This window comes from Cobetia sp. Dlab-2-AX, assembly GCF_024124625.1.
Taxonomy (GTDB): domain Bacteria; phylum Pseudomonadota; class Gammaproteobacteria; order Pseudomonadales; family Halomonadaceae; genus Cobetia.
The window spans coordinates 1-113,668 of sequence record NZ_JAMXRV010000005.1 but is presented as its reverse complement, the minus strand read 5'-3'; the positions used below and the strand labels follow the sequence as shown (position 1 = coordinate 113,668).

At 63.7% G+C, this 113,668-nt stretch carries 103 protein-coding genes, 2 tRNA genes and 1 other RNA gene (1 of these 106 cut by a window edge); 56 read left to right on the top strand and 50 right to left on the bottom strand.

Features of this window, described 5'->3' with window-relative positions:
• From NH396_RS10130 to NH396_RS10115, 4 genes are all read right to left on the bottom strand, one after another.
• Nucleotides 1-1,023, bottom strand: partial view of a DUF4105 domain-containing protein gene (locus tag NH396_RS10130; RefSeq protein ID WP_253063385.1) — the 5' portion only. Its footprint begins 36 nt before the window's first position; only the first 1,023 of its 1,059 coding nucleotides appear in the window; the start codon lies at nt 1,021-1,023; its stop codon lies off the left edge, out of view.
• A 24-nt stretch (nt 1,024-1,047) separates the two neighbouring features.
• Entirely contained in the window at nt 1,048-2,199 is a 1,152-nt protein-coding gene (locus NH396_RS10125) for an aminotransferase class I/II-fold pyridoxal phosphate-dependent enzyme (protein WP_253063383.1), read from the bottom strand.
• A 77-nt stretch (nt 2,200-2,276) separates the two neighbouring features.
• On the bottom strand, nt 2,277-2,831 hold the full coding sequence (locus tag NH396_RS10120; protein ID WP_253063381.1) for a hypothetical protein: 555 nt from the start codon (nt 2,829-2,831) through the stop codon (nt 2,277-2,279).
• Nucleotides 2,828-3,766, bottom strand: coding sequence for an alpha/beta hydrolase (locus NH396_RS10115; RefSeq protein WP_253063605.1), 939 nt, complete (start codon nt 3,764-3,766; stop codon nt 2,828-2,830). The genes NH396_RS10120 and NH396_RS10115 overlap by 4 nt, the downstream gene beginning before the upstream one ends.
• A 438-nt stretch (nt 3,767-4,204) precedes the next feature.
• Here NH396_RS10115 and NH396_RS10110 point away from each other — a divergent pair, with 438 nt between their 5' ends.
• Both NH396_RS10110 and NH396_RS10105 read left to right on the top strand, forming a co-directional pair.
• Complete coding sequence (locus tag NH396_RS10110) at nt 4,205-6,385, top strand: malate synthase G (RefSeq protein ID WP_253063379.1); 2,181 nt, start codon at nt 4,205-4,207, stop codon at nt 6,383-6,385.
• A gap of 197 nt (nt 6,386-6,582) precedes the next feature.
• Nucleotides 6,583-6,999: a PaaI family thioesterase gene (locus tag NH396_RS10105; RefSeq protein ID WP_043336979.1), complete on the top strand. Its 417-nt coding sequence runs from the start codon at nt 6,583-6,585 to the stop codon at nt 6,997-6,999.
• A 26-nt stretch (nt 7,000-7,025) separates the two neighbouring features.
• On the opposite strand, the gene NH396_RS10100 is transcribed toward NH396_RS10105, so the two are convergent.
• Nucleotides 7,026-7,445 (bottom strand): DUF423 domain-containing protein, encoded by a 420-nt coding sequence (locus NH396_RS10100; protein WP_043336980.1) that lies wholly within the window; start codon nt 7,443-7,445, stop codon nt 7,026-7,028.
• Between the two features lie 99 nt (nt 7,446-7,544).
• On the opposite strand from NH396_RS10100, the gene thiS reads away from it, so the two are divergent.
• The 4 genes from thiS (at nt 7,545) to NH396_RS10080 (ending at nt 10,595) form a co-directional block, all read left to right on the top strand.
• Nucleotides 7,545-7,745, top strand: coding sequence for a sulfur carrier protein ThiS (thiS, locus tag NH396_RS10095; RefSeq protein WP_176675884.1), 201 nt, complete (start codon nt 7,545-7,547; stop codon nt 7,743-7,745).
• 79 nt (nt 7,746-7,824) lie between these two features.
• Nucleotides 7,825-8,658: a thiazole synthase gene (locus tag NH396_RS10090; RefSeq protein WP_175088997.1), complete on the top strand. Its 834-nt coding sequence runs from the start codon at nt 7,825-7,827 to the stop codon at nt 8,656-8,658.
• 60 nt (nt 8,659-8,718) lie between these two features.
• Nucleotides 8,719-9,558: a tRNA (guanosine(46)-N7)-methyltransferase TrmB gene (gene trmB / locus NH396_RS10085; RefSeq protein WP_253063377.1), complete on the top strand. Its 840-nt coding sequence runs from the start codon at nt 8,719-8,721 to the stop codon at nt 9,556-9,558.
• Nucleotides 9,559-9,686: 128 nt separating this feature from the next.
• A complete protein-coding gene (locus tag NH396_RS10080) occupies nt 9,687-10,595 on the top strand; it encodes a putative RNA methyltransferase (RefSeq protein WP_253063375.1) in 909 nt (302 codons plus the stop codon).
• 263 nt (nt 10,596-10,858) lie between these two features.
• On the opposite strand, the gene NH396_RS10075 is transcribed toward NH396_RS10080, so the two are convergent.
• Nucleotides 10,859-11,788 (bottom strand): AEC family transporter, encoded by a 930-nt coding sequence (locus NH396_RS10075; protein ID WP_253063373.1) that lies wholly within the window; start codon nt 11,786-11,788, stop codon nt 10,859-10,861.
• 282 nt (nt 11,789-12,070) lie between these two features.
• On the opposite strand from NH396_RS10075, the gene NH396_RS10070 reads away from it, so the two are divergent.
• Together NH396_RS10070 and NH396_RS10065 are read left to right on the top strand one after the other, a co-directional pair.
• Entirely contained in the window at nt 12,071-12,664 is a 594-nt protein-coding gene (locus NH396_RS10070) for a hypothetical protein (RefSeq protein WP_253063371.1), read from the top strand.
• A 64-nt stretch (nt 12,665-12,728) separates the two neighbouring features.
• Nucleotides 12,729-13,445 (top strand): SCO family protein, encoded by a 717-nt coding sequence (locus NH396_RS10065; protein ID WP_054556420.1) that lies wholly within the window; start codon nt 12,729-12,731, stop codon nt 13,443-13,445.
• A 461-nt stretch (nt 13,446-13,906) separates the two neighbouring features.
• Here the strand turns inward: NH396_RS10065 and NH396_RS10060 are convergent, their stop codons facing one another.
• Entirely contained in the window at nt 13,907-14,614 is a 708-nt protein-coding gene (locus tag NH396_RS10060) for an FKBP-type peptidyl-prolyl cis-trans isomerase (protein ID WP_043333314.1), read from the bottom strand.
• Between the two features lie 139 nt (nt 14,615-14,753).
• Nucleotides 14,754-15,359: a TIGR02444 family protein gene (locus NH396_RS10055; RefSeq protein ID WP_253063369.1), complete on the bottom strand. Its 606-nt coding sequence runs from the start codon at nt 15,357-15,359 to the stop codon at nt 14,754-14,756.
• A 255-nt stretch (nt 15,360-15,614) separates the two neighbouring features.
• Between NH396_RS10055 and NH396_RS10050 the strand changes: the two genes are divergently transcribed.
• Nucleotides 15,615-17,549: an ATP-binding cassette domain-containing protein gene (locus tag NH396_RS10050; protein ID WP_253063367.1), complete on the top strand. Its 1,935-nt coding sequence runs from the start codon at nt 15,615-15,617 to the stop codon at nt 17,547-17,549.
• Nucleotides 17,550-17,552: 3 nt separating this feature from the next.
• Nucleotides 17,553-18,317 (top strand): pseudouridine synthase, encoded by a 765-nt coding sequence (locus tag NH396_RS10045; protein ID WP_253063365.1) that lies wholly within the window; start codon nt 17,553-17,555, stop codon nt 18,315-18,317.
• A gap of 121 nt (nt 18,318-18,438) precedes the next feature.
• Here NH396_RS10045 and NH396_RS10040 read toward each other — a convergent pair whose 3' ends face one another.
• Together NH396_RS10040 and NH396_RS10035 are read right to left on the bottom strand one after the other, a co-directional pair.
• The gene (locus tag NH396_RS10040) at nt 18,439-19,671 is read right to left on the bottom strand and encodes a patatin-like phospholipase family protein (RefSeq protein ID WP_253063363.1); all 1,233 of its coding nucleotides are present in this window, start codon (nt 19,669-19,671) and stop codon (nt 18,439-18,441) included.
• A gap of 344 nt (nt 19,672-20,015) precedes the next feature.
• Nucleotides 20,016-20,444 carry a YqaA family protein gene (locus tag NH396_RS10035; RefSeq protein ID WP_253063603.1) on the bottom strand — a complete coding sequence of 143 codons (429 nt, stop codon included), beginning with the start codon at nt 20,442-20,444 and terminating at the stop codon, nt 20,016-20,018.
• Nucleotides 20,445-20,587: 143 nt separating this feature from the next.
• On the opposite strand from NH396_RS10035, the gene thiD reads away from it, so the two are divergent.
• Nucleotides 20,588-21,388 carry a bifunctional hydroxymethylpyrimidine kinase/phosphomethylpyrimidine kinase gene (gene thiD, locus NH396_RS10030; RefSeq protein ID WP_175089007.1) on the top strand — a complete coding sequence of 267 codons (801 nt, stop codon included), beginning with the start codon at nt 20,588-20,590 and terminating at the stop codon, nt 21,386-21,388.
• Nucleotides 21,389-21,526: 138 nt separating this feature from the next.
• Nucleotides 21,527-22,201 (top strand): chalcone isomerase family protein, encoded by a 675-nt coding sequence (locus NH396_RS10025; RefSeq protein ID WP_253063361.1) that lies wholly within the window; start codon nt 21,527-21,529, stop codon nt 22,199-22,201.
• Nucleotides 22,202-22,319: 118 nt separating this feature from the next.
• On the opposite strand, the gene dctP is transcribed toward NH396_RS10025, so the two are convergent.
• Nucleotides 22,320-23,411, bottom strand: coding sequence for a TRAP transporter substrate-binding protein DctP (gene dctP, locus NH396_RS10020; protein ID WP_253063359.1), 1,092 nt, complete (start codon nt 23,409-23,411; stop codon nt 22,320-22,322).
• 442 nt (nt 23,412-23,853) lie between these two features.
• Between dctP and NH396_RS10015 the strand changes: the two genes are divergently transcribed.
• The 3 genes from NH396_RS10015 (at nt 23,854) to dtd (ending at nt 26,449) form a co-directional block, all read left to right on the top strand.
• The gene (locus NH396_RS10015) at nt 23,854-24,516 is read left to right on the top strand and encodes a TRAP transporter small permease (protein WP_253063357.1); all 663 of its coding nucleotides are present in this window, start codon (nt 23,854-23,856) and stop codon (nt 24,514-24,516) included.
• A 78-nt stretch (nt 24,517-24,594) separates the two neighbouring features.
• Nucleotides 24,595-25,869 carry a TRAP transporter large permease gene (locus tag NH396_RS10010; protein WP_253063355.1) on the top strand — a complete coding sequence of 425 codons (1,275 nt, stop codon included), beginning with the start codon at nt 24,595-24,597 and terminating at the stop codon, nt 25,867-25,869.
• 130 nt (nt 25,870-25,999) lie between these two features.
• On the top strand, nt 26,000-26,449 hold the full coding sequence (gene dtd / locus NH396_RS10005; protein ID WP_107335714.1) for a D-aminoacyl-tRNA deacylase: 450 nt from the start codon (nt 26,000-26,002) through the stop codon (nt 26,447-26,449).
• Between the two features lie 99 nt (nt 26,450-26,548).
• On the opposite strand, the gene NH396_RS10000 is transcribed toward dtd, so the two are convergent.
• The 6 genes from NH396_RS10000 to NH396_RS09975 form a co-directional block, all read right to left on the bottom strand.
• Nucleotides 26,549-27,595 carry a TRAP transporter substrate-binding protein gene (locus NH396_RS10000; protein WP_253063601.1) on the bottom strand — a complete coding sequence of 349 codons (1,047 nt, stop codon included), beginning with the start codon at nt 27,593-27,595 and terminating at the stop codon, nt 26,549-26,551.
• Nucleotides 27,596-27,824: 229 nt separating this feature from the next.
• Nucleotides 27,825-29,231 (bottom strand): TRAP transporter large permease subunit, encoded by a 1,407-nt coding sequence (locus NH396_RS09995; RefSeq protein WP_176675897.1) that lies wholly within the window; start codon nt 29,229-29,231, stop codon nt 27,825-27,827.
• Nucleotides 29,231-29,800 carry a TRAP transporter small permease subunit gene (locus NH396_RS09990; protein WP_253063353.1) on the bottom strand — a complete coding sequence of 190 codons (570 nt, stop codon included), beginning with the start codon at nt 29,798-29,800 and terminating at the stop codon, nt 29,231-29,233. Before NH396_RS09990 ends, NH396_RS09995 begins: the two co-directional genes overlap by 1 nt.
• Nucleotides 29,801-30,377: 577 nt before the next feature.
• Nucleotides 30,378-31,115, bottom strand: a complete 738-nt coding sequence (locus tag NH396_RS09985) for an endonuclease/exonuclease/phosphatase family protein (RefSeq protein WP_225996620.1) — start codon at nt 31,113-31,115, stop codon at nt 30,378-30,380.
• 92 nt (nt 31,116-31,207) lie between these two features.
• On the bottom strand, nt 31,208-31,852 hold the full coding sequence (locus NH396_RS09980; protein ID WP_176675900.1) for a thiol:disulfide interchange protein DsbA/DsbL: 645 nt from the start codon (nt 31,850-31,852) through the stop codon (nt 31,208-31,210).
• A gap of 277 nt (nt 31,853-32,129) precedes the next feature.
• Nucleotides 32,130-32,777 (bottom strand): c-type cytochrome, encoded by a 648-nt coding sequence (locus NH396_RS09975; protein ID WP_306424402.1) that lies wholly within the window; start codon nt 32,775-32,777, stop codon nt 32,130-32,132.
• 409 nt (nt 32,778-33,186) lie between these two features.
• On the opposite strand from NH396_RS09975, the gene yihA reads away from it, so the two are divergent.
• Nucleotides 33,187-33,876, top strand: coding sequence for a ribosome biogenesis GTP-binding protein YihA/YsxC (yihA, locus tag NH396_RS09970; RefSeq protein ID WP_253063351.1), 690 nt, complete (start codon nt 33,187-33,189; stop codon nt 33,874-33,876).
• Nucleotides 33,877-34,015: 139 nt separating this feature from the next.
• Here the strand turns inward: yihA and NH396_RS09965 are convergent, their stop codons facing one another.
• The 8 genes from NH396_RS09965 to argH all read right to left on the bottom strand — a co-directional run bounded on the left by NH396_RS09965 (nt 34,016) and on the right by argH (nt 41,105).
• The gene (locus NH396_RS09965) at nt 34,016-34,363 is read right to left on the bottom strand and encodes a hypothetical protein (protein ID WP_253063348.1); all 348 of its coding nucleotides are present in this window, start codon (nt 34,361-34,363) and stop codon (nt 34,016-34,018) included.
• 205 nt (nt 34,364-34,568) lie between these two features.
• Nucleotides 34,569-35,288, bottom strand: coding sequence for an HAD-IA family hydrolase (locus NH396_RS09960; protein WP_176675903.1), 720 nt, complete (start codon nt 35,286-35,288; stop codon nt 34,569-34,571).
• Nucleotides 35,285-36,379: a tyrosine recombinase XerC gene (locus tag NH396_RS09955; protein WP_253063346.1), complete on the bottom strand. Its 1,095-nt coding sequence runs from the start codon at nt 36,377-36,379 to the stop codon at nt 35,285-35,287. The genes NH396_RS09960 and NH396_RS09955 overlap by 4 nt, the downstream gene beginning before the upstream one ends.
• On the bottom strand, nt 36,376-37,167 hold the full coding sequence (locus NH396_RS09950; RefSeq protein WP_253063344.1) for a DUF484 family protein: 792 nt from the start codon (nt 37,165-37,167) through the stop codon (nt 36,376-36,378). Before NH396_RS09950 ends, NH396_RS09955 begins: the two co-directional genes overlap by 4 nt.
• 80 nt (nt 37,168-37,247) lie before the next feature.
• Nucleotides 37,248-38,078, bottom strand: a complete 831-nt coding sequence (gene dapF / locus NH396_RS09945; protein ID WP_253063342.1) for a diaminopimelate epimerase — start codon at nt 38,076-38,078, stop codon at nt 37,248-37,250.
• Nucleotides 38,078-39,349: a diaminopimelate decarboxylase gene (gene lysA, locus NH396_RS09940; protein WP_253063330.1), complete on the bottom strand. Its 1,272-nt coding sequence runs from the start codon at nt 39,347-39,349 to the stop codon at nt 38,078-38,080. Before lysA ends, dapF begins: the two co-directional genes overlap by 1 nt.
• Before the next feature lie 59 nt (nt 39,350-39,408).
• Nucleotides 39,409-39,630 carry a lipoprotein gene (locus tag NH396_RS09935; RefSeq protein WP_253063328.1) on the bottom strand — a complete coding sequence of 74 codons (222 nt, stop codon included), beginning with the start codon at nt 39,628-39,630 and terminating at the stop codon, nt 39,409-39,411.
• Nucleotides 39,631-39,710: 80 nt separating this feature from the next.
• Nucleotides 39,711-41,105, bottom strand: a complete 1,395-nt coding sequence (argH, locus tag NH396_RS09930) for an argininosuccinate lyase (RefSeq protein ID WP_253063327.1) — start codon at nt 41,103-41,105, stop codon at nt 39,711-39,713.
• Between the two features lie 275 nt (nt 41,106-41,380).
• On the opposite strand from argH, the gene hemC reads away from it, so the two are divergent.
• The 5 genes from hemC to NH396_RS09905 all read left to right on the top strand — a co-directional run bounded on the left by hemC (nt 41,381) and on the right by NH396_RS09905 (nt 47,084).
• Nucleotides 41,381-42,328 (top strand): hydroxymethylbilane synthase, encoded by a 948-nt coding sequence (gene hemC, locus NH396_RS09925; RefSeq protein WP_253063325.1) that lies wholly within the window; start codon nt 41,381-41,383, stop codon nt 42,326-42,328.
• Nucleotides 42,329-42,338: 10 nt separating this feature from the next.
• On the top strand, nt 42,339-43,223 hold the full coding sequence (locus NH396_RS09920; protein WP_253063323.1) for a uroporphyrinogen-III synthase: 885 nt from the start codon (nt 42,339-42,341) through the stop codon (nt 43,221-43,223).
• On the top strand, nt 43,224-44,792 hold the full coding sequence (locus tag NH396_RS09915; RefSeq protein WP_253063312.1) for a uroporphyrinogen-III C-methyltransferase: 1,569 nt from the start codon (nt 43,224-43,226) through the stop codon (nt 44,790-44,792).
• Nucleotides 44,789-46,012 (top strand): heme biosynthesis HemY N-terminal domain-containing protein, encoded by a 1,224-nt coding sequence (locus tag NH396_RS09910; RefSeq protein ID WP_175089024.1) that lies wholly within the window; start codon nt 44,789-44,791, stop codon nt 46,010-46,012. The genes NH396_RS09915 and NH396_RS09910 overlap by 4 nt, the downstream gene beginning before the upstream one ends.
• A gap of 487 nt (nt 46,013-46,499) precedes the next feature.
• Nucleotides 46,500-47,084, top strand: coding sequence for a DUF2780 domain-containing protein (locus NH396_RS09905; protein ID WP_253063310.1), 585 nt, complete (start codon nt 46,500-46,502; stop codon nt 47,082-47,084).
• A 152-nt stretch (nt 47,085-47,236) separates the two neighbouring features.
• Here the strand turns inward: NH396_RS09905 and NH396_RS17165 are convergent, their stop codons facing one another.
• Nucleotides 47,237-49,702, bottom strand: a complete 2,466-nt coding sequence (locus NH396_RS17165) for a mechanosensitive ion channel domain-containing protein (protein ID WP_253063308.1) — start codon at nt 49,700-49,702, stop codon at nt 47,237-47,239.
• 511 nt (nt 49,703-50,213) lie between these two features.
• Here NH396_RS17165 and NH396_RS09895 point away from each other — a divergent pair.
• The 4 genes from NH396_RS09895 to NH396_RS09880 all read left to right on the top strand — a co-directional run bounded on the left by NH396_RS09895 (nt 50,214) and on the right by NH396_RS09880 (nt 54,532).
• Nucleotides 50,214-51,179 carry an ABC transporter substrate-binding protein gene (locus NH396_RS09895; protein WP_253063306.1) on the top strand — a complete coding sequence of 322 codons (966 nt, stop codon included), beginning with the start codon at nt 50,214-50,216 and terminating at the stop codon, nt 51,177-51,179.
• Nucleotides 51,180-51,355: 176 nt separating this feature from the next.
• The gene (locus tag NH396_RS09890; RefSeq protein ID WP_253063597.1) at nt 51,356-52,324 is read left to right on the top strand and encodes an iron ABC transporter permease; all 969 of its coding nucleotides are present in this window, start codon (nt 51,356-51,358) and stop codon (nt 52,322-52,324) included.
• Between the two features lie 138 nt (nt 52,325-52,462).
• Nucleotides 52,463-53,521, top strand: coding sequence for an iron ABC transporter permease (locus NH396_RS09885; RefSeq protein ID WP_253063304.1), 1,059 nt, complete (start codon nt 52,463-52,465; stop codon nt 53,519-53,521).
• 153 nt (nt 53,522-53,674) lie between these two features.
• Complete coding sequence (locus NH396_RS09880; RefSeq protein ID WP_253063595.1) at nt 53,675-54,532, top strand: ABC transporter ATP-binding protein; 858 nt, start codon at nt 53,675-53,677, stop codon at nt 54,530-54,532.
• Nucleotides 54,533-54,758: 226 nt separating this feature from the next.
• On the opposite strand, the gene ssrA is transcribed toward NH396_RS09880, so the two are convergent.
• Together ssrA and smpB are read right to left on the bottom strand one after the other, a co-directional pair.
• Nucleotides 54,759-55,113: a transfer-messenger RNA gene (gene ssrA, locus NH396_RS09875) on the bottom strand.
• A 135-nt stretch (nt 55,114-55,248) separates the two neighbouring features.
• Nucleotides 55,249-55,725 (bottom strand): SsrA-binding protein SmpB, encoded by a 477-nt coding sequence (smpB, locus tag NH396_RS09870; RefSeq protein WP_176675915.1) that lies wholly within the window; start codon nt 55,723-55,725, stop codon nt 55,249-55,251.
• Nucleotides 55,726-55,887: 162 nt separating this feature from the next.
• On the opposite strand from smpB, the gene NH396_RS09865 reads away from it, so the two are divergent.
• Nucleotides 55,888-56,325, top strand: coding sequence for a type II toxin-antitoxin system RatA family toxin (locus NH396_RS09865; RefSeq protein WP_043333347.1), 438 nt, complete (start codon nt 55,888-55,890; stop codon nt 56,323-56,325).
• An 88-nt stretch (nt 56,326-56,413) separates the two neighbouring features.
• Nucleotides 56,414-56,725 (top strand): RnfH family protein, encoded by a 312-nt coding sequence (locus tag NH396_RS09860; RefSeq protein ID WP_166019033.1) that lies wholly within the window; start codon nt 56,414-56,416, stop codon nt 56,723-56,725.
• Nucleotides 56,726-56,817: 92 nt separating this feature from the next.
• On the opposite strand, the gene bamE is transcribed toward NH396_RS09860, so the two are convergent.
• Entirely contained in the window at nt 56,818-57,246 is a 429-nt protein-coding gene (gene bamE / locus NH396_RS09855) for an outer membrane protein assembly factor BamE (RefSeq protein WP_166019032.1), read from the bottom strand.
• Nucleotides 57,247-57,324: 78 nt separating this feature from the next.
• On the opposite strand from bamE, the gene fur reads away from it, so the two are divergent.
• Complete coding sequence (gene fur, locus NH396_RS09850) at nt 57,325-57,747, top strand: ferric iron uptake transcriptional regulator (protein ID WP_043333352.1); 423 nt, start codon at nt 57,325-57,327, stop codon at nt 57,745-57,747.
• A gap of 200 nt (nt 57,748-57,947) precedes the next feature.
• Here the strand turns inward: fur and recN are convergent, their stop codons facing one another.
• Entirely contained in the window at nt 57,948-59,618 is a 1,671-nt protein-coding gene (gene recN, locus NH396_RS09845; RefSeq protein ID WP_253063302.1) for a DNA repair protein RecN, read from the bottom strand.
• 376 nt (nt 59,619-59,994) lie between these two features.
• Here recN and grpE point away from each other — a divergent pair, with 376 nt between their 5' ends.
• The 3 genes from grpE (at nt 59,995) to dnaJ (ending at nt 64,065) form a co-directional block, all read left to right on the top strand.
• Nucleotides 59,995-60,618, top strand: coding sequence for a nucleotide exchange factor GrpE (gene grpE, locus NH396_RS09840; protein WP_253063291.1), 624 nt, complete (start codon nt 59,995-59,997; stop codon nt 60,616-60,618).
• A 203-nt stretch (nt 60,619-60,821) separates the two neighbouring features.
• Nucleotides 60,822-62,744, top strand: a complete 1,923-nt coding sequence (dnaK, locus tag NH396_RS09835) for a molecular chaperone DnaK (protein WP_176675919.1) — start codon at nt 60,822-60,824, stop codon at nt 62,742-62,744.
• Between the two features lie 169 nt (nt 62,745-62,913).
• Entirely contained in the window at nt 62,914-64,065 is a 1,152-nt protein-coding gene (dnaJ, locus tag NH396_RS09830; protein ID WP_175089033.1) for a molecular chaperone DnaJ, read from the top strand.
• Nucleotides 64,066-64,214: 149 nt separating this feature from the next.
• On the opposite strand, the gene NH396_RS09825 is transcribed toward dnaJ, so the two are convergent.
• Nucleotides 64,215-65,243 (bottom strand): esterase-like activity of phytase family protein, encoded by a 1,029-nt coding sequence (locus tag NH396_RS09825; RefSeq protein WP_253063284.1) that lies wholly within the window; start codon nt 65,241-65,243, stop codon nt 64,215-64,217.
• A 210-nt stretch (nt 65,244-65,453) separates the two neighbouring features.
• Here NH396_RS09825 and dapB point away from each other — a divergent pair, with 210 nt between their 5' ends.
• The 4 genes from dapB (at nt 65,454) to greA (ending at nt 71,778) form a co-directional block, all read left to right on the top strand.
• Entirely contained in the window at nt 65,454-66,260 is an 807-nt protein-coding gene (gene dapB, locus NH396_RS09820) for a 4-hydroxy-tetrahydrodipicolinate reductase (protein ID WP_253063281.1), read from the top strand.
• Nucleotides 66,261-66,861: 601 nt separating this feature from the next.
• Nucleotides 66,862-68,007, top strand: coding sequence for a glutamine-hydrolyzing carbamoyl-phosphate synthase small subunit (carA, locus tag NH396_RS09815; RefSeq protein ID WP_253063279.1), 1,146 nt, complete (start codon nt 66,862-66,864; stop codon nt 68,005-68,007).
• A 67-nt stretch (nt 68,008-68,074) separates the two neighbouring features.
• Nucleotides 68,075-71,305 (top strand): carbamoyl-phosphate synthase large subunit, encoded by a 3,231-nt coding sequence (gene carB / locus NH396_RS09810; RefSeq protein ID WP_253063269.1) that lies wholly within the window; start codon nt 68,075-68,077, stop codon nt 71,303-71,305.
• Nucleotides 71,302-71,778 carry a transcription elongation factor GreA gene (gene greA / locus NH396_RS09805; RefSeq protein ID WP_043333374.1) on the top strand — a complete coding sequence of 159 codons (477 nt, stop codon included), beginning with the start codon at nt 71,302-71,304 and terminating at the stop codon, nt 71,776-71,778. The genes carB and greA overlap by 4 nt, the downstream gene beginning before the upstream one ends.
• A 203-nt stretch (nt 71,779-71,981) precedes the next feature.
• Here greA and yhbY read toward each other — a convergent pair whose 3' ends face one another.
• Nucleotides 71,982-72,296, bottom strand: a complete 315-nt coding sequence (gene yhbY / locus NH396_RS09800) for a ribosome assembly RNA-binding protein YhbY (protein WP_176675924.1) — start codon at nt 72,294-72,296, stop codon at nt 71,982-71,984.
• 279 nt (nt 72,297-72,575) lie between these two features.
• On the opposite strand from yhbY, the gene rlmE reads away from it, so the two are divergent.
• From rlmE to pnp, 15 genes are all read left to right on the top strand, one after another.
• Complete coding sequence (rlmE, locus tag NH396_RS09795) at nt 72,576-73,199, top strand: 23S rRNA (uridine(2552)-2'-O)-methyltransferase RlmE (protein WP_225347478.1); 624 nt, start codon at nt 72,576-72,578, stop codon at nt 73,197-73,199.
• Between the two features lie 483 nt (nt 73,200-73,682).
• Nucleotides 73,683-75,683, top strand: a complete 2,001-nt coding sequence (ftsH, locus tag NH396_RS09790) for an ATP-dependent zinc metalloprotease FtsH (RefSeq protein WP_176675926.1) — start codon at nt 73,683-73,685, stop codon at nt 75,681-75,683.
• Between the two features lie 443 nt (nt 75,684-76,126).
• Nucleotides 76,127-76,969, top strand: a complete 843-nt coding sequence (gene folP / locus NH396_RS09785; protein WP_253063593.1) for a dihydropteroate synthase — start codon at nt 76,127-76,129, stop codon at nt 76,967-76,969.
• Nucleotides 76,966-78,315: a phosphoglucosamine mutase gene (glmM, locus tag NH396_RS09780; RefSeq protein ID WP_176675927.1), complete on the top strand. Its 1,350-nt coding sequence runs from the start codon at nt 76,966-76,968 to the stop codon at nt 78,313-78,315. The genes folP and glmM overlap by 4 nt, the downstream gene beginning before the upstream one ends.
• A gap of 215 nt (nt 78,316-78,530) precedes the next feature.
• On the top strand, nt 78,531-79,277 hold the full coding sequence (gene tpiA, locus NH396_RS09775; protein WP_253063267.1) for a triose-phosphate isomerase: 747 nt from the start codon (nt 78,531-78,533) through the stop codon (nt 79,275-79,277).
• Between the two features lie 5 nt (nt 79,278-79,282).
• Nucleotides 79,283-79,669, top strand: coding sequence for a preprotein translocase subunit SecG (gene secG, locus NH396_RS09770; RefSeq protein ID WP_253063265.1), 387 nt, complete (start codon nt 79,283-79,285; stop codon nt 79,667-79,669).
• A gap of 61 nt (nt 79,670-79,730) precedes the next feature.
• Nucleotides 79,731-79,817: transfer RNA gene (locus NH396_RS09765), tRNA-Leu, on the top strand.
• A 103-nt stretch (nt 79,818-79,920) separates the two neighbouring features.
• Nucleotides 79,921-79,997 (top strand) — tRNA-Met (locus tag NH396_RS09760).
• A 123-nt stretch (nt 79,998-80,120) separates the two neighbouring features.
• The gene (gene rimP, locus NH396_RS09755) at nt 80,121-80,579 is read left to right on the top strand and encodes a ribosome maturation factor RimP (RefSeq protein ID WP_175089040.1); all 459 of its coding nucleotides are present in this window, start codon (nt 80,121-80,123) and stop codon (nt 80,577-80,579) included.
• A 76-nt stretch (nt 80,580-80,655) separates the two neighbouring features.
• Entirely contained in the window at nt 80,656-82,149 is a 1,494-nt protein-coding gene (gene nusA / locus NH396_RS09750; RefSeq protein WP_253063263.1) for a transcription termination factor NusA, read from the top strand.
• A 28-nt stretch (nt 82,150-82,177) separates the two neighbouring features.
• Nucleotides 82,178-84,616 carry a translation initiation factor IF-2 gene (gene infB / locus NH396_RS09745; RefSeq protein WP_253063261.1) on the top strand — a complete coding sequence of 813 codons (2,439 nt, stop codon included), beginning with the start codon at nt 82,178-82,180 and terminating at the stop codon, nt 84,614-84,616.
• A gap of 27 nt (nt 84,617-84,643) precedes the next feature.
• Nucleotides 84,644-85,069 carry a 30S ribosome-binding factor RbfA gene (gene rbfA, locus NH396_RS09740; protein WP_043333400.1) on the top strand — a complete coding sequence of 142 codons (426 nt, stop codon included), beginning with the start codon at nt 84,644-84,646 and terminating at the stop codon, nt 85,067-85,069.
• On the top strand, nt 85,069-85,998 hold the full coding sequence (truB, locus tag NH396_RS09735; RefSeq protein ID WP_253063259.1) for a tRNA pseudouridine(55) synthase TruB: 930 nt from the start codon (nt 85,069-85,071) through the stop codon (nt 85,996-85,998). The genes rbfA and truB overlap by 1 nt, the downstream gene beginning before the upstream one ends.
• Nucleotides 85,999-86,096: 98 nt before the next feature.
• A complete protein-coding gene (rpsO, locus tag NH396_RS09730) occupies nt 86,097-86,366 on the top strand; it encodes a 30S ribosomal protein S15 (RefSeq protein ID WP_065392421.1) in 270 nt (89 codons plus the stop codon).
• A gap of 248 nt (nt 86,367-86,614) precedes the next feature.
• The gene (gene pnp, locus NH396_RS09725; protein WP_253063257.1) at nt 86,615-88,756 is read left to right on the top strand and encodes a polyribonucleotide nucleotidyltransferase; all 2,142 of its coding nucleotides are present in this window, start codon (nt 86,615-86,617) and stop codon (nt 88,754-88,756) included.
• Nucleotides 88,757-88,929: 173 nt separating this feature from the next.
• Here the strand turns inward: pnp and NH396_RS09720 are convergent, their stop codons facing one another.
• The 10 genes from NH396_RS09720 to dksA all read right to left on the bottom strand — a co-directional run bounded on the left by NH396_RS09720 (nt 88,930) and on the right by dksA (nt 98,986).
• The gene (locus NH396_RS09720) at nt 88,930-90,111 is read right to left on the bottom strand and encodes an acetyl-CoA C-acetyltransferase (protein WP_253063255.1); all 1,182 of its coding nucleotides are present in this window, start codon (nt 90,109-90,111) and stop codon (nt 88,930-88,932) included.
• Between the two features lie 304 nt (nt 90,112-90,415).
• Nucleotides 90,416-90,796, bottom strand: a complete 381-nt coding sequence (gene panD, locus NH396_RS09715) for an aspartate 1-decarboxylase (protein WP_176675934.1) — start codon at nt 90,794-90,796, stop codon at nt 90,416-90,418.
• A gap of 122 nt (nt 90,797-90,918) precedes the next feature.
• Entirely contained in the window at nt 90,919-91,773 is an 855-nt protein-coding gene (panC, locus tag NH396_RS09710) for a pantoate--beta-alanine ligase (RefSeq protein ID WP_253063253.1), read from the bottom strand.
• Entirely contained in the window at nt 91,773-92,564 is a 792-nt protein-coding gene (gene panB, locus NH396_RS09705; protein WP_253063251.1) for a 3-methyl-2-oxobutanoate hydroxymethyltransferase, read from the bottom strand. The genes panC and panB overlap by 1 nt, the downstream gene beginning before the upstream one ends.
• 169 nt (nt 92,565-92,733) lie before the next feature.
• Entirely contained in the window at nt 92,734-93,231 is a 498-nt protein-coding gene (gene folK, locus NH396_RS09700; protein ID WP_253063249.1) for a 2-amino-4-hydroxy-6-hydroxymethyldihydropteridine diphosphokinase, read from the bottom strand.
• Nucleotides 93,232-93,277: 46 nt separating this feature from the next.
• Nucleotides 93,278-94,678 carry a polynucleotide adenylyltransferase PcnB gene (gene pcnB, locus NH396_RS09695; protein WP_175089049.1) on the bottom strand — a complete coding sequence of 467 codons (1,401 nt, stop codon included), beginning with the start codon at nt 94,676-94,678 and terminating at the stop codon, nt 93,278-93,280.
• Between the two features lie 454 nt (nt 94,679-95,132).
• Nucleotides 95,133-95,426 (bottom strand): hypothetical protein, encoded by a 294-nt coding sequence (locus tag NH396_RS09690; RefSeq protein ID WP_253063247.1) that lies wholly within the window; start codon nt 95,424-95,426, stop codon nt 95,133-95,135.
• A gap of 323 nt (nt 95,427-95,749) precedes the next feature.
• Complete coding sequence (locus tag NH396_RS09685) at nt 95,750-97,336, bottom strand: sigma-54 dependent transcriptional regulator (protein WP_253063245.1); 1,587 nt, start codon at nt 97,334-97,336, stop codon at nt 95,750-95,752.
• A 142-nt stretch (nt 97,337-97,478) separates the two neighbouring features.
• Entirely contained in the window at nt 97,479-98,414 is a 936-nt protein-coding gene (gene gluQRS / locus NH396_RS09680) for a tRNA glutamyl-Q(34) synthetase GluQRS (RefSeq protein WP_253063243.1), read from the bottom strand.
• Between the two features lie 134 nt (nt 98,415-98,548).
• Nucleotides 98,549-98,986 carry an RNA polymerase-binding protein DksA gene (gene dksA / locus NH396_RS09675; RefSeq protein WP_175089052.1) on the bottom strand — a complete coding sequence of 146 codons (438 nt, stop codon included), beginning with the start codon at nt 98,984-98,986 and terminating at the stop codon, nt 98,549-98,551.
• A gap of 274 nt (nt 98,987-99,260) precedes the next feature.
• Between dksA and NH396_RS09670 the strand changes: the two genes are divergently transcribed.
• Both NH396_RS09670 and sfsA read left to right on the top strand, forming a co-directional pair.
• Nucleotides 99,261-100,445, top strand: a complete 1,185-nt coding sequence (locus NH396_RS09670; protein WP_253063241.1) for an aminotransferase class I/II-fold pyridoxal phosphate-dependent enzyme — start codon at nt 99,261-99,263, stop codon at nt 100,443-100,445.
• On the top strand, nt 100,445-101,287 hold the full coding sequence (sfsA, locus tag NH396_RS09665) for a DNA/RNA nuclease SfsA (protein WP_253063591.1): 843 nt from the start codon (nt 100,445-100,447) through the stop codon (nt 101,285-101,287). Before NH396_RS09670 ends, sfsA begins: the two co-directional genes overlap by 1 nt.
• Nucleotides 101,288-101,336: 49 nt before the next feature.
• Here the strand turns inward: sfsA and NH396_RS09660 are convergent, their stop codons facing one another.
• On the bottom strand, nt 101,337-101,669 hold the full coding sequence (locus NH396_RS09660; RefSeq protein WP_253063239.1) for a Rieske 2Fe-2S domain-containing protein: 333 nt from the start codon (nt 101,667-101,669) through the stop codon (nt 101,337-101,339).
• A gap of 185 nt (nt 101,670-101,854) precedes the next feature.
• Between NH396_RS09660 and NH396_RS09655 the strand changes: the two genes are divergently transcribed.
• A complete protein-coding gene (locus NH396_RS09655; protein ID WP_253063222.1) occupies nt 101,855-102,937 on the top strand; it encodes a ChaN family lipoprotein in 1,083 nt (360 codons plus the stop codon).
• 128 nt (nt 102,938-103,065) lie between these two features.
• Here NH396_RS09655 and NH396_RS09650 read toward each other — a convergent pair whose 3' ends face one another.
• From NH396_RS09650 to NH396_RS09625, 6 genes are all read right to left on the bottom strand, one after another.
• The gene (locus tag NH396_RS09650) at nt 103,066-103,569 is read right to left on the bottom strand and encodes a hotdog domain-containing protein (RefSeq protein ID WP_176675943.1); all 504 of its coding nucleotides are present in this window, start codon (nt 103,567-103,569) and stop codon (nt 103,066-103,068) included.
• A gap of 249 nt (nt 103,570-103,818) precedes the next feature.
• Nucleotides 103,819-104,433, bottom strand: a complete 615-nt coding sequence (metW, locus tag NH396_RS09645; protein ID WP_153635072.1) for a methionine biosynthesis protein MetW — start codon at nt 104,431-104,433, stop codon at nt 103,819-103,821.
• Complete coding sequence (locus tag NH396_RS09640) at nt 104,426-105,619, bottom strand: homoserine O-acetyltransferase (RefSeq protein WP_253063220.1); 1,194 nt, start codon at nt 105,617-105,619, stop codon at nt 104,426-104,428. The genes metW and NH396_RS09640 overlap by 8 nt, the downstream gene beginning before the upstream one ends.
• Nucleotides 105,620-105,885: 266 nt before the next feature.
• Complete coding sequence (locus NH396_RS09635; RefSeq protein ID WP_253063218.1) at nt 105,886-106,467, bottom strand: YggT family protein; 582 nt, start codon at nt 106,465-106,467, stop codon at nt 105,886-105,888.
• Between the two features lie 149 nt (nt 106,468-106,616).
• Nucleotides 106,617-107,459, bottom strand: a complete 843-nt coding sequence (proC, locus tag NH396_RS09630) for a pyrroline-5-carboxylate reductase (protein WP_253063216.1) — start codon at nt 107,457-107,459, stop codon at nt 106,617-106,619.
• 88 nt (nt 107,460-107,547) lie between these two features.
• A complete protein-coding gene (locus tag NH396_RS09625; protein WP_253063214.1) occupies nt 107,548-108,300 on the bottom strand; it encodes a YggS family pyridoxal phosphate-dependent enzyme in 753 nt (250 codons plus the stop codon).
• Between the two features lie 195 nt (nt 108,301-108,495).
• Between NH396_RS09625 and NH396_RS09620 the strand changes: the two genes are divergently transcribed.
• Nucleotides 108,496-109,527, top strand: a complete 1,032-nt coding sequence (locus tag NH396_RS09620; RefSeq protein ID WP_176675948.1) for a PilT/PilU family type 4a pilus ATPase — start codon at nt 108,496-108,498, stop codon at nt 109,525-109,527.
• 139 nt (nt 109,528-109,666) lie between these two features.
• The gene (locus NH396_RS09615; RefSeq protein WP_253063212.1) at nt 109,667-110,821 is read left to right on the top strand and encodes a PilT/PilU family type 4a pilus ATPase; all 1,155 of its coding nucleotides are present in this window, start codon (nt 109,667-109,669) and stop codon (nt 110,819-110,821) included.
• 107 nt (nt 110,822-110,928) lie between these two features.
• Here the strand turns inward: NH396_RS09615 and NH396_RS09610 are convergent, their stop codons facing one another.
• Nucleotides 110,929-112,077 carry an anhydro-N-acetylmuramic acid kinase gene (locus NH396_RS09610; protein WP_253063210.1) on the bottom strand — a complete coding sequence of 383 codons (1,149 nt, stop codon included), beginning with the start codon at nt 112,075-112,077 and terminating at the stop codon, nt 110,929-110,931.
• 155 nt (nt 112,078-112,232) lie between these two features.
• Between NH396_RS09610 and tyrS the strand changes: the two genes are divergently transcribed.
• Nucleotides 112,233-113,441, top strand: a complete 1,209-nt coding sequence (gene tyrS / locus NH396_RS09605) for a tyrosine--tRNA ligase (RefSeq protein WP_253063208.1) — start codon at nt 112,233-112,235, stop codon at nt 113,439-113,441.
• The last annotated feature ends 227 nt before the right edge of the window (nt 113,442-113,668 follow it).

Here is a 113,668-nt window from a genome sequence, read left to right as displayed (position 1 = left end):
ACGAATCAGGCGTGAGAAGTCGCCGTCCGGATGCTCATCGGCGGCGATGGCGGCGGGATTGATCAGGCTGCTGGCCTTGAGTTCCGCGAAGGGCGCAGCGTCACTCAGGGCGCCTTGGTCTGCAACGTATTCCGGCAGATAGCCGGAGAGCAGCAGGCGGTAGTCCAGCGGCAGGCCGTCGGTCAGGCGAGTCATCATCGCGTAGACGAGGGTGGTGCAGTTGCTGGTGGCGGTGTTGTAGAAGCGTGGTTGAGTGCGCAATGTCTCGGCTTCGTCGACGTAGGCCAGCAATAGCTCGCGGATCATCTCGCGCGGCATCTGCACCCGATAGAGGTGTACCTGCTCGCCGCGCACATTGCTGCGCACGCGGATGATATCGCGTTCGTCGGCGGCGATCACCGCCAGTTCGTACTGCTTGAACATGCCGCCGAGGGTCGAGAACTGCTCGGCACGCTCCTTGCGGATCTCCACCGAGAAGGCCAGATAGCGGCCATCGGCAAAGCCGAAGCTGACCAGCGTGTGGGCGATCTGCGGGCCCATCCAGTGACTGGTCAGCAGGTCCACCGAGGTCAGCTCCTCCAGCGGATAGTCGCGGCTTTCCCAGCGCGGCGTGTAATCCTCGGCACTGTGCCACACGAAGTTGCGTACCTGCTCGAGATGCAGCACTTCACCTTGGGTGGCAGCCTCGTCCCGTGCTGGCGTGACTACCTTCCCCTCGACCAGATGCGCCACCTCCGGCGCCCAGTCGCGGTCCGCTCGAGGCGTGATGCTGGCCCACCAGGCAAGGCTCGCGACCAGCAACATCGTGTAGCAGCCCATCAGTCGCCAGCGCAGCGTGCTGGCCTGCGGCCACCACAGGGCAATCACGCATACGAGGCCCAGCACCGCTGCGAGAGCAGCCACGCTGGTGCGCAGCCCTTCCGGCCCCGGCAGGCGGAACCACAGTGCGGGCACCAGCCAGAGGCTCGCACCCATCACGGCGAGGCTACTCAAGGCGCGGGCCGCGAGGCTGACCAGCGTCATCGCGAAGCCCTCACGATAAATCGTTCATGAACGGCGCTCTTCGGCGATGGCCTGCTCGAGACGCGCCAGACGGCCCGGCACCAGACTGTCTTCGAGTGTCGAGATGCGCAGGATATGGCCAAGCGAAGGATGCGGGGAGCGAGTGATCAGCACGCCCTGAGCCATCAATTGCTGCTGCACCTGCGCTGCCAGTTCGGCGCTCTTGAGGCGCACGCAGAGGAAGTTGGTCGCGCTGGGCAGCACTTCCGCGCCCAGCGAGCGCAGATGCTCGGCGAGACGATCGCGACAGTCGATCACGCCGGCGACATGCGCTGCCGCCTCTTCAGGGTGCGCCAGCAGCAGCTCACCTGCGGCCATTGCCGGGGCGCTGACCGCGAAGTGAATTCGCACCTTGGTCAGCATGACGACATCGTCAGGCTCGGCGATCATGAAGCCGAGACGCAGGCCCGCCAGCCCATAGGCCTTGGAGAAGGTGCGCAGGCGGAAGGTGCGTGCCATGGGCGCATGGTCGGCGTGGGCGGCGTCCGGGCGGAAGTCGTGATAGGCCTCGTCCAGCAGCAGGCTGCAGCTCTCCGGCAGGGCGTCGCGCAGGGCGCGCACATCGGCGTCAGAATGCAGGTGGCCGCTGGGGTTATCGGGGTTGGCGAGATAGACGACGCGGGCATCATGCTGCCTTGCCGCGGCGAGCAGTGCCGCGAGGTCCGGTGCCAGTCGCGACGATGAGGCATCATCGGCCGTGGCGAAGCGCTCGCTGTAGGGCACCTCGATGACCTCGGCGCCCAGCCCGCGGGCGAAGTACGCCAGGGTCGGATAGGTGCCGGCGCTGGTGATCACGCGCTCGCCCGCACAGACGGTGGCGCGCATCACCAGTGCCAGCAGGCTGTCGGCACCGGCATCGACCAGCAGATTCTCGTAGGCGACTCCCAGACGCTCAGCCATTTGCTGGCGCAGTTGCCAGGCATCGGCGTCGGCATAGCTGCGGCTCAGGTCGGCCAGGGCAGTACCCAGCGCGCCGCCCAGCGTGTGGTGCGGCATGTCGAGGCCTTCGTTGGAGCCATATTGATACGGCAGCGCGTGTCCCAGTCTGCGTTCCAGCGCCTTGATGCCGGGGAACGGGTTATGCGGCCCATCCTGATAGAGGTGGGCAAGAAAGCGACGGGGACTGGCGGTGGTCATGTTGGCTCCGGAAAAGCAGAAAACGATCAAGGGTGTATCAGAGGTGGCGGGGACCTCGGCGCAGCCGGGCGCAAGACTCAGGGCTCAGGGCTCAAGACCTGGAGATCAGGGCGCGGGGGATTGCGCGCCAGCGACTCGAGGGCCGCCTGGTCGAAGGCACCGCTCAGGGTGAAGGTACGCGTCTCATTGCGCTCGGCACTGGCGCTGCGGACCAGCGTCATCTGCAGCTGGTACGGCTGCAGCGTGCGGTCCGACAGGGTCAGTGCGACGCCACTAGCCTCGAGGGTGGTCTCGAGACGCCACTGACGGCTATCGACGGCGGGGCGGTCAGTGCTCCAGTTGAGCACCTGAGGCCCGTTCTTGAGCGCCAGCAGTGCGCGGGTCAGCGCCTCGTTCAGCGCGCCCGGGTTGGCCTGCAGCGTGGCATCCACCTCGGGCGGCGCGAGCAGCAATACCTGTTGCTCAAGCGGGGGTGTCCAGGGCTGCTCGGCGATCAGGCGCGCCGCGCTCTGGCCGAGACCATAGATGGGGTCGCGTTCGGCACGCGGCACCTGGTCCAGGCTCATGCAGCCCGCCAGCGTGGAGAGTAGCAGGGTCGCGGCCAGCATGGGCAGGCGATGCAGGGCCCTCATGCCGTGCGCCCTTGCTGCGGCAGGTCTGACGGACGTTGCGACAGGGCATCGAGAAAGGCGTCCAGCTCGGCAAACAGCTCCTGGCGAATCGGCTCGGCTTCATTGACCAGATGGTGCTGGGCCTCGGGATGGCGGTAGATGCGCGCATTGGGGAACTTGCTCGCCAGCACGCCGAGATTCCATTGCCAATCGACGGTGGTGTCCTGCTCGCCCTGCAGGATCAGGGTCGGCAGTGAGCAAGGGGGCAGGGCGCGCAGCTGGGGAATCCACTCCCGCATCGCCGTCACCCACTTCACCGCGAGGCGATCGGCCTGCAGCGGATCATTGGTGCTGAGAAACTCGTAGAAGGCCACGTCATTGGTATTCGCGCGGTACTTGCGCGGAATGGAGTCGATGAAGGGGCGCGCCATGCTGTGCAGCCAGCGTGACTGCGACCAGCCCCACGGCCGTACCAGCGGTGCGAGCAGGGCGATACCCTGCCAGCGCGATTCATCGCCACGCATCAGGGCATCGGTGGCCAGCACCGAGCCGCCGGTGCTCTGGCCGATGCCGAACCATGGGTGCGGCGCCAGGCTGTGGTCTTCCAGGTAATCCTGGAAGGCCTGCAGACAGCCGACATAGTCGCCGAAGTCATCGATGGAGGCGGGCTCGCCGGATGACAGGCCATGGCCCGGCAGGTCCCACAAGGCGACCTGCCAGCCGTTGCGCAGCAGGTGCGCCAGCAGATGGCGATAGAGGGCGAGGTGATCGAAGTAGCCGTGGACCACGAAGACGGTGCCGCGCGGCTTGCGCGGTGTCCATAGCTGGGCCCACAGGCGAAAGCCCCCGGCCTCCAGGTGGCCGGCATGCACGGCGATGTCCTCGCTGCGCAGCGCATCGAGACCATAATGGCCCAGGTAGCGCTCCAATGGACTGGACGTCTGGCCCGGCAGCATGTCAGGCAGGCGGATAAAGGGGCCGTGGTCGAGCAGTTCACTGAAATCGGGCATGGTCATCTCCATAATGCTGCCATGCTAGCGGCTGGCGCGGCTGCGAGCTACACAAAGAACAGTGTTTCTTCACTGTTTCCCCGCCTGTCGCCGAGCAACAACAGCGACACGGAATCAACGCTGGGCGGGTAATCGGGCTCCATGAGCTTGTTCATTGGTCCTAGCCATCCTTCCGCCGGCCTCGCCATCGGGTATGGTGTTGGAATCCGTCCCCGTTTGGCAGGTGGCGCCTGCCTCCTGTCCGGCAGTCGATGGCGTCAATCCAAACGTCATCGGCCGCGCCAGCTCAGCAGCGCGCGACGAGAGTCTTCATCAACATGACTGCCTGCAGTCTTGTCAGCCGTTGAGGGTTTCCAGCGATTCGTTTTCAGGGAGAGCAGACGCATGACCGACCGTATTCAACTTCAACGCCTGGCCATCGATGCCAGCCTGCACCGCTTCATCGAGCAGGAAGCGCTGCCGGGCACAGGCATCGCGCCGGAGGCCTTCTGGGCCGGTGTCGATTCACTGCTGCATGAGCTTGCGCCGCGCAACCGCGAACTGCTGGCGACCCGCGAGCAGCTGCAGAGCGAGATCGACGTCTGGCACCGCGAGCATCCGGGCAAGGTAGACCTCGAGGCCTACAAGGCGTTTCTGCACAGGATCGGCTATCTGCTGCCGGAGCCGAACACGGTCGAAGCCAGCACTGCCTTCGTGGATAGCGAGATCTGCCAGCAGGCCGGCCCGCAGCTGGTGGTGCCGGTGATGAATGCCCGCTACGCCCTGAATGCCGCCAATGCGCGCTGGGGCTCCCTCTATGATGCGCTCTACGGCACCGACGCGATCAGCGAGGAAGATGGCGCCGAGCGTGGCAAGGACTACAACCCGGCGCGCGGGGCCAAGGTCGTCGCCTATGCGCGCCAGGTGCTGGATACCATCGCGCCGCTGGCCGGCGGCAGTCACCACGACAGCGAAGGCTACACGATTCGTGATGGTCATCTGCTGGTGCGTGCCGGAGGGCGTGACCTCAGCCTCAAGTCGCCGGAACGCTTCCTCGGCTATCGCGGCGATGAAAGCGCGCCGAGCGCGATCATCTTCGCCCACAACGGCCTGCACGCCGAGCTTGTGATCGATGCCGAGCACCCCATCGGCAAGACCGACCCCGCCAACGTCAGTGACCTGATCATGGAGGCCGCGCTCTCCACCATCATGGACTGCGAGGACTCGGTAGCCGCCGTCGATGCCGAAGACAAGGTGACGGTCTATCGCAACTGGCTGGGCCTGATGAAGGGCGACCTGACCGAGACCCTGGAGAAGAATGGCCGCAGCATGACGCGCAAGCTGAATGCGGACCGCGAATACACCGGCGCCGATGGCACCACGCGCGTGCTGCATGGTCGCTCGCTGATGCTGATTCGCAACGTCGGCCATCTGATGACCAACCCGGCCATCCTGCTCGAGGACGGCAGCGAAGCGCCAGAAGGCATCATGGATGCCATCTTCACCAGCCTGATCGCGCTGCACGACCTCAAGGGCGACAAGCAGGACCGCGGCGGCATCTGCAACTCGCGTACCGGCTCCGTCTACATCGTCAAGCCCAAGATGCACGGCCCCGAGGAAGTCGCTTTCGCCGATGAGCTGTTCGCGCGGGTCGAGCAGCTGCTGGGGCTGCCGGACTCCACGCTCAAGATGGGCATCATGGATGAGGAGCGTCGCACCACCGTCAACCTCAAGGCCTGCATTGCCGCGGCCAGCTCCCGCGTGGCCTTCATCAACACCGGCTTCCTGGACCGCACCGGCGACGAGATGCATACCTCGATGGAAGCCGGCCCGATGCTGCGCAAGGGTGACATGAAGGGCGCCGCCTGGATTCAGGCCTATGAGAAATGGAACGTGGATATCGGTCTCGAGTGCGGCCTGCGCGGCCGTGCCCAGATCGGCAAGGGCATGTGGGCCATGCCCGACCTGATGGCCGCGATGCTCGAGCAGAAGATCGGCCATCCGCGTGCCGGCGCCAACACCGCCTGGGTACCGTCGCCGACCGCCGCCGTGCTGCATGCGCTGCACTATCACCAGGTCTCGGTGAAGGACGTGCAGCATGATCTGCTCAGCCGTCCGCGGGCCAGCCTCGATGATCTGCTGACCATCCCGCTGGCGCTCGATCCCCAGTGGAGTGCCGAGGAGATCCAGGCCGAGCTGGACAACAATGCCCAGGGGATTCTCGGCTATGTGGTGCGCTGGATCGATCACGGCACCGGCTGCTCCAAGGTGCCGGACATCCACGATGTCGGCCTGATGGAAGACCGCGCCACGCTGCGCATCTCCAGCCAGCACATCGCCAACTGGCTGCATCACGGCATCGTCGACAGTGCCCAGGTGCAGGACACGCTGGAGCGCATGGCCGGCGTGGTGGACCGTCAGAATGCCGCGGACCCCAGCTATCAGGCGATGACGGATGACCTCGAGGGCTCCATCGCCTTCCAGGCCGCCTGCGAGCTGGTCTTCCAGGGGCGCGTGCAGCCGAGTGGCTACACCGAGCCGGTCCTGCACCGCCGTCGTCTCGAGAAAAAGCAGCAGGCGCGCTGATCGCAGGGCGGCTGGCTTGAGGAAACACTGAACACGACAACGGCGACCCTGGGTCGCCGTTGTCGTCTGTCGCCGAGCAGGAGTTGCTCGGCGACTATTTTGCCAGGCGCATGTTTCCCGAGACCGCATTTGCCGCTAGCCTTGCCCCAGAAACCGCGTAACCGCGCGATCGGACCCAGTGTGTCGAGGAGAATGTCATGCCCGTGATGAGCGCCGCCGCCATCGAGGATTTCCTCGATGAAGTCTTCCCCCAGCGTCTGGGGACCATCGAGGCCGTCGGCGATCGCTGGGCGACCATGGGGTTGGCCATCGAGGACGAGCACCTGCGTCCCGGCAGCTGCGTGTCCGGGCCGACGATGATGGCGCTGGCGGATGTCTGCCTGTATGTCGCGATTCTCGGCGAGATCGGCCCGGAGCCGATGGCCGTCACCAGTGACCTCAGTATCCACTTCCTGCGCCGTGCGCGCGGCGACCGCGACCTGATGGCCACCGCGCGCATCCGCAAGCTGGGCCGGCGACTGGCTGTCGGCGAGATCGAGCTTTTCAGCCACGGTGACACCGACCCGGTCGCCATCGTGACCGCGACCTATACCTTGCCGGACAGCGATGACTGACCTCGGCAGCGTCACGGGGAAGCGCGCTACAGCTTGTTGATGTCCTTCTCCTCGCTGCCGCGCTGACGCCAGCCGGTGACGGCCAGGCTCAGCCAGCCGGCGATCAGCAGCAGGCCGCCGATGGGCGTGATGATGCCCAGCTGGGTGCGCGCCGTGGTCGCCAGGGCATACAGCGACCCCGAGAACATCAGGATGCCGGCGGCCCACAGCCCCAGCGTCAGCATCTGGCCGCGCAGCGGCTGCACCGAGCGCCAGGCGAGTACCCCGACCGCCGCCAGCACGTGCCACATCTGATAGCGGACGCCGGTCTCGAACACGCGCAGCATGTCCGCGCTCAGGGTGCCGCGCAGGCCATGGCTGGCGAAGGCACCCAGTGCGACGGTGGACATGCCGGCCAGTCCCATGGCCAGCCACCAGTGGCGGGAGTGGGAGTCGTTGTGACGCATAGACATTAATTCCTTGAGGGCAGATGGCGCGGCACGATGTGCCTACGCCTGTCCACGTAAAGCCGCTACAATAGCGGCCTCTTTTCGCGGGAGGACAGCATGCAGATACAGCTCAACGGTGAAGACCACGTGGTGGCGGACGACACGACGATTGCCGCCCTGGTCGAGAGTCTCGGTCTCCAGGGCCGCCGGCTGGCAGTGGAACGCAATGAAGACATCGTGCCACGTAGCGCGCACGCCGACACCCGTCTGCATGCCGGTGACCGCATCGAGATCGTCCATGCCATCGGTGGTGGCTGATCCGTCCTGTTTCCAGGATTGACACTTTTCACTACTCGCTCGCGCTCAGCGCGTTCACGTCCAGCTCGATGAGGTCATCATGACAGACAGTTCTGCCCCGACATTGAACACCCCCGTCACCCAGGTCGCCGGCGACAGCCCGTTGATCGTCGCCGGTCGTGAGTTCTCTTCACGCCTGCTGGTCGGTACCGGCAAGTACAAGGACATGGAGGAGACACGCTCCGCCATCGAGACCTCCGGCGCGGAAGTGGTCACCTTTGCGGTCCGCCGTACCAACCTGGGCCAGAACGCTGACGAGCCGAACCTGCTCGACGTGCTGTCACCGGATCGCTATACCTTCCTGCCCAACACCGCCGGCTGCTACAACGCGCGTGACGCGGTGCGTACCTGCAAGCTGGCCCGTGAACTGCTGGATGGCCACAACTTGGTCAAGCTGGAAGTGCTGGGCGATCAGGACACCCTGTATCCCAATATCGTCGAGACGCTCAAGGCCGCTGAAGCGCTGGTCGCCGATGGCTTCGACGTGATGGTGTATACCTCCGACGACCCCATCGTCGCGCGCCAGCTCGAGGAAATCGGCTGCTGCGCCATCATGCCGCTGGGCTCGCTGATCGGCTCCGGCCTCGGCATTCTCAACCCGCACACCCTATCGCTGATCATCGAGCGCGCCAATGTGCCGGTGCTGGTCGATGCCGGTCTGGGTACGGCGTCAGAAGCCGCCTTCGCCATGGAGCTGGGCTGTGATGGCGTGCTGATGAACAGTGCCATCGCCCACGCGCGCCAGCCGCTGTTGATGGCAGATGCCATGCGTCAGGCCGTGATTTCCGGCCGTGGTGCCTTCCTGGCCGGCCGCATGCCGACTCGCCTGACGGCACGTGCTTCTTCACCGGGCGCTGGCCTGATCACCGGCTGAGCCCTGAAACATTCGAATCCGATGCTCGCGCATCGTTCATGCAAAGACCAAGACGACCCCATGACTGACGAGACTTCCAAGCCGCAGGACGACACGTCCACTTCTGCTCCCGCTGACGATGCGCAGCAAGAAAGTGTGCAGAACGAGAGCGCGCAGCCCGAGGGCGTGCAGACCGAAAGCGCGCCAGCGTCCCCTTCCGTTGCTGATGAAGCCGTCGCCCGCAAGCGTGGCATCAAGAGCTACGTGATTCGTGGTGGCCGCATGACCCAGGCCCAGACCCGCGGGCTCGAAGAGGTCTTCCCGCGCCTTGGCCTGCGTCACGAGCAGGGCGAACTGGATCTCGAAGCGCTGTTCGGGCGTCGGGCGCCGCTGGTGATCGAAGTCGGCTTCGGCATGGGCAAGTCACTGTGTGAACAGGCACAGGCCAACCCTGACACCGACTTCATCGGCATCGAAGTGCACGCGCCGGGCGTCGGCAAGCTGCTGGATGATGTCGACAAGCTGGGCCTGACCAACCTGCGTGTCTATCGTCACGACGCGCTGGAAGTGCTGGCGGATTGCGTGCCGGCCGGTTGCGCCGACACCTTCCAGCTGTTCTTCCCGGACCCGTGGCCGAAGAAGAAGCATCACAAGCGTCGTATCGTTCAGCCGGCCTTCGTCGAGCTGGTGCGTCGTGTGCTCAAGCCGGGCGGCCACTTCCACATGGCCACCGACTGGGCCAACTACGCCGAAGCGATGGCGGAAGAGATGGCCGAAGCGCCGGGCTTTGCCAACACCGCTCCGGCGGAAACCGCACCCTACGTGCCGCGTCCGGACTTCCGTCCGCTGACCAAGTTCGAACAGCGCGGCGAGCGTCTCGGCCACGGCGTGTGGGACCTGATCTTCGTCAAGCAGGACTGATCAGCGCCTCGTGCGCAGTGGCGGCGTCTTCATGACGCTGCATCGCGGCCGCCTTCGGGTGGCCGCTTGCGTGTGAGGCCCGCCGCTTTTTCCCTTCTCTTCCCACTTCGTCCCGAGAGTTGCTGACCATGACGACGCCTACCGCTGACTCGGCTGATCGCCCGACCATGACCCCGCTGACGGCCCTCACCTGTCCGCTGGATGCCCAGCCGCTGGCACGTGATGGCCAGAGCTGGTGCTGTGCCGACGGGCATCGCTTCGATATCGCACGCCAGGGGCACGTCAATCTGCTGCCGGTGCAGCGCAAACGCAGCCTGGACCCCGGCGACAGCAAGGCGATGGTCAGTGCCCGCCAGCGCCTGTTCGCCCTCGGCGGCTATCAGCCGCTGGCGGCGGCCCTGGCCAGCCGTGTGCTGGCATTGGCAGCGTCTCAGGCGCCGCTGGCCGTGCTGGATGCCGGCTGCGGCGAAGGCTTCTATCTGCGTCAGCTGGCGTGCGCTGCCGGTGAGCGGGATTTCTCGCTGACGGCGGCGGGGTTGGATATCTCCAAACATGCGGTGCTGGCCGCGGCGAAGCAGTCACGTGATGCCGCCTGGCTGGTGGGCACCAACGCCGCCCTGCCGCTGGAGGATGCGTGTGTGGATGTCGTCATCTGCGCCTTCGGCTTCCCTGTCTGGCAGGAATTCGCGCGTGTCCTCAAGCCCGGTGGCCACGTCGTGCTGCTGGAGGCGGGGGCCGAGCACCTGCTGGCGTTGCGCAGGATTCTCTACCGCGAGCTGAAGCCCGCGCGTGGCGAGGCCGGACTGAGCGCTGCCGAGTCCGCGGGCTTCGCCATCAGCGGCGAGGTCGAGCATCTGCATGCGGGGCTGTCATTGACCAGCAATGAGCAGATTCGGGACCTGCTGACCATGACCCCGCATCTGTATCGCGCCGAGCGTGATGGCCTGGCACGTGCGGAAGCCATGACGGCGTTGGAGGTCGAATTGCATGCGGAGCTGAGGGTGTTCTCGCTCGAGGATGTACAAGATAAAACTTAAATAGAAATTCTTCGCATTTGCCTTGCAAAAGCAAATGAGAATGATTATCTTGTATGTGCGGTGTCCGGGCAGACATCGCAGGGCGCAAGCCCAGCCGTAGCGGCGGAGTCAGGCCCCCGCTACGGTGTTTCTCCTCATCAAGCTAGTCACGGTCTTGGGCATCCTCATCTGGGGATGCCCTTTTTGTTGTGCGCTGCGCACACGGTGGGGACTCAAGGCGCTTTTCGAATGTGCGGTCGTCAGCTCGACAGCTCGACAGGAGCTCAGGTCGCCAGCCACAGGGGCAGGGTCAGCATCGCCAGCAGCGTCTGGGCGGTGATCAAGGCCGCCATCAGCTCGGCATTGCCGCCCAGCTGGCGGGCCAGAATATAGGCGGAGGTCGCGGTGGGCAGCGCCGCGAACAGAATCGCCACATCACGCGCCACTCCTTCAAGGCCGAACCACCGGCAGAGCACGACCACCAGTGCCGGCATCGCCAGCAGCTTCAGCAGGCTTGCCAGCCACGCTACGCTGCCACTGCTCACCAGCACACGCGGGCGCAGCGCCACGCCTACCGCGACCAGGCCGAGCGGCAAGGCGGCGCGCCCCAGCAGGCTGATGGCGTCGCCACTCCAGCCCGGCAAGCCGATGCCGCTCAGGTTGAGAGCCGTGCCGGCCAGACACGCCAGCACCAGCGGATTGCGGGTCAGCGCCTTGAGCGAGCGCAGCAGACCGCCTTCGCCCAGGGTGCCTGCGCCGATGAAGGCCATCACGCACAGCAGGTTGGCGGCCGGTACCATCAGCGCCAGCGCCACGGCCGCGACGGTCGCCCCGGCGCTGCCATGCAGCGCTGCTGCCCCGGCCACACCGACGTAGCTGTTGAAGCGGATGCTGCCCTGGAAGAGCGAGGTAAAGGAGGCGGCGTCGCCCATATGGCGGCTCAGCCAGTCCGGCGCGTGACGCCAGCTCAGCCATAGCGCGGCGGCGAACAGCAGCATCGCGCCCAGCATCACGCTGGCCAGAGCCACGACCGGCACGCTGGCCATGTCGGCACGTGCCAACGTGGACACCAGCATGGCGGGGAACAGCACGTAATAGATCAGGCGTTCCAGTTCACTCCAGAAGCCTTCGCCGGGGAAGCGCTTCCACCTGAGTAGTGCCCCCGAGAGGATCAACAGGAAGAGGGGGCCGAGCGCCTGCTGTACACTTGCCATGCTGACTCCTTGTCGGGGCTGAGTGCGAATACCTTGAGTGCGAATGCCTTGAGAGCGATGTGGCGAGCGCGTGACATGATGTCTCGCCTGCTGCCGCGGTGAGGCGGGCTGGTAAGCTTGTCATGACTCGCTCAGCGCTGCACTTGGACTCAGGTCTTGTTCGCCGGTCACGCGCTGGCGTCATGTCGTGGCTGAGCGCAGACCATTCCCGTCACGTCACTTTCTTTCCCATTCGGGGCGCCTTGCCTGTCGATGCGCTGCCGGACCGTTGCCGGAACTGCCATGTATCGCGTAGAAGAAGACAATGCCCGCCCGCGGCTGCTCAATCTGCTGATCATCGTCACGCTGATCACCATCGTGGTCTCGCTGTATTACCTGATCGACTATTACCTGGTACGCGATGGCAGCAACGGCAAGGTGACCTGGTTTGCGCCCAATCAGTCCTGCGAGCTCAATCATGCCCCCTGTACTGCCGAACTGGGCCGCTTCGGGCGTATTACCCTGGCGCTGGACGGTGATATCAGTCCGCTGACACCGCTGGGCATTCGCGTGATGACGGAGGGCGTCTCACCGGAGGGGGTCGAGGTGGATTTCATCGGCCGCCATATGGACATGGGCGTGAAGCGCAGCGTGCTGAGCACCACCGATGCCCAGAGCCTCGAGCGCCAGCATTGGCAGGGGGAAGGGCAGCTGGGGTTCTGCAGCAGCGCGACCATGGCGTGGCGTGCGCAGGTGATCGTGACCACCGAGCGTGGCCGACTGGGCAGCTGGTTCGATTTCGATAGCCATCCCCGGGCCACCACGGCGGAGCAGCTAGAAAGCTCGGTCGATCAATTGTTTCGCCGTGATACCCGCCCGATGCATCAGGGCAGCTAGCCGTTGGCGTTGAGCCCGGCCGGCAGGGACGTCGTTTCAGGCATGAAGGCACCGGGAGGCAGGGATGGGCGCAGAGCGAAAGTCACAGGACGGGCAGGCAGGCACTCGCCGACAAGAGAGCCATCAGCTCGACAAGGGCGTCGCCAGACGTTGGTGGTTGCTGGGTGCCGTCGGCCTGGCGGCCGTGATCGGGGCCGGTGTCGCCTGGCAGCAGGCGCAGCAGGATCTGGCGCCGGTTGCGGGGATGCAGGCCTGGGCCAGTCTAGGCGGTCCCATCCAGCTCGAATCGCAGCAGGGTGATTTCACACTCGCGGAGGTCACGATGGGCGAGGCCGCAGATGCGCAGGCCACGCCGGTCGTCGCGCTCTACTTCGGCTATACCCAGTGCCCGGATGTCTGCCCGATGACGCTGGCGGCGCTGCGTCAGGTGATGTCTGAACTGCCACCCCAGGCGGCGGCGCGCGTGGTGCCGGTGATGGTGTCGCTGGACCCCGAGCGCGACACGCCTGCCCGGCTGGCCGAGTACACCGGGCACTTCGGGCCACGCTTTCAGGGCATCACCGGCAGTCAGGCGGCACTCGCCGATGTGGCGCGGCGTTATGGCGTCAGCTATCGACGTGTCGAGGCACAGGACTCCGCGCTGGGTTACACCATCGATCATGGTGCCGCGCTCTATCTCGTCTCTGCCCAGGGGCGCATCTACGATCGTATTCCGTTCACGCCGGGGCCGGCCGGTGTTCGCGCTGGCGTGACGCGCGTCCTGAGCGCGACCGCTGATTGAGCCCTGCGTGGCACCCGCTGAATGCGCCGCGTCTTGAGGCCGTTCTCAGAGGTGAAATACACATTGTCCACAAGTTGGCAAGCGCTCGAGGAAAATTTTGTGGATAATCATGACGGCTCGAACATGCAACGCAGTGTCGTCAAGTGCTGATTTATAAAGGCTATTAAAAACAAACTGTTACGTGATATCGACTAAAAATATCAAGTCAGTGGTTGCTTTGCGTTCAACCAGCATCACTGCCGCGACAGGCACCGGAAAGGCCGGTTGTCAACCTGTGGTCAATAGCTTCCCCACAGATTTATCCACAGGCTGGCGGCGTCCGTACAGGGATTTCTGGAGTGGAGAACCAGCGGACATCCGCCATTGCCAGAAACGCAAAGAGCCGCCCGATGGGCGGCTCTTTCGTTGCTACCGGCAGCAGTGCTTGCCGGTTACCAGCAGGGGGGGGGCTTACGCCGCCATTACTGCTTTGCGTCGGCCTTGGTCACGTCGAGCAGCTCGACCTTGAAGGTCAGCGTCTCGTTCGGGCCGATCGGGCCGCCGGTGCCAGCCTTGCCGTAGGCAAGCTCGGCCGGGACATAGAGCATCCAGGTATCGCCGACGCTCATTTCCTGCAGTGCTTCCTGCCAACCCTTGATGACCTGGTTGACCTTGAAGCTGACCGGCTCGCCACGCTGGTAGGAGCTGTCGAAGACGGTGCCGTCCAGCAGCTTGCCTTCATAGTTCACCTTGACGGTATCTTCAGCGGACGGGGTCGCGCCGTCTCCGGATTCCAGCACCTTGTACTGCAGACCGGAATCCAGTGTCTTCACGCCGTCCTTCTTGGCGTTGTCGGCGAGGAACTTGTCACCCTCTGCCTTGTTGTCGGTCGCTTCCTGCTCGACCATCTTCTTCTGCTCTTCCATCTTCTTCTGCTGGAAGCGGGAAAGCGAATCCGCGATTTCCTGGTCGCTCATCTTCATGTCGCCCTTGGCGTAGACATCACGCACGGCTTGAGTGAAGGCGTCGAGATCCAGATCGGTGATGTCCTGGGAGAGGCTCTTGCCCAGAGTTGCACCGATGCCATAGCTGAGCTGTGCCTGCTCGTCTGCGAGGCTGTCATCGGCGGCAAAGCTGAACGGGGTGACCAGGAGGGCGCCGAGCGCGACGGCACTGACCAGCTGTTTCATGAAAACTCCTTCAGGATGGAATGGGCCTGAGACGGGCCCGAAACACGCAATTGACACCGAGGCGGCATGGCCTGCCTCGGGCACTAGTGTTACTCCGACTCTACCAGCCGCGTACAAGTTCCGCATCTCGCTGGCGTTGTCAGGCGCTGACGGGCACGCGGGCCAGTGCCAGTCTGCGCAGGGCACGTGCCGTCGGGTGATCCCCCACGGCGAGCGTCGTCTTGCCGCTCAGCAGTGCCAGTGATTGTTGAAAGGCCTGCAGCGGGTCCGCGACATGGGCGAAGGGCGCCCTCAGGCCGGCCACACTTTCGGCTGACGACAGCGCAGGGCTCAGCTCTTCCAGCTGGGCGAGGGTCTCCTGCTCGGCGGACAGCTCGCAGGCCTTGAGCTGCTGATAGAGGCGTTCCAGGCGTTGCACCGCGGCCGGGTCCTGGGTCGCGGGCAGTGTCGTCAGCTCCTGTTTCAGCTGGCGGCGGCGCTCGCGCAGCATGGCGGTCATCCAGCCCTGCCAGTCGCGCACGTCTTCCAGCAGGCGAGTGGGCGAGGCGGCCAGGGCGATGCCGTGGGCGGACAGCCAGTGAATCCACAGCAGCTCGCAGACATCGAGTCCCGCCTCGTTCTGCAGCAGCAGGCAGGTACTCATCATGTCCGGCGTCGGCTGAGAGTTGCCCGCAGAGCCGACCTCGCCGGGCAGGGCATACAGAGACAGCGCGTAGTCCCACAATCCGATAGAATATGCGCCCATCAAGTCGGCCTCTTCGTGTGTCACGGATGATGTCTCTTCATGTGTCACGGATGATGTCTCTTCACGTGCCACCGATGATGTCTCTTCATGTGTCACGGATGATATCTCTTTACGTGCCACCGATGATGTCTCTTCATGTGTCACGGATGATGTCTCTTCACGAGTCGCGCCCAGCAGCTTGCTGAGTCGTAGCGCTCGTGTCGGTGGCGGTGAACGGGAGCCCGACGTCCCCCGTATTTTCTGATCGAGGTTGTCATGATTGCACTGCGCCAGCTCGCCCTGCAACGCGGCGGAGCACCGCTGATCGACGAAGCGGACCTGACGCTGCATGCCGGTCACAAGGCCGGTATCGTCGGCCCCAACGGCGCCGGCAAGTCGAGCCTGTTCGGCCTGATCCTCGGCGAGCTGACGCCCGACAGCGGCACGGTATCGCTGGCCGGTGGCGTGCGTGTCGCGCACATGGCGCAGGAAATCGATGCACTGGAGCGTCCGATCGTCGACTACGTCATGGACGGGGACCACGCGCTGCGCGAGACCGAGCGCGCCCTGGCGGCCGCCGAAGAGAGCGGCGAGCACCAGCGTCAGGCCGAGCTGCACGCCCATTTCGATACCCTTGATGGCTACACCGCACGGGCACGTGCCGAGCAGCTGCTGGTCGGCCTTGGCTTCAGCCAGGCGCAGCTCAGTCAGCCGCTGGCGGCCTTCTCGGGTGGCTGGCGCATGCGGGCCAATCTGGCGCGTACCCTGTTCACGCCATCCGACCTGCTGCTGCTGGATGAGCCGACCAACCACCTGGATCTCGATGCGTTGCTGTGGCTGGAGCAATGGCTGGCGCGTTATCCCGGCGCGCTGCTGCTGATCTCCCACGACCGCGACTTCCTCGATGCGGTGTGTGATCACATCATCCACTTCGATCGTCGCAAACTGGTGGTCTACAAGGGCAATTACAGCCGCTTCGAGCGCACGCGTTCCGAGCGTCTGGTGCGTGAGCAGGTCGAGCACGAGAAGACCATGGCGCGGCGTGCCGAGATCGAGGATTTCGTGCGTCGCTTCAAGGCCAAGGCCACCAAGGCACGTCAGGCCCAGAGCCGCATGAAGATGCTGGAGCGCATGGAGGAAACGGCGGCCGTGAAGGCCGATTCCCCGTTCCACTTCACCATCCCGTGCTCCGACAAGATCTCGCATCCGCTGCTGGGGCTGGACCGTGCGGTGATCGGCTATCCCGGTCAGCCGCCGCAGCTCTCCGGGGTACGCTTCTCACTGCTGCCGGGACAGCGCATCGGTCTGCTCGGCCCCAACGGTGCCGGCAAGTCGACGCTGATCAAGGCGCTCACCGGCGAGCTTGCGCTGGTCGAGGGCCAGCGGACCGCCGGCGAGCATCTGGCCATCGGCTACTTCGCCCAGCACCAGGTGGATGGGCTCGACCTGTCCTCGACGCCCTTCAATCATGTGCTGCGCCTGTCACCGTCGGCGGGTGAGCTGGAGATCCGCACCTTCCTTGGCAGCTTCGGCTTCCACGGCGATGAGGTCTACGCCACGGTGGAGTCGTTCTCCGGTGGCGAGAAGGCGCGTCTGGCGCTGTCGCTGATCGCCTGGCAGAAGCCCAATCTGCTGTTGCTGGATGAGCCGACCAACCACCTGGACCTCGACATGCGCGAGGCGCTCACCGATGCACTGGCGACCTTCGAGGGCACCGTGATTCTGGTCTCCCACGACCGCCACCTGCTGCGTGCCTGCGTCGATGAATTCTGGTGCATCGCCGATGGGCGCGTGACGCCCTTCGATGGTGACCTGGATGATTACCGTGCCTGGCTCAAGGCGCGGGTCGAGGGCGAGCGGCGGGAAGCGCGTACCCAGAAGGATGCCGATGCGGAGACTGGCAGCACGCGCACGCCGGACCGCAAGGAGGCGCGCCGTCAGGCGGCCGAACTGCGCGAGAAGCTGCGTCCGCTCAAGAAGGTCAGCGACAAGGCCGAGCAGAAGATGAGCAAGGCGCAGGGCGAGCTGGACAAGATCGAGGAAGCGCTGGGCGATGCCACGCTCTACGAGGCTGACCGCAAGGCGGAGCTGACCGGGCTGCTGGCCAGCCAGGGCGAGATAAAGAGTCGCCTTGATGAGGCCGAAGCCGAGTGGCTCGAGGCTCAGGAAGCGCTGGAAGACATGGAAGCCCAGCTCAAGGCGGCGGACTAGGTCATGCGGCTGGACCGCTGGCTGACACGTCAGCCACAGCTCAATCGTCGTCATGCGCTCTCGGCGCTGGCGGCGGGGCGCGTGCGGGTCAACGGCGCGACGGTCAGCGACCCGCTGCATGAGGTCGGCCCCTTCGATGACATCCATCTGTCAGTGAGTGGCGCTGTCGTCTGCCTGCAGGCCGCGCGGCGTCCGCGTCATATCCTGCTCAACAAGCCCGCCGGGGTCGTGACGGCCTGTCATGACCCCGAACACCCCACCGTGATCGATGTGCTGCGTGACACACTGAATGCACGCGGCGAGGACAGCGGCTGGCTGGCCGACATCCACCATGTCGGGCGTCTTGATCGTGCGACGACCGGCGCCCTGCTGCTGACCAATGACGGCGGTGTCTCGGCGCGCATCAGCGCTGCCGGGCTCGAGGGCCCCGCCAAGCGCTATCGCATGGGGCTGGAGCGTCCCCTGTCGGAGGTCGAACAGGAAAGCGCCATTGCACAGGTTCGCCAAGGGGTGATGCTCGAACATGATCCGCGCCCGACACTGCCGGCACAGCTTGCGTTTCTCAGCGCGGACCAGGCGTGCCTGACGCTGCACGAGGGACGGCATCATCACATCAAGCGGCTGTGGCGCAGCCTGGGCAATCGCGTGGTGTGGCTGCACCGTGAGTCGGTGGCGGGCTTGAGTCTCGAAGGGCTGGCGCCGGGGGAGTGGCGCGAGCTTACCCGCGGGGAGTGTTCACGGCTGGGAGCCGCGCAACCTCGCGGGTGAGGCCACCCGGCGGGTGGCATCTTGTCGACACCGGGTTATCCACACCCACCCGGTGCGCCGCCAGCGCGTGACGGCTGCGATGGGGTGTGGATGGATCGTGCTGAATCGTCGTCAGCGCTGCTCAGCTGCCGGTCGCCTGACCGGGCAGGTCCTCTGCCGAGATGCTCGCCTGGTCATCGTCGGCGGGGCTGGCATCAGGCGTCGACAGGCTGACCAGCTCGCCGTCGGCGTTGCGCGTGAAGTTGCGCACGATGACCCCGATATCCTCCGGCAGCGGCGCAAACTGGCTGCAGCGGCTCAGTACTTCCTGCATGTCCTGATAGCCACTGTCGCGCCGCGAGTCGATGGTCGCGCGCGAGAAGTCGATATCCTTCAGTGAGGTCTCGCCCGGGCGCGCCGCGGCCAGCAGGCGCACCACGTTGATCGAGGGCTGCTGGGTCATGGCGAGGATGCGCTGGATCTTCGGTGACTGGCGCAGCGCCTCCGGCAGATGGTCGGCGAGATTCTCGATTCCCATGCGCAGCGCCTGATTCTCTTCCAGCAGATGGAGATGCTCGCCGGCACGGCTGGAATACTGGATGTCCTTCTCGCGCAGCTGCGCCTCCTGCAATGTCTCCGGCACCTTGCCATCGGCACTCCACAGGTCGATCACGTAGCAGTTGACCACCGTCTCGCCATGCGGCCGCTCCGACAGCACCCAGCTGACGGGCGTATTGGAGTACAGGCCGCCATCCCAATAGGCTTCGCCATCGACCCACACCGGCGGGAAGGCCGGTGGCAGGGCGCCGCTGGCCAGAATATGGCGGTGGTCCAGCGCTTCATGCGAGGAGTCGAAGTAGCGCAGCGCGCCGCTGCCGATATTCACCGCCCCCACCGACAGGCGAACATTCTCCGGGTGGCGGGCATCGAGTCGCTCGAAGTCCACCAGCCGATTGAGCGTGTCGCCCAGCGGCTCGGTGTCGTAGAGGCTGGGCGGCTCGCCGAAGAAGCTCTGCCAGATCGGTACCGTCCACAGCGGGCGCGGGCGGAAGAAGCCCGGAATGCCCCACAGCATGGCGGAGGTACGCGCGACACTGCGCTCCCACGGATGAAAGGCGGGGCCCATGCTGGCAGCGGGTTGGGCGATGCCATACCAGAATGACTCGAGGGCCTTGAGGCGCTCGCCCTCCGGATTGCCGGCGATCAGGGCGCCATTGATGGCGCCGACCGAGGTGCCGACCACCCAGTCGGGCTGGATGCCGGCCTCGGCCAGCGCCTCGAAGATGCCGATCTGGTAGGCGCCGAGCGCACCACCGCCTTGCAACACCAGAATATTGAGCGCATCGGCGCAGAAGTCGCAGGATGTATCACGCATGAAACCTTCTCCTCTCTAGTAGTGCAGCACTCCGCCGGGGAATGCCCGAGGTCAGGGGACCGTCGCGAGCCTGACGCCATGGGATGGGGGAGGCGCGGACTCGTGGAGGCAGCGAAAGGGTGACGAGGTGCATATCAAGGGCAATGAAGCACCTGATCCAGGCAATGAGGCACTGGGTCAACGCAATGGAAGAGCTTTTATTGTGCAGTGCAGCATGGCGCCTGTCAGCATAGCACGCATCCTCGCCTTGCGTATCTGCGATCTCATTCAAGCGATTGACTGAGGCGGCAGGAGCAGTGGTATGGGCAGAGACAAGGAGGAAGACAGCAGCAGCCGTGCGCCGGTCATTGACACCAGGGCGTCAGCCACAGGTCGGCTGCCAGCAGCAATGCATAGCGTCCGCCCTTGGCGATCACGATCAGGACGATGCTTTTCCACCACGCCAGCCGGAAGACCCCCGCCAGCACCGTCAGCGGGTCGCCGATCAGCGGGGCCCAGCTCAGCAGCAGGCTCCAGGCGCCGAAGCGGCGATACCACAGAGTGCCGCGCGCCAATGCGCGCCGCGAGACCGGAAACCAGCGCCGTGTGCGCAGGCGGCGGGCGCCACGCCCCAGGGCGACGTTGATCAGGCTGCCGAGCGTGTTGCCCAGCGTCGCCGCGATCCACAGCGCCCAGGGCGCGTGTCCCTGGCACCACAGTCCCGCGAATGCCGCTTCCGATCCACCGGGCAGCAGGGTGGCGCTGGCCAGTGAGATCACGGCGAGCGAGGTCAATGCCGGCAATGACAGCACGGCTACTTCATCCATATCACTTTCTTCTGTTTTTCACGGTGGCAGGGCGCTGGGGGTGGCTTTCTTCCCTCCTCAGCTCGGGTATGCTGTTGGCACGTCAAAGCCATATTTCGGGAGCTTCCTGCATGCATATTCCGTGCGTCCTGACGATAGCGGGCTCAGACCCCTCCGGGGGAGCCGGCATTCAGGCGGACCTCAAGACATTCTCTGCGCTGGGCGCCTACGGGGCCAGCGTGATCACGGCGCTGACGGCGCAGAATACCTGTGGTGTGCGCAGCGTGGAGGCGGTCTCGCGGGAATTCATCGCCGCACAGCTGGACGCCGTGCTGGATGATCTCGATATCCGCGCCGCCAAGATCGGCATGGTGGCCGATCCGCTGGTGGTGGAAATGCTCGCCGACCGCCTTCAGCAGCGTCGCCCGCGCTGGGTCGTGCTGGACCCGGTGCTGGTCGCCAAGAGTGGTGATGCGCTGGTCAATGATGCTGCCATCCAGTCGGTGGCCGAGCACCTGGTGCCGCTGGCCGACATTATCACGCCCAACCTGCATGAAGCCGCGGTGCTGCTGGGTGAGCGGCGCCTGATCGGGCGCTCCGACATGCCTGAGGTCGCTCGCGAGCTGCGCGCCCGAGGCGCGAAGGCGGTACTGATCAAGGGTGGAGCGCTTGAGGGGCAGGCCTGTGATGACCTGCTGGTCAGTGATGCCGGCGAGCAATGGCTGTGCGCGCCACGTATCGAGACCGACAACCTGCACGGCACCGGCTGCTCGATGTCTTCTGCCATCACGGCGCGACTGGCGAACGGTCTGCCGTTGTCGCAGGCGGTGGTCGAGGCACGCGAATGGCTGTTGGGCGCGCTGCGTGCCTCCGATCAGCTCAATGTCGGCAAGGGTCGGGGGCCGGTGCACCATTTCCACGCCCTGTGGTAAGTCAGCCAGAGCCAGGCCCATGAGAGCAAGCCACTGATAGCCGATTCCACAAGGGCGGTGACCCTGCAGGAGCGATGACCTGCAGGAGAAAGGCCCCGTGAGTTCCCCTGGATCCCTGCCAGCCAACGAGTAGATGCCATGCCTATATCGCTGTACCGCTTGCCCGTATCAGCTATCCGCGGCGCCGTTTGCTGCCTGAACGCCGCCTGGCGTGTCGTCAGTCCGCCGGTGGCGAGTATGCCGCGCTGGCTGGCCGCGGGCGTGATGGGGGCGCTGATTGCCACCACCAGCCCGGCTGCGCTCGCCGTCGAGATCAAGGGGGTGACCTTCGCGGATCAGGTGACCACGCAGTCCGGCCAGCCGCTGACGCTGATCGGCAGTGGGCTCTTCACCTACCTGCTGTGGGACGCCTATGTCGGCGCCTATTATCAGGATGCGCGTCGCCCGCGCCCGGCGCCGCTCAAGGATGTCTCGCGTCGCCTGGTGCTGGAGTACTTCCATGCCATCGATGCCGAGGACTTCGCCAAGGCGACCATCAAGGGCGTGCGCAAGAACCTGTCAGCAGCGGATTTTGCGGCGATCGAGCCTGAATTGACGCGCTTCAATCGTGCCTATCAGGACGTCGTGCCGGGGGATCGCTATGCGCTGCAATGGCTGTCCGCCGGTGGCGGCAGAGGCACCTTGTCGCTGGTACTGAACGAGCAGGTGATCTTCGAGAGCGGCTCGCTGGCGCTGGCCAATGGCCTGTTCGCGATCTGGCTGGGGGATTCGCCGGCTCAGGAGGATTTCCGCACCGAGTTGCTGGGTCAGTAACCCCCGATCCGCAAAAAGCCCCTGCCGGTTTCCCGGCAGGGGCTTTTTCATGCCTTGGTGATGCTCGAAGTTGACTGACAGCCCTGGCGCGAAGCGCGAGCTGTCAGCGCTCAGGAGATCACTTGCCTTCGGCAGCCTTGATGTCGGCCTGCAGGGTGTCGAGGATCTTGCTGCCACGCTCACCGGCCTGCTCACGGTAGACGTCCCAGCCCTTCTCGCCGACCGGGCGGAAGGCTTCGCGCTGCTCATCGGTCAGCGTGATGATCTCGATGTCGCTGTCTTCCTTGATCTTCTCCAGACGGTCAGCGTTGTACTCCTCCTGCTTCTCGAAGATGTACGGACGCATCTCGTTGGTGACCTTGTCGAGCATCTGCTGCTGCTCGTCATCCAGTCCGGAATAGAAGTCACTGGAGGCCACCAGCGTGGTGATGAACTGCGCCTGCTTGGCCTGGATCATGTAGTCCTGAACTTCGTAGAAGCTCATTTCCTGGATGGCGAACACCGGGTTCACCTGGCCGTCGATCTGACCCAGCTGCAGGCCGGAGTAGACCTCGGAATAGGGCATCGGCGTCGGGTTGGCCCCGTAGCCGCGGTAGCTCTCGACCAGAATCGGCGAGGTCATGGTGCGGATCTTGAAGCCTTCCATGTCCTCAGGTGTCTTGATGTCGCGGTTGCCGGTCCACACCATCCAGCCTTCCGGAATCACGCCCAGCAGCTGGAGGTTCTGCTCGGTGTAGGCCTCGGACAGCATGTCGATGGCCTTGGAGCTGCCGAGCACCTCTTCATTGATGGCATTGTCGTCGGAGAACAGGAAGTGCAGCGTGAAGACGCCCGACTCCGGAATCACCGAGGCCAGGTGACCCGGTGAGGCAAAGGTCAGCTGGATGGCATCGCTCTGCACCAGTTCGGTGAGCTGTGAGGAGGTACCCAGTGCACCGTAGGGGTAGATCTCGACATCGATGTCACCGCCGGAGGCCTCTTCGATGCGCTTCTTGAATTCCTGGGCGTAGGCATCCTGCACACTGCCGGAGACTTCCTCCAGCGCGAAACGCCAGGTGTCCGCCTGCACGCCCGCGGAGGCCAGCGCCGCCATGCCCAGGCCGGACGCGAGGGCGCCTCCCTTGATGAGCGCGGCGAGACGAGAAAGGGGAACAGGAGTCCTGGACGTCTCGCGATTCTGCTCGGGTGACGGGTTCCATTGCATCGTCATCTTGTTCTCCTTGTGTGATTTCCATCATCGTCGGGCGGCTCTGGGCATACCCGGCGTGCAACTTGCATCATTCAGATAATATTGCCATTCTTAATATAATAAAAAAATCACCAAATTAGATAGTGTGATTAGAATTTATTATGAATAAGCTGAGCTTGTGCGTATGAGTCTCTGGTACTCGAGGCTCTGCTCATTGCTCACCAGGGCTTCACAATCGGCCCCCGGCGCCAGAGCGACATGCCGTGCGTCGGCTGCATACTGATTTCAAACGCCGCTAATAAAGCTAGAACAAGAGTAGCCAAAGTGAAAATCACGGCGGCGCCGCGGAAAATTTCAATGGATCGTACTGGCAAGTGCTGGCCGTCTGGTGCAAACCACTGCGCGCATGACGCCTGGTAGAAAGCCTATCTGGCAGGATGCCGCATCAACAGGAAACCGCTTCATGAACTCGCCCCCCTCCAAGTCTCCCTCCGCTGATGAGACCCGCCCCAGCCCGGCCGAGACGAATGGCGGTCAGGACCCCCTCGCACATCTGCCTGCGCCGCTGCGCCGTCTGGCCGCCTGGTTCGAACGTGGTGACCAGGGACTGGCGCACGCCGAGCGCTGGTTGATCGCCCTGTGTGTGCTGGGCATGGCGACGGCCAGCATCGCCAACGTCATCGGGCGCAACGTCTTCAACTACAGTCTGCCGTTCACCGAAGAGCTGATGCAGATCCTGCAGCTGTGGCTGACCTTCCTCGGCATCAGCTACGGCGCGCGCGCCGGGCGACATATCCGCGTGACGGCGCTGCTGGACTTCATGCCGCCGTGGTTGCGCAAGGTGCTGCTGATCGCCGGGCAGGTCATCACCTGTGCCTTGCTGGCCTACCTCGCCTGGCTGGCGGTGGATTATCTGCAGAGCCTGGCCAGGTCCGGGCGTGTCACGCCGTCGCTGCGCTGGTCGCTGGCGGCGCTCTATGCCGTGGTCCCGCTGGGACTGGCGCTCGGGGCTCTCCAGTACCTGATGGCGATCCTGCGCAACCTGCTGGCGCAGGGCGCCTGGTTGTCATGGCGTACGGCGGAGATGGACGAGAACGAGGAAGTCGACGGCAGCGGCGCGCTCTAGTCACTGCGTCGGGAATGTCTTCTCGATGCCTCGATAGACGATTGATCACACTTCATTGACCCAGGGACGGAAGCTGCGATGTGGATTCTGCTCGTGATGGTGGGGCTGCTGTTGCTTGGGGTACCCATGATGGTGCCATTGAGCGTCGGCACCTTCTTCTTGTTGTTCAGCGATTTTCCCTTCCTCAAGCCGGAGCTGGTGATCCAGCAGATGATCGGTGGCCTGCAGCCGGTGGTGCTGACGGCGGTGCCGATGTTCATTCTGGCGGCCGATATCATGCTCAAGGGCTCCACTGCCCAGCGCCTGCTGGATCTGGTCGAGCGCTTCGTCGGCCACTGGCGCGGCGGCCTGCCGGTGACCACCGCGCTGGGCTGCACTCTGTTCGGCGCGGTGTCCGGCTCCACCCAGGCCACGGTGGTGGCGATGGGGCGCCCGCTGCGCCCGCGGCTGCTGGAAGCCGGTTACAGTGACAAGTTCACCATCGCATTGATCATCAATGCCTCCGATATCGCGCTGCTGATTCCGCCCTCCATCGGCATGATCATCTACGGCGTCGCGACCGGTACCTCGGTGGGTGACCTGTTCATCGCCGGTATCGGCCCGGGGCTGATGATCCTGGTGCTGTTCTCGCTCTACTGCATGTGGAAGTCGTGGAAGCTGGGCATCGCTCCACAGCCCAAGGCGGACTGGCCCGCACGCCTCAAGGCCTTGAAGCGCGCCAGCCTGCCGGCGGGCTTCCCGGTGATCATCATCGGCGGCATCTACTCGGGCATGTTCTCGCCGACGGAGGCCGCCACGGTCTCGGTGATCTATGCGCTGATTCTCGAGATGCTGATCTATCGCGGCGTGACCCTGAAGGACCTGCCCGGTGTAGCCTTCTCCACGGGGTTGATCACCGCGGTGGTGTTCATCCTGGTGGCGGCGGGCGCGGGATTCTCGTGGATGATCTCCTTCGCCAAGATTCCGGATGCCATCCTCGGCGGCTACATTCCCTACCTGTCGGAGCATGCGCTGGCGCTCTTGGCGGTGATCGCGGCGGCCTACTTCGTCGGCTGCATGTTCGTGGACCCTATCGTGGTGATCCTGATTCTGGCGCCGGTGTTTGCGCCGGCAGTCGATGCCGCCGGGCTGGACCCGGTGCTGGTCGGCACCCTGGTCACCCTGCAGGCGGCGATAGGTTCGGCGACTCCGCCCTTTGGCTGCGACATCTTCACTGCGGTGGCGGTATTTAGAAAACCGTACATGGAGGTCATCCGAGGGACGCCGCCCTTCATTGCCCTGCTGTTGCTGGCGACGGTGCTGCTGATGCTGTTCCCGCAGATCGCGCTGTTCCTGCCCAGCCTCGCCAGCTAGCAGCGCCTCCCATCCTCTCAAGTAACACCTGTCGCGCCCCGCAGGCTCAGTCTGCGGGGCGTTCGCGTCTGGTATGCTCCGAGCACGAAATGTCATGAATCAACATCCATCTCTTGAAGGAGCAAGCGGCATGCGAGCATTGATCCAGCGTGTCACACGGGCAGAAGTCGTGGTCGAGGACGAGAGCGTCGGCGCCATCGAAGGCGGTCTGCTGGTACTGGTAGGCGTCGAGAAGGGCGATGACGAGGCGCGTGCCGACAAGTTGCTGCACAAGCTGCTGCATTATCGGGTCTTCGGTGACGAGAACGACAAGATGAACCTCAACGTCCAGCAGGCTGGCGGCAGTCTGCTGCTGGTCTCGCAGTTCACGCTGGCGGCGGACACCGGCAGCGGCATGCGTCCCAGCTTCTCCTCGGCGGCGCCACCGGCGGAGGGCGAGCGGCTGTTCACCTATCTGGTCGACAAGGCGCGTGAGCGCGGGAGAGAGCTCGGGGTGGGAATCGAGACCGGACGCTTCGGCGCCAACATGCAGGTCTCGTTACTCAATGACGGGCCGGTGACCTTCCTGCTCGAAAGCTGATCGCGCAGACCCAAAAAAGCCGCCCCCGAGGGGGCGGCTGCAAGCATTGGATGACGGGACTGCGCCGCCTCGCGGGAGCGCGGCGCAGGTAACGCGGTCTTACTGCACGCCTTCCGGATTACGTGCGTTCAGGTAGGCCTGTTCAGAGACCTCATGCCACTTCTCGACCTTGCCTTCGAAGGTGGTATAGGACTCGTAGATGCGGCCGGCCAGATCGTTGGACTCGCCGAGTTTCTTGACCACGTCGCCGGACAGTTCACGTGCCTTGTCGAGCACGTCCTGCGGGTAACGGCGCAGCTCGACCTTGTGCTCGTTGAGCAGTGTCTCGAGGGCGTCGTTGTTGCGCGCGGTGTACTCGTCGAGCATGTCCTGGTTCACGTCACGTACCGCGGAACGCAGGATGGCCTGCAGGTCCTTGGGGAGCTCGGCCATGGCGTCGTCGTTGACGATGGCCTCGAAGGTGACGGTCGGCTCGTGCCAGCCCGGATAGTAGTAGTACTTGGCGGCCTGATAGAGACCGAAGGCCAGGTCGTTGTACGGGCCGATCCACTCGGTGGCATCGATGGCACCGGACTGCAGCGAGGTGAAGATCTCGCCGCCCGGCATGCTGACCGTCGCCACGCCCATCTGCTGCATGACATCGCCACCCAGACCCGGGATACGCATCTTCAGGCCATCGAGGTCGGCGACCGAGTTGATCTCCTTGTTGAACCAGCCGCCCATCTGCACGCCCGAGGCGCCACCGGCCATGACTTCGACGCCGAACTTGTCGTAGACCTCGTTCCACAGCTCCAGGCCGCCGCCGTAATGCAGCCAGGCGTTCATTTCCTGCGCGGTCATGCCGAAGGGGACGGCGGCGAAGAACTGGGCTTCCGGCGCCTTGCCTTTCCAGTAGTAGGAAGCCGAGTGACCGATCTGCGCGGTACCGGAAGAGACGGTATCGAGTACCTCGAAGCCCGGCACCAGCTGGCCTGCGCCATAGACCTTGATCTTGAGGCGGCCGTCGGACATCTCGTCGACCAGACGCGCGAGGCGTTCCGGTCCCTGGCCCACCCCCGGGAAGTTCTTCGGCCACGAGGTGACCATCTTCCAGGTGAAGGTATCGGCGGCGTTGGCAACGGCCGGCAGGGTGCCCATGGCGGTCATGGTGCCGACGGCGATACCGAAGGCGAGTTTGTTGAGTTGCATGGCATGCTCCTTGAAGTGCCCGATTGTTGTTGTGCACCGGTCAGTGACCGGTGCTGGGCAAGAGGTGGGCCGCGAACGGCTCCCGTGCATCTGCATGAGCCGACTGGCGGCTCTCCCATCAGCTGGCGGAGCTACCCCCGCCAATTCAGTTGCTACTCTGTCCTTGTACTGTTTCGTCAGTCGTGGCCTAGAACTGGGCCGGCAGCCAGGTCGCCAGGCCCGGGAAGGCGGCCAGCGCACCCAGCATGCACAGCTGGATCAGGATGAACGGAATGACCCCCTTGTAGATCTGCTTGGTGCTGACTTCCTTGGGGGCCACGCCGCGCAGGTAGAACAGCGCGAAACCGAACGGCGGCGTCAGGAAGGAAGTCTGCAGGTTGATGGCGATCATGATGCCCAGCCAGATCGGGTCGAGGCCCATGGCCAGCAGCACCGGGCCGACGATCGGTACCACCACGAAGGTGATCTCGATGAAGTCGAGGATGAAGCCGAGGAGGAAGATCACCAGCATCACCACCAGGGTGGCACCGATGACGCCGCCGGGCATGTTCTCGAAGATCTCGGTGACGACCTCTTCGCCGCCGAAGCCGCGGAATACCAGCGAGAACAGCGCGGCACCGATCAGGATCAGGAACACCATCGAGGTGACGTTGGTGGTGGAGCGCACCACTTCCGTCAGGGTCTTCAGGCTCAGCTTGCGGTTGGCGAGGGCCAGCATCAGTGCACCGAAGGCGCCTACGGCAGAGGCTTCTGTCGGGGTCGCGAGACCGCCGAGAATCGAGCCGAGCACACAGACGATCAACACGATCGGCGGCACCAGCCCCTTCATCATCAGCCAGAAGATGCTGCCGGTATGCCCCAGCTCTTCCATCAGCGAATCACGGTCGACGGCCGGCGCCTTTTCCGGTTTCAGCCAGGCGACCATGGCGATGTAGACGATATAGGCGAGCACCAGGATCAGGCCCGGAATCAGCGCGCCGATGAACAGGTCACCCACCGAGACGGTCTTCGGACTCCAGATGCCCATCGACAGCTGGGCCTGCTGATAGGCGGAAGACAGCACATCGCCCAAAAGGACCAGCGCGATGGACGGCGGGATGATCTGCCCCAAGGTGCCAGTGGCACAGATGGCGCCGGTGGCCAGTGACGGGTCATAACCGCGCTTGAGCATGGTCGGCAGTGACAGCAGGCCCATGGTGACGACGGTCGCGCCGACGATACCGGTGGAGGCGGCCAGCAGCATGCCGACGATGGTCACGGAAATCCCCAGTCCGCCACGCAGCGAGCCGAACATCAGCGCCATGGCGTCGAGCAGCGTTTCGGCGACCTTGGACTTCTCCAGCAGCACGCCCATCAACACGAACAATGGCACGGCCAGCAGGGTCTGGTTGGTCATGGTGCCGTAGAGGCGGTTGGGCATCGCGGACAGGAAGCTGGCATCGAATACGCCCTGGGTAATGCCCAGTGCGTCCAGCCCCATGCCGAGTCCGGCGAAGGCAAGCGCGGTACCGGCCAGTGACAGCGCCACCGGATAGCCCAGCATCAGGACGATACAGATACACACGAACAGCAGCAGTGGCATGATCTCGAGCATTACACCAGCTCCTCATCGTGGTCAGGGGTGTCATCGCTCGCATGCGGGGAGGGCAGGCGGCCCATCAGGAACAGCAGGTGTCGGCCGGCTTCCGCCACGCCTTGCAGCATCATCAGGATGGCGATGGCTGGAATCAGGGTCTTGAGCAGGTAGACGCCCGGCAGGCCGCCGGATTCGGGGGAGGCTTCCTTGATGTCCCAGGAATCGCCCACGTAACCGAGGCTGGAGAGCAGGATGAATGTCATCACCGGGAACAGCAGGAACAGGGTGCCGCCGAGATCGACCCACGACTTTCCGCGGTGCGACATGCGCTGATAGAAGATATCCACTCGCACATGGCCGTCGTGCTTGAGCGTGTAGCTGGCGGCGAGCAGGAAGACGGCCGCGTGCATGTACATCACGGATTCCTGCATGGGGATGCTGTTGATATTGAAGACGTAGCGCAGCATCACGATGGTGAATTCGACCAGCATCATGATGACGACCAGCCAGGATACGCAGCGTCCCAGCCCCTCGGTCATGCGGTCGAGCCCTGTGAGCCAGCCGGGGGTAGAGGCATTGGCAGACATGGAGTCCCCTTGGCCTGCGGGTAGCAGGTGATGATTGTTGGTGTTGTTGTTGCTTTGCCGACAGCGTTTGCTGTGTCTTTGCCAAGCGCTTGTGTTGCAAGCGATTGCTGGCAAGGTCGCCAATTCAGATGTTGCTCATGTTGTGGTCAGTCGCGGTGTGCAGCAAGCCGTGATGGCATTGCTTTGAACAACGCTATTCCACGCTTCATCCCTGTAAGTGACGTCGCTCGGATGCGGCATGTCACCAGTCATCGCTAAGTCAACGATTAATCCACGTCATTGGCAGACAAAGAGTAGCGAGCGGCGGCACAACAACAAATGGATCATTGGTCTGACAGGCGGTTTTTGCCTTTGCTTGCAGTGAGATAGGCGAGGCAATGCCGGCAGTGATGCATGGGAACGCTCGAGGAAGGACGCGGGTGGGTCGCGTTATGCGTATCAAGCCAAAGCTGGCGGAAGCTTGAGTCGGGAGAGCCGGACGGGTGAGCCAGGCGGTAGAGGGGGCGACATTCGTGCGGGGGAGCGATGTCAGAGTGTCAGGCATCAGAGATGCATGACTGAGAGAGGCGCCGGAAAGTCAGGCGAGCCCGATTGCCTTGCGGCATGCGGCTGGCAGATGGACTTCTACCGCAAGCGGCAGATGGTCGGAGAACAGGTGTGACAGCGTGGTCGGGTGGCTCAAGCGCAGCGTCGAGGAGACCAGGATATGGTCGAGCCCACGGCGTGGCTGCCAGGCCGGGTAGCTGTTGATGGCCTTGCTGGGGCGGGAATCGAGTGCCTCGCTGAACGCCTTGTGCTGACGGAGCTGGGCCAGCGTGCAATTGAGGTCACCCATCACGATCACATGCTTGAGGGGCGCGATCAGCTCGCCAAGATACTGCAGCTGACGATGCTGGATACGGGCACCGAGAGCCAGGTGGGTGACGAAGACATGCAGGGCGTGTTCGCCCTCGCCGAAGCGGGCATGGATGGCCCCGCGCCCCGGCAGAGTGCCGGGCAGGCTGTGCTCTTCGAGATGGCTGATCGGCAGGCGCGACAGCAGGCCGTTGCTGTGCTGAGCCAGGCGGCCCAGGTTGCGATTGAGCTGCTGATAGCGATGCGGGAATTCGGCCGTCTCGGCCAGTGAATCGACCTGATTGACGTTGCCGGAGCGGAAACTGCCCCCATCCACCTCCTGCAGTCCGACGATATCGTAGGGCGTGATGGCGGCGGCGATCAGCTCCAGACGCTTGCGGCGCATCGGGTGGGGCAGCACATGCTGCCAACCGCGGGTGACATAGTGATGCCACGCCGCGGTATGGATACCGACCTGCATGTTGAAGGTCAGCAGACGCAGGGGAGGTGCCGTCTCGTCGATTCCGGCACCTTCCGTGGCGCTGGCGGCCACTGAGTCAGCAGCCGCTGCCATCAAGCGGCGTCCTTGCTGCCGGCTTTCTCTTCACGCACCTGCTCGACCAGCTCGTCGGTGATCTTGAGCATGTTCTGCAGTGAACCAGCCGTGCTCGGCGAGATGACATAGCGGCCATCCACGATCAGTGCCGGTACGCCCATGATCTTGTAGGCACGCATCTGGGCGTGGGCCTGATTGACCTGGCTCTTCACGCCGAAGGAGGTCAGCGACTTCTTGGCGTTTTCTTCGCTGACGCCGTAGTCGCTGTAGAATTTGGCGATATCATCCGGATCGGTCAGGCGCTGGTGGTCCTGATGGATGGCATCGAAGAAGGCCTTGTGGGTCTCGTCGAGGATGCCCAGGTCCTTGGCGGCATAGAAGGCATAGGCGTGCTTGACCCAGTCCTGCCCCATGGTGGCCGGCAGGCGGTTGAAGGTCACGTCGCTCGGCAACTCATCGACCCACGGCTCGAGGCTGGATTCCAGCGCGTAGCAATGCGGGCAGCCATACCAGAATGCCTCGACCACTTCGACGTTGCCTGCCGGCGCATCGGTCTTCACCGGCTCGTCGAGCACCTGGTAGTCCTTGCCAGCTTCAGCGGCGAAAACGCTTGCTGACAGGCCAAGGCCCGCCACCAGAGTCAGTAGGGGTTTCCACTTCATGGAACATCTCCATCGGATTGAGGCATGCCCGGTGATGATACCCGGCAACATTAGTGATGCATCGAGTATGCGTGTCAGCCACCACCGCTGTCGAGACTGCCGGGCGGGACACGGCGGATCACTGTCGGGCCAGCCTAGCGCGACAAGGTTGACCGCTGGATGAACGCCGTTCGAGCAAGCCCCGTACAAGGCGTCGCTTGACCACGCCCCTTGAAAGGCGTGCTGGTGCTGGTCGTCATCAAGTCAGTCATACGCGACACCCGGCTGAACGGATGCCTCAGCGCAGGCCGTGGAGATATTCGGCCACCTGCTGCATATCGCTGTCACTCATGCGCGCGGCGATGCTGCTCATGATGGCGTTCGGGTCGTTGTCGCGGCTGCCGTCGCGGAAGGCCTTGAGTGCTGAGACGGTATAGGCGGGGAATTGCCCGGCCAGCGCCGGATAACCTGCCGAGTCGATGCCTTCACCGCGCGGACCATGACAGGCTGTGCAGGCCGCGATGCCACGCTCGAGCGAGCCGGCCCGATACAGCACCTCGCCTGCACGGGCCGCCTCTGGCTCGGCCTGACCACGATTGGCGGGCTGCGCGGCGTAATGGGCCGCGATATCGGCGATGTCCTGATCGCTCAGGTTGTCGGCGATACCGGCCATCTGCGGCACCGAGCGGCGACCATCCCGGATGTCGGCCGTCTGCTTGCGCAGGTAGTGGGCCTGCTGGCCAGCAAGATGGGGGAAGGCCGGCGTCGGCGAGATGCCCTGGGCGCCATGACAGGCAGCACAGACGGCAGCCTTGGCCTTGCCTGCCGCGGCATCGCCGACCAGCGACTCGGCGGCGGCCCCCGTCGGCAAGGTGGCGGCCAGCATCGTGGCAGCAAGTGCCAGCAGCAGGCGCAAGGGGCGCTCGGGGATCTGCCTTGGTCTCATCAGCTCATCCATTTCACTGGTCCCTGTTTCACGAAGAGGCCCGTTCGGGGCTTGTATCATCCGGCGTGGATGATGGCCTCTGTCATTTCCCCGGTGCCCGCGCCGTGCTGCGCGCGGTGAGAAGTGCCCCCCACTCTCGCAGCCCGTGAGAGCAGGGTGGTACACTAGGCCTCATGATCGTCATGCTGACCTTGCAGGCAGTATAGCGAATCCCCTCAGGGCGCGTGAGCGTGCCTGTCGCCAGTCGTGTCATCGCAGTCATCCAGTGCATCTTTCCGCTGATGTCGGAAAGTTGCAGCGCCGATGGCAGGGCAGGCGGCACTCTTTTCGTTACACCGGTCGTTTCTTCTGCTCTCTCGTGATGTCGCGCGGGCGAGACGTCCGCCTTCAACAGGTATTCAGAACTCCCATGGCCGAATCAGCTCCTTCGACCCCCAAGCTCCATTATCGTCAGGCGCGCTTCCTGATCAGTGCCGCGACTCTGGCCCAGTGCCCGACGGACGTGGGTGCCGAAGTGGCCTTCGCGGGTCGCTCCAATGCCGGCAAGTCCAGCGCCATCAATGCGCTGACCTCGCAGAAGGCGTTGGCCCGTACCTCCAAGACTCCCGGCCGCACCCAGCTGATCAACTATTTCACCATCGGTGAAACGGGCCGCCATCTGGTCGACCTGCCCGGCTATGGCTATGCCAAGGTGCCGGACAAGGTGAAGCGCGAGTGGCAGTCACATCTGTCCAACTACCTGCGCAACCGCCAGTCGCTGCGGGGTCTGGTGCTGCTGATGGATGTACGCCATCCGCTGTCCGAATTCGACCAGATGATGCTGGGCTGGGCCGATGAGGCCAGGATGCCGGTGCATATCCTGCTGACCAAGGCGGACAAGCTGAAGCGCGGGCCGGCGGCGGCAAGCCTGCAGAAGGTGCGTCACGCGCTCAAGGAATGGGAAGACCTGGTCACCGTGCAGCTGTTCTCGTCGCTGAAGTATTCAGGTGTGGAGCAGGTGCATGCCAAGCTCGACGAGTGGCTGGCGGACCCGTCGGTGATGGACGGCGTGGAAGAGATGGCGGGCGACGAGGCACCGCAGGACCCCTTCGACGACTGAAGGTGCAAGACGATCTGGGGCGAAGCCTCGAACTATGCCACCTTGCATGACGAAACGGCCACCCCTCGGGGTGGCCGTTTGCGTTACGACAGGCACGCTGTCACTCACATCTGCACTTTTGCGCTTCCCCCGGGGCCCATTACATGAACAGGCTGCGCGGTGCGCTAGGAATGGGGTCAAGGCGGGTCAGAGAGCTCGTCTCCCTGGGCGCCGAGAGAATATGCGGAGCCTTCACCACAGGCTCGATGACTTCCGGCATCGTCACGGCCTCGCTGGGGGCGAGCAGGCTGCGCATGGCCTCCTGTGGTGAGGCTGCCGGCACCTCTTGCGCGCTGGATTGCAACGTCGCGAGGCTGACACGTCCACTGTAGACCGCCACGATGACCAGCAATGCGGATACCAGTACGATGGCCACCCCTTTCAGCAGGGGCGGCTTCTGGGGAGAGAAAGGTGACACACGGTAGCGCGGGAGTGAGTGATTGCTCATGCTGGCCTCTCCTGTTGACGTCGAGGTGGCAGGCATCTCCCAGCGCTGACTCAGGAACCCCAGACAGGGTTCAATATCGACGGCGCTGAGAAACTTGTACATGAAATATGGTTGAGGCGTCATTTTTGTACAAGTTTTAATTCACTCAGTCATTCCGCTACTTGCTCTGCCACTCAGTCATTCCCTCACCCAGTCATTCCCTCACTCAGTCATTCAGGCGCGCAATCAGCGCCGGCAGTTCGCGAACGTGCGAGATGACATGTACACCTGTCGGGACGGGGCCCGGGGCACCCTGACCCTTGACGTCGATCCAGGCAGCCTGCATACCCAGGCGCGCGGCAGGCAATGCATCCTCTTTCCATGAGTCACCGACATGCAGGGTGGTGGAGGGGCGGCTGCCCAGGCGTGCCATGGCGGCGAGGAAGGGGCGTGCATCCGGCTTGGGCGCCAGCCATTCGCCGGCGGCGATGCTGAACTCGAAGTGATGGTCCAGCGCGAGGCGAGCCAGGTCGACATTGCCATTGGTGATGGCGCCAAGGCGGTAATCGCGGGCGAGTGAGTCGAGCAGCTCGCTGGCTTCCGGGAAGGGCGTCAATTCGTGGCGCAGCGCCAGGAAGCGCTCGATGGCGGCGCGTGACCAGTGGCCCGCCTGCTCATCATCATGCCCGGCATCGCGCAGCATGGCGTGCATGGCCTCGCGGCGCAGCCAGGTGAAATCACCGCGGCGTAGCGGGTGCTCCAGACCCAGCGCCATGCGGCGGCGGGTGTATTCCTCGAGGGGGAAGTCGTTGGCATGTCCGATTTCGCCATCCAGCCAGGCGTAATGCTCGGCCTCGGCGCGCTCCATCACCGCGCGATTTGCCCAAAGGGTGTCATCGAGATCGAAGGTCAAGGCCGTCAGGCGAGGTGCGTTGGCAGGCGTCACAGGGTGTCATCCTTCAGCGGGGCATCAGTGGGGAAGGTGGTGGCAGTGTCTGATGTTGCCGTCTCTGATCCGCGCTGGCGGCGGGCGCGAGGGTGGGCCTGATCATAGGCACTGGCCAGTTGCTGCCAGTCGAGGCGGGTGTAGACCTGGGTGGTCGAGAGGTGGGCGTGTCCCAGCAGTTCCTGCACGGCGCGCAGGTCGCCGCTGGATTCGAGCAGATGACTGGCGAAGGAGTGGCGCAGGCGGTGTGGGTGCAGATGCTCGGGCAGGCCGCGTTCTTTCGCCTGCGCCACCAGCCTGAGCTGGACGCCACGCTGGCCAAGACGGCGCCCCTGCTGGCCGACGAACAAGGCCGGCTCGTCCCGGGCGGCGAGCTGGCCACGCACCACCAGCCAGGCATCCAGCGCCTGGCGGGCGCGTGAGCCGATCGGCATCTGGCGGGGCTTGTCGCCCTTGCCGCGTACGCGCAGGCGGCGGGTTTCCAGCATGTCGAGGTCGAGGCTGACCAGCTCCGAGAGACGCAAGCCCGCGCCGTAGAGCAGTTCCAGCATCGCCTGATCGCGGATCGCCAGTGGCGTGTCGTCATGTGGGCAGTCGAGAAAGCGCGCGAGGCTGTCGATATCCACCGGGCGTGGCAGGTGGTCCGGCAGGCGCGGGGTCTGCACCAGCCCCGCCGGGTTGTGTGGCAGCACATCCTGCTCGACCAGCCAGCCACAGAAGCGGCTGATTGCCGCGCGCCGCCGCGCCAATGAGCGTGGCGCGAGGCCACGACTGCGCTCGGCACCCAGAAAACGCCTGAGTGTCGGGACGTCCAGCGCCTGCCAATCCTGCGGCAGGGGCGCCGCGTCCTTTTCACCAGCGGCGCTGCTGTCCGCTGCGGGGCGCAGCATGAAGGCGGTCAACGCCTGCAGATCACGCGCGTAGGCGCTGACGGTCGCGTGGCTGCTGTCGAGGGCAAGCTCTGCCAGAAATTCCCGACAGGTAGCGGACAGCGTCTGCTCGGCGGCAAGGGGATCGGCGTTGCTCGCTGAGGCGCCTTCGGTGGAGGTATCGGCGGCTGAGGCGCCGTGGACCGACTCGAGGCGGCTCATCGGCTGGCCTGGTCGTCACGGCTCGAGGTGCGCAGAGGCGGCTGGCCCGGGGCATCGCGGCCCAGGCAGCGGGCCAGCACGTCGCCGAGGTATTCGGGAAACAGGGTGTCGAGACCGGCACGGAACTGCTCGGCATCGGCACTCGCCACCACCAGATAGCCCAGACACTCACCACGGGTCAGGCGCACGATGACGGCGGAGCCGCGCGTGGCATCGGCCTGGCTTGCATCGACGAGGTCTGCGCAGTCGGCACCGAGTGGCCACTGATGGTCTGGCAGCAGGGCTTCCCAGCGCGTACGTGGCATGGCCAGGCAGCGGCTGGCACGCCCCTCGAGCAGCCGCTCGAACTGCTCGCCGCGCGCATCCTCAAGCGCCCGACGCGGCGGCTGTGCCGAAGCATCGGCATCGCGCTGCCACAGGCAGACGGCCGCGATGTCGAACAGCTCGCTGAGGCGTGTAGACAGTGTTTCGGCCAGCGCATCATCGGATTCGGCATCGAGCAGATCCAGCACCAGCTGACGCAGACGTTGATAGCGACTCTCGTTGTCGCGCGCGGCGGTCAATAGCTCTTCGAGGCGCTCTTCTGCCTGATCGGTCCGCCCGCGCAGGTCATGTACCAGCCGCTCCAGCAACGAGATGCTGCCGCCGCGCGCTTCCGGGTGTGGCACCCGCATGCGTTGCAGCAACCCTTCACGCCCCTCGAAGAAATCGGGATGCGTGGCCAGCCATTCGGCGACCCGATCCGGGTCCAGCGTGCGCGGGCGACGTGACGCGGGTGACTCGGCCATGTGGGACTCCTTGCGGACGGTTGGCAGCGGGACGCTGTCGGCCATGTTTCCGGCAGCGTCACTCGGCTGGGGCTGGCGATCTACAGGATGATGCGGCCTTCGAAGACGGTCTCGGCGGGGCCGGTCATGAATACCGGCTGGCCGTCGCCACCCCATTCGATGCTCAGGGTGCCACCGGGCAGCGTGACATTGACCGGGCTTGCCAGCAGGCCACGGCGAATGCCGGAGGCGACCGCCGCACAGGCGCCGGTGCCACAGGCTAGCGTCTCGCCGACGCCGCGCTCGAAGACACGCAGGCGCGCCTCATGCGGCGTGACGGCCTCGAGGAAACCGGCATTGACGCGCTTGGCGAAGCGCGGATGCGCCTCGATCAGTGGGCCCAGCGTCAGTACCGGGGCCTGTTCGACACTGTCGACCAGTAGTACCGCATGGGGGTTGCCCATGGAGACGACGCCGATTTCCAGCGTCTCACCGTCGACATCCAGGGTGTGCACCGGCAGGTCGGCCTCGGCCTCGAAGGGCAGCGCGGCGGGGGCGAAGCGCGGCGCGCCCATGTCGACGCGCACACGACCATCTTCGGCCACGACCAGGGTCAGTGGGCCGCCGGCCGTCTCGACGCGAATCTCACGCTTGGTGGTCAGGCGCTGTTCACGCACGAAGCGCGCGAAGCAGCGCGCCCCGTTGCCGCAGTTCTCGACTTCACTGCCATCGGCATTGTAGATGCGATAGCGGAAGTCCATGTCCGGGTCGCGGGGCGGCTCGACCACCAGCAGCTGGTCGAAGCCGATGCCGAAGTTGCGATCCGCCAGACGGCGGATATCGGCATCGCGCAGGCGACTGCGCTGCGAGATCAGGTCAATGACCATGAAGTCATTGCCCAGTCCGTGCATCTTGGTGAAGTTCACCAGCATCAGGCATCACCTTCCGGCAGCAGTTGCTCGCCGGTCCACAGTTCTTCGAGGCGCTCACGACGACGCACCAGGTGCATCTCGGGGCCATCGACCATCACCTCGGCAGGGCGACAGCGGCTGTTGTAGTTCGAGGCCATCACGAAGGCGTAGGCACCGGAAGAGCGCACGGCGAGCAGGTCGCCCGGCGCGATGGCCAGTTCGCGGTCCTTGCCGAGGAAGTCACCGGTCTCGCAGACCGGGCCGACCACATCGTAGCTGGCGGTCTTGCGCGGCTCGCGCGTGTCGACGGTGACGATGTTCTGCCACGCCTGATACAGCGACGGGCGGATCAGGTCATTCATGCCGGCATCGATGATCGCGAAGTTCTTCTCTTCTCCGGGCTTGAGGTACTCGACGCGGGTCAGCAGCACGCCGGCGTTGGCGGCGATGGAGCGACCCGGTTCGAACAGCAGGGTCATCTCGCTGCCGTGCTCATAGCGGGCCAGACGCTCCAGCAGGGCGCTGGCGTAGGCGAAGGGCTCCGGCGGGGTCTCGCTCTGGTAGGGCACGCCGAGGCCGCCGCCGAGGTCGAGGTGCTCGATGACGATGCCGCGCTCGCGCAGGCGATCCAGCAGAACCAGCAGGCGTTCGAGGGAATCGAGGAAGGGCGCCAGCTCGGTCAACTGGGAGCCGATATGGCAGTCGGCACCGACTACCTGCACGTGCTCCATGGCGTTGGCGATCTCATAGACCTCCAGCGCCTGCTCGACCGGAATGCCGAACTTGTTGGCCTTGAGGCCAGTGGAGATGTACGGGTGGGTGCCGGCATCGACGTCGGGATTGATGCGCAGTGATACCGGCGCGACGCGTCCGAGACGGCCCGCGACGGCGTTGAGGCGCTCAAGCTCCGGCAGCGATTCGACATTGAAGCACTTGATGTTCAGCTCCAGTGCACGCTCCATCTCGCCTGCCTGCTTGGCAACGCCGGAGAACACCACCTTGGCGGGGTCGCCGCCGGCCTTGATGACGCGCTCCAGCTCTCCGGCGGAGACGATGTCGAAGCCGGCGCCCAGACGTGCCAGCACATTGAGCACCGCCAGGTTGGAATTGGCCTTCACGGCATAGCAGATGAGATGCGGGTGGTCGCCCAGCGCATCCTGATAGGCCTTGAAGTGGCGCTCGAGCGTGGCACGGCTGTAGACGTAGCACGGCGTGCCGAACTGCTCGGCCAGCGTGGCGAGCGAGACGTCTTCGGCGTGCAGCACGCCATCCTGATAAACGAAGTGATTCATGATCCGGCCTGCAAGATGTCGCGCCGGCGGGCATCACCCGCCGGAGGTGAATGAGGGGCTCAGGCGTCGCTGCCGGAAGTCTCGGCGGCTGCGGTGCTCTCTGTCTCGGAGGCGTCAGGTGCCGTGGCGGGGGCCTCGGCACGCTGGCCGCCGGCATCGGCGTCCGCCGGCAGATAGAGCGGGCCTTTCTGGCCGCAGCCGGCCAGCAGGCCAGCACCCAGCAGCAGCGCCGCGAGGGTACGAAGGGTATGACGGGCGGACTGGCTCATCAGATGACGCATCGGGCGGCCTCCTGGCAGCAAGCGATAGAGCGATGCAGGCCTGGTTGCCATGGGTGGCAACCAGGCCCGAAAGAGGTTGATCAGGCGCGCGAGGCCAGGGCGTCACGCGCACGCTGCACGGCAGCGCGGACCTGGTTCGGCGCGGTGCCACCGATGTGGTTGCGCGCCGCGACGGAGCCTTCCAGCGTCAGCACGTCGAAGACGTCCTGCTCGATGGTGTCGGAGAACTGCTGGAGCTCTGCCAGGGTCATCTGGGACAGGTCGCGCTGCTGTTCGATGCCAAAGGCGACGGACTTGCCGACGATCTCGTGGGCATCACGGAAGGCGACGCCCTTGCGCACCAGGTAATCCGCCAGGTCGGTCGCGGTGGCGAAGCCCTTGCTGGCCGAGGCGTACATGTTGTCGGACTTGGCGCGAATCGCCGGAATCATGTCGGCGAAGGCACGCAGGCTGCCGCGCACGGTATCGATGGTATCGAACAGCGGCTCCTTGTCTTCCTGATTGTCCTTGTTGTACGCCAGCGGCTGGGACTTCATCAGGGTCAAAAGGCTCATCAGGTGGCCATAGACACGGCCGGTCTTGCCGCGCACCAGCTCCGGCACGTCCGGGTTCTTCTTCTGCGGCATGATGGAGGATCCGGTGCAGAAGCGGTCCGGCAGGTCGATGAAGTCGAACTGGGCGCTGGTCCACAGCACCAGCTCTTCGCTCATGCGTGACAGGTGCATCATCAGCAGACTGGCGAAGCTGGTGAATTCGATGGCGAAGTCACGGTCGCTGACCGAATCGAGGCTGTTCTCGGTCGGGCGGTCGAAGCCGAGCAGCTCGCTGGTGACATGACGGTCGATGGGGAAGGTGGTGCCGGCCAGCGCCGCGGCGCCCAGCGGCAGCACGTTCATGCGCACGCGGCAGTCACGCAGGCGGTCCTGGTCGCGCGCGACCATTTCCTGCCAAGCCAGCAGGTGATGACCGAAGGTGACCGGCTGGGCGCTCTGCAGGTGAGTGAAGCCCGGCATGATGGTGTCGGCTTCCTGCTCGGCCAGTCCCAGCATGCCTTCGCGCAGACGCGTCAGTTCGGCGTCGATGGCGTCGATCTCGTCACGCAGATAGAGGCGGATATCGGTGGCGACCTGGTCGTTGCGTGAACGGCCGGTGTGCAGCTTCTTGCCGGTGATGCCGATCTTGGCGGTCAGGCGTGCCTCGATGTTCATGTGCACGTCTTCCAGCGCCACGGACCACTCGAATTCGCCCCGCGCGATCTCTTCACTGATTTCCTTCAGTCCCGCGATGATGACGTCGCGTTCTTCTTCGCTCAGCACGCCGACACCGGCCAGCATGGTGGCGTGGGCGATGGAGCCCTGGATGTCGTGCTGTGCCATGCGCTGGTCAAAATCGACGGAGGCGGTGAAACGTGCCACGAAGGCATCGGTCGGCTCGCTGAAGCGGCCGCCCCAGGACTGATTGGTAGATTCGCTCATCGGGATCTCGAATTGTGGTGACGTGTCCAGAGTTCGGCGTCCGGTGCACGGTCGCGCAGCCGGTATCGTTGACCTTGGAGTGTACCAGACTCCTGCGCATGGGCGAGGGGCCGCGGCCAGTCCGGCGGATCGCAGGAAAGCGTGCCATGGATTTTCCCCCTGAGGTGACTGGCTTTATGATAAGTGTCATCAGAGGGCGCCGCTGTCCGTCAGTCAGGTTCGCTCAACCACTTCGCATCAGATGGCGTGGATTTCGCGCCAGCAAGGAGAACGCCGTGCCCCGCCGTGAGATTCTGCGTATCGCGACCCGCAAGAGCCTGCTCGCCCTGTGGCAGGCCGAACACGTCAAGGCGCGACTCGAGGCCCTGCATCCTGGCTTGAGTGTCGAGCTGGTGCCGATGTCGACGCGTGGTGACAAGATTCTCGATACCCCGCTGGCCAAGATCGGCGGCAAGGGCCTGTTCGTGAAGGAGCTGGAAGAGGCGATGCTCGACGGTCGCGCCGATATCGCCGTGCACTCCATGAAGGACGTACCGATGCACTTCCCGGAGTCGCTGGGACTGGCGGTGATTCTCGAGCGTCACGCCCCGACCGACGCCTTCGTGTCCAACACCTGTGCCAACTTCGATGCCCTGCCGCAGGGCGCGCGCCTGGGCACCTCCAGCCTGCGTCGTGGTCTGCAGGCCAAGGCGGCACGCCCGGATCTGGAAGTATTGAGCCTGCGCGGCAATGTCCAGACGCGTCTCGGCAAGCTGGATGCCGGCGAGTTCGACGCCATCATCCTGGCCACTTCCGGCCTGCAGCGCCTCGAGCTGGAGGCGCGCATCACCGCCGAGATGGACGCCGAGACCTGCCTGCCGGCCTGTGGCCAGGGTGCGCTCGGCATCGAGTGCAACCTGCAGGACGAGGAGATTCTTGCGCTGCTCGAGCCGCTGGCCCATGAAGACTCCAGCCGTTGCGTGCTGGCCGAGCGCGCCATGAATACGCATCTGGAAGGTGGCTGTCAGGTGCCGATCGGCGGCTATGCCGTGCTCGAGGAAGGCGGCAGTCAGCTGTGGCTGCGTGCGCTGGTCGGCAACCCCGACGGAACGGTCATCCTGCGCGCTGAAGCGCGTGGTCCGTCCGACGCGCCGGAAGCGCTGGGCGTCGCCGTCGCCGAAGATCTGCTCTCCCAGGGCGCCGGCGAGATTCTGGCGGCGGTCTACGGCGACGCCCGTGGCTGAGGTGTCAGCGATGGCAAAGGCGTCGCGTCTTGAGGTGTTGACGACGCGACCGGGCTCGCGCGGGGCGGTGCTCGATGCGATGCTGAGCGAGGCTGGCTGTGAAGTCGAATGCCTCAAGTTGATGTCACTCGAGCCCTTGCCGCTGGCACATGCCGAACGCCAGGCGATCATCGATATCGATCTGTATCGCGGCGTGGTCGTGATCTCGCCTCAGGCCGCCGGGTATCTGGCCGACTGGCTGGAAGAGTGGTGGCCACAGCTGCCCGAAGGTGTGCGCTTCTATGCCGTTGGCGCAGCCACGGCTGACGTTCTGCACGCGCGTCTGGGCGTGCAGGTACGTGTTCCACCACGCGCCACGCGCGGGCAGCATGCCCAGCAGGACGCGCCGGTCGGCACCACCAGCGAAGCCTTGCTGTCACTGCCGTCTCTTCGAGCGCTTCATGGCCAGCGCTGGCTGCTGGTGGCCGGTGAAGGAGGGCGTCCGCTGCTGGAAGAGACACTGGTGGCGCGCGGCGCCCAGGTCATGCGTCTGGCGCTTTATCGGCGCCTTGCGTTGGACTTGTCGCCGCAACAGGCTGGCCGTCTGGCGGCGGGCGCGTATGATGCAATGGTGGTGACCAGCAATGAACTGCTCGAGACGGTGATGGCGTCGGTGACGCCGCAGGCCTTGCACCAACCGCTAATCGTGTCGAGCCACCGTTTGGCTACACTGGCACACGCTCACGGTTTCGAGCGCGTGACGGTCGCCGAGGACGCTTCACCCGGGGCCCTGACGCAGGCTGTTCTTCGTGCCTGCGCCCCCGTCAGCACGACTCGCCATGCTGTGACCGGCGCCACTGCGCCTGGTCCGCGTGAGGCCATCGATTCCCAAGAATCCGGAAAAGGGCAAGCGTAGATGAGCAACCGAGAACACGATCAGGAAGATAACGGCTCCGCCGGCATGACGCCCGGCAAGTCGGGCGACAAGGATGCTGCCGCTCGCGCATCAGATGCCTCTTCCGCTCCCGGCGTTTCCGCCGATGATACCGCCTCTGGCCGCCCTGGCGCCGAGGCCTCCCGTTCGTCCTCTTCCTCGTCATCCGACACGGCTGATGCCCCGCGCGAGCGTCGCTCGCGTGGTGGGCGCAATCGTCGTGGGCGTGGCAAGGGGCAGGGCGGCTCCTCCTCTTCATCCTCATCCTCCACTGCCAGTGAGTCCACGCCCGTGAGCCAGACTTCAGACGACAACGCATCGACGCCTTCCGGCGCAAAATCGCCGCTTGCGGAGCACGGCGAACCCGCCAGGGAGGCCTCTGCCGCCAAGCCGAGTGCCAGCAAGTCCTCCAGCGGCAAGACGTCCAGCGGCAAGTCCTCTTCCAGCCAGTCCGCCGCCCCGTCCGGCAAGACTGTCGGCGCGGGAGGTGCCGGTGTGGCAGGTACGCCGCCCAGCGAGCCGCAGGGCGGCAAGAGCAAGGCCGGCAGCATCGCGCTGATTCTCGTCATCCTGCTGGCCATCGTGGTCGCGGTACTGGCGTGGTTCGGCTGGCAGCGCATCAACGCACTGCCGGATGCCCAGGGCCTCGACAAGCAGGTCAGCGAGCGCGTGACCCAGCAGGTCGGCCAGGTCGAGAGCCAGGTCGCCAGCCTGTCCGGCAAGCTCGACAAGAGCGCCTCGCAGGTCAGTGATCTCGACAAGCGTCTGTCCAGCGAGAGCCAGGACACCGAGCAGGCCCTCAACAAGGTGCTCGAGGAGCTCAGCAAGTCCCAGCAGACCGATGCGCGCGACTGGCACTATGCGGAAGCCGAGTACCTGCTGCGCCTCGCCAACCAGCGCCTGCAGCTGGAGCGTGACGTGAACGGTGCCGATGCGCTGCTCGAGAACGCCGATGCGCGCATCGCGGCAGCCAACAACCCGGCGCTGCTGCCGGTGCGCAAGGCCATCCAGTCCGAGCTGGCCAGCTTGGACAGCGTGCCGCGCGTCGATCGTAGCGGTATCTATCTGGCGCTGCTCGCCGAGCAGGAACAGCTGGCGCGTCTGCCGCTCAAGCAGGACGTGGCCGAGATCGCTGCCAAGGTCGAGAATGACGCAGCGCCGACAGGCGGTTGGCAGCAGCAGCTGGCCCGTTTCGGCAACGAGCTGAAGGATCTGGTCACGGTGCGTCGTCATGACGAGGCGCTCGAAGCCCTGATCACGCCGGAGCAGGAATCCTACCTGCGTCAGAACGTGCGTCTGGTGCTGGAGCAGGCGCAGCTGGCGCTGCTCAAGGAAGAGCCGAAGCTCTATCAGGCCGCCATCGACAAGGCCATCACGCTGGTCAATGGCTACTACGACACCAAGACCGATGGCGTGCAGAATGCCGTCGCCAAGCTGGAAGAGCTCAAGAGCAAGACCATCCGTCCGGAGCTGCCTGACATCTCCGCCTCTCTGAGCAAGCTGCGTGAGCTGATCGAGCGTCGCGCCCAGCAAGGGGGTGGCAACGCATGAGAGTCCTGATACTGCTGATCATCATCGGGCTGGCCATCGGTGCCCTGTTCGGGCAACTGATGCAGGCCTTCCCGGGCTACTGGCTGATTCGCGTCGGCGATACCTCGGTCCAGACTTCCTTCTGGTTCGGCTTGATCCTGCTGTTCGCGGGCTTCGTGGTGCTGCACTTCGGTCTGCGCCTGCTGTCGCGCTTCGCGCATCCGTTCTCCCGTCTCAAGGTGTGGAACAGCCGTACCCGTCACCGCAATGCCACGCGCAAGACCGTACGGGGGCTGGTGGCGCTGGCCGAAGGCCGTTGGAAGCGGGCCGAGAAGTCGCTGACCCACTCGGCGGAAGATTCCAGCACGCCGTTGGTCAACTACCTGTCCGCCGCCCTGGCCGCGCACTATCAGGGACGTTTCGAGCAGGCGGATACACTGCTCAAGCGGGCGCATGAGTCCACCCAGGGTTCCGAGAGTGCCGTGGGTCTGGTGCAGGCACAGTTGATGCTGGACCGCCAGCAGCATGAACAGGCGCTGGCGACCCTGACGCGTCTCGACAAGCAGCTGGGCGAGCACCCGCAGGTGCTCAAGCTGCTCAAGCAGGCCTATCTGGCGGTCAATGACTGGGATGGTCTGCGTCGCCTGATGCCGCGTCTCGACAAGCAGGACCTCATCTCCCCCGAGGAGAAGAAGGAGCTGGAACAGCGTGCCTATGTGGCGCTGATCCAGCAGGCCGCGCGCAATCCGGAGGACATCGAGCGCGTGCGCAACCTGTGGGCCGACATGCCGGACCACCTGCGCACCGACGTGAATCTGGTCGCGCTCTACGCCGAGGCGCTGATCGCCGGTGGTCAGGAAGGTCTGGCCGAGCGTCTACTGCGTCACTCCCTCAAGGAGTGCTGGGATTCGCGTCTGGTGCTGCGTTACGGCCTGCTGGACGTGGATGCACCGCGTCAGCTGGTGTATGCCGAGAAGTGGCTGCAGGAGCGTCCGAATGATCCGGATCTGCTGCTGTCGCTGGGCCGGCTGGCCCTGCGCAACGCCAGCTGGGGCAAGGCTCAGGAGTACTTCGAGGCTAGCCAGCGCCAGCGTCCGAGCGGTACGGTGTGTGCTGAACTCGCGCGTCTGTTCGCCAACCTGGGTGAGCACAACAAGAGTCAGCTCTACTACCGTCAGAGCGTCGAGCTGCTGGATCGCTCACTGCCGGCCCTGCCGCAGCCGAGCAAGGACAACGTCTGAAGAGCGGCCGTCTGGTGCCAACCAAGGCATGACAGGCGTCATGCAGGCTGGCGGACAAGACACTCGGCGGCTTGCACGATGTTTCCTTGTTTGATGAAAGCTATTGCCCAATTGCACCGGCCGCGCTGTCGGCCGGTGATGCAGGTTTCTCTCCGGGGTATCCTGGTTCACACGCCGTGTGACGGGATGCCCTTCTTTTTGCCCGCATGACGGGCGCTGTGGACATTCTGATCCAGGTTTTCGCCCTTCCAGCACGTCGCTGTAAAGTGTCGGTGGGTGCATGCTCGCGTGGGCATGGACGGCGCCGGATTTCTCGTTGCTGACCCGGCAACGATGCGTCCGGGCCTGCACGGCCAGAGCGTGAGCGTGTGGCGCTGGCTGGAAGCGTTTCCTCCGTGCGATGATTCTGCGTGTCGGATGCGCCCATGCATGTGGCGCATCTACGGGCCGGGTCCGGTCCGTTTCCCCAAGCGATGATGGAGTCTGCATGTTGCATAAGTCCCTGGCCCTGATGGGCGCCTCTGTACTGGCCGTGTCACTGGCCGGTTGTGCCGCTACCGGTAACAGCTCTTCCAGCAACGCTGCCAGCTCTTCCAGCTCGTCCAGCGCCATGATGAGCCTCGCCAGCAGCATGCTGAGCAGCCAGACCGGCCAATCCCTGCCGGCGGCCGACCTGATGTCCAGCCTGACCTCCCAGCTGGGTGTGTCCTCCACTCAGGCGCTGGGTGGCTCTGCTGCCATGCTGGCTCTGGCCCAGTCCCAGCTTGGTACCAGCGCGACCTCCGAGCTGTCCACTGAGGTGCCGCAGCTGTCCAGCTTGACCAGCAGCAGCTCGCTGTCCACGCTCTCCAGCCTGGCGAGCCTGAGCGGCAACGACAATGCCACGGCACTGGCCAGCACCGTCGGCAATGTCGATGACAGCGCGTCTCTGGACAGCGCCTTCTCCGCGCTGGGCATGGACAGCAGCATGGTCTCCCAGTTCGCGCCGGTGCTGCTCAGCTACATGGGCGGCGAAGGCGTCAGCTCGACGCTGCTGAGCTCGCTGTCCAGCATGTGGGGCACCGGCTCCTGAGTCAGCCCCTTGCATGAGGTGTGAGGCAGCGTATAAGCCCGCACATGAAAACGCCCCCGAGCCACTGGCTCGGGGGCGTTGTCGTTTCAGGACGGCTGCCTGCGCAGGCAGCCGTGTCGGGATAGCCGCGTCGGGATAGTGCAGGCGCTTGATCAGTCGCCGTCGGCATCCGGTTGGGTCGTCTGACGGATGCGCTGTTCCTCGGCATCCACGACTTCGCCGTCTTCGGTGGCATGACGCGTCAGCGGATTCTCCTCGCGACGCTTGGCAACCTTGGCGGCTGCCTCGCGCTGCTCGGGGGTCTTGGGTTGGCCGGCGGCCGAGCCATCGATCACGAAAGGCGCCTGCATGGTGCGCACGTTGGCCGGCGGCGCACCACCGTCCTTGTCCTGACCGAAGTACATGGTCATGTGCGGGAACGGGATCTCGATGCCAGCGGCATCGAAGTGCTGCTTCACGAGCTTGTTGTACTCGCGGCCGATGGCCCACTGGTTGCCCGGGCTGGTCTTGATCATCACGCGGATGTTGACCGAGCTGTCGGCGAGGGCCGAGACACCCGCGATGGTGACCGGCTCGAGGATCTCCGGACCATAGCTGCTTGCCTCTAGCTCATCGAAGGCCGCACGCAGGTGCACGATGGCGTGGTCGACATTCTCGCGATAGGAGATGCCGTATTCGCCGACATGGTAGGCGAAGTCACGCATGTAGTTGGAGACGGTATCCACCGACGAGAAGGGCACGATATGGAAGGTGCCGGACAGGTCGCGGATGCCCACCGAGCGGATGGTCAGGCGTTCCGCGGTGCCGGTCACGCCACCGGCGGTGACCACGTCACCGGTATTGATGGCATTCTCGAGCTGGATGAAGACCCCGGTGATGATGTCCTGCACCATCTTCTGGGCGCCGAAGCCGATCGCCAGACCCAGTACCCCGGCACCGGCCAGCAGCGGCGCGATGTCGATGCCGATCTCGGACAGCACGATCATCGCGGTGAAGACGATCATCGCGATGGCGATGGCATTGCGGAACAGCGCCAGCAGGGTCTCCACCCGCGAGGACGGCTTGCCCTTGCCGGTGTCCGGATTGAGCTTGTGCTCGATCAGGCTGGCGATGCCGACCCAGAGGGCGATGGCGAAGACAAGGATGAACAGTACATGGAAGATGCGTGACAGCAACAGGGCGCCGGCATCCGTCGCCAGCCACTCGCCCAGCGCCACGATGTGCCAGGCATTCAGCACCATGCCGACCACCACGATCAGGATGATGGCGCGCATGATGCGCAACGCGGTGGGGATGTAGGAGTTGAGGCGCTTCTCGAGCAGCGGCAGCTGACCACGCAGCTTGTCGGAGACCTGGATGCGCTTGCCGATCAGCTGGGTGAGCACCTGGGACAGCAGATAGCCGCCACCGATGGCGCACAGGGTCTTGAGGGTCGCTCCCATCATGAAGGGCAGCGCGGTTTCCGGCGTGGTCTGCGAGATCACGAACAGCGTGATGAAGTAGGCCAGTGCGAAGAGGTGCCAGGTGCTGGCCAGGATGCGCAGCGCTATCGCGACCAGGCTGTTGCGGGTTTCCTTGGCCTGATTCAGCAGACGGTCACGCAGGATGATGCGGTTGCGCGTGATGACGACGATGGCCCAGACAAGGGAGACGCCCATGACGAGCAGACCGACGAAGCTGCCCACCGCCGGTGCCAGATTGTTGTTGACCATCGGCACCACGACGAGAATGCCATAGCCGATGAATCCGGCCAGCATGGCCAGCGAGCGATTCCAGTAACGGGCGACCTCATCGCGCATCGGGAACAGGCGCAGGCCCTTGAAGCCTGAAGAGAACAGCATGCGCATCAAGGCCTTGAACAGCTCGATCACCAGATAGGCATTGAGGAACATCGATTCGCGCTGGCCGATCACGCCCTGTTCACCGTAGGCGAAGATGGCCAGAAGATAGCCGCCCAGGAAGGCGAGACCGATCACGGCAACGTCGACGACCGCCGCGATGATCACCGCCATCATGGTACGCAGCAGCGGACTGCGATGCTGGCCGTCCAGTGACCATTGGCTGACGCGGCCGAACAGCGGGCGAGCCAGGCGGCGCAGGATCAGGAACAGGCCGATGGTCGAGATGACCACCAGTCCCAGACTGACGGCTTCGGACGTGAAGTGCTCCCAGTCAATCTTGCTGGCATCCTCGTTGCCGATGCCGTTGAGCGTGCCCAGCACCCTGTCCAGCGTGGTGGAAAGGTCCGCGACCAGATCCTGGCTGACCTCGGCAAGCTGGCGGGACAGCGATGGCGAATCCTCGCTCAGGGTGACGTCTTCCCCCGCCACCTCGACGGCCTTCTCGCTTGCCTGGCTGTCCAGCTGGCGCAGGCCTTCGATCAATGCCTCGCGCTGACTGGGGTCTTCCAGCAGCGTGGCCAGGCTCTCATAGGAGGATGTCGCGCCATCGCCGCTGCCGTCTTCGGACGGGGCGGCAAGGGACAGGCTGCTGAATCCGAGGCTCAGCACCATCAACAGCATCATCAGGCCGTACATCAGCCAGGCAGGTCGCCATGAGTCCGGTTGGCGCGAGGCAGCAAGGGCGGGAGGGGAGTGCGGGGGTGTCGGAATCGCCACAGATGGCTTCTCCATGTCGGTGAGTGTGTGAGGCATCGGGGCAAGAGTGAGAGCAGGCTCCGGAGGTGCATCAGAGGCTCGCAAGCATCCCATCGATAACGCGAGGATCTGTCAGATAGATGTTGAAGGGGCGTCTCGCACGTCCTGCGCTTACGCCGAGCGAGAGTCCATCCCTCAGTTATCGGGGCACTTGGTGCTATCCCAACCCCTGTGGGGACTCCGCCAGAGACATTCTTGCGCACAGCCTGCGGCAGGCGCCGCCATCCTTCAAGGTCTTCAGGTACTCCTCGGAGGAGAGGCGTGACCTGCTGCCATGCAGGATATTGCAATGTCGCGTTGCATGAACTGGTGTGGTGAGTCGCAGGGCGAGCCGGTATTGTTGCGATTGATTATTATTCGTCGTTCAAGTGTGATCGTCATGCGCACAGAGGGCCTTGCGGTATCGTCCTGCGCAGGGTCACGTCTGCCTTCGCTTGAGTGCGAGATCCTTTTCTTCATTTCGGAGTACTGCATGACCGTCTCGTCGACTGCTGTTACTGCTCGTGGCATGACCCGGCCTGCATGGTTCAAACAGAGCCTGATGGCGACCTTGGCGGTAGCGCTGATGGGGGCTTCCCTGTCTGCCGAGGCACGCAGTGTCGAGACGGCCTACGGTGAGCTGGATATCGAGGGCACGCCGCAGCGTGTCGTCACCCTGTACGAAGGCGCGCTGGATGTGGCCGTCGCCAGTCAGGTGACGCCGCTGGGCGCCGTGACCACTCGCGGCGGTGATGGCGTGGCGAGCTATATCCAGCCGCAGGTGCCGGACATCAAGATCGTCGGCACGCCGCGTGAATTCAATCTCGAGGCGATCGTGGCGCTCAAGCCGGACCTGATCCTGGCACCGCCGGGCCTCGACAAGACCCAGTACCAGCTGATGTCGCGTCTGGCGCCGACCATCGTGCCGAGCGCTTCGGCGCTGAGCCAGCAGGGCTGGAAGGAGCAGAGTCGCGTCTATGCCGAGGCGCTGGGCGAGACGGCCGAAGCGGAACTCGAGACACGTCTGGCCGCCATCGACGCGCACACCGCGCGTCTGAAGGCCGAGATGGCCACCCCGGAAACCGCCAGTCTGGTGCGTCGCATGCCGGGTGGCCTGATGGCGATGTCCGATCAGCTGTTCGCGACCGGCCTGATGGCGGCCAGCGGCTATGAGCTGGTCGGCGGTGATCTGGTCAAGCCGGGTCGTCCGCATTCCGATCCGCTCAGTGACGAGAACATGGCACGCATCGATGCGCAGACCATCTTCCTCGCCACCCTGGACGACTCCTCTGATGCCGCGGTCGACGCCCTGGCGGCACAACCGGCCTTCCAGCGCCTCGAGACAGCGGACCGCGACAGCCTGGTCGGCGTGAATGGCCAGCTGTGGACCAGCGCCAGCGGCCCGTTGGCCGCGGAAGCGTTGCTGAAGGATATCGACCGGGCGCGCGATGATGGCTAGTCGCAGTCATGTCGGTGCACGACGTTTGACCCCTGCGCAGGCAGGGGACCACCCGCAATCGCGACGCGGGAGGGGGTATGCAGGCTGAAGAGACCTCTCCACAGGCCCGTAGGCCACGCGCACATGCCGCCCGGATGACCTACAAGGTCTCCGGGCGTCTTGCGTTGCGTCAGGTGATGCCGCTGGCCTGCCTGAGTGCCCTGCTGACCTGTCTGGCCAGCCTGCTGTGGGGGGCTGGCGATATCGGCCCCTGGCAGGCGCTGCAGGTGCTGGCCGGACAGGGCAGTGATCAGGCGCGCTTCGTGGTGCTCGAACTGCGCGCGCCGCGTACCCTGATCGGCATGGTGGTCGGCATGATGCTCGCCTGTGGCGGCGCCCTGATGCAGGTGGTAGCACGCAACCCGCTGGCGGAGCCGGGCTTGCTGGGCGTGAGTGCCGGGGCCTCCTTTGCCGTGGCCGTGGCGTTGCTGCTGGGGATGGAAGCGGCCGGCATGCACGTGATGGTGGCGCAGAGTGGTGCGCTGATGGGGTGTCTGTTCGTGATGAGCACCGTGAGAATGAGCGGCGCACGTCAGGACCCGGTACGACTGGTGCTGGCCGGCGCGGCGTTGTCGAGCCTGCTGGTGGCGCTGACGTCTCTGGCCTTGCTGATCGATCAGCGCGCGGCCGATGAGATCCGCTTCTGGGTGATCGGCAGTCTGGCCGGACGCTCGCTGGAGGCGCTTTACAGCAGCCTGCCCAGTATCCTGATCGCGCTGCTGTTGACGCTGTGGCTGGCGCGGCCGCTCTCCGCTATGGTGCTGGGTGAGCAGGTCGCCAGTGGCCTGGGCCATCATCCCAAGCGCGTGCGCAAGGTCGCGATCCTGGTGGTGGCGCTGCTGGTCGGTGCCGCGACGGCACTGGCCGGGCCGGTAGCCTTCGTCGGCCTCGCCGTGCCCTATGTGGCGCGTGCGCTGTGCGGCGCCGATGTCCGGCGTACGCTGTGGCTGTGCCTGCCGCTGGGGGTGACCATGCTGCTGAGCGCCGATGTGGTCTCGCGGCTGGTCGTGCCGCCTTCGGAACTGCCGCTGGGGGTACTGACGACCCTGATGGGCGCCCCCGTGCTGATCGCCGTGGTGCGTGCCCGTCGTCTGCCCACCCTGTAGCGACGGGTGCCTCTGGCGCCTGCGGCGCGAACGATGATGGAGGCCAGGCTGGCGCGCATGCCGGCGCCATCGCCTCATTGCTTGAATCGACCGGCCCTGTCAGGCGTTGTCCTGACAGGGCCTTGTTTGGAATCGATGATGTCTAGACCTTCACCGCTTGATCCCCTTCGCTCGACCCCTACCGGCACGCTCTGGTGGCGCCATGGCAGGCTGTCCCTGCTGCTGTTGCGTGCGCCGTTGCTGGCGGCCGGAATGCTGCTGTTGGCGCTGCTGATGGCCAGTGTTGCCTCGCTGATGCTGGGCAGTGCCGGCCTTGGGCCTTGGGATGCCTTCAAGGCGGTCTTCGGGCACGGCGAGTTCGCTACCGTCTTCGTGGTGCAGGAATTGCGACTGCCGCGCCTGCTGGCCGGTATCGCCACGGGCGCTGCCTTCTCGCTGGCGGGCTGCCTGATGCAGACCCTGGCCGGCAACCGTCTGGCGACGCCGGGCATCATCGGTATCGACAATGGCGCGACCGCCTTCGCGGTGGCCTCCGTGGTCGGGATGGGGATCTCGCTGGCGCCCCCGGTGATGGCGCTGAGCGGTGCCGTGATCGCCACTGCGCTGGCCTTCGGGCTCTCCGGCGGCATCGGCACGCGCGGTTATCGCTTCCTGGTCGCCGGTATCGGGGTCGGGGCGCTGTTCGGTGCCGGGACGCAGCTGATGCTGGCAAGAGTCTCCATCGATGTCGCCAACAACGCCTACCCGTGGACGGTCGGCAGCCTCAATGCACGTGACGCCGATTCGCTCACCTGGCTGGGGCTGGCCCTGCTGATCGGCGTGCCGATCGCGCTCTGGCTGGGGCGCGGGCTGAATACGCTGCGCTTCACCGACCGCGTGGCGATCGGGCTGGGACAGCCGGTGTCGCGTGTTCGCCTGATCACGCTGTGGCTGTCGGTCGTGCTGACGGCGGCGGCCGTCGCGGTGGCCGGGCCGGTAGGCATGGTGGCGCTGGTGGGCCCCGAGATCGCACGCTACCTGTCGCGTCACAAGGGCGTGCCGCTGCTGGCCTCGGCGCTGGCCGGCGCGCTGGTGATGGTGCTGGCCGACCTCGCCGGTCGCACCCTGCTGTCGCCACTGGAAATCCCGGTAGGTATCGTGATGGCCGTGGTCGGCAGTCCTTATCTGCTGTGGATACTGCTGCGCAGCCCGCGCTAGCCGTTGCCCCTATTTTCCTGCTGAGCGGCCCAGGGCCAGTCCTTGCCACTCAGCGTCGCACGACATGTTTCAGCGGCTGATGATGTTCCAGCGGCCGATGATGTTTCAGGAGAGTGCGCCATGAGCGCTGAGACGATGCTTGATCCGCGAGCGATGAATTCCCCGGCCGATCGCCACGCCGCGGCTACCACCGACACCCTGCGAGCGAACGAGCTGTCGCTGGGCTACGGCGCGCGCCAGCGCCATGTCACCGTGATCGATGCGCTGACCCTGGGGCTGCCCGACGGCAAGGTGACGGCGATCGTCGGGCCCAATGGCTGTGGCAAGTCAACACTGCTGGCAGGGCTGGCTCGCCTTCAGTTGCCTGAATCAGGCGCGGTGCTGCTGGAAGGCAAGGACATTCACGCCTACAAGCGGCGCGAAGTGGCCCAGCGCATCGCGCTGCTGCCCCAGGAGACGCATTCGCCCGAGGGGGTGACGGTGCATGAGCTGGTGCGTTTCGGTCGCCAGCCCTATCAGGGTGCGCTGAGTCAGTGGTCAGAGGAGGATCAGCGTCTGGTGGCCGAGGCAATGGCTGCCGCCGATATCGAAAACCTGGCGGACCGTGAGCTGGCCTCGATGTCCGGTGGGCAGCGTCAGCGCGCCTGGATCGCCATGGCACTGGCGCAGCAGACACCCTTGCTGCTGCTGGATGAGCCGACCTCGGCGCTGGATCTCGGTCACCAGATCGAAGTCTTCGAGCTGATCCAGCGTCTGGCCCATGAAGAGGGCAAGACCATCGTGATGGTGGTGCATGATCTGGCCAGCGCCTGCCGTTACGCCGACCACATCGTGGCCATGCACGCAGGCCGCGTGATCGCTGAGGGCGCGCCCGCCGAGGTGGTGACGCCGGAGCTGGTGCGCAAGCTCTATGGGGTCGAGTGTCGCCTGATCCCCGATCCCGACACCGGCACGCCGCTGCTGATTGGCGTACGCCGCACCAGCGAGCGCCTGAGCGGCAGCGCGACCTGAGGTCGGGGCAATGGCCATGACGGGCGCTGTGGCGCCTGTGTAGCCGCTGCCGGGCCTTGCGCGGGCCTGAAAGAGGGGCTTGGGAAAGTCTGGGAGGGTGACTTGAGAGGGGGCTTGATAGGGCGACTTGAGAGAGCGCTCTGCCTCTGACAGGAAAGCCCCAGCCAGAACTGATCGCCCACAAACAGAAAGGCCTCCCCGAAGGGAGGCCTTTCTGTCACGGATATGGTGGAGGCGACGGGAGTCGAACCCGTGTCCGCCGGCACTCCGCCTTCGGCTCTACATGCTTAGTTTCATTTTTTGATTTAACACCCCTGCCGCCAATGAACAGGCTACAGTGATGCGATTCTCTGAGTTTTAATCTCGACCTTAGAGACGTCGGCCAAGACGATCCTGTTTATACGGGCTCGTTCTCCATCCACCTTGAACAGGCGCAACGGTTTCAGGAGCAGCTTATGCAGCTAGAGCGTAGTTGTCGTCGTTTGCGACTATATATTTGCAACGTTTTATTTACGAGATACGTTACGATCTCGGCATGCACCTCAGGGTTTGCCACCAGCGTCGAATGCCAGAACGCCCCCATAACAGTGTTACCACTTTACTGCGTTGCTACGTCTTCATCATAGCAGGTGGGGACTGTGCTACGCCAGTTCAAGCGTTCAGGAAAATTTCTGGCCTGACAGTAGCTTGCTGGCGTGAGCTCCCTCACGCTGCCCTCAGCGGTCGCGCAGGATACGGGCTTTCTGACGGTTCCAGTCGCGGTCCTTCTCGGTGGCGCGCTTGTCGTGCAGCTTCTTGCCTTCCACCAGCGCGATCTCGCACTTCACGATCGCATTCTTCCAGTACAGCTTGATCGGCACACAGGTGTGGCCCTTGTCCTGGGTGCGCGAGAAGATGCGTGCAATCTGCTTCTTGTGCAATAGCAGCTTGCGCGTGCGCTGCGGGTCCGCCACCGCGTGGGTATTGGCGGTTTCCAGCGGATGGATGTGGCAGCCCAGCAGCCAGGCTTCGGCATTCTTGATCACGATATAGGTATCGGTCAGCTGGCCCTTGCCTGCGCGCAGCGCCTTCACTTCCCAGCCTGCCAGTACCAGACCCGCTTCGAAGGTTTCCTCGATGTGGTACTCGTGGCGTGCCTTCTTGTTCTGGGCGATCAGATTGCCGCCCTGTTCGGGTTTCTTTTTCTTGCCCATGTTGCCTCATTTGTCGTGTGCGCCTGCCGTCATCCAGTGTGGATATGGCACATCCTTCTGGATGGGGGGAGGCGTGTTACCATTCAAGGCCAGACGGCACTTCGTGCGCCGGCCCATTGTTCATGATACGCATGCTGCGTATCCAAGTCAGCGGAGAGCTAGATGCCTACGGTCAACCGGTCTGCCCTGGTGCGGCATTCGGCCCGGGCAATGTTCGATCTGGTCAATGATTTCGAGCGTTATCCCGAATTCCTGTCCGGCTGCAGCAACGCGGAATTGCTGGAACGTGATGAGGACCATCTCAAGGGCAGGCTCACCCTGTCCAAGGCAGGCATGCAGCAGAGCTTCGTCACGCGCAATGACCTGTATGCCCCCGAGCGGATAGAGCTGAATCTGGTCGATGGCCCCTTCAAGCGTCTGCAGGGGACCTGGCTGTTCACGCCATTGGGCGAAGATGCCTGCAAGGTCTCGCTCGAGATGGACTTCGAGTTCAGCAATCGTCTGCTGGGCATGGCGTTCGGCAAGCTGTTCAGCCAGGTCGCCGCTCAGATGGTCGAGGCCTTCACGCGCCGCGCTGACCAGATCTACACTCAGCGCTGACCCTTGGCCGTTGGCCAGGGTGAAACGCCGCGCAGGTGATATATCGCACAGGTGGTATATAGAAGGTGGCGAGAGCAAAGGAGCAGACATGACAGACAGAATCACGGTCGAGGTGGCCTACGCGCTTCCCGACAAGCAGAAGATCGTCTCGCTGGCGGTCGCCCCCGGCACCACGGCGCGCGAGGCCGTGCGCATGGCACGTCTGGAGCAGCACTTTCCGACGATTGCCGCCGAAGTGTTTCTCGAGGCGGACCTGGGCATCTTCGGCAAGGCGCTGCGCAAGCCCGATGAGCATGTGCTGGACGCCGGGGATCGGGTCGAGGTCTATCGCGCCTTGATCACCGACCCCAAGCTTGCGCGCAAACGGCGCGCCGACAAGGCCGCTCGCGCCGGCCAGTAAGACGAGCTGCCGGCGAGAATCAAAAACAGCGGGGCACCTTGAGAGGTGCCCCGCTGTTTTTCCGGCTTGTCACTGAGTGAAGAGGACAGTGATCAGCGCTCTTCAGGCAGGTCGGCTGCGCCTGCCTTGGATTCAGCACGGTTAGGCTGTGCCGCGCGAGGGTCGATGTCCAGGTCCGGCACGATGACGGTTTCCTGGTCGATGTCGCCACTCTTGTCGATGTTGGAGAGTGAATCGCCTGCGAAGGTCAACGTCACACGCTTGTTGATGATTTCGCCATCCGCTTTCTTGAGGCGATAGACGTAGTCCCAGCTATCCTCACTGAAGGGGGCGGTCAGCAGCGGTGAGCCCATCACGTAGATGACCTGTTCGCGGCTCATGCCCGGCTTCAATTGCTCGACCATTTCCGGCTTGATCAGGTTGCCCTGAGGAAGGTCGCGCTTGTAGACGCTGAAGTAGCTGCACCCGGTGAGCAGCGACAGGGCGCTGCAAAAGGCGACTGTTTTGATCAAGTTTTGCATTTGCCCTGAAGATTCCCTATCGTTTTGCCTTGGCCGATCATACCTGATACATCAAGCGACTGCGAAGAGTACCCCAGCATGGCCGATCAGAACCATGAACTGCGCAAGGCGGGACTCAAGGTAACCCTACCGCGAGTCAAGATCCTGCAGATCCTCGAGAAATCGACGGATCGACACCTGAGTGCCGAGGACGTGTACAAGGCGTTGCTTGAGGCTGGCGAAGATGTCGGTCTGGCGACGGTTTATCGTGTGCTCACCCAGTTTGAAACAGCGGGACTGGTGATGCGCCACAACTTCGATGGCGGTCACGCTGTCTTCGAACTGTCCCAGGAAGAACACCATGACCACATGGTATGTCTGGACAGCGGCGAGATCATAGAGTTCTGTGATCCCGAGATCGAGCGCCGTCAGCGCGAGATCGTCGAGGAGCACGGCTATGAGCTGGTCGAGCATGCGCTAGTGCTCTACGTGCGTCCCAAGGGCGACAAGAGCGATAGCTGACGCGGGTTGCGTCAGGGATGACGTGGTCGGAGAGCCTTCTCCGGCCAGATACACGAACGGCCGCCCCTGAGGGCGGCCGTTCGTGTATCTGGCGTTCATGTTTCCTAAATCCATGACTTCAGCGTTCGTCTTGCCGAGGAGTGTCATTGGACGAATGGACGTCGACGACAGCGCATGAACGGCGACTTTGGCGACAGTGCTCAATGGCGGCTGTCGGCAGCGCCAAGCATCTCGCGGGCATGGGCGAGGGTCTGTTCGGAGAGATGAATGCCGCCCAGCATGCGTGCCAGCTCGCGCACGCGGCCGCTGTCATCCAGCAGCGCCATGTGGGTGCGGGTCGTGTCCTTCTCGGCCTGCTTCTCTATATGCAGGTGCTGATGCGCCTGTGCGGCGACCTGCGGCAGGTGAGTGACGGTCAGCACCTGGCCCTTGTCGCCCAGTCGACGCAGCAGCTGGCCGACGATCTCGGCGGTAGCGCCGGAGATGCCGACATCGACTTCATCGAAGACCAGGCTGGGAATGGTCGAGCGACTGGCGGCCACGACCTGGATCGCCAGCGATACACGCGAGAGCTCGCCGCCTGAGGCGACCTTGGCCAGCGCGCGTGGCGGCTGGCCCGGGTTGGCGCTGATGCGGAAGTGGATACGCTCCATGCCTTCGGGCTGCGGGCGCTCCCGCGCCTCGATGGCGACCTCGAAGGTGGCCTTGCCCATGCCGAGGAAGGCCAGCTGGTCCTGGATGTCGCTGGCCAGTTGCGGGGCGGCAGTGGCGCGTCTGGCGCTCACCTCACTCGCCAGCCCCTTCCAGGCCTCGCGACGCTGAGCCACTTCTTCGCGCAAGGCTTCGATGGCCTCCTCATCGCCACCCAGGCCATCGAGTTCTTCGCGCAGGCGCTGATGAAGGCCATGCAGCTCGTCCGGCATCACATGATGCTTGCGCGCGATCTGATGGATGCGGCTCAGGCGCTCATCGACGAAGGCGAGGCGCTCGGGGTCGAGTTCGGTGACTTCCACGAAGCGGTGCAGCTCACGCGCGGCTTCCTCTATCTGGATGCGCGCTTCCTCGAGCATGCCCAGCGCACTGGCCAGTGAGCCGTGCTCGTTGCCCGGCAGATGCGCCAGGCGGGCCAGGGCCTGGTTGAGGCGAGACAGTGCACCTTCTTCGTCGTGATCACAGCACTCGGCGGCGGACTGCGCCTCGGCCAGAATCTGCTCGGCATTGGCCAGCGTTTCCTGCTCCTGCTCCAGGGCTTCCAGTTCCCCTTCGCATAGCGCCAGTTCATCGAGTTCCTCGACCTGATAGCGCAGCAGCTGGCGGCGCGCACGTACTTCATCGCCATCATTGCTCATGCGCTTGAGACGACGATGCGCCTCCTGCCAGTGACGGAAGTCCTCGCGCAGCTGGGCGGCCTGAGTCTCCAGGCCCGCATATTCGTCGAGCTGACGCAGGTGCGTCTCTTCCTTGAGCAGGGAGTGGTGGGCGTGCTGGGAGTGGATGTCGATCAGGTGCTCGCCCAGCTCGCGAAGGTCGGCGATGGTGCAGGGCGTACCGTTGATCCAGGCCTTTGAGCGGCCGCTGGCGGTGATGACGCGACGCAGCAGGCAGTCGTCGCTGCCCAGTTCGCGCTCATCCAGCCACTGACGGGCGTCGCCAAGCTCACTGATATCGAAACGCGCGATGAGGTCGGCGCGGTCGGCGCCATGGCGCACGCTGCCGGCATCGGCACGCTCGCCCAGACACAGGCCGAGGGCGCCGAGCAGGATGGACTTGCCGGCACCGGTCTCGCCGGTGATGGCGGTCATGCCGCGGCGGAAATCGAGTTCCAGCGTTTCGACGATGGCAAAATCTTGGATGGCGAGTTGCAGCAGCATGACTACCTCCGAGGGGGCTTTGACGTACGCCGTGCTGGGAAACATCAGCGGACCCGGACTCGATGGGCGGGCTACGGTGTCGCCATACAGTATGTTTATACAGTGAGCATGGCTTTTTATACAGCACGTTCGGGTGGCCTTCAATCCATGCCGGGCTCAGTGGGGAGAAAAGCCTGCGGCAAGGCTTGAGAAGCGATGTGCTGTCCCCATATAGAGGCACTGACACTTTCAGTCGGCAGCAATGGCCTGGCCTTGCTGCCTCTCAAGGCAACTCATGGCCTGTCTGTCAGCCCAGTGCGAGTGATGCTTCGCGACAGGCTCAGCAGGCCACGAATCAGGGCAATGGCGCACAGACGTCGGCCCGCAGGAGATCAGCATGGCTCAGGACCCGCAGACCCCGATGGATGAAGAGCTTCAGCGTGCCGCTCGCGATGCCGAGCCGCAGCCGGAAACGCCGGAAGGTGAAGTGATCGACAACGTACTGGATGCCGACGATACCGGCGGCGAAGGCTCTCTGGTGGACAACCCGGAAGCCGAGATGCTGGCCGCCCAGGTCGAAGAGCTTGAGCAGGCCGTCAAGGAAGCCAAGGACCAGGCGCTGCGCGCGGCTGCCGATGCGCAGAACGCGCGCCGTCGTGCCGAGCAGGACGCCGAGAAGGCGCGCAAGTTCGCGCTGGAGAAGTTCGTCAAGGAAATGCTGCCGGTGGTGGATTCCCTCGAGAAGGCGCTGGAATCCATGTCGGGTGACGAAGCGGCCAAGACCCACGTCGAAGGCATCGAGATGACCTTGAAAATGCAGCTGGATGCCCTGAACAAGTCAGGCGTCGAGCAGCTGGATCCGCACGGCGAGCCCTTCGACCCGGAATACCATCAGGCTGTCGCCATGGTGCCGTCCCCGGACGCGGAGCCGAACAGCGTCATCGACGTGATGCAGAAGGGTTACACCCTCAATGGCCGCCTGGTGCGTCCGGCGATGGTGGCAGTCAGCAAGGCCTCCTGAGGCCTGCGCGCTCTCGACGCCCGATAGGCGTTGGATCGCGCCCTGTGGGGGCTCAGGGCGATCCGGCCCGGGAAAATTTGCCCGGCCGGGTCTTGAAACCCTGACACGCGACCCCATCTAGAGAAACAAGTTCAGGTACCGACACAAGGTGCCGACATCCAGACTTATCTTTCAGGCTAGCAATAGATTCGAGGTATACGATTATGGGACGCATCATCGGTATTGACTTGGGTACTACCAACTCCTGTGTGGCAGTGCTCGACGGCGAGAAAACCAAGGTCATCGAAAACGCTGAAGGCGGTCGCACCACACCGTCCATCATCGCTTACACCGACGACAGCGAGATTCTGGTCGGCCAGTCGGCCAAGCGTCAGGCAGTGACCAACCCGGAGAACACTCTCTTCGCGGTCAAGCGCCTGATCGGTCGCAAGTTCAAGGATGATGTGGTTCAGAAAGACATCAAAATGGTGCCGTACAAGATTGTCGAAGCCGACAACGGCGACGCCTGGGTGCAGGTGAAAGACAAGAAGATGGCGCCGCCGCAGATCAGTGCGGAAATCCTCAAGAAGATGAAGAAGACCGCGGAAGACTACCTCGGTGAAGAAGTCACCGAAGCCGTCATCACCGTGCCGGCCTACTTCAACGATTCCCAGCGTCAGGCGACCAAGGACGCCGGCCGCATCGCGGGTCTCGACGTCAAGCGCATCATCAACGAGCCGACTGCCGCAGCCCTCGCCTACGGCATGGACAAGTCCCGTGGTGACAAGACCATCGCGGTCTACGACCTGGGCGGCGGTACCTTCGATATCTCCATCATCGAAGTCGCCGACGTCGACGGTGAGACCCAGTTCGAAGTGCTCGCCACCAACGGCGACACCTTCCTGGGCGGTGAAGATTTCGACATGCACCTGATCAACTACCTGGTTGACCAGTTCAAGGCTGACAGTGGTATCGACCTGTCCGGCGACAACCTCGCCATGCAGCGTCTGAAGGAAGCCGCCGAGAAGGCCAAGATCGAACTGTCCAGCGCTCAGCAGACCGACGTGAACCTGCCGTACATCACGGCTGACAACACTGGTCCGAAGCACCTGAACGTCAAGGTGACTCGTTCCAAGCTCGAGTCTCTGGTCGACGACCTGGTCGCACGCTCCCTGAAGCCGTGCCAGACCGCGCTGTCCGACGCTGGCCTGTCCGCCTCCGAGATCGATGATGTCATCCTGGTCGGTGGTCAGACCCGCATGCCGCTGGTGCAGTCCAAGGTAGCCGAGTTCTTCGGCAAGGAAGCACGCAAGGACGTCAACCCGGATGAAGCGGTCGCTGTCGGTGCCGGTATCCAGGGCGGCGTGCTGGGCGGCGACGTCAAGGACGTGCTGCTGCTGGACGTGACGCCGCTGACCCTCGGTATCGAGACCATGGGTGGCGTGCTGACGCCGCTGATCGAGAAGAACACCACCATCCCGACCAAGAAGTCTCAGGTGTTCTCCACCGCTGAAGACAACCAGGGCGCGGTGACCATCCACGTCCTGCAGGGTGAGCGCAAGCAGGCCGCGCAGAACAAGTCTCTGGGTCGCTTCGACCTGGCCGACATTCCGCCGGCACCGCGTGGTGTGCCGCAGATCGAAGTTTCCTTCGACCTGGATGCCAACGGTATCCTGAACGTGTCCGCCAAGGACAAGGCGACCGGCAAGGAACAGTCCATCGTCATCAAGTCTTCCGGCGGCCTGTCCGACGACGAGATCGAGCAGATGGTGCGCGACGCGGAAGCCAACGCCGACGAAGACAAGAAGTTCGAGGAAATGGTCCAGCTGCGCAATCAGGCCGACGGCATGATTCACGCGACCAAGAAGACCCTGACCGAAGCCGGTGACAAGGCTGAAGCCAGCGAGAAGGAAGCCATCGAGACGGCGATCTCCGAGCTGGAAGAAGCCCTGAAAGGCGACGACAAGGATGCGATCCAGGCCAAGCTGGATGCACTGACCGAAGCGTCCGGCAACCTGGCGCAGAAGCTCTACGCCGAGCAGGGTGCCCAGGGTGAGCAGGCTGCCGACGGTCAGGCTGGCAAGAAGCAGGACGACGACGTGGTTGACGCCGAGTACGAGGAAGTCAACGACGACAAGAAGTCCTGAGGGATTTCTTGAACGACGTCTGATGACAGCGCGGGAGCCTCGTGAAGGCGTCCCGCGTTGTCGTTTGCATCGGTGGCGCCCTGCGCTAGCCGCGAGCCACCGGTGACAACCGGCATTCCAGAACAGACCGGCAGCCTCAGGCTGCCAGCAATCCAGGCGGACCTGATCCATGTCCAAGCGTGATTATTACGAAGTGCTTGGTGTCGAGCGTGGCGCCGACACCAAGGACATCAAGAAGGCGTACCGACGCCTGGCCCAGAAGCATCACCCGGACCGCAACCCGGATGATGAAACCTCGGCCGAGAAGTTCCGGGAAGTCTCTGAAGCCTACGAAGTGCTGTCCGATGCTGACAAGCGCGCCGCCTATGACCAGTTTGGTCATGCCGGTGTCGATGGTCAGGGCGGCGGCGGCTTCGGTGGCGGCGGCTTTGGCGGTGGTGGTGCCGGCGGCTTCGGCGATGTGTTCGGCGATGTCTTCGGTGACATCTTCGGTGGCGGCGGTGGTCGTCGCAACCCGAACGCTCCGCAGCGCGGCAGCGACCTGCGTTACAACCTGGATCTCGATCTGGAATCGGCGGTTGCCGGTACCACGGTCGACATCCGCGTGCCGCGTCTGGCGGCCTGTGACCACTGCGATGGCGATGGTGCTGAGCCGGGTTCCAGCAAGGAAACCTGCCCGACCTGCAACGGCATGGGTAAGGTGCGCATGCAGCAGGGCTTCTTCGCGGTCGAGCAGGCGTGTCCGACCTGCCACGGTCGTGGCGAGAAGATCAGCGTGCCGTGCCGCAAGTGTCACGGCGAAGGCCGCGTCCAGGAATCCAAGACCCTCTCGGTCAAGATTCCGCCGGGCGTCGACACCGGCGACCGCATCCGCCTGAACGGCGAAGGCGAAGGCGGTGTCAACGGCGGGCCGTCAGGCGATCTATATGTGCAGGTCAACCTGCGCGAGCACGAGATCTTCAAGCGCGATGGTCGTCACCTGCAGTGTGAAGTGCCGATCAGCTTCGTCGATGCGGCGCTGGGTGGTGAGCTTAACGTGCCGACCCTCGACGGACGTGTCGTGCTGAAGATTCCGGCCGAGACCCAGACCGGCAAGCTGTTCCGTCTGCGCGGCAAGGGCGTCAAGCCGGTGCGCGGCGGCCCCGCGGGGGACCTGCTGTGCAAGGTGGTCATCGAGACCCCGGTCAGCCTGAATGAAGAGCAGAAGGAGCTGCTGCGTCAGTTCCAGCAGAGCCTTGGTGATACCGGCAAGAGCCATTCGCCGAAGGAGAACAGCTTCTTCGATGGCGTGAAGAAGTTCTTCGAAGACATGAAGCCCTAGGCATTCGCCTTGCCGTCCGCGGGCCAGCTCCATGGATGGCCTTCATGCCAGAGAGCCCCGCACTCGACTTGTCGAGTGCGGGGCTCTCGCGTTTCAGGCTCGGTGGCTCAGCCAGGCAATTCAGCCCAGTAACACAGCCCGGGGCATGGCTATTGCGGCGCTGATTCAGCCGTGAAGGCTTCTGGTTCGATGACCGCAAAGCAGCTCAGCAGCGTGGTCTGGAAGCTGCTGAAGTTGTCATCCGAGATCATCAGGAAGCGATTGCCTTCCAGATGCGTCAGCCCTTCGAAGTTGTCCAGCGACCAGCCATCGCCGCTCGACAGGCGTGCCAGGGTACGCACCTCGACCTGGGTGCCGGGCTCGCCGAGATGCGCGCGGCGCAGACTGATCACCAGCGGGAAGGGCGGTGAGAAGGCGCGCTCCAGCATCAGCATGTCACCGTCGGGCAGCATCTCCATCGCGGTCAGGCTCGAACCGGTATCGCTGGCCAGCGGGTAGCTCCACTCGTGCTTGTCGTCGAGGCTGAAGATGCGCGTCATGCCCTCGCTCATGCCCTCGGGCGTGGCTTCCAGCCCGGCGAGCATGCCGTATTGCGGGTGCAGGGTCAGGGCCTCCATGCCGTTGTTGGGCGCCGCGCCACGCGCGCCCATCGGAGTGAAGGGCTCGCTGACGGCCAGGCCGCTGGGCAGGAAGTGTTCGACACGTGGCTGCTGCTCGAAGCTGATCACCAGGCGGGAATCGCCGCGGCGGTCATTGTTCGCGCGCAGCAGCTGCAGGCCCTCGGCATCACTGAGGGCGCCGCGCAGCGAGACATCGGTCTCGTCGCGGAGGGTATAGGTATTGAGCGCCTTGGCCCCGACCAGCTCGCCATGGCGGAAGGCGAGCCGCAGGCGATGCAGCCAGCCGCGGTCCGACACGGCATACAGCAGTGACTCGTCCTGGTCCCAGCCGATGTCCGACAGGCCACCGACGGGAGTGTCATCCAGCCATTTGCCCGGCAGTCTGAGCGTGCCGCACCACTGGATTTCCGGAAACTCGCTCTTCTGTTCTGGCGATGCCAGCGTGTAGGGGCGCGGGTGAACGCCGCAGGCGCTCAACAGGCCGGCGAGCGCCGCGGTGACAGTGAGGGTCTGGAACAGGCGCCAGCGGCGCGAGGCGAAGAATTGGCGTGCAGGCATGCTGACTCCGGAGACTGAGCGGTGATGAGAAAATGACGATCAACAGGAGACAACCCGGTACGAGGCTACTCTAGCGCGTAACCGGCACAAATACATGACGTCAGCCAACGCTGCAGGCGGCTGATATACTCGTGGGCACAGCATAGGTGACACGCTCGGGGCATTCTCGTGGTCTGTCACCCTCAAGACCCACAACAGGCAGGAGTCAGCATGACCCGTATCGCAATCATGGGCGTCGCCGGACGCATGGGACGCACGTTGGTCGAGGCCGTCGGTGCAGTGGAAGGTCTGACGCTGGCGGCGGGCATCGTCGAATCCGGCAGCTCCTTGGCGGGCGTCGACATCGGTGAGCTGGCCGGTCAGGGTCGTCTGGGCGTGGTCGCCAGCGACAGTCTGGCTGCCGTGGTGGATGACTTCGATGTGGTGATCGACTTCACCGCACCGCAGGTGACACTGGCCAACCTGGCGCTGTGCGCCGAGCACGGCAAGCGCATGGTGATCGGCACGACCGGTTTCACGCCGGAGCAGCTCGAGCAGCTGGATGGCTACCGTGACAGCGTGCCCTTCGTGTTCGCGGCCAACATGAGTTCCGGCGTCAACCTGACCCTCAAGCTGCTGGAGACCGCCGCGCGTGCCCTGGGCGATGCCGGCTATGACATCGAGATCATCGAGGCGCACCACCGTCACAAGGTCGACGCCCCGTCCGGCACGGCGCTGGCGATGGGCGAGGCCGTGGCACATTCCATCGGGCGTGATCTCGCCACCCATGGTGTCTTCGTGCGTGAAGGCCAGTGTGGCCCGCGTACCGACAAGGAAATCGGCTTCGCTACCGTGCGTGCCGGTGACATCGTCGGCGAGCACACCGTGATGTTCGCCACCGAAGGCGAGCGCATCGAGATCACCCACAAGGCGTCGAGCCGCATGACCTTCGCCAAGGGTGCGGCACGCGCGGCCGAATGGCTGTCAGGGCGTGAAGTCGGCCGCTATGACATGCAGGATGTGCTGGGGCTCAAGTGAGCGAAGTGGGGAGCAAAGGGGTAAGCGGAATGCAGAGCGAAGCGCTGAGATGACAGGCTGGCGACATTCAGGAGCATTTCTTGAAAGCTGTCTCGGTGGGCAGGATGCGGCGCAAGTGTGAGCCATTGGGGCCGCCTTGTGCCGCTGGACTGCCTCGCTTTGCAAGTGGTGTGCAGTGTCCTGGCTCGGCCAAGGGTTTCGTCAAGCTGACCGCAGCGACGAAACGGCCGTATCGTGGGCCTTGTCGCCTGCTGACGGGGCATGCGCGGGGTGGTCAGCACCCGAGGATTCCGGTAATCTCTACCCAATTTGGCCACGTTCTTGGCCGCCCTATTGGTTGCCGTCTTGGCAGCGCTCGGGCCAGCAGCATTCCGAAGAATGATAACAAGCGGGATGAAACCTGATTTTTCGGTTTCGTCCCGCTTTTTTGCAACCTGAATTTGCCGCTTCTGGCGCGCGTCTGTCCAGTGACAGGCGCCTGGCAGAAGTCGGCAGCGGGACACAGGCTTGGCGAATGCCGAGCACGATAATCAAGCAGCATGTCCGGTGTTCGACCGCGGATTCCGGGCAGGAAAGTGGACACTATGGGGAGGACGTTGCGTTGATCAAACCCGCGATACTGGCCTTGGAAGACGGCAGTGTATTTCACGGCAGCGCCATCGGCGCTGATGGGCAGACCAGCGGCGAGGTGGTGTTCAACACTGCCATGACCGGCTACCAGGAAATCCTGACCGATCCCTCCTACACCCGACAGATCGTCACTCTGACGTATCCGCACATCGGCAATACCGGCATCAACGACGAGGACACCGAGTCCGACAGCGTCGCAGCCGCCGGCCTGGTCATCCGCGACCTCCCGCTGCTGGCCAGCAACTTCCGCTCCACTCGCTCCCTCGATCAGTACCTGCGCGACGAGAATGTCGTCGGCATCGCTGATATCGACACGCGTCGCCTGACACGCATCCTGCGCGAGAAGGGCTCCCTGAACGGTGCCATCCTCGCCGGTGAAGATGCCCGGGGTGATGATGCCGTCGAACGCGCGCTGGAAGCGGCACGCGCCTTCCCGGGTCTGAAGGGCATGGACCTGGCCAAGGAAGCCTCCTGCAGCGCGCAGTTCGAGTGGCACGAAGGCGAATGGACACTGGGCGAAGGCTACGCCGATACCCGTGAGTCCGAACGCCCCTTCCACGTGGTCGCCTACGACTACGGCGTCAAGCACAACATCCTGCGCATGCTGGCCTCCCGCGGCTGCCGCCTGACCGTCGTGCCGGCGCAGACGCCTGCCGCTGAGGTGCTGGCGCTCAATCCGGATGGCATCTTCCTGTCCAACGGCCCGGGTGACCCCGAGCCCTGCGACTACGCCATCACGGCGATTCGTGAAGTGCTCGAGACCGACACGCCGGTCTTCGGCATCTGTCTGGGCCACCAGCTGCTGGCACTGGCCTCCGGCGCGACTACGGTCAAGATGGGCCACGGTCACCACGGTGCGAACCACCCGGTGCAGGACCTCGACAGCGGTGTGGTGATGATCACCAGCCAGAACCACGGCTTCGCAGTGGATGAAGCGGGCATGCCCAGCAACCTGCGCGCGACCCACAAGTCGCTGTTTGACGGTAGCCTGCAGGGCATCGAGCGCACCGACCGCCCGGCCTTCAGCTTCCAGGGGCACCCGGAAGCCAGTCCCGGCCCGCAGGACGTCGCCCCGCTGTTCGATCGTTTCATCGAGATGATGCGCGCGCGACGCTGAGCCGAGCGCAGGCCCGAGGGCCTGATCCATCGTTGAGTTCAGTCACCAGATCATTGCGGGAAGAGACATGCCTAAACGTACAGACCTGAAAAGCATCCTGATCATCGGCGCCGGCCCCATCGTCATCGGCCAGGCGTGCGAGTTCGACTATTCCGGCGCACAGGCCTGCAAGGCCCTGCGTGAAGAGGGTTACCGGGTCATCCTGGTCAACTCCAACCCGGCAACCATCATGACCGACCCGGTGATGGCCGATGCGACCTACATCGAGCCGATCACCTGGGAAGCCGTGGCGCGCATCATCGAGAAGGAACGCCCGGATGCTGTCCTGCCGACCATGGGCGGCCAGACCGCGCTGAACTGTGCACTGGCACTGGAGCGCGAAGGCGTGCTCGAGCAGTACGGCGTCGAGATGATCGGTGCCAACGCCGACACCATCGACAAGGCCGAAGACCGTGATCGCTTCGACAAGGCGATGAAGAAGATCGGTCTGGCGTGCCCGAAGGCCAAGGTCGCGCACTCCATGGAAGAAGCCTGGGAAATCCAGGCCGAGCTGGGCTTCCCGTCCATCATCCGCCCCAGCTTCACCATGGGCGGCTCCGGCGGCGGCGTGGCGTACAACCGTGAAGAATTCGAAGAGATCTGCCATCGCGGCTTCGAGCTGTCGCCGACCCACGAGCTGTTGATCGACGAGTCGCTGCTGGGCTGGAAGGAGTACGAGATGGAGGTCGTTCGTGACAAGAACGACAACTGCATCATCGTCTGCGCCATCGAGAACTTCGACCCGATGGGTGTGCACACAGGTGACTCCATCACCGTCGCCCCGGCCCAGACTCTGACCGACAAGGAATACCAGCTGATGCGTGATGCGTCGCTGGCCGTTCTGCGCGAGATCGGCGTCGAGACCGGCGGCTCCAACGTCCAGTTCGGCATCTGCCCGGACACTGGCCGCATGGTCGTGATCGAGATGAACCCGCGCGTGTCGCGTTCCTCGGCACTGGCTTCCAAGGCGACCGGCTTCCCGATCGCCAAGATCGCCGCCAAGCTGGCCGTCGGCTACACCTTGGATGAGCTGCAGAACGACATCACCGGTGGCAAGACACCGGCGTCATTCGAGCCGTCCATCGATTACGTCGTCACCAAGATTCCGCGCTTCACCTTCGAGAAATTCCCGCAGGCCAATGACCGCCTGACCACGCAGATGAAGTCGGTCGGCGAAGTCATGGCCATCGGCCGTACCTTCCAGGAATCCCTGCAGAAGGCGCTGCGTGGCATGGAGACCGGCGTTGACGGTCTCGATCCGATCGTCGAGAACTTCAGCGACGAGAACATGGCGCGCATCAAGGGCGAGCTGCAGGCCGCTGGTGCCGAGCGTATCTTCTACATCGCCGATGCCATGCGTGCCGGCCTCGATATCGAAGAGATCTTCCGTCTCACCAACATCGACCGCTGGTACCTGGTGCAGCTGGCCGACCTGATCGCTCAGGAAGGCGCAGTGGCCGCAAGCTCGCTGGGCGAGATGGACGCCGATCGTCTGTTCCGCCTCAAGCGCAAGGGCTTCAGCGATGCGCGCCTGGCGCGTCTGATGGGCGTGTCCGAGAAGGCCTTCCGCAAGCACCGTCAGAAGCAGGGCATCCGTCCGGTTTACAAGCGTGTCGACACCTGTGCCGCCGAATTCGCGTCCGACACCGCCTACATGTACTCCACCTATGAGGAAGAGTGCGAGGCGGAAGTCAGCGACAAGAAGAAGATCATGGTGCTGGGTGGCGGGCCGAACCGTATCGGTCAGGGTATCGAGTTCGACTACTGCTGTGTCCACGCCTCCCTCGCCATGCGTGCGGACGGCTACGAGACCATCATGGTCAACTGCAATCCGGAAACGGTTTCGACCGACTATGACACTTCCGATCGCCTCTACTTCGAGCCGGTCACCCTGGAAGACGTGCTGGAGATCGCCGACAAGGAGCAGCCGGTCGGTGTCATCGTCCAGTTCGGTGGTCAGACGCCGCTGAAGCTGGCGCGCGAGCTCGAAGCCGCCGGTGTGCCGATCATCGGTACCACGCCGGACGCCATCGACCGCGCCGAAGACCGCGAGCGTTTCCAGCAGATGATCGAGAAGCTCGGTCTGATCCAGCCGGATAACGCCACCGCGCGCAGCTTCGAGGAAGCCTTCGTCAAGGCCGAGGTCATCGGTTATCCGCTGGTGGTGCGCCCGAGCTACGTGCTGGGTGGCCGCGCGATGGAAATCGTCTACTCCGCCGCCGAGCTCGAGAACTACATGACCCACGCGGTCAAGGTCTCCAATGACTCGCCGGTGCTGCTGGACCACTTCCTGAACGCGGCCATCGAAGTCGACATCGATGCGGTGTCCGACGGCAAGCAGGTCGTGATCGGCGCCATCATGCAGCACATCGAGCAGGCCGGTATCCACTCCGGTGACTCCGCGTGCGCCCTGCCGCCGTACTCGCTGCCGGCAGACGTCCAGGAAGAGATGCGCGAGCAGGTCAAGCGCATGGCACTGGAACTCAACGTCGTCGGCCTGATGAACGTGCAGCTGGCCTGGCAGGATGGCGTGATCTACGTCATCGAGGTCAATCCGCGCGCTTCACGTACCGTGCCGTTCGTCTCCAAGTGCATCGGCCAGTCGCTGGCGCAGATCGCCGCACGCTGCATGGCTGGCCAGACCCTGGAAGAGATCGGTTTCACCCAGGAAATCGTGCCGACCTTCTACAGTGTGAAGGAAGCGGTGCTGCCGTTCGCCAAGTTCCCGGGGGTCGACCCGATCCTGTCGCCGGAAATGAAGTCCACCGGCGAAGTGATGGGCTCTGGCGATACCTTCGCGGAAGCCTTCTACAAGGCGCAGCTGGGTGCCGGTGAAGCCATCCCGACCCTGACTGGTGATCGCAAGGCCTTCCTGTCCGTGCGTGAGTTCGACAAGGCGGGCGTTATCGAGGTGGCCCGCTCTCTGGTAGCATTAGGCTTTACGCTTTGTGCTACCCGTGGCACGGCAGAGGTGATCGCCGCTGCCGGCCTCGAGGTTGAACCCGTCAACAAGGTGTTCGAAGGGCGGCCGCATATCGCCGACATGATCAAGAACGGCGAGATCGCCTATATCGTCAACACCACAGAGGGACGTCAGGCCATCAATGACTCGTCCGTGATCCGTCGCACGGCGCTGGCGCACAAGGTGCCCTACGCCACGACGCTGGCGGGTGCCAATGCCGTGTGCATGGCGCTTGCCTACGGCAACGACGTCAAGGTCCGTCGTCTCCAGGATCTGCATGCAGGAGTCATGATATGAGTAGAAGTCCGATGACCGTCGAAGGCGAAGACCGCCTTCGCAAGGAGCTCGAGCACCTAAAGGGCACTGAGCGTCCCCGGGTCATCGCTGACATCGCGGAAGCTCGTGAGCACGGCGATCTCAAGGAGAATGCCGAGTACCACGCCGCGCGTGAACAGCAGGGTTTCATCGAGGGGCGTATCCAGGAGATCGAGTCCAAGCTCTCCATGTCCCAGGTGATCGACGTCACCAAGTTGCCGAAGACCGGCAAGGTGATCTTCGGCACCACGGTCGACCTGATGAACCTCGATGACGATAGCGAAGTGCGCTACCGCATCGTTGGCGAAGATGAAGCCAGCATCAAGGACGGCAAGATTTCCGTCACCTCTCCGATCGCGCGTGCGCTGATCGGCAAGGAAGAAGGGGATGTCGTGGTCGTGCGTACCCCGGGTGGCGATGTGGAGTATGAAATCTCCGAAGTGCATCACATCTGACGCCCTGCGCATCTGAGCTATCAGATGCCGAGGCCCTGATGGCCCTGCCGGTGATGCCGGCAGGGCCATTCTCGTTCTGCAGCTTCTTCTGCAAATCAGGTCGCGTTGGACAAGGCGGGAAACGACAACGCCGCCCTCGATGAGGGCGGCGTTGTCGTGTCGAGACGAGCGCAGAGGCTCGCCTCGTCAGGCCGGGCGGCAGATCACTGCTCGCTGAAGCGCTGTACGTTGGAGAGCTTCGGTTTGGCCTGGGGGTTGCGGCGGTAGAGCAAGGCGATCTTGCCGATGCTCTGGATCAGGGTCGCGCCGGTTTCGCTGCACAGGTGGCGAGCCACTTCGCCGCGCGCTTCGCGATCGTTGATCGCCAGCTTCAGCTTGATCAGTTCGTGATCGTGCAGTGCGCGCTCCAGTTCCGTCACGACGCCTTCGGAAAGGCCGTTTTCCGAGACGGTGACGATCGGGTCAAGATGGTGCCCGATGCTGCGAAATGCTTTCTTTTGTGACTGTGACAAGCTCATGGTATCGTAAAGTTTCCCTGTTGGCGTCCGATGGGAGCGGGGAGCGTAGCGAAAGACAGGGTCGACTCCAGGGCTTGAAATCCAGGGGTGTGAACCCGTCTGTTGCGCAGGCAATGTCTGTGCCCGCGGGCGGAACCGCGCGCAGGACCCGCCATTCTACTCCATGACGACGCTCATGACACGACCCGTGCGTAAGCTTGCCACGCCTTTCGTGTCGTCGTTATTCCCCGCGCTATCTCCCGCCAGTATTCGATTTTCCTCGACATTCCAGGTGACAACGTGGCTCACCCCAGCAAGAGCAGTGCTGGCTGGATGAAGGAACACTTTGATGACGCCTATGTCCAGCGCAGCTGGGCAGATGGTTATCGTTCCCGTGCCAGCTACAAACTGATTGAAATCGATGACAAGGACCGCCTGCTCAAGCCGGGCGCCACCGTCATCGACCTTGGCGCAGCCCCCGGCGGCTGGAGCCAGATCGCCGCGGACCGCGTCGGCATGGAAGGCGTGGTCATCGCCTCCGACATTCTCGAGATGGACGCCCTGGCCGGTGTCGACTTCATTCAGGGCGACTTCACCGAAGAGGCCGTGCTGAACCAGATTCTGGCCACCCTGGGTGACCGCCCGGTGGACCTCGTGATCTCCGACATGGCGCCCAACATGAGCGGCATGAGCGCGATCGATCAGCCTGCCGGCATGTACCTGGTCGAGCTGGCGCTGGATCTGGCGCGCCAGACTCTCAAGCCGGGCGGCAATTTCTTGGTCAAGGTCTTCCAGGGTGAGGGCTTCGATGCCTACCTGAAGGACATGCGCGGCAGCTTCAAGAAGGTCGTGACCCGCAAGCCGGAAGCATCACGTGCACGGTCACGCGAAGTCTATCTGCTGGGGCAGGGCTTCAAGGGTTGACGGTAAGTGTCCTTGCCCGGCGCTGCATGCGGCAGGTATCGGCTCGCGGTGGCGAGATTTCCACGTTGCTGGTCGCATGCTTCATCGCGGGTTAAGGCGAGCCATGCGATGCTCGTCCAGACTGGCGTCAATATGTTCGGACGAATCGCAGGCGCTGGCTGATGCAGGCTGTCTATCGGCGCAATAGTCCATTGTCGGGCTTTAAGCAATGGTTGCCAGCCCCCATCTGGTGTAGTGTCGATATCATTGGGTCTTGAGTACGATGGGCCAGTGACAGTTCGGTGGGTTTCAATGCCTTACCGATGCTGGCAGGCAGGTAGCACAATGCACGGCAAGCTTTGAGTGACTCGGTAGGGCAAAGTGGCGCGTTGCGCTGACTTGATACCCCGCAGGCACGATCAGATAGCATGGCAGGCCACCACAAGACGGCAGTCGGAGTATTCACGGCATGCCAAGACAGATTCATGCAATGAGGGTGTCCCCTTGAACGACATGGCGAAGAACCTGATTCTCTGGTTGATCATCGCAGCAGTGCTGCTGACGGTGTTCAACAACTTCAGCGTCGATACCTCGCCGCAGGCGATGAACTATTCACAGTTCGTCCAGCAGGTGCAGAACGACCGGATCAAGAGTGTGACCATCGATGGTTACACCATTGAGGGGGAGCGGACCGATGGCTCCAGCTTCACCACCATCCGGCCGGCGGCGTCCGATCCCAAGCTGATGGATGACCTGCTTGCCAACAAGGTGGAGGTCATCGGCAAGAAGCCTGAGCAGCAGTCGCTGTGGACACGCCTGTTGATTGCCAGCTTCCCGATTCTGATCATTCTGGCCATCTTCATGTTCTTCATGCGCCAGATGCAGGGGGGCGGTGCCGGCAAGGGTGGTCCGATGAGCTTCGGCAAGTCCAAGGCCAAGCTGCTGAGCCAGGATCAGATCAAGACCACCTTCACTGACGTGGCGGGCTGTGACGAGGCCAAGGAAGAAGTCGAGGAGCTCGTCGACTTCCTCAAGGACCCCAGCAAGTTCCAGCGTCTTGGTGGTCAGATTCCACGTGGTGTCCTGATGGTAGGCCCGCCGGGTACCGGCAAGACTCTGCTCGCCAAGGCGATCGCCGGTGAAGCCAAGGTGCCGTTCTTCAGCATATCCGGTTCTGACTTCGTCGAGATGTTCGTCGGTGTCGGTGCCTCCCGTGTGCGTGATATGTTCGAGCAGGCCAAGAAGCAGGCGCCGTGCATCATCTTCATCGATGAGATTGACGCCGTCGGCCGTCACCGTGGTTCCGGCATGGGCGGTGGTCACGATGAGCGTGAGCAGACGCTGAACCAGCTGCTGGTCGAGATGGATGGCTTCGAGGCGAACGACGGCATCATCGTCATCGCCGCGACCAACCGTCCTGACGTGCTTGACCCCGCGTTGCTGCGTCCGGGCCGCTTCGACCGGCAGGTAACCGTCGCTTTGCCGGACATCCGTGGCCGCGAGCACATCCTCGGTGTTCATCTGCGCAAGGTGCCGATGGGCGATGATGTCGTGCCGGGCAACATTGCACGCGGTACCCCGGGCTTCTCCGGTGCGGATTTGGCCAATCTGGTCAATGAAGCCGCCCTGTTCGCCGCGCGTCGCAACAAGCGTCTGGTCGGCATGGAAGAGCTGGAGCTGGCCAAGGACAAGATCATGATGGGCGCTGAGCGCAAATCGATGGTCATGTCCGAGAAGGAGAAGCGCAACACGGCCTATCACGAGTCTGGCCACGCCATCATCGGCCTGGTGATGCCAGAGCATGATCCGGTCTACAAGGTGTCAATCATCCCGCGCGGCCGTGCGCTGGGTGTGACGATGTTCCTGCCGGAAGAGGATCGCTACAGCTACTCGCGTCAGCAGATCATCAGTCAGATCTGCTCGCTGTTCGGCGGTCGTATCGCCGAAGAGATGACGCTGGGCCCGAACGGTGTCACCACCGGCGCCTCCAATGACATCAAGCGTGCTACTGAACTTGCCCACAACATGGTCGCCAAGTGGGGGCTCTCCAGCGAGATGGGGCCGATCATGTACGATGAGGACGAGTCCCATCAGTTCCTCGGTGGCCCGGGGCAGGGTGGCGGCAAGCTGAAGTCTGGTGACACCACCTCGCGTCTCGACAAGGAAGTGCGTCGTATCATCGATGAGTGCTACGCCAAGGCGCAGCAGATCCTGGAAGAGAATCGCGACAAGCTGGATGCGATGACCGAAGCGCTGATGACCTACGAGACCATCGATGCCGAGCAGCTGGCGGATATCATGGCCGGCCGCACGCCGCGTCCGCCGAAGGACTGGGGGGGCCCGGCGAGCGGCGGTGATGGTGGCCTGGTGGCCCCGGTCGCCGACACTCCGAAGGCGGAAGCGCCGGAAGCTCCCAAGGCGGATGATGACACTGATGGCGGTGAAGATGACGACAGCAATCGCCGTCACCCGTCTGATCCGCTGGGGGGGCCGAGCGGTCATTGATCTAGGCATAAGGGGCTCCCGATATCGCATGTGATGTTTGAGCCTTTGAAAGAAAAACGCCCGACTGGCTTGCCAGTCGGGCGTTTTCTTGTCTGCAGCAGTGGTGGTCTGTGCCGCTGCAGCAATGACGCTGGTGAAGTTAAGGTGCTGCTGATGAGTGGCCTACGCCGTTGCGTGATGACGCCGACTCATGTCTCTGCACGGGCATTGTCAGCGCCATGTTGAGCGCGGGATGAAAGGTCTGGGCCAATGGCGTTGCCATCTTCTGACGCCCCGTGTGGCGGCCGTTCCACGCCTTGCGCGCCATGGGCTAGCTCTTTAAAGTGGTGCGCAATCATTTCTGACTGGGCTGCGAAGCCCCCTTCGCGCCTCTCTCGCCTGCATGGAATGCCATGACGAATTCTGCCTTGAGTGCGCCTCTCGAACCTCGAGTGGGCCATCTGATGTCACTGGAGTGCGCTGGACACCTTCTCGATCTCTCGCGTCCGCGGGTGATGGGGATTCTCAACGTGACGCCGGACTCCTTCTCGGATGGCGGTCGCAGCACGACCCTGGATGCCGCGCTGCGCAATGCCGAGCAGATGCTGGTCGATGGTGCCGCGATGATCGATGTCGGCGGTGAGTCGACGCGACCCGGGGCGACGCCGGTCAGCACCGAGGAAGAGCTTGAGCGAGTCTGCCCGGTGGTGGAGCGGCTGGTGAGCGAGTTGGGCGCCTTGGTGAGCATTGATACCAGCAACCCGCAAGTCATGCGCGAAACCGCACGGCTGGGGGCCGGCATGATCAATGACGTGCGGGCGCTGAATCGAGACGGCGCGCTCGAGGCTGCCGCTGACAGCGGGCTGCCTGTCTGTCTGATGCACATGCGCGGCGAGCCGGGCACCATGCAGCAGGATACGCATTATGCTCAGTCCATCGAGCAGGAAGTTCGTGCGTTTCTGGCGACGCGTATCGCGGCCTGTGAGGCGGCGGGCATCGCGCGTGAGCGACTGCTGCTGGACCCCGGCTTCGGCTTTGGCAAGTCACTGCAAGACAATCTGCGCCTGTATCACCGCATGGCGCAGTTGCATGAATTCAACCTCCCGCTGCTGATCGGCACGTCACGCAAGAGCATGATCGGCAATGCCCTCGGGCGCGCGGTAGAGGATCGCTTGGCTGGTAACCTGGCACTGACGGCATTGGCCGTTCGTGACGGGGCCAGACTGTTTCGCGTTCACGACGTGGCCCCGACTGTCGACGCTGTCGACATGGCATGGGCCGTGCTACAGGAAGGCACGATACGATGAGTCGACGTTATTTTGGTACGGATGGTATTCGCGGCACGGTCGGGGAATTCCCCATCACGCCAGACTTCATGCTCAAGCTGGGCTGGGCGGCAGGCCGCGTATTCGCCCGTCACGGCCGTGGCAAGGTATTGATCGGCAAGGACACGCGCATCTCGGGCTACATGTTCGAATCCGCGCTCGAGTCCGGCCTTTCGGCAGCGGGCGTCGATGTGTCCCTGCTCGGTCCGATGCCGACACCGGGGATCGCCTATCTGACGCGTACCTTCCGCGCCGATGCCGGCATCGTCATCTCGGCCTCCCACAACGCCTATCCGGACAACGGCATCAAGTTCTTCTCCGCGGCCGGCACCAAGCTGGACGATGCGCTGGAAGCCGAGATCGAAGCCGAGCTGGACCGCGACATCGTGATCGTCGGCCCGGATAGCCTGGGCAAGGCGTCACGCATCCAGGATGCGGCCGGCCGCTATATCGAATTCTGCAAATCCACGCTGCCGGGCCGTCTGGGCCTGCACGGCATGAAGGTGGTGCTGGATTGCGCGCATGGTGCGACCTATCACATCGCGCCAAACGTCTTCCGTGAGCTGGGTGCCAAGGTCAGCGTCATCGGCGGTGAGCCGGATGGCCTCAACATCAATCAGGGTGTCGGCTCCACGCAACCGCAGGCGCTGCGTGCGGCCGTCATCGAGCAGGGCGCCGATCTGGGCGTGGCCTTCGATGGAGATGGTGACCGCCTGATCCTGGTCGATGCCGATGGCCGTGTCATCGATGGTGACGACATCCTCTACATGATCGCGCGTGACCGTCACGAGCGCGGTGTGCTGGGCGGTGGTGTCGTCGGCACCCTGATGTCCAACTTCGGTCTGGCGGCTGCGTTGGAAGGCCTGGGAATTCCCTTCGAGCGCGCCAAGGTCGGTGACCGCTACGTCATCGAGCGTCTGGAAGCCAATGGCTGGCAGCTGGGCGGCGAATCCTCCGGTCACATCGTCTGTAGCCATATCCAGAGCACCGGCGATGGCATCGTCTCGGCGCTGCAGGTGCTGGCGATCATGGCGCGTGAAGAGTGCTCGCTCAGCGAATTGCTGGTCGGCTTCGAAAAGGCTCCCCAGGCGCTGATCAATGTGCGTCTGGCGCCGGGTTGCGACAACAAGGCGCTGATGGCGGCGGATGCCGTGCAGGCCGCCGTGGTCGAAGTGGAGCAGACGCTGGGCAACGAAGGGCGCGTGTTGCTGCGCCCCAGCGGCACGGAACCGCTGATTCGTGTCATGGTCGAAGGGCGTCCACACTTCGATGTCGATGCGCTGGCGGGTCAGATCGCCGCGACGGTCGAATCCAGCATGTCGGCGTGATGCGCTGACAGGACAGCTCGCCGGGGTGACGGTTCACGTCGCCGAGTGGTCGGGTTGCACAGGACGACAACAGGCGCCGAGTGCGCCTGTTGTCGTTTCTGGCAGTTGCCCCGAGCCTGATCGTGCCGGATCACGGGGCTTGACAGGGGTCGCGAAGGTTGTCAGTCAAGGGCGGCTCCATTACCATCCTCGCACTGCTCACAAGGGAGAAGCACATGCGTACACCGCTGATTGCCGGAAACTGGAAGATGAATGGTGATCTTGCCCTGGTCGATGAGTTTGCCCAGGGCCTGCAGGCGGCTGAGCTGCCGCAGGGCATTCAGGTGGCGCTGGCAGTGCCTTTCCCTTATCTGAGCGCCGCTCGCGCGAGCATGCCTGTGAGCGTGGCGCTGGCGGGGCAGACGCTGAATCCGGCGAGCGAGGGTGCCTTTACCGGCGAAGTAGCGGGTCAGATGCTCAAGGATGTCGGTGCCGCGATGGTGCTGGTCGGCCACTCGGAGCGTCGAAGCCTGTATGCTGAAGACGATGCGGCGGTACTGGCGCGTGTCGAGGCGGCGCTTGCCGCTGGGCTCATACCGGTGCTGTGTGTCGGTGAGACGCTCGAGGAGCGTGAAGCCGGTGACACGGAGCGTGTCGTGCTGGGGCAGCTGGAGGCGGTGCTCTCCGCGCTCTCCGCCGATGCGCGCACGCGTCTGGTCGTCGCCTATGAGCCCGTCTGGGCCATCGGTACCGGGCGCACCGCCTCGCCCCAGCAGGCGCAGGAGGTCCATGCGGCCATTCGCGCGCGCCTGGCCGAGTGGTCTGCCTCGCTCGCCGAGGCAATGCAATTGTTGTACGGCGGCAGCATGAAGGCTGCCAATGCCGCCGAGCTGCTTGCGCAGCCGGATATCGACGGCGGTCTCGTGGGCGGTGCCTCGCTCCAGATCGACGAATTCCTAGCCATTTGCCAGTCTGCAGGTTGAATCTCATGCAAGTAGCCGTTCTGATGGTCCATGTGGTACTCGCGGTCGCGCTGATCGTGCTCGTCCTTCTCCAGCAGGGCAAGGGTGCCGAAGCTGGCGCTGCCTTTGGTGGCGGTGGTGCTTCCCAGACCGTTTTCGGGTCCAGCGGTAGCGGCAACTTCCTCGCGCGCTTCACGGGTGTTCTGGCCGCGGGCTTCTTCGCGACCTCTCTGACACTGGCCTGGTTCGCATCCAATGCCAACCAGCCGTCAGCCGAAGCGGGCATTCCGAATGCCAGCGTGATCGAGCAGCAGAAAAATTCACTGCCATCACTTGACGACTCCGAGGAAAGTGTGGAGAATACGTCGCCAGTGCTTGAGGAAAGCGGCAACGCAAACCAACCAGCACTCTAAGGAATTCAAGGCGTTAACTTTGAATTCTTCCGGGTAACGTCTCAGGCGATACCCGCCCCGTGCCGAAGTGGTGGAATTGGTAGACACGCTATCTTGAGGGGGTAGTGACCTTACGGTCGTGGGGGTTCAAGTCCCCCCTTCGGCACCATCTTGTTAGATCGATTGGCAGTCTGGACGCAACTCTGCCACCTTGGAAAGACGTCATTCCTTGACCTCCTTTTTCGGTGACATTACCATCGTCCGACTATTGTTGCGGGGTGGAGCAGTCTGGTAGCTCGTCGGGCTCATAACCCGAAGGTCATCGGTTCAAATCCGGTCCCCGCTACCAAGTTTCTTGAAAGGCCCCTTCCTATGAAGGGGCTTTTTGTTAGCACCAGTGCCAATCAGCCACCTAGCTCTCTTCTCTACTCCCGGTCAGGTGCCTGATGCAACTGCTGTAGGAGCCTCGTCTGTGTCAACCAAGGACGCTGCGCTTAACGCGCTCATCGATCCAGTCGTCTCTGCTCTGGGCTTCGAGCTCTGGGGTATCGACTATCTCTCCCAAGGCAAGCAGTCCCGTCTGGTGATCTATATCGACCATCCCGATGGCATTACCGTGGACAACTGCGCAAGCGTCAGTCGTCAGGTGGGTGCCGTACTGGATGTCGAAGACCCCATTACCGGTCAGTTCCAGCTTGAAGTCTCGTCTCCAGGCATGGATCGTCCGTTGTTCACGCTTGACCAGTACGAGCGCTACATCGGTCACGTGGTGGCACTGCGACTTCGCCAGGCCTTCGATGGCCAGCGCAAGTTCCAAGGGCTGGTGACTGGCACCGAAGACGGTGATGTCGTGATCCGGGTCGATGAAGAAGAATACTGCTTTCCCATTGAAAGCATCGACCAGGCACGCATTGTGCCGCAGTTCAAATAACTGACGTTGTCGGCACACCGCTCGCGTTGCGAGCCCGGGTCGATGCGCAAGGACAGGTTTCTGGCGAGGCAAAGTCATGAGCAAAGAGATTCTGCTGGTCGTTGACGCCATCTCCAACGAGAAAGGCGTGCCGCGGGATGTGATTTTCGAAGCCGTCGAAGTGGCATTGGCTTCGGCGTCACGCAAGCGTTTCGATCAGGAAGAGGCGGATATCCGCGTCAAGATCGATCGTGTCACCGGTGATTACGCGACCTACCGTCGCTGGACCGTCGTCGAAGACGACGAGTTCGAGACGCCGGACTACGAGATCAAGGCCAGCATCGCCGAACAGCGCGAAGAGCCGCTGGCGCTGGGTGCCGTGGTCGAGAAGCAGATCGAATCCGAAGCGTTCGGTCGCATCGCTGCACAGACCGCCAAGCAGGTCATCGTGCAGAAGGTGCGCGAGGCCGAGCGTGCGGAAGTGGTGCGCCTTTACGCCGAGCGTGAAGGTGAGCTGGTCGCGGGTATCGTCAAGAAGACGACACGTGATGGCCTCATCATCGATCTGGGCGACAACGCCGAAGGCTTCCTGCCGCGCGGTGAGATGATTCACGGCGAGCGCTACCGCTTGAATGAGCGGGTTCGTGCCCTGCTGTGGAAAGTCGACGCGGATGCTCGTGGTTCTCAGCTGATCCTGTCGCGTACGCGTCCTGAGCTGATCATCGAGCTGTTCAAGATCGAAGTCCCGGAAATCGCCGAGCAGCTGATCGAGATCAAGGGGGCTGCCCGTGACCCGGGTTCGCGCGCCAAGATCGCGGTCAAGAGCAACGACAAGCGCATCGATCCGATCGGTGCCTGTGTCGGCATGCGTGGTTCACGCGTGCAGGCCGTGTCCAATGAACTGCGTAACGAACGCGTGGATATCATCCTGTGGGATGACAATCCTGCCCAGCTCGTCATCAACGCCATGGCACCGGCAGATGTCGGTTCCATTCTGGTCGACGAAGACACCCATTCCATGGATGTCGCTGTCGCTGCGGACAACCTGGCCCAGGCCATCGGTCGCAGCGGTCAGAACGTTCGTCTGGCCAGTGAGCTGACCGGTTGGCAGCTCAATGTCATGACCGAGGCGGAAGCCGAGGGCAAGCGCGAGCAGGAAATCGACAGTTTCGTCGAATATTTCATCACTCATCTCGAGATCGAAGAGGATCTAGCCCGTGTCCTGGTGGACGAGGGCTTCACCTCACTCGAGGAAATCGCCTATGTCCCGCTCGAGGAAATGCTCGAGGTCGAGGGCTTTGACCAGGATCTGGTCGAGGAGCTGCGCGCTCGGGCCAAGGATGAACTGCTGAATCTCGCCATCGCCACTGAAGAGCAACTGGACGGCGCACAGCCGGCCGAAGACCTGCTCAACATGGAAGGCATGGAAAGTCATCTGGCATACATCCTGGCCAGCAAGGGTATCGTCACCATGGAAGACCTTGCTGAGCAGGCCATCGATGATCTGAAAGACATCGAAGGCGTCGACGAAGAGCGAGCAGCGGCGTTGATCATGACCGCCCGCGCGCCCTGGTTCGCAAGCGAACAGTAACTAGGTCACGGGCTCAGGAGGGTCGTACATGTCAGAAATGACAGTCAAAGAATTCGCCAAGAAGGTGGGCCGCGAGTCAGCCCGCCTACTGGAACAGATGCACGAAGCGGGTCTGAAGCACAAGTCAGAGAACGACGCCGTCTCTGAGGTCGACAAGCAGAAGCTGCTGGATCACCTCACCAAGAGCCACGGTGGTGGCGCCGCTCCGGCAGCGCCCAAGAATCGCATTACCCTGACCCGCAAGACCAAGTCTCGTATCAACACGGGCGGCGGTCGCGGCAAGTCCATCGAGGTGCAGGTGCGCAAGAAGCGTACCTACGTCAAAGAGGACGAAGAGCAGGCTGCAGAAGCCCCGGCTGCTGCACCGGCTGCCGCTGCTGAAAAGCCGGCGGCTGCGCCGCAGCGTGAAGAGCGTCGTGGCAACGACAACCGTCGCGAAGAGCGTCCACGTCAGAGTGCACCGGCTGCTGTCGCTGCACCGGTCGCCGACGCTGCGCCGGAAGTCAATGCGCCGCCGAAGGAGCCGCGTGGTGATGCACCGCGTCGCGCCAAGGCTGCGCCGCGTGATGACTCACGCGATCGTCGCGAAGCCCGTGAAGATCGTAGCGAACGCAAGCGTGGCGGGGCCAAGAAGGTCAAGCGCGCCGAGCGTCGCGGTGGTCGTCGTGGTGGCCGTGATGCCAACCGTCAGCCGCCGAAGCCGGTTCAGACCTTCGTCCGTGAAGTCTCCATTCCTGAGTCCATCTCAGTGGCAGACCTCGCCGACAAGATGGCCGTCAAGGCGTCTGAAGTGATCAAGACCATGTTCAACATGGGCGCTGCGGTCACCATCAACCAGACGATCGATCAGGAAACCGCGACCATCGTGGTCGAGGAAATGGGCCACACGCCCAAGCTGATCAAGGATGACGCACTCGAGACAGCCGTTCTCGAAGGCATCTCCTACGAAGGTGAGCAGATCACCCGCGCGCCGGTCGTTACCGTCATGGGTCACGTCGACCACGGCAAGACCTCGCTGCTGGATTACATCCGTCGCACCAAGGTCGCCACAGGTGAGGCAGGTGGTATCACCCAGCACATCGGTGCCTACCACGTCGAACACGACAACGGCGACATCACCTTCCTGGATACCCCGGGCCACGCGGCGTTTACCGCCATGCGTGCTCGTGGTGCCAAGGCGACCGATGTCGTCATCCTGGTGGTGGCTGCCGATGATGGCGTGATGCCGCAGACCATCGAGGCTGTCGAGCACTCCAAGGCCGCGGGTGTCCCGATGGTCGTGGCGGTGAACAAGATCGACAAGCCGGGTGCTGATCCGGACCGCGTCAAGAACGAGTTGTCCCAGCACGGTGTCATCTCCGAGGAATGGGGTGGTGATACCCAGTTCGTCCACGTTTCCGCCAAGACCGGCGAGAACATCGACGCGCTGCTCGAAAGTGTCCTGCTGGTCTCCGAAGTTCTCGAACTTCAGGCCGTGCCGTCCGCGCCGGGTAAAGGCGTCGTGGTCGAGTCCCGTCTCGACAAGGGCCGTGGCCCGGTCGCGACCGTGCTGGTCCAGAACGGTACGCTGAAGAAGGGTGATATCGTCCTCGCCGGCCTGCATTACGGCCGTGTGCGTGCGCTGGTCAATGAGCTCGGCAAGCAGGTCGATTCCGCGGGCCCGGCCATGCCGGTCGAGATCCAGGGGCTGGGTGGCACGCCGGACGCCGGTGAAGAGTTCACCGTGGTTCCGGACGAGAAGAAGGCGCGTGAAGTCGCCAACTTCCGTCAGGGCAAGTACCGCGAAGTGCGTCTGGCACGTCAGCAGAAAGCCAAGCTGGAGAACATGTTCTCCCAGATGGGCCAGGACGAAGTCGCCAAGGTCAACGTCGTCCTCAAGGCCGACGTGCAGGGGTCTCTGGAAGCCATCCGTGGCGCGCTGGAAGAACTCTCCACCGAAGAAGTCAAGGTGGCCGTGGTCTCTTCCGGTGTCGGTGGTATTACCGGTACCGATGCCAACCTGGCACTCGCTTCCGAAGCGATCCTGGTCGGCTTCAACGTCCGTGCTGACGCCTCCGCGCGTGAGATCGTCGAGCGTGAAGGTCTGGATCTGCGCTACTACAGCGTCATCTACCAGCTGATCGACGAGGTCAAGCTGGCCATGTCCGGCATGCTGGCTCCGGAATTCCGCGAGCAGATCGTCGGTGTCGCCGAAGTGCGCGATGTCTTCAAGGCTCCGAAGATCGGTGCGATCGCCGGTTGCATGGTCGTCGAAGGCACCATGTACCGCTCCAAGCGCATCCGCGTGCTGCGTGACAACGTGGTCATCTATGAAGGCGAGCTGGAGTCCCTGCGTCGCTTCAAGGATGACGTCAACGAAGTCCGCAACGGCATGGAATGTGGTATCGGCGTCAAGAACTACAACGACGTGCAGGTTGGCGACAAGATCGAGGTGTTCGACCAGATCCAGGTCGAGCGCTCGCTCTGATAGCGCCCCTGCAAGGAGAGATCACGGATGCGTGAATACAGCCGTACTGACCGCGTGGCGGACCAGATCCAGCAAGAGCTCGCGCTGTTGATTCAGCGCGAGGTCAAGGACCCGCGCCTTGGCATGCTGACGGTCAGCGCCGCCAAGGTCAGCCGCGACCTGTCCTACTCCGATGTCTACGTGACCCTGCTGGGTGACGACAGCCCGGAACGCATCAAGGAGAACCTCGCCGTGCTCAAGCGCGCGGCAGGTTTCCTGCGCTCCCAGCTGGCGCGCACCATTCAGCTGCGTCATGTACCGGAACTGCGCTTCCATTACGATGAGAGCGTCGTTCGTGGCCATCACCTTTCCTCGCTGATCAACGATGCGGTCGCCGACGATCGCAAGCGCAGTGCAGAACGTGGTGATGACGACAGCGAAGACGGTGCCCCGGGCACCACGCCGGACGCCTGATGGGCCGTCGTCGTCGCGGCTTGCCGATCGATGGCGTACTGTTGCTGGACAAGCCCAAGGGCATGTCCAGCAACTATGCGCTTCAGAAGGCTCGTCGCCTCTACCAGGCGCAGAAGGCCGGTCATACCGGAACGCTCGATCCGATGGCGACCGGCTTGTTGCCGATCTGCCTCGGGGAGGCGACCAAGTTCTCCTCGCATCTTCTCGAGGCAGACAAGGTCTATCGGGCACGGATCAAGTTTGGCCAGGTCACCGATACCGGTGATGCGGAAGGCACGGTGATTCGCGAGCGGGAGATTCCCGAGATTGCGCAGGCCGAGTTGGACGCGGTGCTGGACAGGTTCCGTGGCGAGATAGATCAGGTACCGCCGATGTACTCCGCGCTCAAGCACCAGGGACGTCCGCTCTACGAGCTGGCACGCCAGGGGGTTGAAATCGAGCGTGCAGTTCGTCGCGTTACCATCTACAATATGTCGCTTCTTGCGCGGCACTCCGATGGCATCGAGATCGAAGTGGCGGTCAGCAAGGGTACCTACATACGCAGTCTGGCCGAGGATATCGGCGAGGCGCTGGGCTGTGGAGCCCACCTCACGGCACTGCGTCGTCTCAAGACGGGCCCGTTCACGGGTGATGCCATGCTGGATTTCGAGCGCCTCGAGGCGCTGGCTGATCAGCAGGCACGTGAAGGCGTTCTGTTACCTGTCGACATCCTGCTCGATCATCTCCCGCGTCTCGACATCACTGCCGAGATGGCGCGGATGATCTTGCGTGGTCAGCAGGCCGAAACGACGACAGGGTCGCTGGAAGTGGATTCCCTGGCTCGTGTGTATCAGGACCAGCAGTTGCTCGGGCTGGTCCGGATTGCGGCGGAGGGCGTCATCGCTCCTCGCCGACTGCTCAGTTCTGCCGTCGAGGCGGCGGCTGGGTGAGCTGATTGCGGCCTCGCCGCAAGCCGCATGAAGACTGCAAATATGCGTGGTCTTCGACATTTCCAATCTATCAAGCATATTGCTTACTGGAGAGACAGATGGCACTTACCGCTGAGAAGAAGGCTGAGATCGTTTCCGAATTCGGCCGTGGCGAGAACGACACCGGTTCCCCGGAAGTTCAGGTTGCTCTGCTGAGCGCCAACATTGATGGCCTGCAGGGTCACTTCAAGGCCAACAAGCAGGATCACCACTCCCGTCGTGGTCTGATCCGCATGGTCAACCAGCGTCGCAAGCTGCTTGACTACCTCAAGCGCAAGGACTTCGAGCGTTACACCGCTCTGATCCAGCGTCTGGGTCTGCGTCGCTAATCAGCGATGTTGCCGCCATGTACTTCGGTGCATGGCGGGCCCCCGGTGGGCACAGGAAAACCGACACTGCCTGCGGGCGGTGTCGGTTTTTTTGTGCCTGATACCGAGGTGATCCGAGCTTCAGGACTGAGATTCGACCCTCGCCGCAGCCCGCTTGTCGCGTGGGATCCACTCGCTTTTCATTGCCTGTGACGCGCTTTACCATGAGCGCCTGGCATCGATGACCATCAGATTAAAGGACATGCGCCGTGAACCCGGTAACGCACAGCTTCCAGTACGGTAATGACACCATCACCCTAGAGACCGGCCGCATCGCGCGTCAGGCGACCGGTAGCGTGATGGTGACCATGGGCAATACCTCGGTGTTGTGCACCGTGGTGGCCAAGGCGTCGCCGAAACCCGGCCAGTCCTTCTTCCCGTTGTCGGTCCACTATCAGGAGAAGGCCTACGCGGCGGGGCGTATCCCCGGCGGCTTCCTCAAGCGCGAAGGGCGTCCCACCGAGAAGGAAACCCTGACCTCACGCTTGATCGACCGTCCGATGCGCCCGCTATTTCCCGAAGGCTTCATGAATGAGGTGCAGGTGGTCTGCACGGTGATGTCGGCGGAGCGCAATGTCGACCCGGACATCGCGGCACTGCTTGGCACCTCAGCAGCGCTTTGCATCTCCGGTGTGCCCTTCGCTGGCCCCGTGGGCGCGGCGCGCGTCGGCTTCAGCGAGCAGCGCGGCTACTTCCTGAATCCCGGCTACAGCGAACTGGCGCATTCCGAGCTGGATATGGTGGTAGCGGGTACCGAGAAGGCCGTGCTGATGGTCGAGTCCGAGGCCCAGGAGCTGCTGGAAGACGAGATGCTCGGCGCCGTGCTCTATGGTCATCACGAGATGCAGAAAGCCATCACGGGGATCGAGACGTTCGCCGCCAAGGTCAATCGTCCCAAGTGGGCGTGGGTGCCGCAGAATCTCGACCGCGTGCTGGTCGAGGCGCTGGAGCAGAGCTTTGCCACCCAGATCGGTGATGCCTATCGCCTGAGTGACAAGATGGCGCGTCAGGACAGCCTGTCGGCGCTCAAGGCGCAGGCTATCGACCTGCTGGGCGCCGAGGATGATGCGCGCTTCAGTGTCGAGGCCGTCGCCACGGCCTTCGCGGCACTCGAGAAGCGTATCGTGCGTCAGCGAGTGATCGCGGGCGAGCCGCGTATCGATGGTCGTGATACGCGCACCGTGCGCCCGCTGGACCTGGCGGTGGGTGTGTTGCCCAAGGCGCATGGCTCGGCGCTGTTCACCCGTGGCGAGACCCAGGCGATCGCCACTGCCACCCTGGGGACCACGCGCGATTCACAGCTGATCGAAGGGCTGTCCGGCGAGAAGCAGGATCGCTTCATGCTGCACTACAACTTCCCGCCCTACTGCGTCGGCGAGACGGGCTTCATCGGCGCGCCCAAGCGACGTGAGATCGGTCATGGGCGTCTGGCGCGTCGGGGTATCGAATCCATGCTGCCGTCGCTGCAGGCTTTCCCCTACGCGATCCGTGTCGTCTCCGAGATCACCGAATCCAATGGTTCGAGCTCGATGGCATCCGTCTGTGGGGCCTCTCTTGCGCTGATGGATGCCGGTGTGCCGCTCAAGGCACCGGTCGCGGGTATCGCCATGGGGTTGGTCAAGGACGCCAATGGCGTCGCGATATTGACCGATATCCTCGGCGATGAGGACCACCTCGGCGACATGGACTTCAAGGTCGCGGGGACCGCGGAAGGCGTGACCGCGCTGCAGATGGACATCAAGATCGAAGGAATCGACGAGGAGATTCTTGAGCAGGCGCTGGAACAGGCCCTCGAGGCACGCCTGACCATCCTCGCGCAGATGAATGAGGTACTGGCCGCCAGTCGCCAGGAAGTCTCGGACAATGCCCCGGCGATGCTGTCGCTGAAGATCGCTCCCAACAAGGTGCGTGACGTGATCGGCAAGGGCGGCTCCACCATCCGCAAGATCTGTGAAGAGACCGGCGCCAATGTCGATCTCGACGACGATGGCAGCGTGCGCATCTATGCCGAGCACAAGGCGCAGGCACAGGCGGCTGCCAAATATGTCGAGGGCATCATTGCCGAGGCCGAGATCGGCAAGCTCTATGCCGGCAAGGTGGCGCGCATCGCCGACTTCGGTGCCTTCATCACCTTCATGCCGGGCACCGATGGCCTGCTGCACATCTCGCAGATCGTCGAGGAGCGCGTCAATGACGTACGTGACTATCTCAACGAAGGCGATGAGGTGGTGGTCAAGGTGCTCGACATCGACAACCGCAATCGCGTCAAGCTGTCGCTGAAAGAGATCAGCGAAGAAGAGAAGGCGGCCTTTGCCGCTGCTCAGGCTGAAGAGGCCGCCGCTCAGGACTGACAGATCGTCGCGGATCGTCCCCGCCCCGGTCTTGCCTGCTCTGCTTGAGAGGCGCACCTTCCCTTCCGGGCAAGAGAAAGCCCCCGCCGGGTCACTGGCGGGGGCTTTTGCATATCTCCCTGCTCGAGATTGCGCGAGCGGCGGGAGCTCAGGCGGTCGGCAGGTGTGAGCGATCAGCTGCGCTCGATGGCCAGCGCGACACCCTGACCGCCACCGATGCACAGGGTCGCCAGACCCTTCTTGGCATCACGCTCGATCATCTCGTGCACCAGCGAGACCAGCACACGGCAGCCGGAGGCACCGATCGGGTGGCCGAGGGCAATGGCGCCGCCATTGACGTTGACCTTGTCGACATCCCAGCCCAGCTCCTTGTTGACCGACAGAGCCTGGGCCGCGAAGGCCTCATTGGCTTCGACGAGGTCGAGGTCTTCCAGGCTCCAGCCGGCCTTCTTGAGGCACAGGCGAGTCGCCGGCGCCGGGCCGATGCCCATGATCTTCGGATCAACACCCGCGTTGGAGTAGGCCTTGATGGTCGCCAGCGGCGTCAGACCCAGCTCGCGTGCCTTGTCGGCGGAGCACAGCATGACCACGGCAGCGCCGTCGTTGAGCGCCGAGGCATTGCCGGCGGTGACGGTGCCGTCCTTCTTGAAGGCCGGGCGCATGCCAGCGAGTTTCTCGGCCGTGGTGCCGGCGCGCGGGTTCTCGTCGGTATCGAAGACGATCGGGTCGCCCTTGCGCTGCGGAATCTCGACCGGGACGATCTGGCCCTTGAAGCGGCCAGCTTCGATGGCTGCGCAGGCTTTCTGCTGAGAGGCGGCCGCGAAGGCGTCCTGGGCTTCACGGGTGATCTCGTATTTCTCGGCCAGATTCTCGGCGGTGATGCCCATGTGGATGTCATTGAAGGCATCCCACAGACCGTCGTGAACCATGGAATCGATCGCCTTCCAGTCGCCCATGCGCTTGCCGTCTCGCGAGTTGGGCAACACGTGCGGAGACAGGGACATGTTTTCCTGACCGCCGGCCAGAATCAGCTCGGCATCGCCGCAACGGATGGCCTGGGTGGCCAGGTGCAGCGCCTTGAGGCCAGACCCGCAGACCTTGTTGATGGTCATGGCGGGCACGCCTTCCGGCAAGCCTGCCTTGATGACCGCCTGACGTGCCGGGTTCTGACCGCATCCTGCTGTCAGCACCTGGCCCAGAAGCACTTCATCGACCTGATCGCCACTGACGCCCGTGCTGGCGAGGATATCCTTGATGACATGTGCGCCGAGATCCGCGGCGGAAATGCCAGCCAGGCTGCCACCGAAGGCGCCTACGGCGGTACGACGGGCTGCTACGATCACCACATCCTGCATCTGAACGCTCCTGTTCTCTTGCGAGACTGTCTGAGTCAATTGGCTGCGACTATGGCCATGCCATCAAGCGGGCGAGGCGCAGTCCTGCTGAGGTGAGATGCCAGCATAAGGCAGTTTTGTGCGGTGCGGCAATCGTCAAACGGCATCTCCAGTGTCAGCCTTTAGCCATACGTATTGGTTGCCCAGACGGCACGACGCCAGCGCTCTGGCAGGCAGGGCTGGCGTCGTGTTGGAGCGCTCGCGGCAGGCTCGAGGCCTGAATCATCAGCCCTCCGGGCGTAGAGCAGCAGGCAGCAAGGCGTGCTCAGGCCATCTGGACCGGGATGGCATTGGCTGTATGGCTGACCTCGTTGCCTTCCATCAGGTAGACCATGGAGGGCTTGTGCGCGTCCAGTTCGCTCTCGGCATAGTTGGCGAAGGCGCAGATGATCACGCGGTCGCCGACGTCGGCCTGGTGGGCTGCGGCGCCGTTCACCGAAATGATTTTCGAGCCTTCTTCGCCGCGAATGGCGTAGGTGGTGAAGCGCTTGCCGTTGTCCACGTTATAGATCTGGATCTGTTCGTACTCACGAATGCCTGCCATGTCGAGCAGGTCGCCATCGATGGCGCAGGAGCCCTCGTAGTTGAGGACGGCGTGAGTCACGCGGGCCATGTGCAGCTTGGCCTTGAGCATGATGGCTTGCATCAGGATGTCTCCAGTTGAGCGCCGCCGGGCGCAGATCTAGGCCCTGGGGTCAGGGCCATGGCGCGCATGGCGTGGCGGACAGTGCCACGCCAAGGTGCAAGGCGGCGCAGTCTAATCAGGCATCAGGCCACCGGCAAGGCGACCTTCAGGTTATCGAGCAGGCGTGTACGGCCCAGGTGTGCGGCGACCAGAATCACCGCCTCGCGCGTGACATCCTCGACTGGCCCCAGGTCAACCGCGCGGCGCAGTTCGAGGTAGTCCGGCTTGAAGCCGCTCTCGCTGATGGCGGCCAGGGCCTCGCGTAGCGCCACATCGCGTGCCACGCCCTGCTCAAGACGAGCTTTCAGGGCATCGAGGCACTGCTTGAGACGCGGCGCGATGGCGCGCTCCTGCTCACTCAGGTAGCCGTTGCGTGATGACAGCGCCAGACCATCCTCTGCACGCACGATGGGCACACCGATGATCTCGATGCCGAAATGCAGGTCGCGGTTGAGTTTGCGGATCACTGCCAGCTGCTGGAAGTCCTTCTCGCCGAAACAGGCGACTTCAGGGCGTACCAGATTGAACAGGATGCTGACGACGGTGGCGACGCCATCGAAGTGCCCCGGACGGTTGCCGCCGCACAGGCCTTCGGAAACGCCCGGCACCTGCACGTTGCACAGTCCGTCGCGACCCGTGGGGTAGAGTTCCGCCGTCGAGGGGGCAAACAGCAGGTCACATCCTTCGGCGGCCAGCGCATTCTTGTCGGCCTCGAGAGTGCGCGGATAACTGTCGAGGTCTTCGCCGGGGCCGAACTGCAGTGGGTTGACGAAGATGCTCGCGACGACCATGTCGGCGTGGCGGCGCGCTTCACGGACCAGCGACAGGTGGCCGGCATGCAGGTTGCCCATGGTCGGCACCAGGGCGATACGCAGGCCATCGCGGCGTGCCTGGGCGAGTTGCTCGCACAGGGCGTTGATCTGGGAGACGGTTTTCATCAGAAGCCGTGCTCCGGCGCCGGGAAGCTGCGCGTCTTGACCGCCTGGTGGTAGGCGGCGAAGGCCTCCTGCACGCTGCCGGCATCGCTCATGAAATTCTTGACGAAGCGCGGCTTGCGCCCGGGTGTCAGGTCGAGCATGTCGTGCATGACCAGGATCTGGCCATCGACGTCCACGCCGGCACCGATGCCGATCACCGGCACCTCGACGGCATCACGAATGCGCGCGGCCAGCTCGGACGGCACGCATTCGAGCAGGATGATGGCAGCGCCTGCGGCTTCCAGCGTGCGGGCATCGGTGATGATCTGCTCGGCGCGGGCCTCGTCACGACCCTGTACCTTGTAGCCACCGAAGGCATGCACGTGCTGTGGCGTCAGGCCCATGTGCACGCAGACCGGTACACCACGCTGGACGAGCGCAGTGACGGCATCGGCCAGCCAGGCTTCGCCTTCCACCTTGACCATCTCGGCACCGGCACGCATCAGACGCGCCGCATGATCGAGCAGGATGTCGGTGCTGGCATTGCTCATGAAGGGCAGGTCGGCCATCAGCAGGCTGCCTTGCTTGCCACGTGCCACGGCGGCGGTGTGGTAGCAGATGTCATCGATGGTGACGGGCAGGGTGCTGGTATGGCCCTGCAGGACCATGCCGAGAGAGTCGCCGACCAGCAGCACTTCAATGCCGGCATCGCTGGCAAGATGAGCAAAGGTGGCATCGTAGGCGGTGAGGCAACTGAACGTCTCACCATCGGCCTTGAGGCGGCGCAGGGTGCTCAGGGTGACGTTTTTCATCGGGACGCATACTCGTTGCGGCGCGTATGACGCGGCTGCCCGTGGCGTCGAGCAGCCGCGATCGCGGGAAGGCCGCCGAGGGCGGACTGCGAGCGACACGGGCCGGTGTTACCAGAAAGTGTTACCGCACAGGCCAAAGTGGGCACGACGGTAACAAGATGGCGAAACTCTACTCCTGAGGTCCGAGGGGGAGCAAGTCATCGCCCTCAACTCGAGACGCCAGTGTTTCGAGATTCTCCTCGCCTAGCACGCTGAGGCACTGCGGGCCCAGCAGGTCAGCCAACGGACGCATCACGAAACCACGATTGAGCATTTCGCGATGGGGCACGACGAGACGCGGCGTCGAGATCCTGCTGTCATTGTAGAGCAGCAGGTCAAGATCCAGTGTGCGGGGGCCCCAGTGACGCAGTCGCACGCGACGATGCTGCTGTTCAAGGGCTTGCAGCTGATCAAGCAGGGCGAGGGGGGACAGGCGGGTCGATAGCTCGGCGACGGCGTTGACGAAGTCGGGCTGGTCCTGCGGGCCGACCGGCTTGCTGGCATACAGGCGAGAATGTCGCGTGCAGCGGATCAGCGGCAGCCGGTCGAGAGCCTCAAGCGCGCGCTCCAGTTGAGCGCGCGGATCGTCAAGATTGGCACCGAGGCCAATCAAGGCTGTCGAAATCATGCACAGTTCCTGCGTGGAGACGGCAGTGGCTCAGGCGAGCCACTGTTCAGCCCTGGCCGCGACCATTGCGCCGACGTTTGCCGCGACGCTTGGTGCCGGCCGGCTTGCTGCCGGCGGGGCCTTCATCGGAGACACCTTCGATCATCGTGACCTGGGTGCGAGCATCGACTTCCTGGAAGTCGGTCCACCACTTGCCCAGCCCCGGCTTCACTTCGCCGGCGAATTCGCGCAGCAGCAGGAAGTCGTAGGCGGCGCGGAAGCGCGGATGCTCGCGGGTCTGGAAGGCGCGTTTGCCACGGCGACGCGGCAACTTGGCCTGCATATCCCAGATCTCGCGCATCGGAATGCTGAAGCGCTTCGGGATCGAGGTGTGGTTGAGCTGGCGAGCGATCGCCTGCTGGGCCGCCTGGTGGGCTGCCGGAATGTCGGGCATGCCACTGGCGATCAGCTGATCGGTACGCGCCTTGACGCCCGGCCACAGCAGGGCGGCATACAGGAAGGCCGGCGTGACCGGCTTGTCTTCGCGGATGCGGTCGTCCGTGCTGGCCAGTGCCTTCTCGATCAGCGGCATGGACCAGTGATAATGCGCGAAACTCTCTTCCGTCTCGGGGAACAGCATCTGGAACAGCCCAAACTCACGCAGGAGATGGAAGGTTTCCAGTGCATAGCCGGACATGAACAGCTTGAGCACTTCCTCGAACATGCGCGCCGGCGGAATCTGCAGCAGCAGCGGGGCCAGTTCGTACATCGGTTCGGCCGTGGCCTCCTCGATGTCGAAGTCCAGTTTGCCGGCGAAGCGGACGGCACGCAGCATGCGCACCGGGTCTTCGCGATAGCGTGTTTCCGGATCTCCGATCAGGCGAATCATGCGCGCTTCGATATCGCGTACGCCATTGGCCCAGTCGTGGATCGTGAAATCGGACACGTCGTAATAGAGGGCATTGATCGTGAAGTCGCGGCGCAGCGCGTCCTCCTCGATGGAGCCGAAGACGTTGTCGCGCAACAACATGCCGTCTTCCGACTGCTGGGTATGCTGGCTGGGCGTGCTATCGGCCGGCTTGCCGCGGAAGGTGGTGACCTCGATCACCTCACGACCGAAGCGCACGTGCACGATACGGAAACGACGGCCGATGATGCGGGCATTGCGGAACAGCTCGCGGACCTGTTCCGGCGTGGCATTGGTGGCCACGTCGAAGTCCTTGGGGCGTTGTCCGAGCAGGGCATCACGGATACAGCCACCGACCAGATAGGCCTGATATCCACCGCTTTGCAGACGATAGAGTACCTTCAGCGCATTCTCGCTGAGCTGGCGGCGGGACACGGGATGCTCATCCCGCGGTATCACACGCAGGCTGGGCAATGGAGCCGCGGGCGCGTCAGTTGCATTGAAAAGCGTCTTCAAGCGGTCACCGGGGCGTTGTAGAAAGCGGGTAAATCCTTTGAGCATGCAGCGATTCGACTCGTGCGTGGCAGGCCGCCCAGTGTAGCCGAGGGCAGATACCTTGGCAAAGCGCCGGTCTGCCATCCAGGGGCCGACTCTGCACTTCAAGGCGTCTGACGAGGCAAGAATCACCTCTCAGACAAGGAAAAAGGGAGACCGATCACTCGGTCTCCCTTGCAGGTAGGGTACACGCATCCTTGAGCGGATGTTCTTTTTCGTGATGGCGCATCGCCCTGAATACGCACCACAGTCACAAATCAATGCAGACAGATCCTTCGTGTTGCAGATCATGTTGTTGTTGTCTGGCTGTCTGTTCGGTGACCATCTCGTATTCAAAACAATCTTCCATTCACCGACGGCTGAATAGCCTCCCCCCGCGAGTTGTTGTTGTTTCGGGGGTGATCCGGGGTCGAGCCTGTTGTTCTTGTTGGTGCTCGAGGCCGGATTCGTCGCGTCCTGGTCAGTAGATTCCGGACTGCCGATATCTTGTTGTTATTGGATCGGCGGATGATGAACTGCGGCCGTTTGTTCTTGTTTTGGCTCTTGCCTGCCACCACTCATGCAGTGAGGCATGCGGTTCATCATCAATGTCACGCGCTCGACGGGTATTGTTCTTGTTGATGTCGAGGGTTTTCGAAGCGTTGCGCGTTCTTGTTGTTGTTGGGCGCGCTTCGTATTTCCGGTTGTTCTTTTTCTTGACCGTGATGTTGCATCGGATGTGCCACAGCTTAAAAAAAACCAGTAATTCAGTCATTTAGACATAGGTCGCTGAGACATGAGGTGTAGAGAAGCGCGAGGTGTTACCTGACGTGGCCATTGGTGCGCTGGATGGGGTCATGATTTGGGGTCGATGGTAACAATTGGTGCGAAGGTCTAACGAAGTGGCTTGCAAGCTAATGATTGAGCTGGTTTTTTTGCGAGCCTTTCGACACTAAAGTCTAGCGATGCCCTCGATGATGCGGGGATCTATGGCAGGCAAGGCGCCGCCGCAGGCGGGTTGCCTGCCCGGGAGGGCACCTGCATGGTGCAGTGACTTCAGCGCAGTGACTTCAGTGCGCCAGCTTCAGTGCGCCGACGTCAGTTTGCGGGAGAGCTGCGGCGTCCCTTGCGGCGTGGAATGCCCAGGCGCTGACGCCGCTCCCAGAGGTTCTTGCGACTGATGCCGAGGCGGCGCGCGAGCTCGGTTTCGCTCATGTGGTCCTGATGCTCGAGCACGAAGTGCTGGAAGTAGTCCTCCAGCGAGAGGTCTTCCTCCTCACCGGCATCGCCGACCACCGAGAGGCCGCTGCGTGGAGGGGCCGCAGGCGATGGCAGGCCCGTGCCCTGCTGGCCGGCCGCGGGCTGACCTGTGGCAGGCGCGGAAGTCGTTTCGGGACTTGAGCCACTGGCGGCGCCTTTCACTGCACCTTTCGCCGCTCCTTTGCTCGCTGTCTTGGGCACCTGAACACTGGAGGGCACCGAGTCGGCTGTTGCGGCGGCGGGCGCTGCTTGAAGCGGCTGCCCTGAGGGCGTGCGCAGGCCGAGGTCCTCAGGGGCGATGATGCGACGCTCCGCCAGAATGACGCCCCGCTCGAGGGCGTTTTCCAGCTCACGGACATTGCCGGGCCAGGCGTAGTGATGGATTTCCTGGCGCGCCCGCTGGGAGAGTCGCATGCCATCGCGTCCATGCTTGCGGGCGATGCCGGCCAGCAGATGCTCGGCCAGTTCCAGCACGTCATCTCCACGCTCACGCAGGGGCGGCAGGTCGATCTCCATCACGTTCAAGCGGTAATAGAGGTCGAGGCGGAACTCACCGCTGGCCGAGAGCTGATGCAGGTTGCGGTGGGTCGCGGCGATGAGGCGAATGTCCACGTAGCGGGTCTCGATGGCCCCCACGCGGCGAATCTCGCCCTCCTGCAGCACCCGCAGCAGGCGTGCCTGGGCATCCAGCGGCAGTTCACCGATCTCATCCAGAAACAGTGTGCCGCCATCGGCGGCTTCGATCAGGCCTGTGCGCGAGCTGGTGGCGCCGGTGAAGGCACCTTTTTCATGGCCGAACAACTCGGACTCGATCAACGTCTCGGGAATGGCGGCGCAGTTGACGCAGATCAGCGGCGCCTGATGGCGTTCGCTCTGGCGGTGAATGGCGCGCGCGACCAGCTCCTTGCCGGTGCCGGACTCACCCAGTACCAGCACGGTGACATCGGCGGGCGCTACCTTGCGAATGCGGGTATAGACCTGTTGCATGGCGCGACAATGACCAATCATCTCCACCGGCTTGTTGGTCGTGCCAGCATGCGCCTGGGGCGGAGGCGGCGCAGCACTCGGCGCCCCCAGGCGTGGCAGAGACAGCGCATCTCGCACGCTGCGCGCGAAGGCCTGCTGGTCAAACGGCTTGGGAAGATAGTCGGCTGCCCCCGCCTTCAGGCAGCCGATGGCGGCATGCAGGCTGGGGTCGTCGGCCAGCAGCAGCACGGGAGTTGGCCGGCTGGCACGCAGGATCGGGACGGCATGGTCTCCGGCCAGTTCGCTGTCGCAGATCACCAGCGCGAAGTCGGCGGGGTGCTGCAGACGGGCATCCTCCAGGCCGCTGGCCTGCACCACGTCGTGACCCTCGCGCTCCAGCAGATGCTGCAGCGTGTTGCGCGAAGCACCTTCCTTTTCGACGATCAGAATCCGGGCCATGGGGTGATGTCGCTCGCCTGAGGGTGTGCATGAGGGGATGGCTGTCGCTCGAGTCTGTCCTGTTCCCACAGGGGTGGCAATCCGACAATCGTGGCTGTTGTCAGGCGTTCCGACTGTATGGCGTATCTGGTCTCGGCTGCCCTCAGCTGCCTTCATCAGTCCTTGTCATTGGAACAGTGGCTGCACTGAGTGACGGCGCGGTGCCGACCGCCGCAAGTGACCAGCGAGGAGTGGCGTGGGCGAGTTGCTCAGCGGGGCTGGCGGTCGCCAGTTCGGGCGGCGGCGCCTGACCGAGCAGTGTCAGGGTATGGTGCAGCAGCGTTCGAATCGCGCTGGCGTCTTCCGGCAGGGCCGGCGCCAGGTTCTGCTTGGAGAGCTTCTGGCCATTGTCGGCCGTGATCAGCGGCAGGTGCGTCAGGCGTGGCATCGGCAGGTCGAGCGCGGACTGCAGCAGACGTTGCCAGGGGCTGTTGTCGAGCAGATCGAGCCCGCGCACGACATCGGTGATGCCCTGCTCGGCATCATCCACCACCACGGCCAGCTGATAGGCCCACAGGCCATCACGTCGCTTGAGCACCACGTCGCCTAGCGTGACAAGATCCAGCTGGACCGCGCCCTGCAGGCGGTCCTGCCAGCCAGCGATGGCCCGGGAGCCGCCGAAGCGCTCTGCCGCGCGCACGTCCAGCCGCCAGGCATGCTCGCCCTCGGGCGGTTCGGTCCGCTCACGGCACCAACCGGGGTAGATGGTGTGCTCGCGCCACTGCTTGCGCGAGCAGTCACACGGGTAGGCGATGCCACTGGCCTTCAGTTGTTCCAGTGCATCGGCGTAGGCGGCGTGACGCTGGCTCTGATAGCGGAGCTCACCATCCCGCTGAAGACCGAAGGCATCCAGCTGGCGCAGGATGGTATCGGCGCTCCCGGCGGGGCAGCGCGGTGGGTCGATATCCTCGATACGCACCAGCCACTCGCCGCCGTGATGGCGGGCATCGAGATAGCTGGCGACGGCAGCCAGAAGTGAGCCCGCGTGCAGCGGACCGGAAGGGGTGGGGGCAAAGCGGCCACGGTAGGCGGTAGGCATGTGGGCTCCGTCATCCTTCGTGGTAGGGGATTCGCAGGCAGCAGGGCCTGAACGCATACGGGCACCGCTCCGAGGAGGGTGCCCGTATGGGGGATGAGGGCGACGGCCTGACGTCGCTTCATCGACAGCAGGGCTTAGCGGCCCAGCTGCTTTTCTTTCAGCTCGGCCAGTGTCTTGCAGTCGACACACTGGGTAGCGGTCGGACGTGCTTCCAGACGGCGAATACCGATCTCGATGCCACAGGACTCGCAGAAGCCGTAGTCGTCCTCATCGATGTTCTCGATGGTCTCGTTGATCTTCTTCAGCAGCTTGCGTTCGCGATCACGTGTTCTCAGCTCGAGGCTGAAGCCTTCTTCCTGAGTGGCACGGTCTGCAGGGTCCGCGTAATTGTTGGCATCTTCCTGCAGGTGACGCACGGTGCGATCGACCTCTTCCATCAGCTCCTGTTTCCACTCCATCAGGATCTGGCGGAAGTGCGCTAGCTGCTTCTCGTTCATGTACTCTTCACCCGCTGCCGGCTCATACGGGGTGAATTTCTTAAGCGCTTCCGGCTTGGTTTCAGCTAATGGCATGGGACCGCCTCATTCCGCAAGTGACTTGGGCCGTCGACAGTCTGTTGCACTGCCTCCTTGGCCACGGCGAGGGGGCTGTCCTGACTGCTGCCCTCGCGAGAAGATCAGCTTATTTAGCGTAAAAATGACAAGTTTGCAACCGATCTCCGACGATAGTTTGTAGCGGGCAATGGTCAAGTGCGTGCCGGCAAACACCAATTTTCCTGCACGAAGGGGCTGGGAATGGGCCTTGGCAGGCGCCTAGAATGAAGCTCCCACCCTGAGGAGTGTTGTCATGTCGTTTGCCCGCCGTCTTGAATCCGTTGCCGCCTTTCGCGTGATGACGCTGCTGGAAGCCGCCCAGGCGCGCGAGGCCGCGGGCCATGACGTCATCCATCTGGAAGTGGGCGAGCCCGACTTCCCGACCCCCGCTCCGGTGATCGCCGCCGGGCAGGCAGCACTGGCGGCCGGTCAGACGCGCTACACCCCTGCCTGCGGCCTGCCGGCCCTGCGCGAGGCCATCGCAGCAGACTATCAGCGCCGTCACGGCGTCACGGTCTCCCCCTCCCGTATCATCATCACGCCCGGCGCCTCCGGTGCCCTGCTGCTGGCCACACTGTTGTGCGCCGAGCGTGGCGATAGCGTATTGATGGCTGACCCGACCTACCCCTGCAATCGTCACTTCATGGGCCTGGTGGATGCCCAGCTGGACGTGGTGCCCGTCAGTGCCGCGAGTGACTGGCAGCTGACCGCCGAACTTGCTGATGATTTCTGGCGCGAGAACACGCGGGCCGTGATGGTGGCATCGCCCTCCAACCCCACCGGACACGTGCTGTCGCCCGAGGAATTGAAGGCGCTGGGCGAGCTGTGCCAGTCGCGAGATGCCCACCTGCTGGTGGATGAGATCTATCAGGGGCTGACCTATGGCGTGCCTGCGCACACCGCACTGGCGGAATGCCCGGATGCCTTCGTCATCAACAGCTTCTCGAAATACTTCGGCATGACGGGCTGGCGGCTGGGCTGGCTGGTGGCGCCGGAAGCCGCGGTCGAGCCATTGTCACGCCTGGCGCAGAATGTCTTCCTGGCTGCCTCGACACCTGCCCAGCATGCGGCACTGGCGGCCTTCACGCCGGAATGTGAAGCAGAGCTCGAGCGTCGTCGGCAGGTACTCGAAGCCCGTCGTGGCGTGCTGCTGGCCGGGCTAGAGCGCCTGGGGCTGGCGCCGTCGGTACCGCCGCAGGGTGCCTTCTATGTCTGGCTGGATGTCTCGCATCTGACTGATGACAGCGAGGCCTTCTGCCGCGCACTGCTGGAAGAAGAGGATGTCGCCATCACGCCGGGTACGGACTTTGCGCTGGCCGAAGGACGTCGCCATGTGCGTATTGCCTTCACCGCCGATGAGGCGCGTCTGTGCGAGGCCCTGGCCCGCATGGAGCGTTTCCTTGAGCGGCGTGTCACCCGGGCAGGAGTGTCGGCTTGATGGTGCTTGAGGGGCTGTATCGTGGTCGCCTGATCCGCCGCTACAAGCGCTTCTTCGCCGAGGTGGAGATGCTTGAGGGTGAGCGGGCGGGTGAGGTGGTGACGGCGCATTGCCCGAATACCGGCTCAATGCGCGCGGTGTGCGTCGAAGGTTGTGAGGTATGGCTGTCACCGTCCGACAATCCCAGGCGCAAGCTCGCCTGGACCTGGGAGCTGATTCGCCTGCCCATGGCCCCACCCGGCGCTGACGGCCGGCGCGAGGCCTTGGTGGCGGTGCATACCGGACGTGCCAATGCCCATGTCGAGGCCGCACTGCAGCAGGCCAGCGTCAGCGCGCTGCACGACATGAGGCTCGCCGACTTTGCGCGCCTCAAGCGCGAGTCACGTGTCGAGGTCCTGCTGCCGGGAAATGACACGCCGGAGCGCTCACGGCTCGATTTCCAGATGTGGCCAAAGGAGGAGGGCGCGGCCTCGATCTATCTGGAGGTCAAGCAACTGACACTGCGCGAAGCTGACGGTCACGGCTATTTCCCGGACTCGGTGAGTACGCGTGCCCAGCGTCATCTGGCCAGCCTCGCGGCGCTGGTCGCAGCAGGTCACCGTTGCGTGCTGGTGTTCTGCGTCGCCCATGACGGGATCGAGGATGTCGCACCGGCGGCGCATCTCGACCCGGCCTATGCGCAGGCCTTTGCCCGGGCGCAGGCCGCCGGTGTCGAGGTAGTGGCGCTGGGCATGCAGATCACCCTCGAAGAGTATTTCTCGGATGCGAGCCAGCCACTGTGGCGAGCAAGACTGGGCCTTGCGCGCGCGCTGCCACTGCATGACGTGCGCTTTACTGGCTGATCAGGTCGCTGGCGCTCAGCCTGTCAGTCAGCGCTCATGTCTCTTTCCTTCATTTCTCCCTCGTGTCTCCACCGCTGCCTGCGGCCTCCCACAGCAGCAACAGGGCTGGCGAGGCCTCGCTGTGCACCAGCTCAACGTCTAGCGCCGTCAAGCGTTGGCCGAGGCAGGGGCCGCTGATGCAAGTGCCGTGATGCGGTTCGAAACAGGCCTGATGGCGGTGGCAGAGTATCAAGCCGCCGGTCGCGTCCATGTAGGGATCGTCAGTCTCGTCCTCGGTCAGCATTCGGCTGCCCTGGTGTGGGCAGTAGTCGAGGAAGGCGCGCGGGCCATCGGGCTGCATCACCAGCAGGGCCGGGCGGCCATCATCGAGTGTCAATGGCATGCTGCGGCCGACGGACAGTGATGGCAGCGGCAGTCTCAAGCACAGCCTGGATGAAGGCCCTTGGGGGAGTGTTGGTGGCCTTTCGGACATGAGGGGGCTCGCATCGGGTATCATGGCAGCGTTGGCACGCTCTCTTGTGGTCTTTTACCGTGTCTTGCCGCTTCCTTCCATGCCGAGTCATCTTCATGTCGCTATTTCGCCGCTCGATCACTTCCAGCTTCCGCTCCAGCAACGACTCCGGGACACCTGAACACACGGCCGGGGTGAGCCGTCGCCAGTTGCTGGCCGGCATGGCCGTTTCGGCGGGCGGGCTTAGCGTGCTGGGCTCGGCACTGGGCAGCCCGCTCGTACAGGCCGCTCTGCCGGCCAGCGGGCCGTTGCCCCCGCTGCCGGCCTGGCATGATCCCGAGGCGTCCCACCCGTTGCTGGGCAGCATTCTGGTCGCGGAGGGCAATCGTCGTCTATCGCCAGCGGCGCTGGTCGATTGGAGCCAGGCGCACTCGATGGTGCTGCTGGGCGAGCATCACGACAATCCGGATCATCACCAGCTGGAACGCTGGTTGATCGATGCGCTGGCCGTGCGGCGACAGTTGGGTGGTGTGGCGCTGGAGATGCTGGATACGACCCAGGATGCCGCCTTGTCGCTGGCCAATCGCACCTCGCTTGCTGTCGCGGGATTGCCGGATGATGAGCTCCAGCAGTTGCTGGCCTGGAATGCGCGCTGGCCCTTCACCGACTACGCCCCCCTGCTGCGCGGAGCGCTGGACAGTGGTGCGCCACTGGCGTCTGCTAGCCTGTCGGCGGCACAGCTGGAGGCCAGCATGGCACCGGGGCAGTCGCCGTTGGCACTGCCGGAAGCGGTCCTGCGCCTGCAGCGTGAGGCACTGGATGAAGGCCATTGCGGCCTGCTGGGTGCAGAGCGCCTGGACGCGATGCTGCGTGCGCAGTTGGCGCGGGATCAGCAGATGGCAGAACGCCTTGAGGGCCTGTCGGCCGACGGTGCCACCAGCTTGCTGGTGTGTGGCTCCGGCCATGCCCGTCGCGATATCGGCGTGCCGCGCTGGCTGGATGGCAGCACGCTGTCCGTAGCGCTGATGCCGGTCGCCTGGGATGACGCGGGCCAGCCGCTGACGCATCTCACCGATTATCTGCCGGAAAGCGCCGGTGCGGCGCCGGCCTATGATCTGGTGTGGTTCACGCCGGCGACGGCGCCCGTCGTCGACGCCTGTGAAGGACTGAGCGAAACGCTGCAGGCGACCGTCAGCTAGAGGCCAGCCAGGTCTCGGGCCTCTGCAATCCATGAGCCGTCTGAATCCTCGGCATGAAAAAAGGCACCTCTTGGAGGTGCCTTTTTCGTTGGTGCGACGTGGGTGACGCGACCTGAAGAGCGACGCGATCAGGCGTTCTTGAGATCCGGTACGCTGTCAGCACGACGGCGCGCTGCCTTCTGCGGCGTCTCGTCATGCTGGGCGTCGCCACGTGCGTTCTCACCACTGTCATTGCTGCCGGCCTGCTCACGGAAGCGGTCTTCGATATAGGTGATGCGCGTGCGGCCGTGGGGCACGGGCTTGAAGTCGGCATCGACACTGACCAGCACGATGCGGTCGATGGTCAGAATGCGCTCGCGGGTGATCTTGTTGCGGATCTCGACGCACAGCGAGATCGAGGTGCGACCGAAGGCGCTGGCGGTGATGCCCAGTTCGATGATGTCGCCCTGACGCGCGCTGGAGACGAAGTTGATCTCCGACATGAACTTGGTGACCACGCGCGAGGTGCCCAGCTGGACGATGGCGTAGATGGCCGCTTCCTCATCGATCCAGGCCAGCAGACGTCCACCGAACAGGGTGCCGTTGGGGTTGAGGTCTTCGGGCTTGACCCACTTGCGGGTATGGAAGTTCATGCACTCTCTCCTCGGGATGCCGGCGCACCTCACCGGAAGTGCGTGCCGTGATCCTCAGCTGCGTTTACCCCGAAAGTATATAGACTTTAGTTGCGACTGTCTGTGCATGGCTCGGATAGCGCAGCGCTATCGTGGCGCGGAAGAATTGCTGGCGTCATGACGCGAAACGGCCGACAGGAGTGTCCTGTCGGCCGTTTCCTTGCGGGGCCTGGCGCTTGGTCCAAGGAGATTGCTGTAGGGCGCCTGAACTCAGCGCTGGTCGGGCGGGCAGTTGTCGCGGCAGACGCGGAAGATGGCCACTTCCCCGAACAGATTCGGCCACCAGGTCGCCGCCGGGTGCGGCTCGTGATCGCCGTTGCCGACCGCGCGGTCGATGATCTTGAGACCCTGGGCGCGACACAGGCGCTCGAAGTCCGCGAAGGTCGACAGGTGGATGTTCGGCGTGTCGTACCAGGCGTGAGGCAGCGACTTGGAGACCGGCATGCGGCCCTTCATGCCCAGGTGCAGGCGGTGACGCCAGTAGGCGAAGTTGGGGAAGGTGATGATGGCCTCACGCGAGACGCGCATCATCTCCTCCAGCGCACGGTCCGGGCGACGCAGTACCTGCAATGCCTGGGACATCACCACGCGATCGAAGGTGTCATCGGCGAAGTTGGCCAGGCCGTCATCGACATTCTGCTCAATGACGTTCACGCCACGGGCGACACAGGCGCTGATGTTGTCGGGGTCGATCTCCAAGCCATAGCCGAAGACCTGCTTGGTCTCCTTGAGGGAGGCCAGCAGGGTGCCGTCACCGCAGGCGAGGTCCAGCACGCGCGCGCCTTCGGGAATCCAGTCATGAATCTGGGCGAGGTCGTTACGCATGGCTGGTCTCCCTGGTGCTCGGCTTTTGCGTGGCTTTGGCGCCACAGGCGTGGTCGTAAGCGCGAGTCAGGAAGTTGCCCAGCACCGTCTGGTAGCGTTCGCCCGGCAGCAGGAAGGCATCATGGCCGTGCGGCGAGTCGATGTTGGCGTAGCTGACCGACTTGCCGGCATGGATCATGGCGTTGACCAGCTCGCGAGAGCGTGACGGCGCGAAGCGCCAGTCGGTGGTGAAGCTGACCACCAGTACCGGGCAGCTGATCGGCGCCATGGCCGCGGACAGGTCATCGCCTGCCGTGGCGGCAGGGTCGAAGTAGTCGAGCGCCTTGGTCATCAGCAGGTAGGTATTGGCATCGAAGGCGGTGGAGAAGGTATCGCCCTGGTGGCGCAGATAGCTCTCGACCTGGAAGTCGACGTCGTAACCGAAGTTGAGGCGGTCCTGACGCAGGTCACGCCCGAACTTGGTACCCATCGAATGCTCGGAAAGATAGGTGATATGACCGACCATGCGCGCCAGCTTGAGGCCACGCTTGGGCACGGCATCGACACGCGAGTACCAGCCGTCATGGAATTCCGGGTCAGAGCGAATCGCCTGACGCGCGACTTCATTGAAGGCGATGTTCTGCGCCGAGAGTTTCGGCGTGCAGGCGATGATGGCGACATGACCGACGCGATCAGGGTGGTCCATCACCCACTGCAGCGCCTGCATGCCACCCAGCGAGCCACCGACCACTGCCGCGAAGCGGGTGATGCCGAGAGACTCTGCGAGGCGCTTCTGGCTCTCGACCCAGTCCGGCACGGTCACCAATGGGAAGTCAGGCCCCCATTGCTCGCCCGTTTCCGGGTTGATCGAGGTCGGGCCGGTACTGCCGTGGCAGCCGCCGATGTTGTTCAGCGCGATCACGAAGAAGCGCGAGGTATCAATGGGCTTGCCGGGGCCGATGTAGTCGTCCCACCAGCCAGGCTTGCGGTCGCTCATGGCGTGATAGCCAGCCGCATGATGGTGGCCGGTGAGGGCGTGACAGATCAGGATGGCGTTGCTGGCGTCCGCGTTCAGCTCGCCGTAGGTCTCGTAGACCAGCGAGTACTGCTCGAGGCGTCTGCCGCAGGCCAGCTCCAGCGGGGTATCGAAGTGGGCAGTCTGAGGCGTGACGAGACCGACCGAATCCGGGGGCAGGGAATCAGGCATCGTGGTGAAGGTTTCCAGCATCATGTCCAGCAGAGTGTTCGGGGCAGGGCCCGTGTCCAGGGCGCGAAACCGCGGTGATGCGCCTTGTGGGCGTCTCGTGCACCGTGGTTCTGGCTTCGGCCGAGGGCTCACTCTAGCACAGCGTACGCACGCGTGATCCAGTGACATGTGATGCTAAAGCGCCCGCCACGGGAGTCCGTGGCGGGCGCTGATGTCGATGTCGTGCACCCCGGGCGAGTGGTGGCCACCCTGTCCCGGTGGTGCGCTTAGCCGAAGACGCTGCGCAGCATGCCCAATGACGGCAATGTCTGGTTGATCAGGCTGCCGATCAGGTTGAGCGCGATGAACACGAAGATCGGCGACAGGTCGAGCATGCCGATCGACGGGATCACCTTGCGTACCGGCTTCATGATCGGGTCCACCAGCTGGTGGACCAGGATGGCGCCCGGGTGGTTGGCCTGCGGAGCGACCCACGACAGGATGATCATCGCGATCAGGGCGAAGAAGTAGATGTTGATGATGCTGTCGAGAATGGTGCCCAGTGCCGTCAGCGCGATGAAGCCGACCGGCAGCATGCCGCCACCGAACAGGGCGCCGATCGCGACCAGCACCAGGCTGACGACGATGAAGGCGGCGGCCAGGGTGGCGATGTCGAAGCGACCCAGCGGGCGCAGAATGCCCTGCAACGGGGCCACCAGCGGGTTGGTCGCCTTGACCACTGACTGGGTGACCGGGTTGTAGAAGTCCGCTCGGGATAGCTGCAGCAGGAAGCGCAGCATCAGGATGTAGACAAATAGTTGCAGCAGGATGGTGACCAGCTGAAGTCCGATATTACCCATAGCACCCATGGGGCTTTCCTTAAGACGGTGAGAAGTGGGCGCGCGATAGTGCACGCGTCATGCTGCTAGCATGCCAACAACAGATGAACAGCGCATGATGGCCTGTTGTGGCCCGGGCTGCCAGCGGCCTGCAGGAGTTGTCAGTGGAGCAGAGGCTGTCAGCGATCCAGCTCGCGGGCAAGCTCGGCGGCGCGCACGCTGGAGGCCTTGGCGGCGCGCTCGACGATATCGCGCAGCCCATCCTCCTCGAAGCTGTTGATGGCGCGCTCCGTGGTGCCATTCGGCGAGCACACGCGACGGCGTAGCTCGGCGGGCTCATGCTCGCTGGAGAAGGCCATCTCGGCGGCACCGCGAGCGGTCTGGATCGCCAGGCGGCGCGCGGTCTTGGCGTTCAGCCCCAGCTCGATGCCTGCCGCTTCAAGCGACTCGATGAACAGGAAGAAATAGGCCGGGCCGGAGCCGGAAATGCCGGTGACGGCTTCCAGCAGACCTTCTTCCTCGACCCACTCGACGATACCGACTGCGGTCAGCATCTCATCCATCAAGCCGCGTTGCTCCTCCGTCACCTGGGCGGTGGCATAGAGGCCGCTGGCACCGATACCGACCAGCGACGGCGTGTTGGGCATGCAGCGGATGATGGCGAGGTCGCCACCCAGCCAGCGTTCGAGGCTGTCGCAGGTGATGCCGGCCGCGACCGAGACGATCAGCGGCTTGCGGTTCTGCACCGCAGGGGTCAGCGCCTGGCAGACGTCATGCATCATCTGCGGCTTGACGCCCAGCACCACCACATCGGCTTGCGAGACGGCGTAGGCGTTGTCCTGGGTCGTGCTTACGCCGTAGCGCTGCTCGAGGGCATCGAGTGTCTCGCGCGAGCGAGCCGTGGCGATGATACGGTCTGCGGGATAGCCGGAATCGACCATGCCGCCGAAGATGGCGCTGGCCATGTTGCCGGCGCCGATGAACGCGATAGTGCGCGGTGTAGCGGTGCTCTGGTGCGTCATGCGGTGCTCCTGATCATTCAGTGGGAGGGCTGGCGGCAAGCTCGAGAGCCTTGCGTGAGTGTTGGATTTTCCTCAGCGAGCGTTGGGCTCAATGGACCTGGGAATAGTCACGTGCGCCGAAGATGGCAGTGCCGAGGCGTACCAGTGTCGCGCCTTCGGCGACGGCGGCCTCAAGGTCCGCGCTCATGCCCATTGAGAGAGTATCGAGCCGGGCCTGCGGGTAGCTGGCGGCGGGGAAGCGCGTCTGCAGTCGCTCCAGTAGTTCGCGCAGCTGGCGGAAGGGCGCGCGGCGCTCAGCCTCACTGGCACCGGCGGCGCAGGGGGCCGGAATCGCCATCAGGCCGCGCAGGCGCAGCCCGGGCAGTGCGATCACAGTCTCGGCCAGCGCCAGCAGTTCCTGGGGTGCCACTCCAGCCTTGGAGGCTTCGCCGGAGATATTGACCTGCAGGCAGACATCGAGCGCGCCAAGCTCACGGGGGCGCTGCTCGCTCAGGCGGCGTGCGATCTTCTCGCGTTCCACGGTATGCACCCAGGCGAAGTGCTCAGCGATGGCGCGCGTCTTGTTGGACTGGATGGGACCGATGAAATGCCATTCGATATCGGTGAGGTCCGACAGCGCCTGCTGCTTGTCCAGCGCTTCCTGCAGATAGTTCTCGCCGAAGGCCCGCTGGCCGGATTGCCAGGCTGCGCGCATCAGCGTGGCGGGTTTGGTCTTGCTGACGGCCAGCACTTGCGCCGAATCAGCGTTGCGTTTACTTGCCTGCAATGCCTTTTCCAGCCGCGCACGGGCCTCTAGGATACACTGGGTAACACAAGCTTCGTCGTCGGGGACTGCGGTCATGCGGCTCGGCTCCAGAATTTGCGGAACAACCTGGCGATGGCTGGCACGGTGTCAGGCATGTCATCAATGGCATGAGCGTGACAGGCCTGGTGACATGGTGCCCATCGCACTATCTACTGAAGAGCCACTTCACACTTTCACCAGAGTACACAAGACTCGTTGGTACAAGAGCTTCGGTCTTCGCGAGGGAACTGCATGGATATTACCGAACTGCTGGCTTTTTCGGCAAAACAGAACGCGTCGGATCTTCACCTGTCCGCAGGTTTGCCACCGATGATTCGTGTCGACGGTGATGTGCGGCGCATCAATGTGCCGTCAATGGATGACAAGCAGGTGCGCGCGCTGATCTACGAGATCATGAACGACAAGCAGCGCCGTGACTTCGAGGAATTCCTCGAGACCGATTTCTCCTTCGAGGTGCCGGGGGTCTCGCGTTTCCGTGTCAACGCCTTCCATCAGGGGCGCGGCGCGGGGGCCGTCTTCCGTACCATCCCCTCGGAAGTGCTGACGATGGAGGATCTGGGGCTCGGTGAAGCCTTCCGCAAGATGTGCATGCTGCCGCGCGGCCTGATTCTTGTCACTGGGCCGACCGGTTCCGGTAAATCCACCACGCTGGCGGCGATGATCGATTACATCAATGAGAACAAGTACGACCACATTCTCACCATCGAGGACCCGGTGGAATTCGTGCACCAGTCCAAGCGGTGTCTGGTCAACCAGCGTGAAGTGCATCGTGATACCCACGGCTTCGCGCCCGCGCTGCGTTCGGCACTGCGTGAAGACCCGGATGTCATTCTGGTCGGGGAGCTGCGAGATCTCGAGACCATCCGTCTGGCACTGACCGCGGCCGAGACGGGTCACCTGGTATTCGGCACCCTGCACACTACCTCTGCGACCAAGACTGTCGACCGTATCATTGACGTCTTCCCCGGCGAGGAGAAGGCAATGGTGCGCTCGATGCTGTCCGAGTCCCTGCAGGGTGTCATCGCCCAGACACTGCTCAAGAAGATTGGCGGTGGCCGGGTGGCGGCTCACGAGATCATGATCGCGACGCCTGCGATTCGTAACCTGATCCGCGAGGACAAGGTGGCGCAGATGTACTCCTCCATCCAGACCGGTGGTGCCCTGGGCATGCAGACATTGGATGCAGCGCTGACGCGTCTGTTGGCGGAAGGGCTGGTGACCAATGAAGATGCTCAGGCGAAAGCCAAGGGCTTGTTGAGCTGAATTCGCCAGGAGGGCCGACAATCACGTTGCAGGTAGGTGGGGCAGGGGCCGGAACACGTCAACTTTTCAGGTTCATGGGACGGCATTTCAGCGCGAGGCCTTGGGCGCGACTCTCAAGGCGCATATCGGGATACAACTCATGACTCCTCATGAATGGCTGCATGAACTTCTGCAGTTGATGGTCAGCAAGGGCAGCTCGGATCTGTTCATCTCCACCGGCACACCGCCGCAGATGAAGGTCAATGGCCGCATGGTGGCGCTGGGCGACAGGAAACTGAGTGTCGATCAGGTCAGGGAGCTGGTGCTCGCGCCGATGAGTGACATGCAGCGGGAGCGCTTCGAGGAAGAGCGCGAGGCCAACTTCGCATACAGCTTGCCGGGTGTCGGGCGCTTCAGGATCAGCGCCTTCTACCAGCGCAGCCAGATGGGCATGGTGATTCGCCGCATCCAGCTGTCGATTCCCAGCCTGGAAGAGTTGCGGCTGCCGGAAATCATCAAGGGACTCTCGGAGACCAAGCGGGGGCTGGTGATCTTCGTCGGGGGCACCGGCGCCGGCAAGTCGACCTCACTGGCGGCAATGATCCAGCATCGCAATCAGACCTCCAGCGGGCACATCATCTGCATCGAGGACCCGATCGAGTACATCCACCCTCATCAGCGTTCCATCGTGACGCAGCGTGAAGTGGGAATCGATACCGAGTCCTTCGAGGTGGCACTGCGCAATACGCTGCGTCAGGCGCCGGACGTGATCATGATCGGCGAGATCCGCTCGCGTGAGACCATGGAGCACGCGCTGACCTTCGCCGAGACAGGCCACCTGTGTCTTGCGACGTTGCATGCCAACAATGCCAACCAGGCCCTGGACCGCATCATCCACTTCTTCCCGGAGGAGCGTCATGAGCAGGTATGGATGGATCTGTCGCTGAACCTCAAGGGCATCGTGGCCCAGCAGCTGTTGCCTCACAGGAGTGGCAATACCACCCAGCGCGTGCCGGCCATTGAGGTGATGCTGCGTTCGCCGCTGATCGTCGACCTGATCCGCAAGGGCGCGGTGGTCGAGATCAAGGACGTCATGAAGCGCTCGCAGCAGCAGGGCATGATGACCTTCGACCAATCGCTTTACGCCTTGCATCAGCAGGGCTTGATCACCGAGGAAGTGGCATTGGCGCATGCCGATTCCGCCAATGACCTGCGCCTGATGATCAAGTTCGGTGATTCCGATAGTGCCCAGGAAGCCCAGCAGGATGTCATGAGTGCCGCCAGTCGCTTCTCGCTGCAAGGGGATGACGACTGAGGCGTGTCGGTCATGCCAGCTGTCGGTGATGTCAGCATGGTGATTGTCCCAATCAAAAGCCGCCCTCCTCATCACGAGAAGGGCGGCTTTTTCGTATCCGATGAGGGTCAGCGAGCGTAGAGGCCGCCCAGCACTCTCGGGCCGCTCGCGCCGGTCACGCTGGGCAGGTTGCCGGGGCGCTCCAGGACTCTGCGCGCCGCGAGCCAGGCGAATGCGCTGGCTTCGAGCAGGTCTGCGTTCCAGCCCATGTCAGCGCAGGGCACAAGGGGCGTCGCTTGCTCGCCTTGCGCCAGGCGCTGCTCCAGCTGAGTGAGCAGGGCGCCATTGCGTGCCCCGCCACCGCAGGGAGTCAGCGCGGCCAGTGATACGCCGGTCTGCTCCAATGCCCGCACGATGCTTTCGACGGTCAGACTCAGGAGCGTGGCCTGCACGTCGGCCGGTGACTCGTCGCCGGTCAGGTGCTGTGCCAACCAGTCGAGATGGAAATCTTCGCGGCCGGTGCTCTTGGGAAGTGGTCGGCGGAAGTAATCGGCCGACAGCAATCTCTCGAGCAAGTCAGGGATTACCTTGCCGCTGGCGGCCCACTGACCGTCCTGATCCACTGTGGTACCACGATGACGTGAATGCCAGGCATCCAGCAGGCAGTTGGCGGGGCCGGTGTCGAAGCCGATGACGTCAGCTGTGGAGCCCTGAGGGGGGAGTAGTGTCAGATTGGCGATGCCGCCCAGGTTGAGCAGCCCATGCCATTGGTCTGGCTGACTGAAAAGAGCAGCGTGGAAGGCGGGCGCCAGCGGGGCCGCCTGACCGCCGGCGGCCAGATCGCGGCGCCGGAAGTCAGCAACGACAGGGATGCCGCACAGCTCGGCCAGCAGGCTGGGGTTGTCGAGCTGCAGGGTGTAGGGCGTGTGGCATGGCTGATCGCTGAAGCCGTAGGGGCGATGCTCGATGGTTTGGCCATGGCTGCCAATCGCCGCGACATCCTCTGCACTCAGCTGCTGGCGGGTCAGCAAGCGCGTCACCGCGCTGGCGGCCAGTTCAGCCAACGCCTTTTCGGCGGCGGCGAGATCCGCGAAGCATGCCTCATCGCAATGCATCAGCTGCCAGAGGCGAGTTCGCAGTGTCTCGGGCAGCGGCAGGTCGAGCCCATCAATGAAGCGAATCCGTTCGTGGTCTGGCGAGGAGGGTGCGATATCGAGCAAGGCGATATCGAGTCCGTCCAGGCTGGTGCCGGTCATCAGGCCGAGGTAAAGCGCCATTGGGATCTCCCGATCATTGGGGGCGTGCAACAGGGAGTGGGAAGCTCGTGAGCACGCCGCTCTGCGGCAGGGGGTGCATGCCATGCTCGTCATGCTAACATTCTCGGCCAACATGCCCCGTTACGAGGGGAGCAGCAACGGTCAGAGAGGGCAGGATGAGCGACAAGTCAGTAGTGGAAGCGCTGGAGATCATCAAGCGCGGTACCGATGAGGTGCTGGTCGAGGAAGAGCTGATCAAGAAGCTCGAGTCCGGGCGCAAGCTCAAGATCAAGGCAGGCTTTGATCCGACGGCGCCGGACCTGCACCTCGGTCATACGGTGCTGATCAACAAGCTGCGCCAGCTGCAGGACCTCGGTCACGAGATCATCTTCCTGATCGGTGATTTCACCGGCCGCATCGGCGATCCCACCGGCAAGAGCGTGACGCGCAAGCCGCTGACCGAAGAGGATGTGAAGGCCAACGCCCTGACGTATCAGGAGCAGGTCTTCAAGATTCTCGACAAGAAGAAGACGCGCATCGCCTTCAACTCCGAATGGATCAGCAAGCTCTCCGCGGCTGACATGATCGAGCTGGCGGCCTCCAGCACGGTCGCTCGCATGCTCGAGCGTGACGATTTCGACAAGCGCTATAGCGGCAATCAGCCGATCTCCATCCACGAGTTCCTCTACCCGCTGATCCAGGGGTATGACTCCGTGGCGCTGGAAGCGGATATCGAGCTTGGCGGCACCGATCAGAAGTTCAATCTGCTGATGGGACGTGAGCTTCAGCGCCAGCGTGGCCAGGAGCCGCAGGTGGTGATCACCATGCCGATCCTCGAGGGCCTGGATGGCGTGCAGAAGATGTCCAAGTCGCTGGGCAACTACATCGGCATCAACGACCGACCCGGCGAGATGTTCAACAAGATCGTCTCCATGCCGGATTCGCTGATGTGGCGTTACTTCGAGCTGCTGTCGCTGCGTCCCCTCGATGAAGTGAAGGCGCTGATGGCCAGCATCGACGACGGTGCCAACCCGCGTGATATCAAGATGGAGCTGGCGCGCGAGCTGGTGGCACGTTTCCACGATGAAGAAGCGGCGGTGACGGCGCACCTTTCCAGCGGCAATCAGCTGGCCGACGGCGAGTTGCCGGCGGACATGCCGGATGTCACCGTCAGCCTGGAGGGCGCCGAGGTGGCGCCGATCGCGGCGGTCATCAATCGTGCGGGTCTGGCCAACAACAGTGCCCAGGCCAAGGACATGCTCAAGAATGGCCGCGTGAAAGTGGATGGCGAAGTGGTCGAGCCTTCCTATATGGCACCTTTCGATACTGCCATCGTCATCCAGGCGGGCAAGAAGCGCTACGCACGAGTGACCGTGACGCGCTGAGGTACTCAGATGTACTGATACTGAGAAGTCGCTGTCGTAAGTCACCTCCCGCTCGGCCTCACCAGACATGGTGGGGCCGAGCGCGTTCTGAACTCCTGGCATCATCGTGGCGAGATTCTTTCAAGAAAGCCCTTGCCCTCACGACGGTTCGTGCGTAAAGTACGCATCCGCTGCCGGGGACGCATGGCGTTACCAGCGGTGAAAGAGGTTTGCAGGTGATTGTTTTG

Bases quoted from the DNA above. Each gene is read 5' to 3' on its own strand.
- NH396_RS10125 (WP_253063383.1), bottom strand. From the start codon at position 2,199: ATGACCACCGCCAGTCCCCGTCGCTTTCTTGCCCACCTCTATCAGGAT.
- NH396_RS10120 (WP_253063381.1), bottom strand. From the start codon at position 2,831: ATGAGGGCCCTGCATCGCCTGCCCATGCTGGCCGCGACCCTGCTACTC.
- NH396_RS10115 (WP_253063605.1), bottom strand. From the start codon at position 3,766: ATGCTGCCGGGCCAGACGTCCAGTCCATTGGAGCGCTACCTGGGCCAT.
- NH396_RS10110 (WP_253063379.1), top strand. From the start codon at position 4,205: ATGACCGACCGTATTCAACTTCAACGCCTGGCCATCGATGCCAGCCTG.
- NH396_RS10105 (WP_043336979.1), top strand. From the start codon at position 6,583: ATGCCCGTGATGAGCGCCGCCGCCATCGAGGATTTCCTCGATGAAGTC.
- NH396_RS10100 (WP_043336980.1), bottom strand. From the start codon at position 7,445: ATGCGTCACAACGACTCCCACTCCCGCCACTGGTGGCTGGCCATGGGA.
- thiS (WP_176675884.1), top strand. From the start codon at position 7,545: ATGCAGATACAGCTCAACGGTGAAGACCACGTGGTGGCGGACGACACG.
- NH396_RS10090 (WP_175088997.1), top strand. From the start codon at position 7,825: ATGACAGACAGTTCTGCCCCGACATTGAACACCCCCGTCACCCAGGTC.
- trmB (WP_253063377.1), top strand. From the start codon at position 8,719: ATGACTGACGAGACTTCCAAGCCGCAGGACGACACGTCCACTTCTGCT.
- NH396_RS10080 (WP_253063375.1), top strand. From the start codon at position 9,687: ATGACGACGCCTACCGCTGACTCGGCTGATCGCCCGACCATGACCCCG.
- NH396_RS10075 (WP_253063373.1), bottom strand. From the start codon at position 11,788: ATGGCAAGTGTACAGCAGGCGCTCGGCCCCCTCTTCCTGTTGATCCTC.
- NH396_RS10070 (WP_253063371.1), top strand. From the start codon at position 12,071: ATGTATCGCGTAGAAGAAGACAATGCCCGCCCGCGGCTGCTCAATCTG.
- NH396_RS10065 (WP_054556420.1), top strand. From the start codon at position 12,729: ATGGGCGCAGAGCGAAAGTCACAGGACGGGCAGGCAGGCACTCGCCGA.
- NH396_RS10060 (WP_043333314.1), bottom strand. From the start codon at position 14,614: ATGAAACAGCTGGTCAGTGCCGTCGCGCTCGGCGCCCTCCTGGTCACC.
- NH396_RS10055 (WP_253063369.1), bottom strand. From the start codon at position 15,359: ATGGGCGCATATTCTATCGGATTGTGGGACTACGCGCTGTCTCTGTAT.
- NH396_RS10050 (WP_253063367.1), top strand. From the start codon at position 15,615: ATGATTGCACTGCGCCAGCTCGCCCTGCAACGCGGCGGAGCACCGCTG.
- NH396_RS10045 (WP_253063365.1), top strand. From the start codon at position 17,553: ATGCGGCTGGACCGCTGGCTGACACGTCAGCCACAGCTCAATCGTCGT.
- NH396_RS10040 (WP_253063363.1), bottom strand. From the start codon at position 19,671: ATGCGTGATACATCCTGCGACTTCTGCGCCGATGCGCTCAATATTCTG.
- thiD (WP_175089007.1), top strand. From the start codon at position 20,588: ATGCATATTCCGTGCGTCCTGACGATAGCGGGCTCAGACCCCTCCGGG.
- NH396_RS10025 (WP_253063361.1), top strand. From the start codon at position 21,527: ATGCCTATATCGCTGTACCGCTTGCCCGTATCAGCTATCCGCGGCGCC.
- dctP (WP_253063359.1), bottom strand. From the start codon at position 23,411: ATGACGATGCAATGGAACCCGTCACCCGAGCAGAATCGCGAGACGTCC.
- NH396_RS10015 (WP_253063357.1), top strand. From the start codon at position 23,854: ATGAACTCGCCCCCCTCCAAGTCTCCCTCCGCTGATGAGACCCGCCCC.
- NH396_RS10010 (WP_253063355.1), top strand. From the start codon at position 24,595: ATGTGGATTCTGCTCGTGATGGTGGGGCTGCTGTTGCTTGGGGTACCC.
- dtd (WP_107335714.1), top strand. From the start codon at position 26,000: ATGCGAGCATTGATCCAGCGTGTCACACGGGCAGAAGTCGTGGTCGAG.
- NH396_RS10000 (WP_253063601.1), bottom strand. From the start codon at position 27,595: ATGACCGCCATGGGCACCCTGCCGGCCGTTGCCAACGCCGCCGATACC.
- NH396_RS09995 (WP_176675897.1), bottom strand. From the start codon at position 29,231: ATGCTCGAGATCATGCCACTGCTGCTGTTCGTGTGTATCTGTATCGTC.
- NH396_RS09990 (WP_253063353.1), bottom strand. From the start codon at position 29,800: ATGTCTGCCAATGCCTCTACCCCCGGCTGGCTCACAGGGCTCGACCGC.
- NH396_RS09985 (WP_225996620.1), bottom strand. From the start codon at position 31,115: ATGCAGGTCGGTATCCATACCGCGGCGTGGCATCACTATGTCACCCGC.
- NH396_RS09980 (WP_176675900.1), bottom strand. From the start codon at position 31,852: ATGAAGTGGAAACCCCTACTGACTCTGGTGGCGGGCCTTGGCCTGTCA.
- NH396_RS09975 (WP_306424402.1), bottom strand. From the start codon at position 32,777: ATGAGACCAAGGCAGATCCCCGAGCGCCCCTTGCGCCTGCTGCTGGCA.
- yihA (WP_253063351.1), top strand. From the start codon at position 33,187: ATGGCCGAATCAGCTCCTTCGACCCCCAAGCTCCATTATCGTCAGGCG.
- NH396_RS09965 (WP_253063348.1), bottom strand. From the start codon at position 34,363: ATGAGCAATCACTCACTCCCGCGCTACCGTGTGTCACCTTTCTCTCCC.
- NH396_RS09955 (WP_253063346.1), bottom strand. From the start codon at position 36,379: ATGAGCCGCCTCGAGTCGGTCCACGGCGCCTCAGCCGCCGATACCTCC.
- NH396_RS09950 (WP_253063344.1), bottom strand. From the start codon at position 37,167: ATGGCCGAGTCACCCGCGTCACGTCGCCCGCGCACGCTGGACCCGGAT.
- dapF (WP_253063342.1), bottom strand. From the start codon at position 38,078: ATGCTGGTGAACTTCACCAAGATGCACGGACTGGGCAATGACTTCATG.
- lysA (WP_253063330.1), bottom strand. From the start codon at position 39,349: ATGAATCACTTCGTTTATCAGGATGGCGTGCTGCACGCCGAAGACGTC.
- NH396_RS09935 (WP_253063328.1), bottom strand. From the start codon at position 39,630: ATGCGTCATCTGATGAGCCAGTCCGCCCGTCATACCCTTCGTACCCTC.
- argH (WP_253063327.1), bottom strand. From the start codon at position 41,105: ATGAGCGAATCTACCAATCAGTCCTGGGGCGGCCGCTTCAGCGAGCCG.
- NH396_RS09920 (WP_253063323.1), top strand. From the start codon at position 42,339: ATGGCAAAGGCGTCGCGTCTTGAGGTGTTGACGACGCGACCGGGCTCG.
- NH396_RS09915 (WP_253063312.1), top strand. From the start codon at position 43,224: ATGAGCAACCGAGAACACGATCAGGAAGATAACGGCTCCGCCGGCATG.
- NH396_RS09910 (WP_175089024.1), top strand. From the start codon at position 44,789: ATGAGAGTCCTGATACTGCTGATCATCATCGGGCTGGCCATCGGTGCC.
- NH396_RS09905 (WP_253063310.1), top strand. From the start codon at position 46,500: ATGTTGCATAAGTCCCTGGCCCTGATGGGCGCCTCTGTACTGGCCGTG.
- NH396_RS09895 (WP_253063306.1), top strand. From the start codon at position 50,214: ATGACCGTCTCGTCGACTGCTGTTACTGCTCGTGGCATGACCCGGCCT.
- NH396_RS09890 (WP_253063597.1), top strand. From the start codon at position 51,356: ATGCCGCTGGCCTGCCTGAGTGCCCTGCTGACCTGTCTGGCCAGCCTG.
- NH396_RS09885 (WP_253063304.1), top strand. From the start codon at position 52,463: ATGTCTAGACCTTCACCGCTTGATCCCCTTCGCTCGACCCCTACCGGC.
- NH396_RS09880 (WP_253063595.1), top strand. From the start codon at position 53,675: ATGAATTCCCCGGCCGATCGCCACGCCGCGGCTACCACCGACACCCTG.
- smpB (WP_176675915.1), bottom strand. From the start codon at position 55,725: ATGGGCAAGAAAAAGAAACCCGAACAGGGCGGCAATCTGATCGCCCAG.
- NH396_RS09865 (WP_043333347.1), top strand. From the start codon at position 55,888: ATGCCTACGGTCAACCGGTCTGCCCTGGTGCGGCATTCGGCCCGGGCA.
- NH396_RS09860 (WP_166019033.1), top strand. From the start codon at position 56,414: ATGACAGACAGAATCACGGTCGAGGTGGCCTACGCGCTTCCCGACAAG.
- bamE (WP_166019032.1), bottom strand. From the start codon at position 57,246: ATGCAAAACTTGATCAAAACAGTCGCCTTTTGCAGCGCCCTGTCGCTG.
- fur (WP_043333352.1), top strand. From the start codon at position 57,325: ATGGCCGATCAGAACCATGAACTGCGCAAGGCGGGACTCAAGGTAACC.
- recN (WP_253063302.1), bottom strand. From the start codon at position 59,618: ATGCTGCTGCAACTCGCCATCCAAGATTTTGCCATCGTCGAAACGCTG.
- grpE (WP_253063291.1), top strand. From the start codon at position 59,995: ATGGCTCAGGACCCGCAGACCCCGATGGATGAAGAGCTTCAGCGTGCC.
- dnaK (WP_176675919.1), top strand. From the start codon at position 60,822: ATGGGACGCATCATCGGTATTGACTTGGGTACTACCAACTCCTGTGTG.
- dnaJ (WP_175089033.1), top strand. From the start codon at position 62,914: ATGTCCAAGCGTGATTATTACGAAGTGCTTGGTGTCGAGCGTGGCGCC.
- NH396_RS09825 (WP_253063284.1), bottom strand. From the start codon at position 65,243: ATGCCTGCACGCCAATTCTTCGCCTCGCGCCGCTGGCGCCTGTTCCAG.
- dapB (WP_253063281.1), top strand. From the start codon at position 65,454: ATGACCCGTATCGCAATCATGGGCGTCGCCGGACGCATGGGACGCACG.
- carB (WP_253063269.1), top strand. From the start codon at position 68,075: ATGCCTAAACGTACAGACCTGAAAAGCATCCTGATCATCGGCGCCGGC.
- greA (WP_043333374.1), top strand. From the start codon at position 71,302: ATGAGTAGAAGTCCGATGACCGTCGAAGGCGAAGACCGCCTTCGCAAG.
- yhbY (WP_176675924.1), bottom strand. From the start codon at position 72,296: ATGAGCTTGTCACAGTCACAAAAGAAAGCATTTCGCAGCATCGGGCAC.
- folP (WP_253063593.1), top strand. From the start codon at position 76,127: ATGTCACTGGAGTGCGCTGGACACCTTCTCGATCTCTCGCGTCCGCGG.
- glmM (WP_176675927.1), top strand. From the start codon at position 76,966: ATGAGTCGACGTTATTTTGGTACGGATGGTATTCGCGGCACGGTCGGG.
- tpiA (WP_253063267.1), top strand. From the start codon at position 78,531: ATGCGTACACCGCTGATTGCCGGAAACTGGAAGATGAATGGTGATCTT.
- secG (WP_253063265.1), top strand. From the start codon at position 79,283: ATGCAAGTAGCCGTTCTGATGGTCCATGTGGTACTCGCGGTCGCGCTG.
- nusA (WP_253063263.1), top strand. From the start codon at position 80,656: ATGAGCAAAGAGATTCTGCTGGTCGTTGACGCCATCTCCAACGAGAAA.
- infB (WP_253063261.1), top strand. From the start codon at position 82,178: ATGTCAGAAATGACAGTCAAAGAATTCGCCAAGAAGGTGGGCCGCGAG.
- rbfA (WP_043333400.1), top strand. From the start codon at position 84,644: ATGCGTGAATACAGCCGTACTGACCGCGTGGCGGACCAGATCCAGCAA.
- truB (WP_253063259.1), top strand. From the start codon at position 85,069: ATGGGCCGTCGTCGTCGCGGCTTGCCGATCGATGGCGTACTGTTGCTG.
- rpsO (WP_065392421.1), top strand. From the start codon at position 86,097: ATGGCACTTACCGCTGAGAAGAAGGCTGAGATCGTTTCCGAATTCGGC.
- NH396_RS09720 (WP_253063255.1), bottom strand. From the start codon at position 90,111: ATGCAGGATGTGGTGATCGTAGCAGCCCGTCGTACCGCCGTAGGCGCC.
- panD (WP_176675934.1), bottom strand. From the start codon at position 90,796: ATGCAAGCCATCATGCTCAAGGCCAAGCTGCACATGGCCCGCGTGACT.
- panC (WP_253063253.1), bottom strand. From the start codon at position 91,773: ATGAAAACCGTCTCCCAGATCAACGCCCTGTGCGAGCAACTCGCCCAG.
- panB (WP_253063251.1), bottom strand. From the start codon at position 92,564: ATGAAAAACGTCACCCTGAGCACCCTGCGCCGCCTCAAGGCCGATGGT.
- folK (WP_253063249.1), bottom strand. From the start codon at position 93,231: ATGATTTCGACAGCCTTGATTGGCCTCGGTGCCAATCTTGACGATCCG.
- pcnB (WP_175089049.1), bottom strand. From the start codon at position 94,678: ATGCTCAAAGGATTTACCCGCTTTCTACAACGCCCCGGTGACCGCTTG.
- NH396_RS09690 (WP_253063247.1), bottom strand. From the start codon at position 95,426: ATGACTGAATTACTGGTTTTTTTTAAGCTGTGGCACATCCGATGCAAC.
- NH396_RS09685 (WP_253063245.1), bottom strand. From the start codon at position 97,336: ATGGCCCGGATTCTGATCGTCGAAAAGGAAGGTGCTTCGCGCAACACG.
- gluQRS (WP_253063243.1), bottom strand. From the start codon at position 98,414: ATGCCTACCGCCTACCGTGGCCGCTTTGCCCCCACCCCTTCCGGTCCG.
- dksA (WP_175089052.1), bottom strand. From the start codon at position 98,986: ATGCCATTAGCTGAAACCAAGCCGGAAGCGCTTAAGAAATTCACCCCG.
- NH396_RS09670 (WP_253063241.1), top strand. From the start codon at position 99,261: ATGTCGTTTGCCCGCCGTCTTGAATCCGTTGCCGCCTTTCGCGTGATG.
- sfsA (WP_253063591.1), top strand. From the start codon at position 100,445: ATGGTGCTTGAGGGGCTGTATCGTGGTCGCCTGATCCGCCGCTACAAG.
- NH396_RS09660 (WP_253063239.1), bottom strand. From the start codon at position 101,669: ATGCCATTGACACTCGATGATGGCCGCCCGGCCCTGCTGGTGATGCAG.
- NH396_RS09655 (WP_253063222.1), top strand. From the start codon at position 101,855: ATGTCGCTATTTCGCCGCTCGATCACTTCCAGCTTCCGCTCCAGCAAC.
- NH396_RS09650 (WP_176675943.1), bottom strand. From the start codon at position 103,569: ATGAACTTCCATACCCGCAAGTGGGTCAAGCCCGAAGACCTCAACCCC.
- metW (WP_153635072.1), bottom strand. From the start codon at position 104,433: ATGCGTAACGACCTCGCCCAGATTCATGACTGGATTCCCGAAGGCGCG.
- NH396_RS09640 (WP_253063220.1), bottom strand. From the start codon at position 105,619: ATGCCTGATTCCCTGCCCCCGGATTCGGTCGGTCTCGTCACGCCTCAG.
- NH396_RS09635 (WP_253063218.1), bottom strand. From the start codon at position 106,467: ATGGGTGCTATGGGTAATATCGGACTTCAGCTGGTCACCATCCTGCTG.
- proC (WP_253063216.1), bottom strand. From the start codon at position 107,459: ATGACGCACCAGAGCACCGCTACACCGCGCACTATCGCGTTCATCGGC.
- NH396_RS09625 (WP_253063214.1), bottom strand. From the start codon at position 108,300: ATGACCGCAGTCCCCGACGACGAAGCTTGTGTTACCCAGTGTATCCTA.
- NH396_RS09620 (WP_176675948.1), top strand. From the start codon at position 108,496: ATGGATATTACCGAACTGCTGGCTTTTTCGGCAAAACAGAACGCGTCG.
- NH396_RS09615 (WP_253063212.1), top strand. From the start codon at position 109,667: ATGACTCCTCATGAATGGCTGCATGAACTTCTGCAGTTGATGGTCAGC.
- NH396_RS09610 (WP_253063210.1), bottom strand. From the start codon at position 112,077: ATGGCGCTTTACCTCGGCCTGATGACCGGCACCAGCCTGGACGGACTC.
- tyrS (WP_253063208.1), top strand. From the start codon at position 112,233: ATGAGCGACAAGTCAGTAGTGGAAGCGCTGGAGATCATCAAGCGCGGT.